Annotated in this window: 88 protein-coding genes and 3 tRNA genes; 52 read left to right on the forward strand and 39 right to left on the reverse strand. The window is 67.4% G+C overall.

Annotated features, from left to right (window positions below):
• Positions 1 to 845, reverse strand: an 845-nt coding sequence (locus QZZ29_RS00495; RefSeq protein ID WP_291380536.1) for a glycosyltransferase family 2 protein, incomplete at its 3' end; no start/stop codon positions are given.
• 56 nt (positions 846 to 901) lie between these two features.
• Positions 902 to 1,162 (reverse strand): hypothetical protein, encoded by a 261-nt coding sequence (locus tag QZZ29_RS00500; protein WP_291380538.1) that lies wholly within the window; start codon positions 1,160 to 1,162, stop codon positions 902 to 904.
• 155 nt (positions 1,163 to 1,317) lie between these two features.
• Between QZZ29_RS00500 and QZZ29_RS00505 the strand changes: the two genes are divergently transcribed.
• The 10 genes from QZZ29_RS00505 (at position 1,318) to QZZ29_RS00550 (ending at position 12,417) form a co-directional block, all read left to right on the forward strand.
• Complete coding sequence (locus QZZ29_RS00505) at positions 1,318 to 1,491, forward strand: DUF1508 domain-containing protein (protein ID WP_291380540.1); 174 nt, start codon at positions 1,318 to 1,320, stop codon at positions 1,489 to 1,491.
• Positions 1,492 to 1,629: 138 nt separating this feature from the next.
• Positions 1,630 to 4,470 carry an aminomethyl-transferring glycine dehydrogenase gene (gene gcvP / locus QZZ29_RS00510; RefSeq protein ID WP_291380542.1) on the forward strand — a complete coding sequence of 947 codons (2,841 nt, stop codon included), beginning with the start codon at positions 1,630 to 1,632 and terminating at the stop codon, positions 4,468 to 4,470.
• A 48-nt stretch (positions 4,471 to 4,518) separates the two neighbouring features.
• Positions 4,519 to 5,721 carry a glycine cleavage system aminomethyltransferase GcvT gene (gene gcvT, locus QZZ29_RS00515; protein ID WP_291380543.1) on the forward strand — a complete coding sequence of 401 codons (1,203 nt, stop codon included), beginning with the start codon at positions 4,519 to 4,521 and terminating at the stop codon, positions 5,719 to 5,721.
• 40 nt (positions 5,722 to 5,761) lie between these two features.
• A complete protein-coding gene (gene gcvH / locus QZZ29_RS00520; RefSeq protein WP_291380544.1) occupies positions 5,762 to 6,142 on the forward strand; it encodes a glycine cleavage system protein GcvH in 381 nt (126 codons plus the stop codon).
• On the forward strand, positions 6,139 to 6,660 hold the full coding sequence (locus QZZ29_RS00525) for an NUDIX domain-containing protein (protein WP_291380545.1): 522 nt from the start codon (positions 6,139 to 6,141) through the stop codon (positions 6,658 to 6,660). Before gcvH ends, QZZ29_RS00525 begins: the two co-directional genes overlap by 4 nt.
• Before the next feature lie 124 nt (positions 6,661 to 6,784).
• Positions 6,785 to 7,846, forward strand: coding sequence for an iron ABC transporter substrate-binding protein (locus QZZ29_RS00530; protein ID WP_291380547.1), 1,062 nt, complete (start codon positions 6,785 to 6,787; stop codon positions 7,844 to 7,846).
• 8 nt (positions 7,847 to 7,854) lie between these two features.
• Positions 7,855 to 9,462, forward strand: a complete 1,608-nt coding sequence (locus QZZ29_RS00535; protein WP_291380549.1) for an iron ABC transporter permease — start codon at positions 7,855 to 7,857, stop codon at positions 9,460 to 9,462.
• Complete coding sequence (locus QZZ29_RS00540) at positions 9,459 to 10,541, forward strand: ABC transporter ATP-binding protein (protein ID WP_291380550.1); 1,083 nt, start codon at positions 9,459 to 9,461, stop codon at positions 10,539 to 10,541. Before QZZ29_RS00535 ends, QZZ29_RS00540 begins: the two co-directional genes overlap by 4 nt.
• A gap of 158 nt (positions 10,542 to 10,699) precedes the next feature.
• A complete protein-coding gene (locus QZZ29_RS00545) occupies positions 10,700 to 11,371 on the forward strand; it encodes a DUF3105 domain-containing protein (RefSeq protein WP_291380552.1) in 672 nt (223 codons plus the stop codon).
• 92 nt (positions 11,372 to 11,463) lie between these two features.
• Positions 11,464 to 12,417, forward strand: a complete 954-nt coding sequence (locus QZZ29_RS00550; protein ID WP_291380554.1) for a DUF808 domain-containing protein — start codon at positions 11,464 to 11,466, stop codon at positions 12,415 to 12,417.
• A gap of 43 nt (positions 12,418 to 12,460) precedes the next feature.
• Here the strand turns inward: QZZ29_RS00550 and QZZ29_RS00555 are convergent, their stop codons facing one another.
• Positions 12,461 to 13,069 carry a DNA-3-methyladenine glycosylase I gene (locus QZZ29_RS00555; RefSeq protein WP_291380555.1) on the reverse strand — a complete coding sequence of 203 codons (609 nt, stop codon included), beginning with the start codon at positions 13,067 to 13,069 and terminating at the stop codon, positions 12,461 to 12,463.
• 176 nt (positions 13,070 to 13,245) lie between these two features.
• On the opposite strand from QZZ29_RS00555, the gene QZZ29_RS00560 reads away from it, so the two are divergent.
• On the forward strand, positions 13,246 to 14,130 hold the full coding sequence (locus tag QZZ29_RS00560; protein ID WP_291380557.1) for a methylenetetrahydrofolate reductase: 885 nt from the start codon (positions 13,246 to 13,248) through the stop codon (positions 14,128 to 14,130).
• Positions 14,131 to 14,179: 49 nt separating this feature from the next.
• Here QZZ29_RS00560 and QZZ29_RS00565 read toward each other — a convergent pair whose 3' ends face one another.
• Positions 14,180 to 14,617, reverse strand: coding sequence for an OsmC family protein (locus QZZ29_RS00565; protein WP_291380559.1), 438 nt, complete (start codon positions 14,615 to 14,617; stop codon positions 14,180 to 14,182).
• Positions 14,618 to 14,792: 175 nt separating this feature from the next.
• On the opposite strand from QZZ29_RS00565, the gene metE reads away from it, so the two are divergent.
• Positions 14,793 to 17,099 carry a 5-methyltetrahydropteroyltriglutamate--homocysteine S-methyltransferase gene (gene metE, locus QZZ29_RS00570; RefSeq protein WP_291380561.1) on the forward strand — a complete coding sequence of 769 codons (2,307 nt, stop codon included), beginning with the start codon at positions 14,793 to 14,795 and terminating at the stop codon, positions 17,097 to 17,099.
• A gap of 15 nt (positions 17,100 to 17,114) precedes the next feature.
• Here the strand turns inward: metE and QZZ29_RS00575 are convergent, their stop codons facing one another.
• Positions 17,115 to 18,329, reverse strand: a complete 1,215-nt coding sequence (locus QZZ29_RS00575; RefSeq protein WP_291380563.1) for an ROK family protein — start codon at positions 18,327 to 18,329, stop codon at positions 17,115 to 17,117.
• Positions 18,330 to 18,502: 173 nt separating this feature from the next.
• Here QZZ29_RS00575 and QZZ29_RS00580 point away from each other — a divergent pair, with 173 nt between their 5' ends.
• The 5 genes from QZZ29_RS00580 to QZZ29_RS00600 all read left to right on the forward strand — a co-directional run bounded on the left by QZZ29_RS00580 (position 18,503) and on the right by QZZ29_RS00600 (position 24,322).
• Positions 18,503 to 19,792, forward strand: coding sequence for an extracellular solute-binding protein (locus QZZ29_RS00580; protein WP_291380564.1), 1,290 nt, complete (start codon positions 18,503 to 18,505; stop codon positions 19,790 to 19,792).
• A 172-nt stretch (positions 19,793 to 19,964) separates the two neighbouring features.
• Positions 19,965 to 20,777: a sugar ABC transporter permease gene (locus QZZ29_RS00585; RefSeq protein WP_291380566.1), complete on the forward strand. Its 813-nt coding sequence runs from the start codon at positions 19,965 to 19,967 to the stop codon at positions 20,775 to 20,777.
• Position 20,778: 1 nt separating this feature from the next.
• A complete protein-coding gene (locus QZZ29_RS00590) occupies positions 20,779 to 21,618 on the forward strand; it encodes a carbohydrate ABC transporter permease (RefSeq protein ID WP_291380568.1) in 840 nt (279 codons plus the stop codon).
• Positions 21,618 to 22,703, forward strand: a complete 1,086-nt coding sequence (locus tag QZZ29_RS00595; RefSeq protein WP_291380570.1) for a glycoside hydrolase family 15 protein — start codon at positions 21,618 to 21,620, stop codon at positions 22,701 to 22,703. Before QZZ29_RS00590 ends, QZZ29_RS00595 begins: the two co-directional genes overlap by 1 nt.
• On the forward strand, positions 22,700 to 24,322 hold the full coding sequence (locus tag QZZ29_RS00600; RefSeq protein ID WP_291380572.1) for a glycoside hydrolase family 66 protein: 1,623 nt from the start codon (positions 22,700 to 22,702) through the stop codon (positions 24,320 to 24,322). The genes QZZ29_RS00595 and QZZ29_RS00600 overlap by 4 nt, the downstream gene beginning before the upstream one ends.
• 17 nt (positions 24,323 to 24,339) lie before the next feature.
• Here the strand turns inward: QZZ29_RS00600 and QZZ29_RS00605 are convergent, their stop codons facing one another.
• The 9 genes from QZZ29_RS00605 to QZZ29_RS00645 all read right to left on the reverse strand — a co-directional run bounded on the left by QZZ29_RS00605 (position 24,340) and on the right by QZZ29_RS00645 (position 31,697).
• Entirely contained in the window at positions 24,340 to 24,762 is a 423-nt protein-coding gene (locus tag QZZ29_RS00605) for a hypothetical protein (protein ID WP_291380574.1), read from the reverse strand.
• A 39-nt stretch (positions 24,763 to 24,801) separates the two neighbouring features.
• Complete coding sequence (locus tag QZZ29_RS00610; RefSeq protein WP_291380576.1) at positions 24,802 to 25,359, reverse strand: GNAT family N-acetyltransferase; 558 nt, start codon at positions 25,357 to 25,359, stop codon at positions 24,802 to 24,804.
• Positions 25,356 to 26,720: an MFS transporter gene (locus QZZ29_RS00615; protein WP_291380577.1), complete on the reverse strand. Its 1,365-nt coding sequence runs from the start codon at positions 26,718 to 26,720 to the stop codon at positions 25,356 to 25,358. Before QZZ29_RS00615 ends, QZZ29_RS00610 begins: the two co-directional genes overlap by 4 nt.
• A gap of 145 nt (positions 26,721 to 26,865) precedes the next feature.
• On the reverse strand, positions 26,866 to 28,092 hold the full coding sequence (locus tag QZZ29_RS00620; protein ID WP_291380578.1) for a cation:proton antiporter: 1,227 nt from the start codon (positions 28,090 to 28,092) through the stop codon (positions 26,866 to 26,868).
• A 3-nt stretch (positions 28,093 to 28,095) separates the two neighbouring features.
• Positions 28,096 to 28,575 carry a cation:proton antiporter regulatory subunit gene (locus tag QZZ29_RS00625; protein WP_291380580.1) on the reverse strand — a complete coding sequence of 160 codons (480 nt, stop codon included), beginning with the start codon at positions 28,573 to 28,575 and terminating at the stop codon, positions 28,096 to 28,098.
• A gap of 49 nt (positions 28,576 to 28,624) precedes the next feature.
• Positions 28,625 to 29,035: a VOC family protein gene (locus tag QZZ29_RS00630; protein WP_291380582.1), complete on the reverse strand. Its 411-nt coding sequence runs from the start codon at positions 29,033 to 29,035 to the stop codon at positions 28,625 to 28,627.
• A gap of 48 nt (positions 29,036 to 29,083) precedes the next feature.
• Positions 29,084 to 30,175 (reverse strand): HAMP domain-containing sensor histidine kinase, encoded by a 1,092-nt coding sequence (locus QZZ29_RS00635; protein ID WP_291380583.1) that lies wholly within the window; start codon positions 30,173 to 30,175, stop codon positions 29,084 to 29,086.
• A complete protein-coding gene (locus QZZ29_RS00640; protein WP_291380585.1) occupies positions 30,172 to 30,873 on the reverse strand; it encodes a response regulator transcription factor in 702 nt (233 codons plus the stop codon). Before QZZ29_RS00640 ends, QZZ29_RS00635 begins: the two co-directional genes overlap by 4 nt.
• Before the next feature lie 17 nt (positions 30,874 to 30,890).
• The gene (locus QZZ29_RS00645; RefSeq protein WP_291380587.1) at positions 30,891 to 31,697 is read right to left on the reverse strand and encodes a DUF2202 domain-containing protein; all 807 of its coding nucleotides are present in this window, start codon (positions 31,695 to 31,697) and stop codon (positions 30,891 to 30,893) included.
• A gap of 152 nt (positions 31,698 to 31,849) precedes the next feature.
• On the opposite strand from QZZ29_RS00645, the gene QZZ29_RS00650 reads away from it, so the two are divergent.
• Complete coding sequence (locus QZZ29_RS00650; protein ID WP_291380589.1) at positions 31,850 to 32,308, forward strand: hypothetical protein; 459 nt, start codon at positions 31,850 to 31,852, stop codon at positions 32,306 to 32,308.
• Between the two features lie 10 nt (positions 32,309 to 32,318).
• Here QZZ29_RS00650 and QZZ29_RS00655 read toward each other — a convergent pair whose 3' ends face one another.
• Entirely contained in the window at positions 32,319 to 33,248 is a 930-nt protein-coding gene (locus QZZ29_RS00655) for a phosphotransferase (RefSeq protein ID WP_291380590.1), read from the reverse strand.
• A gap of 77 nt (positions 33,249 to 33,325) precedes the next feature.
• Here QZZ29_RS00655 and QZZ29_RS00660 point away from each other — a divergent pair, with 77 nt between their 5' ends.
• Together QZZ29_RS00660 and QZZ29_RS00665 are read left to right on the forward strand one after the other, a co-directional pair.
• Positions 33,326 to 33,673: a class I SAM-dependent methyltransferase gene (locus QZZ29_RS00660; protein WP_291380591.1), complete on the forward strand. Its 348-nt coding sequence runs from the start codon at positions 33,326 to 33,328 to the stop codon at positions 33,671 to 33,673.
• A 24-nt stretch (positions 33,674 to 33,697) separates the two neighbouring features.
• Complete coding sequence (locus tag QZZ29_RS00665; protein WP_291380592.1) at positions 33,698 to 33,940, forward strand: hypothetical protein; 243 nt, start codon at positions 33,698 to 33,700, stop codon at positions 33,938 to 33,940.
• On the opposite strand, the gene QZZ29_RS00670 is transcribed toward QZZ29_RS00665, so the two are convergent.
• The 11 genes from QZZ29_RS00670 to pgm form a co-directional block, all read right to left on the reverse strand.
• The gene (locus QZZ29_RS00670; protein ID WP_291380593.1) at positions 33,929 to 35,167 is read right to left on the reverse strand and encodes a Dyp-type peroxidase; all 1,239 of its coding nucleotides are present in this window, start codon (positions 35,165 to 35,167) and stop codon (positions 33,929 to 33,931) included. The genes QZZ29_RS00665 and QZZ29_RS00670 overlap by 12 nt on opposite strands.
• Complete coding sequence (locus QZZ29_RS00675; protein ID WP_291380594.1) at positions 35,164 to 35,643, reverse strand: copper chaperone PCu(A)C; 480 nt, start codon at positions 35,641 to 35,643, stop codon at positions 35,164 to 35,166. Before QZZ29_RS00675 ends, QZZ29_RS00670 begins: the two co-directional genes overlap by 4 nt.
• A 108-nt stretch (positions 35,644 to 35,751) precedes the next feature.
• Positions 35,752 to 36,342, reverse strand: a complete 591-nt coding sequence (locus QZZ29_RS00680) for a hypothetical protein (RefSeq protein WP_291380595.1) — start codon at positions 36,340 to 36,342, stop codon at positions 35,752 to 35,754.
• A 38-nt stretch (positions 36,343 to 36,380) separates the two neighbouring features.
• Positions 36,381 to 37,529 (reverse strand): aminotransferase class I/II-fold pyridoxal phosphate-dependent enzyme, encoded by a 1,149-nt coding sequence (locus tag QZZ29_RS00685; RefSeq protein ID WP_291380596.1) that lies wholly within the window; start codon positions 37,527 to 37,529, stop codon positions 36,381 to 36,383.
• A gap of 164 nt (positions 37,530 to 37,693) precedes the next feature.
• Positions 37,694 to 37,966 (reverse strand): DUF4190 domain-containing protein, encoded by a 273-nt coding sequence (locus QZZ29_RS00690; RefSeq protein ID WP_291380597.1) that lies wholly within the window; start codon positions 37,964 to 37,966, stop codon positions 37,694 to 37,696.
• Positions 37,967 to 38,099: 133 nt separating this feature from the next.
• A complete protein-coding gene (locus tag QZZ29_RS00695; RefSeq protein WP_291380598.1) occupies positions 38,100 to 38,996 on the reverse strand; it encodes a hypothetical protein in 897 nt (298 codons plus the stop codon).
• Between the two features lie 51 nt (positions 38,997 to 39,047).
• The gene (locus QZZ29_RS00700) at positions 39,048 to 40,334 is read right to left on the reverse strand and encodes an MFS transporter (RefSeq protein ID WP_291380599.1); all 1,287 of its coding nucleotides are present in this window, start codon (positions 40,332 to 40,334) and stop codon (positions 39,048 to 39,050) included.
• A gap of 39 nt (positions 40,335 to 40,373) precedes the next feature.
• Positions 40,374 to 41,165 carry a hypothetical protein gene (locus QZZ29_RS00705; RefSeq protein ID WP_291380600.1) on the reverse strand — a complete coding sequence of 264 codons (792 nt, stop codon included), beginning with the start codon at positions 41,163 to 41,165 and terminating at the stop codon, positions 40,374 to 40,376.
• Positions 41,162 to 41,938 (reverse strand): hypothetical protein, encoded by a 777-nt coding sequence (locus QZZ29_RS00710; protein WP_291380602.1) that lies wholly within the window; start codon positions 41,936 to 41,938, stop codon positions 41,162 to 41,164. Before QZZ29_RS00710 ends, QZZ29_RS00705 begins: the two co-directional genes overlap by 4 nt.
• Positions 41,939 to 41,970: 32 nt before the next feature.
• Positions 41,971 to 42,639 (reverse strand): hypothetical protein, encoded by a 669-nt coding sequence (locus QZZ29_RS00715; protein ID WP_291380604.1) that lies wholly within the window; start codon positions 42,637 to 42,639, stop codon positions 41,971 to 41,973.
• A 50-nt stretch (positions 42,640 to 42,689) separates the two neighbouring features.
• A complete protein-coding gene (gene pgm, locus QZZ29_RS00720) occupies positions 42,690 to 44,366 on the reverse strand; it encodes a phosphoglucomutase (alpha-D-glucose-1,6-bisphosphate-dependent) (protein ID WP_291380605.1) in 1,677 nt (558 codons plus the stop codon).
• 114 nt (positions 44,367 to 44,480) lie between these two features.
• On the opposite strand from pgm, the gene QZZ29_RS00725 reads away from it, so the two are divergent.
• Both QZZ29_RS00725 and pheA read left to right on the forward strand, forming a co-directional pair.
• The gene (locus QZZ29_RS00725) at positions 44,481 to 45,374 is read left to right on the forward strand and encodes a glycosyltransferase (RefSeq protein ID WP_291380608.1); all 894 of its coding nucleotides are present in this window, start codon (positions 44,481 to 44,483) and stop codon (positions 45,372 to 45,374) included.
• Positions 45,371 to 46,303, forward strand: a complete 933-nt coding sequence (pheA, locus tag QZZ29_RS00730; RefSeq protein WP_291380609.1) for a prephenate dehydratase — start codon at positions 45,371 to 45,373, stop codon at positions 46,301 to 46,303. The genes QZZ29_RS00725 and pheA overlap by 4 nt, the downstream gene beginning before the upstream one ends.
• A gap of 12 nt (positions 46,304 to 46,315) precedes the next feature.
• On the opposite strand, the gene QZZ29_RS00735 is transcribed toward pheA, so the two are convergent.
• A complete protein-coding gene (locus QZZ29_RS00735) occupies positions 46,316 to 47,464 on the reverse strand; it encodes a diacylglycerol kinase family protein (RefSeq protein ID WP_291380611.1) in 1,149 nt (382 codons plus the stop codon).
• A 37-nt stretch (positions 47,465 to 47,501) separates the two neighbouring features.
• Here QZZ29_RS00735 and serS point away from each other — a divergent pair, with 37 nt between their 5' ends.
• Genes serS through QZZ29_RS00750 form a run of 3 tightly spaced genes read left to right on the forward strand, consistent with a single transcriptional unit; the run spans position 47,502 to position 50,951 of the window.
• Complete coding sequence (gene serS / locus QZZ29_RS00740; RefSeq protein ID WP_291380612.1) at positions 47,502 to 48,773, forward strand: serine--tRNA ligase; 1,272 nt, start codon at positions 47,502 to 47,504, stop codon at positions 48,771 to 48,773.
• 35 nt (positions 48,774 to 48,808) lie between these two features.
• Positions 48,809 to 49,663 (forward strand): HAD family hydrolase, encoded by an 855-nt coding sequence (locus QZZ29_RS00745; protein WP_291380613.1) that lies wholly within the window; start codon positions 48,809 to 48,811, stop codon positions 49,661 to 49,663.
• A gap of 55 nt (positions 49,664 to 49,718) precedes the next feature.
• The gene (locus tag QZZ29_RS00750; protein WP_291380614.1) at positions 49,719 to 50,951 is read left to right on the forward strand and encodes an AGE family epimerase/isomerase; all 1,233 of its coding nucleotides are present in this window, start codon (positions 49,719 to 49,721) and stop codon (positions 50,949 to 50,951) included.
• A gap of 8 nt (positions 50,952 to 50,959) precedes the next feature.
• On the opposite strand, the gene QZZ29_RS00755 is transcribed toward QZZ29_RS00750, so the two are convergent.
• Complete coding sequence (locus QZZ29_RS00755) at positions 50,960 to 51,922, reverse strand: NAD(P)H-quinone oxidoreductase (protein ID WP_291380615.1); 963 nt, start codon at positions 51,920 to 51,922, stop codon at positions 50,960 to 50,962.
• A gap of 177 nt (positions 51,923 to 52,099) precedes the next feature.
• On the opposite strand from QZZ29_RS00755, the gene QZZ29_RS00760 reads away from it, so the two are divergent.
• From QZZ29_RS00760 to QZZ29_RS00815, 12 genes are all read left to right on the forward strand, one after another.
• Positions 52,100 to 56,719 carry an ATP-binding protein gene (locus QZZ29_RS00760; protein WP_291380616.1) on the forward strand — a complete coding sequence of 1,540 codons (4,620 nt, stop codon included), beginning with the start codon at positions 52,100 to 52,102 and terminating at the stop codon, positions 56,717 to 56,719.
• 49 nt (positions 56,720 to 56,768) lie between these two features.
• Positions 56,769 to 57,206, forward strand: a complete 438-nt coding sequence (locus tag QZZ29_RS00765) for a roadblock/LC7 domain-containing protein (RefSeq protein WP_291380618.1) — start codon at positions 56,769 to 56,771, stop codon at positions 57,204 to 57,206.
• An 11-nt stretch (positions 57,207 to 57,217) separates the two neighbouring features.
• Positions 57,218 to 57,619 carry a DUF742 domain-containing protein gene (locus tag QZZ29_RS00770; RefSeq protein ID WP_291380624.1) on the forward strand — a complete coding sequence of 134 codons (402 nt, stop codon included), beginning with the start codon at positions 57,218 to 57,220 and terminating at the stop codon, positions 57,617 to 57,619.
• A complete protein-coding gene (locus tag QZZ29_RS00775) occupies positions 57,600 to 58,199 on the forward strand; it encodes an ATP/GTP-binding protein (RefSeq protein ID WP_291380626.1) in 600 nt (199 codons plus the stop codon). The genes QZZ29_RS00770 and QZZ29_RS00775 overlap by 20 nt, the downstream gene beginning before the upstream one ends.
• A gap of 42 nt (positions 58,200 to 58,241) precedes the next feature.
• On the forward strand, positions 58,242 to 58,694 hold the full coding sequence (locus QZZ29_RS00780; protein ID WP_291380629.1) for a PIN domain-containing protein: 453 nt from the start codon (positions 58,242 to 58,244) through the stop codon (positions 58,692 to 58,694).
• Positions 58,685 to 58,772 (forward strand) — tRNA-Ser (locus QZZ29_RS00785). Before QZZ29_RS00780 ends, QZZ29_RS00785 begins: the two co-directional genes overlap by 10 nt.
• Before the next feature lie 129 nt (positions 58,773 to 58,901).
• The gene (locus QZZ29_RS00790) at positions 58,902 to 59,417 is read left to right on the forward strand and encodes a VOC family protein (RefSeq protein WP_291380631.1); all 516 of its coding nucleotides are present in this window, start codon (positions 58,902 to 58,904) and stop codon (positions 59,415 to 59,417) included.
• On the forward strand, positions 59,414 to 60,100 hold the full coding sequence (locus QZZ29_RS00795; protein WP_291380633.1) for a GntR family transcriptional regulator: 687 nt from the start codon (positions 59,414 to 59,416) through the stop codon (positions 60,098 to 60,100). The genes QZZ29_RS00790 and QZZ29_RS00795 overlap by 4 nt, the downstream gene beginning before the upstream one ends.
• Positions 60,101 to 60,114: 14 nt before the next feature.
• Positions 60,115 to 61,491, forward strand: coding sequence for an NADP-dependent succinic semialdehyde dehydrogenase (locus QZZ29_RS00800; protein ID WP_291380635.1), 1,377 nt, complete (start codon positions 60,115 to 60,117; stop codon positions 61,489 to 61,491).
• A 2-nt stretch (positions 61,492 to 61,493) separates the two neighbouring features.
• Positions 61,494 to 62,369, forward strand: coding sequence for an NAD(P)-dependent oxidoreductase (locus QZZ29_RS00805; RefSeq protein ID WP_291380637.1), 876 nt, complete (start codon positions 61,494 to 61,496; stop codon positions 62,367 to 62,369).
• 147 nt (positions 62,370 to 62,516) lie between these two features.
• Positions 62,517 to 62,607: transfer RNA gene (locus QZZ29_RS00810), tRNA-Ser, on the forward strand.
• A gap of 77 nt (positions 62,608 to 62,684) precedes the next feature.
• Positions 62,685 to 62,757: transfer RNA gene (locus QZZ29_RS00815), tRNA-Arg, on the forward strand.
• An 81-nt stretch (positions 62,758 to 62,838) separates the two neighbouring features.
• On the opposite strand, the gene QZZ29_RS00820 is transcribed toward QZZ29_RS00815, so the two are convergent.
• Genes QZZ29_RS00820 through QZZ29_RS00830 form a run of 3 tightly spaced genes read right to left on the reverse strand, consistent with a single transcriptional unit; the run spans position 62,839 to position 65,716 of the window.
• Positions 62,839 to 63,870: a hypothetical protein gene (locus QZZ29_RS00820; RefSeq protein WP_291380639.1), complete on the reverse strand. Its 1,032-nt coding sequence runs from the start codon at positions 63,868 to 63,870 to the stop codon at positions 62,839 to 62,841.
• Positions 63,867 to 65,075, reverse strand: a complete 1,209-nt coding sequence (locus QZZ29_RS00825; RefSeq protein WP_291380641.1) for an ATP-binding protein — start codon at positions 65,073 to 65,075, stop codon at positions 63,867 to 63,869. Before QZZ29_RS00825 ends, QZZ29_RS00820 begins: the two co-directional genes overlap by 4 nt.
• Positions 65,072 to 65,716, reverse strand: coding sequence for a response regulator transcription factor (locus tag QZZ29_RS00830; RefSeq protein ID WP_291380643.1), 645 nt, complete (start codon positions 65,714 to 65,716; stop codon positions 65,072 to 65,074). The genes QZZ29_RS00825 and QZZ29_RS00830 overlap by 4 nt, the downstream gene beginning before the upstream one ends.
• Positions 65,717 to 65,885: 169 nt before the next feature.
• Between QZZ29_RS00830 and QZZ29_RS00835 the strand changes: the two genes are divergently transcribed.
• A complete protein-coding gene (locus QZZ29_RS00835) occupies positions 65,886 to 66,485 on the forward strand; it encodes a hypothetical protein (protein WP_291380645.1) in 600 nt (199 codons plus the stop codon).
• Here QZZ29_RS00835 and QZZ29_RS00840 read toward each other — a convergent pair.
• Complete coding sequence (locus tag QZZ29_RS00840; protein WP_291380647.1) at positions 66,482 to 67,318, reverse strand: exodeoxyribonuclease III; 837 nt, start codon at positions 67,316 to 67,318, stop codon at positions 66,482 to 66,484. The genes QZZ29_RS00835 and QZZ29_RS00840 overlap by 4 nt on opposite strands.
• A 39-nt stretch (positions 67,319 to 67,357) precedes the next feature.
• On the opposite strand from QZZ29_RS00840, the gene QZZ29_RS00845 reads away from it, so the two are divergent.
• Genes QZZ29_RS00845 through QZZ29_RS00860 form a run of 4 tightly spaced genes read left to right on the forward strand, consistent with a single transcriptional unit; the run spans position 67,358 to position 70,310 of the window.
• The gene (locus QZZ29_RS00845) at positions 67,358 to 68,119 is read left to right on the forward strand and encodes an SDR family NAD(P)-dependent oxidoreductase (RefSeq protein WP_291380649.1); all 762 of its coding nucleotides are present in this window, start codon (positions 67,358 to 67,360) and stop codon (positions 68,117 to 68,119) included.
• A 56-nt stretch (positions 68,120 to 68,175) separates the two neighbouring features.
• Positions 68,176 to 68,742: an orotate phosphoribosyltransferase gene (pyrE, locus tag QZZ29_RS00850; RefSeq protein ID WP_291380651.1), complete on the forward strand. Its 567-nt coding sequence runs from the start codon at positions 68,176 to 68,178 to the stop codon at positions 68,740 to 68,742.
• A 3-nt stretch (positions 68,743 to 68,745) separates the two neighbouring features.
• Complete coding sequence (locus QZZ29_RS00855) at positions 68,746 to 69,708, forward strand: hypothetical protein (protein WP_291380653.1); 963 nt, start codon at positions 68,746 to 68,748, stop codon at positions 69,706 to 69,708.
• A 32-nt stretch (positions 69,709 to 69,740) separates the two neighbouring features.
• Positions 69,741 to 70,310, forward strand: coding sequence for a LemA family protein (locus QZZ29_RS00860; RefSeq protein ID WP_366478783.1), 570 nt, complete (start codon positions 69,741 to 69,743; stop codon positions 70,308 to 70,310).
• Positions 70,311 to 70,329: 19 nt separating this feature from the next.
• Here the strand turns inward: QZZ29_RS00860 and QZZ29_RS00865 are convergent, their stop codons facing one another.
• Complete coding sequence (locus tag QZZ29_RS00865) at positions 70,330 to 71,007, reverse strand: VTT domain-containing protein (protein WP_291380655.1); 678 nt, start codon at positions 71,005 to 71,007, stop codon at positions 70,330 to 70,332.
• 199 nt (positions 71,008 to 71,206) lie between these two features.
• Here QZZ29_RS00865 and QZZ29_RS00870 point away from each other — a divergent pair, with 199 nt between their 5' ends.
• From QZZ29_RS00870 to QZZ29_RS00880, 3 genes are all read left to right on the forward strand, one after another.
• The gene (locus QZZ29_RS00870) at positions 71,207 to 71,839 is read left to right on the forward strand and encodes a TrmH family RNA methyltransferase (protein WP_291380733.1); all 633 of its coding nucleotides are present in this window, start codon (positions 71,207 to 71,209) and stop codon (positions 71,837 to 71,839) included.
• A gap of 52 nt (positions 71,840 to 71,891) precedes the next feature.
• On the forward strand, positions 71,892 to 72,911 hold the full coding sequence (gene fbaA / locus QZZ29_RS00875; RefSeq protein ID WP_291380657.1) for a class II fructose-bisphosphate aldolase: 1,020 nt from the start codon (positions 71,892 to 71,894) through the stop codon (positions 72,909 to 72,911).
• A gap of 101 nt (positions 72,912 to 73,012) precedes the next feature.
• Positions 73,013 to 74,311, forward strand: a complete 1,299-nt coding sequence (locus tag QZZ29_RS00880) for an adenylosuccinate synthase (RefSeq protein WP_291380659.1) — start codon at positions 73,013 to 73,015, stop codon at positions 74,309 to 74,311.
• On the opposite strand, the gene QZZ29_RS00885 is transcribed toward QZZ29_RS00880, so the two are convergent.
• The 4 genes from QZZ29_RS00885 to QZZ29_RS00900 form a co-directional block, all read right to left on the reverse strand.
• On the reverse strand, positions 74,305 to 74,703 hold the full coding sequence (locus QZZ29_RS00885) for a winged helix-turn-helix domain-containing protein (RefSeq protein WP_291380661.1): 399 nt from the start codon (positions 74,701 to 74,703) through the stop codon (positions 74,305 to 74,307). The genes QZZ29_RS00880 and QZZ29_RS00885 overlap by 7 nt on opposite strands.
• Positions 74,704 to 74,974: 271 nt before the next feature.
• Positions 74,975 to 77,323, reverse strand: coding sequence for an ABC transporter permease (locus QZZ29_RS00890; RefSeq protein WP_291380663.1), 2,349 nt, complete (start codon positions 77,321 to 77,323; stop codon positions 74,975 to 74,977).
• A 5-nt stretch (positions 77,324 to 77,328) separates the two neighbouring features.
• A complete protein-coding gene (locus tag QZZ29_RS00895; protein WP_291380665.1) occupies positions 77,329 to 78,063 on the reverse strand; it encodes an ABC transporter ATP-binding protein in 735 nt (244 codons plus the stop codon).
• A complete protein-coding gene (locus tag QZZ29_RS00900) occupies positions 78,060 to 78,683 on the reverse strand; it encodes a TetR/AcrR family transcriptional regulator (RefSeq protein ID WP_291380667.1) in 624 nt (207 codons plus the stop codon). The genes QZZ29_RS00895 and QZZ29_RS00900 overlap by 4 nt, the downstream gene beginning before the upstream one ends.
• A gap of 71 nt (positions 78,684 to 78,754) precedes the next feature.
• Between QZZ29_RS00900 and purD the strand changes: the two genes are divergently transcribed.
• From purD to QZZ29_RS00930, 6 genes are read left to right on the forward strand one after another with little or no spacing between them, the layout of a single operon-like run.
• Entirely contained in the window at positions 78,755 to 80,044 is a 1,290-nt protein-coding gene (gene purD / locus QZZ29_RS00905; RefSeq protein ID WP_291380669.1) for a phosphoribosylamine--glycine ligase, read from the forward strand.
• Positions 80,044 to 80,937: a phosphoribosylaminoimidazolesuccinocarboxamide synthase gene (locus QZZ29_RS00910; protein WP_291380671.1), complete on the forward strand. Its 894-nt coding sequence runs from the start codon at positions 80,044 to 80,046 to the stop codon at positions 80,935 to 80,937. Before purD ends, QZZ29_RS00910 begins: the two co-directional genes overlap by 1 nt.
• A 35-nt stretch (positions 80,938 to 80,972) precedes the next feature.
• Positions 80,973 to 81,464: a hypothetical protein gene (locus tag QZZ29_RS00915; protein ID WP_291380673.1), complete on the forward strand. Its 492-nt coding sequence runs from the start codon at positions 80,973 to 80,975 to the stop codon at positions 81,462 to 81,464.
• Between the two features lie 39 nt (positions 81,465 to 81,503).
• Entirely contained in the window at positions 81,504 to 81,824 is a 321-nt protein-coding gene (gene purS / locus QZZ29_RS00920) for a phosphoribosylformylglycinamidine synthase subunit PurS (protein WP_291380675.1), read from the forward strand.
• Positions 81,821 to 82,525, forward strand: coding sequence for a phosphoribosylformylglycinamidine synthase subunit PurQ (gene purQ / locus QZZ29_RS00925; RefSeq protein WP_291380677.1), 705 nt, complete (start codon positions 81,821 to 81,823; stop codon positions 82,523 to 82,525). The genes purS and purQ overlap by 4 nt, the downstream gene beginning before the upstream one ends.
• Positions 82,525 to 83,205, forward strand: coding sequence for a uridine kinase (locus QZZ29_RS00930; protein ID WP_291380679.1), 681 nt, complete (start codon positions 82,525 to 82,527; stop codon positions 83,203 to 83,205). The genes purQ and QZZ29_RS00930 overlap by 1 nt, the downstream gene beginning before the upstream one ends.
• A 6-nt stretch (positions 83,206 to 83,211) precedes the next feature.
• On the opposite strand, the gene QZZ29_RS00935 is transcribed toward QZZ29_RS00930, so the two are convergent.
• Positions 83,212 to 84,252, reverse strand: a complete 1,041-nt coding sequence (locus tag QZZ29_RS00935) for an LLM class flavin-dependent oxidoreductase (RefSeq protein WP_291380681.1) — start codon at positions 84,250 to 84,252, stop codon at positions 83,212 to 83,214.
• 101 nt (positions 84,253 to 84,353) lie between these two features.
• Here QZZ29_RS00935 and QZZ29_RS00940 point away from each other — a divergent pair, with 101 nt between their 5' ends.
• Positions 84,354 to 85,370 carry a GNAT family N-acetyltransferase gene (locus QZZ29_RS00940; RefSeq protein WP_291380683.1) on the forward strand — a complete coding sequence of 339 codons (1,017 nt, stop codon included), beginning with the start codon at positions 84,354 to 84,356 and terminating at the stop codon, positions 85,368 to 85,370.
• Here QZZ29_RS00940 and QZZ29_RS00945 read toward each other — a convergent pair.
• Positions 85,359 to 86,414: phosphotransferase (locus QZZ29_RS00945; RefSeq protein ID WP_291380685.1), on the reverse strand; the 1,056-nt coding region annotated here is incomplete at its 5' end. The genes QZZ29_RS00940 and QZZ29_RS00945 overlap by 12 nt on opposite strands.

The raw sequence follows: 86,414 nt of genomic DNA on the forward strand, positions 1-86,414 counted from the left end.
GACAGGCCCGCGCCGATGAGGAGAAGCGTTCCCAACATCAGCGACTGATAGTGATTGCCCTCGTCACCGCCAGCGAGAAGCACCGCGTAACGGGCGAACGGAATCAGGCCAGCGACACCAAACACGGCAGTCAATCCGGCGAAGACCGACCACGGCCTAAACACGATGTAGGAGCGCAGGATCGCCTGGCCCGATCTCAGCATGTGTTCAAACATGTTCGAAAACAGTCGCGATTCGCGCGTCTTCGCGTTGGTGGCAATCTCCACCGACTCGATGGCGAGGCTCTTGTTGCCTGCCTGGATGATGGTCTCCATCGTGTAACTGAATTGAGTGACGACGTTGAGGCGGTACAGCGAGTATCGCGAGTAGGCCCTAAATCCGGAGGCCGCGTCGGGCAGCCTTGTGCCGGCCGCGCGGTTGACCACCCACGACCCAAATCGCTGCATGGCCCTTTTGAACGGGGAGAAGTGGGCGATGGTGTGCGTCTGGCGGTCGCCGATCACGATGTCGGCACGTCCAGCGAGAATCGGCTCCACCAGGTCGCCGATGCGTTCCTGCGGGTATTGGTTGTCGCCATCGGTGTTGACGACGATGTCGGCACCGTGTGCAAGCGCAAAGTCGACGCCGTCACGGAATGAGCGCGCGAGGCCCATGCGACGGGTGTGACGGAGAATGTGGTCGACGCCGTGCTCGCGGGCGACGGCGACGGTGTCGTCGTCAGAACCGTCGTCGACGACCAGAATCTCGATCTTGTCAATGCCTGGAATCGTGCTGGGGATGGTGCGCAGTACCGACGGAAGCGTCGCTTCCTCGTTGAGACACGGAATTTGGACGATCAGTTTCACAGCGGCCTCTCGACGGTTATCAGGGTACTCGAGTGTGTCGAGGAGCTGGCGCGAGGTCAGCGTCGTAGCACGCGACGCGCCAGCGCCGCCACCACGGCCAGCACGATGCCGCCGATCGCACCTCCGACGGCCGCTCCGGCGAGGGAGCTGTCTGCGAGCGAAGGCGTGAGTGAATCGGCCCACATGGCCTTGCCCAGGAATCCGCCGAGCGCTCCGGCGAGCAGATTGAGCCACCATCCGCCATCGACAAAGCGGTGAACCTTGGCCGCACCCGAACCGGTCATGGCTCCCAGAATCGTCGCGACCAGGGATTCCATGGTCGGACGCTAGTCGGAGTGGACGCGACGTGTCGAGCCCACCAAGAGGGGGGCACGAGCATCGCGAGGGGGACGTGAGGACTCTGGTCAGCCACGGTCGTGCCTCCTAGGATGGTTCTCACCGAGTACCGCACCAGACGCAAAGGAGCACTGGAGTGCACTTCGAGATCTATAAGGACAAGGCGGGCGAATTCCGCTTCCGGATCAAAGCCACCAACGGCAACGTCCTCGCATTGAGCGAGGGCTACAAGGCGAAGGCCTCAGCCGTGAACGCCATCGACCGCATCAAGTCAGACGCAGCCAGCGCGGAGACAACCGACAACTCATAATCGTGGTGAGCGCGGCGCCTTTTCCCATGGGGAAGGGCGCCGTTCTTCTGGCCAACGCAGGGTCTGCGTGAGGGCCGCGATGCGCGCCGCGCGGGCCGTGATCTGTCGCCGGGTCTCGCAGTACGACAGAATGGGCTCGTGACTACCTTCGCCGATCGCCACATTGGACCTGAGGACGCTTCTGCCCAGCGGATGCTCGACGCCGTCGGCTATGCCTCCCTCGACGCGCTCATCGACGAGGCTGTACCTGAGTCGATCCGCCAAGACGACATCCTGGTGCTTCCTCCCGCCCTGACGGAAGGTGAAGCGCTCGCCGAACTCGATGGCTATGCGCGACAAAACGTGCAGTCGGTGCAGATGATCGGTCAGGGCTACTACGACACGATCACGCCGGCGGTCATCCGACGCGGAATCTTGTCCAATCCCGCCTGGTACTCGGCCTATACGCCATACCAGGCGGAGATTTCGCAAGGCCGCCTGGAGGCCATGCTCAACTTCCAGACGATGGTGTCCGACCTCACCGCTTTGCCGCTCGCGAACGCATCATTGCTCGACGAGGCGACCGCGGTCAGCGAGGCCGTGCTGCTCATGCAACGCGCGGCTCACCGCGGCGGAGCCGTCGTTCTCGACGATGAATGCTTCCCGCAGACGATTGAGGTGGTCTTGGCGCAGGCCGAGGCCCTTGGCATTGAGGCGCGAGTCGAGGCCATCTCGGAAGAGTGGAAGCCGGCCGACGACGTCACGGGGGTGGTGATCCAGAATCCGGGAATGTCGGGAGTGCTGCGCGACCTCGGACCGCTGATTGCCGCGGTGCATGACGCGGGTGCGTTGGTGACGGTGGCATGCGACATCCTGTCCCTCAGCATTGTGAGTCCTCCGGGCGAAATGGGCGCGGACATTGCCGTGGGTTCGGCCCAGCGTTTCGGTGTGCCGCTGTTCTACGGCGGACCACACGCCGCGTTCATCGCAGTGCGTGCGGGCCTCGAGCGCCAACTGCCCGGTCGGCTCGTCGGCGTTTCCGTCGATGCCGCGGGCAATCCTGCCTACCGCCTGACGCTCCAGACCCGCGAGCAGCACATCCGGCGAGACAAGGCCACGTCGAACATCTGCACCGCACAGGCACTGCTGGCCGTCGTCTCGTCGATGTACGCGATCTATCACGGTCCCGATGGGTTGCGCGATATCGCGATGGAGGTTCACTCACGCGCCGTGACGTTGTACGACGCCCTGACGGCCGCGGGCTTCCAGCCGATGCACGACGCCTTCTTCGACACCATCACGTTGCACATGCCCCGCGGCGCGGACTCCGTGGTGTCGCGCGCGGCGGCCGCAGGGATCAACATTCGCAAGGTGGACGACGACAGGGTTGCCCTTGCGTGCGATGAGAAGACGGAGCTGGCAACCCTCGACAAGCTGGTCGAGGCGGTCATCGGGACCAAGCGTCACCCCGTGTACACGGCGCCGCGCGTGGCGATCCCGCGCGGGATGCGGCGCACCTCGGCTTACCTGACGCACCCCGTGTTCACCGCTCACCGCTCGGAGGCGGCGCTCACGCGCTACATGCGCAAGCTGTCGGACCAGGACTTGGCGCTTGACCGCACGATGATCCCGCTCGGCTCGTGCACCATGAAGCTCAACGCGGCGGCTGAGATGGAGCCCATCCTGTGGCCGGGTTTCGCCAACATCCACCCCTTCGCCCCCGCGGAACAGACCATGGGCTACCGCCACATGATCGAGCAGCTGGAGGACTGGCTGGCGGAGATCACGGGCTACGCGGCCGTGTCTGTGCAGCCCAACGCCGGCTCGCGCGGCGAATACGCCGGCCTGCTCGCCATCCGCAACTATCACCTGAGCCGCGGGGAGTCGGAGCGCAACATCTGCCTCATCCCCGATTCTGCTCACGGCACCAACGCGGCCTCGGCCGTCCTAGTGGGCTTCCGGGTAGTGGTGGTGAAGACGGCCGCGGACGGCGAGATCGACGCGGCCGATCTCGAGTCGAAGCTGGCGGCCCACGGGTCCAAGGTCGCGGCCATCATGATCACCTATCCATCGACCCACGGCGTGTACGAGCCGCACGTGAAGGATGTGTGCGCGGCCGTTCACGACGCAGGCGGCCAGGTCTACATCGATGGCGCGAACCTCAACGCGTTGGTGGGCCTGGCCAAGCCGGGCCACTTTGGGGGAGACGTCTCGCACCTGAACCTCCACAAGACTTTTGCGATCCCACACGGCGGCGGCGGACCGGGAGTGGGGCCCGTGGCCGTGGCGAAGCATTTGGTCGAGTTCCTGCCAGCCGTGCGCCAATCGATTCTGCGTCCCAACGACTTGCGACGCGAAGGCGCGGCCGTCAGTGCGGCGCCCTACGGCTCGGCGGGAGTGCTCCCCATCGCGTGGGCGTACATCGCGATGCTGGGCGCCGACGGCCTGCGCCAGTCCACCCAGATGGCGGTGCTCGCCGCCAACTACGTGGCCGTACGCCTCGACAAGTACTTCCCGGTGTTGTTCCGCGGGCCCGGCGGCCTGGTGGCGCACGAGTGCATTCTCGACGTGCGGGAACTGACCAAGACGACCGGCATCACCGCGGAGGACGTCGCGAAGCGACTCATCGACTACGGGATCCACGCCCCCACCATGTCCTGGCCCGTCGCCGGAACGCTCATGGTCGAGCCGACCGAGTCGGAGGACCTCACGGAACTGGATCGCTTCATCGACGCCATGATCGCGATTCGCGGCGAGATCGATGCCGTCGCGAATGGTGACGTCTCTGCCGAGGATTCGGTGCTGCGACACGCACCTCACACGGCGGAGGCGGTGGCGGCAGATACCTGGACCGCCGCGTACTCGCGCGAGGTGGCGGCATTCCCCGTTCCCGGCCTGCGCCGCGACAAGTACTTCCCTCCCGTGCGGCGCATCGACAATGCGTACGGGGATCGCAACCTCGTATGCACGTGCCCTCCGTTGGAAGAGTACGAGGACTAGAGACCCGCGGCGGCCATGTCAGTGCGCCGCGCCGTCTACGCTGGCAATATGAATCGCTCCCCACTGCACCACGAGCACGTCGCGCTTGGCGCGACCCTGACCGAGTTTGCGGGCTGGGAGATGCCCGTCCGCTATGCAGGCGACGTGGCGGAGCACCAGGCGGTGCGCACCGCCGCAGGGCTGTTCGACATCAGCCACATGGGCGAGATCTCGCTGCGCGGCCCGGACGCCGCCGCAGCCCTCGACTTCGCGCTGGTCTCAGGCATGGCACGCCTGGCGATCGGGCGGGCAAAGTACTCGATGCTGTGCACCCCGGACGGCGGAATTATCGACGACCTCATCGTGTACCGGCGCGACTGGGATCACTTCATCATTGTCGCCAACGCGGCGAACGTGGACGCGGTGACGGAGCAGTTGGCGGATCGTTGCGAGCCCTTCGACGTCACCGTCGAGAACATCACGCACCAGGTGTCGCTCCAAGCCGTTCAGGGGCCACGGGCCGTGGACATCGTGACTGAGATGTGCGAGTTGGGCGCCGAAGACGTGCGCGCGTTGAAGAATTACGCCTGGTGCACGGTGCTGCTGCGCGGAGACATCCACGCCATGGTGGCGCGCACCGGATACACCGGCGAGGACGGCTTCGAGTTGTTCGTGGTTCCGGACGATGCGGTCGAGGTGTGGCGGCTCGCTCTGGCCACGGGCACACCCCACGGCCTGATGCCGTGCGGGCTTTCGGCGCGCGACACCTTGCGGCTTGAGGCGGGCATGCCCCTGTACGGCCAGGAACTGTCGTTGTCGACCACGCCCTATCACGCGGGCCTGGGTTGGGTGGTGCACACCGGGGCCGCGCGCGAGGTGACGCGCCCCGGGCTCGACGGTGCGGTGGGCCTGACGGACGAGCGTGTCGAGCGCGGGGACTTTGTGGGCCGCGAGGCGTTGGCCGCTGCCAAGGAGACGCACGACGCTTGGGCCGAAGACCCCGCATCGGCGCCTGACGACGCGCGGGTGCTTGTCGCACTTGTGGGACAGTCGCGCCGTTCAGCCCGACCCGGTTACGCCGTGATGTCGGGCGATGTCGAGGTGGGTGTGGTCACGTCCGGGGCGCCGTCTCCCACCTTGTCCGCGCCGATCGCCATGGCGATGGTGCATCCTTCCGCATCTGCTGTGGGCACCATCCTCGAGGTCGATGTACGTGGTCGACGCGAAACCATGGCGGTGAGCGCGCTACCGTTCTACTCACGGGCCTCGTAGCGAGGCGTTGCCCGCATTCCCTTGACGAAAGGCTGTTGTCATGTCCTCGATTCCTGCAGACCTGCTGTATTCCGCTGAGCACGAGTGGGTGTCCGGTGACGTCGAGCCTGGCTCGGTGGTGACCGTTGGCATCACCGAACACGCCGCGAATGCCTTGGGTGACGTCGTATTCGTCGAGTTGCCGTCCGTAGGCGACGAGGTGACGGCGGGCGAAGTGTGCGGCGAACTCGAGTCCTCCAAGGCGGTGAGCGAGCTGTACTCGCCCGTCTCGGGCATCGTGACGGCTGTCAACGAGGCGCTGAATTCGTCGCCCGCGGCCATCAACGACGAGCCCTATGATGGCGGCTGGATCTTCAAGGTCGACGTCTCGGAGGGCATCGAACTGCTTGACTCTGAAGCATACGCCGACCACATCGCGTGAGTGCTGGCGCGCCTGACGAGCTCCTGATCGTCGCGGGCGCCGTCACCGACTCGTCTGAGGTGCCGCGCCTGCTGCTGGCGGCGCGGCGCACGGCGCCCGAGTGGGCGCGCGGTCTGTGGGAGTTTGCGGGCGGCAAGGTGGAGTCCGGCGAGACGGCGGTCGAGGGCCTGCGCCGGGAACTCGACGAGGAGCTCGGCATCGACGTCATCGTCGGAGACGAACTACGGGGCCCGGAGGTGTCCACCGTCTCGGGCGATGCGGTGTGGGAGATCCGGGCGGCGGGAGCGAATCCCGCGCCCGGAGTGGAGCCGTCGCCGCTGAGGTTGGTGCTGAGGCTGTTCTGGTGCGAACTTGCGCCGGACTCTGCCCAGCCGGAGCCGCTCGAGTATCACGACCAGCTGCGGTGGCTGGAGCCGGGGTCGTGGGTTGACGGAGTTCCGTGGCTGCCTGCCGACGAGCGGATCGTGGCCGCACTCGTGAACGATGCGGTCGCTCGGCATCGTCGTTCCTCCTGCTAACACCCGGTCGCGCGCCCCTCGACACGCCCCGCCGCCCCGTCGGCGAATTACGCAATTGACTCGTTGCATAATTCCATATTAGGCTCGCCTTACTTCGTCACGACACTCTTCAGAAAGGCCTGAGATGACTGCCCTGCGCCCAGCCGCGATTGCGACTGCCGCCCTCGCCGTACTCACGCTCAGCGCATGCGCCGCCGGTGATGGCGACGCCATGCCGACACCGGGGACGGCATCTTCAGCGTCCGCGGTCGCCGATGGCACCTTCACGCTGTACGCGGGTCGCGACCAGGAACTGATTGACCCCCTCATCGAGCAGTTCGAGTCCGACACCGGCATCAGCGTCGACGTGCGTTACGCCGGGAGCACCGAATTGGCCGCGCTGCTCCTGGAGGAGGGCGACGCCACTCCCGCCGCCGTATTCCTGGCGCAGGATGCCGGCGCGCTGGGAGCCATCGCCAAGGCCGGCATGTTCGCCACGCTCCCCGAGAGCATCACCACGACCGTACCCGCGGGCTTCACGTCGACGGATGGCTCCTGGGTCGGTGTGACCGGACGCGCGCGGGTCATCGTCTACGACAGTGAACAGCTCAGCGCCGACGAGGTGCCCACGACGGTCGCGGCCCTCACCGACGAAAAGTGGTCCTCCCAGGTGGGCATCGCCCCCACCAACGCGTCGTTCCAGTCCTTTGTCACCGCGCTGCGCGTGCTCGAGGGCGAGGATGCTGCCAGGGCGTGGCTCGAGGGCATGAAAGCCTCGGACGCCCAGGTCTACGCGAAGAACACGCCAATCCTGGAGGCCGCCAACGCGGGCGAGATCAAGCTTGGCCTGATCAACCACTACTACTGGTATCGGATGGCCGCCGAGGTGGGTGCCGAGAACATGCGCGCCAAGTTGGCGTTCCCCGAAGCGGGCGACGCAGGCAGCATCGTCAACGTGACCGGGGCCGGGCTGCTCACCGGAGCGGCAGATGACGCCGACGCGCTGCAGTTTATTGAGTACCTGGTCTCGCCGGCCGCTCAGCAGTACTTTGTCGACAACACCTACGAGTATCCGTTGATCGATGGAGTCGCGGCGCCCGAGGGCCTGCCCGCCCTCGAGACGCTGACCAACCCGGAGTTGGATCTCGCCGACCTCGACAGCTTGGGGAAGACCACCGAGATGCTGGTGGAAGTAGGCCTCCTGTAAGGAGACACATGCGGCCCGCAAGGTTCACGGCGGCGGCGGACTTGGAGGCAGCTCCGGACCCCCGTCGTCGTTGGCGCGCGCCGGGCGGGCGCCTCATTCTGCGGGCCTCGGCGGTGGTGGCCGCGTCGCTGGCAGCCATCCCCTTGACCTACCTCGTGGTGCGGGTGGCCCAGGCGGACGGCACGGAGATCGTCCGTGCGTTGTGGAACGCCCGCATCGCGACCCTCATGGTGAACACGGTGGGCCTCGTGCTCGCGGTCTCGGCGGCGTGCCTGGTGTTGGGTGTGGCGACCGCGTGGCTCCTGGCTCGCACCGACCTGCCAGGGCGCCGCGTGTGGCTCGTGGTGTCCTCCCTGGCGCTCGCGGTGCCTTCGTATGTGGCGGCATTCGGCTGGATCGCGACCACGCCGGTACGCGGCTTCTGGGGCGCGTTCCTCGTGCTCACCCTGTGCAACGTGCCGCTCGTGATCTTGCCGACCATCGCCGCCCTGCGTCTTGCCGACGCGGCCAGCGAGGACGTCGCGCGCACGTTGGGCCGCACCCGCTGGAGGGCATTCCTCGAGGCGACCTGGCCGCAGATTCGCCCCGCCTCTCTGGCCGGGGTGCTGCTGGTGGCGCTGTATGTGCTGAGCGACTTCGGGTCCGTCGCCCTGATGCGCTACCAAGCGTTCACGTGGGCCATCCAGGTGGCATACGAGAGCCTGTTTGACCGCACCCTGGCGGCCGTGATGTCCGTGGTCCTGGCCGCGATGGGGATCGCGCTCGTGGCGGCCGAACGGCGCATTCGGGGAGCCCAGGCGCGCACGGGCTCGACCGTGGCGGCGCGCACCCAGCCGGTCCCTGTGGCGCTGGGCCGGTGGCGTTGGCTCGCCCACGGCGGTCTCGCGGTGGTGGCGGCGCTGTCGCTCGGGGTGCCGCTCGGTGCGCTGGCCCGGTATCTCTTGCTGAGGACCGAGACCTCCACGACGGTCAAGACGGAAGACCTGCTGGCCGACGCGTTGTCCACGGTGGGGCTTGCGGCGGCGGGCGCGGTCGTGGCGCTTGCCCTCGCCCTACCCATTGGCATTGTGGCGGCCCGCTTCCGCTCGCGCCTGGCGACCGCCACCGAGTCCGCCAGCTACCTGGGACTGGCCTTACCGGGCATCGTCGTGGGCCTGTCGCTCGTGTTCTTCTCGCTCAACGTGGCGCCGATGCTGTATCAGTCGATCTGGATGCTCGCCTTCGCCTACGGCGTGCTGTTCCTGCCCAAGGCGGTGGGCGCCGTGCGATCGAGCATCGTTCAGGTGGAGCCCGGCTTGGAGGACGTGGCCCGCACCCTGGGTTCGACGCCCGCGGGGGTGTGGATCCGCGTGACCGCACGCATCGCGTGGCCGGGCATCGGGGCGGGCGTGCTGCTGGTGGCGCTGACGGCCATGAAGGAATTGCCGGCGACGCTGCTCCTGCGACCCACGGGCACGGAGACGCTCGCAACGTCGCTGTGGCGGCTCACATCCGGCACCGCCTACGCCGCGGCCGCGCCGTATGCGCTGGTGCTGATTGCGGTGGCCGCCGTGCCGGCGTTGCTGCTGACGCGGGAAGTCGCAGGCGGTAAACGCCACCCGGAGGAGACACTGTGAGCGAACTGCAGGTACGCAAGATTGTGGCGGGTTACGATGCCGCGCCCGTGTTGCGAGGCATCACCTTCACCGTGCCGCACGGTAGCCTCACCGCCGTGCTCGGACCGTCGGGTTCCGGCAAGTCCACGCTGCTGCGCGTCATCGCCGGACTGAACCGGCCGGTCGAGGGTGCCGTCGTCGTCGACGGCACGGTACTGTCCGGCCCCCGTGTGCACGTGGCCCCTGAGCGCCGGCGCATCGGATTGGTACCCCAAGACGCCGCGCTGTTTCCACACCTCGACGTGCTCGCGAACGTGGGCTTTGGCCTGCCGCGCGCGCAACGCCGTGGCGGAAAGGCACTGGACCTGCTGGAGATGGTGGGCATGACCGACTACGCCACCCGCATGCCAGGCGAGTTGTCCGGCGGGCAACGTCACCGCGTAGCGTTGGCGCGAGCTCTGGCGACGGAGCCGGACGTGGTGCTCCTGGACGAGCCCTTCTCCGCCCTTGACGCGGCGCTGCGTGCTGAGGTGCGCGGCCAGGTGCGCCAGGTGCTGCGGCGCGCGCAGACTACGGCGGTACTGGTGACGCATGATCAGGACGAGGCGCTATCCATGGCGGATCACGTGGCCGTGGTGGACGAGGGCCGGCTCGTGCAGGTTGGCACTCCGGCGGAGATCTACGCCAAGCCCGCCTCGCGATGGCTTGCCCGGTTCGTCGGTGGAGCGCTGGTTCTGCCCGGCACGTGGAGCGACGGCGCGGTGGCCGGCCCCCTGGGAGTGGTGCCCGCGAACCTCGCCGACGGGCACGTCGCCCATCCCGGCGACACCGTGGACCTGGTGCTAAGGCCCGAGCAGCTGTCGGTAAGCGCCATAGGCGCGGGGGGCGGCCCCGGCGTCATCGCTCTGGTCCGCGATGTCGCCTACTTCGGGCACGACGCGGTGGTCACCATGGACCTGCCCGCATGCGAGCAGCCCGTGCAGGCGCGCGTGCTGGGCGACCAGCAGTGGCGCCCGGACAGCGAGGTGCTCGTGGGCGTGCGGTCAGCCGGGTTGGCTTTCACGCGTCGCCGAATTCCGAAGCGGTTGGCAGATTTGTGACGGCGGCGAACCCTGCCCGGGCCACCATGCACATCGCGTGTCAGAACCTCGCGGTCGTCCGCTAGTCCCCTCTGATCGCCTATCATGATCTTCCACGTGTCCGACATCCGCCCCGATCGTTCGAAACGTCGGTGACTGCAACGATCCGGAGAAAACCTATGAGCGCAAGCAAGAAGACGGGCCCCACCAAGGACGAACGGCGTGCCCGCGTTTCGGAGATTCGCGCCGCCCAGTTGCGGGACGATCGTCGCCGCAAGTATCTGACCATCCTCATCTTCACCGGAATCGTGTTGGCCCTGGTGGTGCCTACCGCGTTTGTCATCGCCAACGCGGAGCGCGATGCTGCTGCGGTCGAGCAGGCGGCGAGCCAACCGATCGTGGGCGAGCGAGTCGACGACATCTCCACGGCAACACACGTCGCAGGGGATATCTCCTATGAGACCCGAGAAGCGGTTGCTGAAGGCACGCTGTTGCCGCCGACGGGCGGCGACCACGACCCCGTCGTGCAGAACTGCGGCTTCTATGCGGAGCCGATTCGCAGCGAGAACGCCCTGCACTCCCTCGAACACGGCGCAGTGTGGTTGACATATCGGCCCGGGCTCGACGACGCACAGGTCGCCAGGTTGAGCGAACTGGCACAGGAGAACCCGTACCTGTTGGTCAGCCCGTTTCAGGATCTCGCCGCCGACGTCGTGGCCACCGCCTGGGGTGTTCAGGTCGAACTTGATTCAGCGCAGGACGAGCGTCTTCTTCCCTTCTTGGAGCGCTACCTGCAGGGAGAGCAGACGCCCGAGCCGGGTGCGTCCTGCCAAGGCGGAATCGGCGGCTGACGGCCGATCAGCAATCGAAGTTGCCGTGCATGATGTCAGGGTCGCCGGGCCCCGGATAGCCTTGTGCTTCGACGGATGAGCGAGGAGTAATCATGGCCGGCGGTTTGGTGGCACTCCTAGACGACATCGCCGCGCTCGCCAAGCTTGCCGCGGCGTCCGTTGACGACATCGGCGTGGCGGCGGGCAGAGCGAGCGCGAAAGCTGCGGGCGTCGTCATTGACGACACCGCGGTGACGCCCCGTTATCTCCATGGATTCACTGCCGCACGCGAACTTCCCATTGTCCGGCGGATTGCGTTGGGGTCGCTGCGCAACAAGTTGGTTTTCATCCTCCCGGCCGCGTTGCTACTGAGCCAGTTCCTCCCGTGGTTACTCACACCGATTCTGATGATCGGCGGCACCTACCTGGCCTTCGAAGGTGCCGAGAAGCTATATGAGCTCGTCACCGGTCACGGTAAACACACGGTGGCGGTTCCGGTGGCGGCCCAGGGTGCGGACGTCGAGAAGACCATGGTGAACAACGCCATCCGCACCGACTTCATCCTCTCGACGGAGATCATGGTCATCGCGCTCGACGAGGTGACGGATGAACCGTTCGTGTCCCGTGCGATCATTCTTGCGATTGTGGCGCTTGCCATCACGGCGGTCGTCTACGGGATTGTGGCGCTCATCGTCAAGATGGACGATGTTGGCCTCTACCTGGCCGAACGGCAGCGGGGCGCGACCGCGGCGATCGGGCGGACGCTGGTCCTTGCTATGCCGAAGGTGCTCGCGGTCCTGTCGACGGTGGGGATTGTCGCGATGTTGTGGGTCGGCGGGCACATCTTGCTTGTCGGGCTTAATGAGATCGGTTGGGCGGCGCCCTACGAGGCGGTCCACAGCGCGGAGGACGCGGTGCACGCAGTTGCGGGCATTGGCGGCTTCCTCGGCTGGCTCGCGAACACCCTGGCGTCAGCCTTGGCCGGCACGGTGGTGGGTGCGGTCGTGGTCGCAGTGGTCCACCTGGTGCCGAGACGCAAGAAGAACGACTCGGCCGACGTGCACTGATGGTGGCGACACCGGCGCCGCGCGCGGAGTGTTCGTGAGCACGTCAGCTGGAGTTACTTGCCGACGAGTGGGATACGCCCCCAGATCGAGTTGGGACCACACACCCCTCGATGTGGTCGTCCACCAGGCCGCACGCCTGCATCGCGGCGTACATGGTGGTGGGCCCCACGAACACGAAGCTGGCCTTCTTCAGCTCCTTGGTCAGCGCCACCGACTCCGGGGTTGACGCTGGCACCTCGTCCCATCCGCTGGGGCGTTGAGCGCGTGGCGCTGGGGCGTGAGACCAGAAAAGCCGGTCCAGGGAGCCGCCAGCCTCCTGCAACGCGACCACGGCGCGCGCGTTGGTGATGGCCGCGTTGACTTTGAGCCGGTTGCGCACAATGCCAGCGTCGGCCAGTAGCCGTTCCACGTCGTCATCCCCGAACGCCGCGACGGCCGCAGGCTCGAAGCCACAGAAGGCGGCGCGGAAGTTGTCTCGCTTGCGCAGGATGGTGAGCCAGGACAGACCGGACTGCATGCCTTCCAGCACGATGCGTTCGTACAGCGCGGCGTCACCGTGGACGGGCACGCCCCATTCGAAGTCGTGGTACTGCTCGTAGAGCGGTTCTCCGTTGCCAAAGCAGCGAGTGAGGTCGTTCGGTTCCGTGATCATGGTTCTAGTCTGACGGGCGGGACCGCCGCGGCGCCTCGTGAGGGCGCCCGGGGTGGACTGTGGTGGCAAAGCCTCCCTGGGCACGATGCCGCGGCCGGGCGGCGGCCGCCGCCGCGGGGCCCCCGGCCCGCATGCGCTTGGTTTCTGCGCGCGCGCCCGCGTAGTCTTGCCACGCCATGACGATCCGAGACCTCCTCGCCACCGAGCACACGACCCTGTCGTACGAGCTCTTCCCGCCGCGCACTCCTGCGGCCGAGGTCTCGCTTGAGGCCGCCATGGAGGTGCTCGCCAGCACCCGCCCGGACTTCATCTCGATCACCTACGGCGCGTCCGGCTCCACCCGCTCCACGAGCCGCGCGGCGGTGCAGCGCCTGGCCGAGGCGCACACGATCCCCCCGCTCGCGCACCTCACATGCGTCGGCCAAAGCAGGGCCGAGCTGATCGGCGTCATCGAGGCATACCTTGCCGAAGGCGTGCGCGACTTCCTGGCGCTACGTGGCGACCCACCCCAGGGTCAGGTCGATTGGAGTCCGCACCCCGACGGCCTGCTCTACGCCTCCGAATTGGTCGCGCTGCTGCGCGAGGTGGCCGGAGCGCAAGGCGTGGACATCAGCATCGGAGTGACTGCGTTCCCCGCCCAGCACGCCCTCGAGCAATGGCGCCAACAGGGACTCGACGTGCTACGCGCCAAGCAAGACGCCGGCGCGGACTTTGCGATCACCCAGGTGTTCTACGAGGTGCCCCACTACGAGGCTCTGGTGCGCGACGCATCCGCTCAGGGCATCGGCTTGCCGATCGTGCCCGAGGTGATGCCACTGGTCTCCGCGCGCCGCGCCTATCGCGCCGCCGAGCTCACGGGCGTGCCCACGCCGGACGAACTGTTGGCCGCGCTCGAGGCCGCAGAGGACGACGACACGGCGCTTGCCACCGGCGTGGCCCACGCGGCCCGCCTGTCCCGCGACTTGGTCGATGCGGGCGCACCCGGAATCCACATCATCACGTTCAACAAGCACGAGGCCGCATGCGAACTCGTGGACGCGTTGGGCCTGCGCCAGTCCTAGAGCCGGGCAAGGCTCCCCAGGATGCCGGGCCCGTGCGTGTGCGGGGCTGTCAGCCGTCGTAGTCGTTGGCGTCGATGAACGTGACCTTCGCGCCGTGCTCCACCGTCCGCGACACCGTGCACGTCTTGTCATGAGCAGTCTTGAGAGCGGCGCCGACCCGGGCACGCGCCTTGTCTCCGTCGTCGCCGTCGGGGAAGCGAAGGTCGAAGCTCAGACGGATGTCGCGCAGTATCGCGCCGTCCGCGCCACCGCTGACCTTGTCCGCCACCGCGGTGACCTCGAAGTGCTCGGGCTCGACGCGACGGGACGTCATCGCGTCGGCGTCCGTTGATGAGCAGCCCAGGATGGCGGCAAGCAACAACTCGACGGAGCCAAAGCCCCCGGAATTGTGGCCGAACCGCAACTCGGCGCCCGCAGAGTTGGTGGCGATGTATACACCCTCCGACTCGCGGCGGAGAGTGACAGTGCGCTCGGAGATCTCTTCCATGAGGTGATTCTTTCACGAGTCACGTCGCCTCGACTGCTTCGCGTCCGACCCCGCCAGCACGCATTGGCCCGCGGGCTTGTCAGCCGCTAGACTGTGCGGCGCTGTCTCGGCGCCGGTACGAGCGTCGATCAAGCGCAATGGCGAGCCCGCCGCGCATGCACTCATTTGAGGAAACATGTCTGACGTCACCCCTGCTCCCTTTCCCACCGGCACCATCCTCGGCTACCCGCGCATCGGCGCGAATCGTGAGCTGAAGAAGGCGCTCGAATCCTTCTGGAAGGGCGCCTCCACCGAGGCCGACCTGGAGGCGACTGCCGCCGCATTGCGCGCCGCGACCCGCGACCGCCTGGCCGGTTTGGGTCTGGGCGCCACCACGAGCGCCATTCCCTCGAACTTCTCGTTCTACGACCACATGCTGGACGCGGCCGTCACCTTCGGTGCGATTCCCACGCGCTTCGCAGACCTGCGCGCGCACGACGGATCGGTCGACCTGGCCGCCTACTCCACCATCGCGCGCGGCGAGGGCGACAAGGCCCCGCTCGAGATGACCAAGTGGTTCGACTCGAACTACCACTACCTGGTTCCGGAGATCGGCCCCGAGACGGTGTTCGCGCTGTCCGGCACGCGATGGGTTGACGAGTTTGTCGAAGGCAAGAACGCGGGCTACCTCACCCGCCCCGTGATCACGGGCCCGCTGACGTTCCTGTACCTGGCGAAGGCCTCCGACGAGGCCAAGACCGGCTTCGACCCGATCAGCCGCCTGGACGACCTTCTTCCGGTGTACGCCGAACTACTCGCGGCGTTCAAGGCCGCTGGTGCCGAGTGGGTGCAGATCGACGAGCCCGTCCTGGTGGCCGACACCCACGCCGACCGCTCCGAGGTACTCGCCAACGCCGAGCGCGGGTACTCCTGGTTGGGTGAGCAGCAGGCCCGCCCGCAGATCTTGGTGGCCGCCCCCATGGGATCGCTTGACGACGCCCTCCCCGTGCTTGCCGCCACGCCCGTCGAGGCGATCGGCATCGACCTGGTGCGCGGCAACCTCCCCGTGGGTGTCCACCTCACCGGCAAGGTCATCGCCGCGGGAGTCATCGACGGCCACAACATCTGGCGCGCCAACCTGGATTCCGCCCTGGCGACGCTCAGGGCCGTCGAGGCGCTTGGCGCCACGGTTGCCGTGTCGACCTCCACCTCGCTGTTCCACGTGCCTCACACCCTCAAGGGCGAGGAGCACCTGGGCGAGGAACTGCTCAGCTGGCTGGCTTTCGCCGACGAGAAGGTGAGCGAAGTCGCCACCCTGGCCACCGCTCTGACCGAGGGTGAGGACGCAGCGGCCGACGCCTTGGCCGACGCCCGCGCCGCACTCGCCTCGCGCAAGGCTCACCCGGGGACCAACCGTGCCGACGTGCGCGACGCGCTCGCGGCTGTCAAGCCCCAGGACTACGCCCGTGCGGACTACCAGGTGCGCGCGGCCGCTCAGGCCAACCGCTTCCACCTGCCCGAGCTCGCGACCACCACGATCGGCTCCTTTCCGCAGACCCCCGAGATCCGCAAGGCCCGCGCCGCGTGGGCCAAGGGCGCGATGAGCGACGCCGACTACGAGGCCGCCATGAAGGCCGAGATCGCCAACGTCGTCAGGATGCAGGAAGACCTCGGGTTGGACGTTCTGGTTCATGGCGAGGCCGAGCGCAACGACATGGTGCAGTACTTTGCCGAGCTGCTCGACGGCTTCGACGTCACCGTCAATGGCTGGGTGCAGTCCTATGGCTCACGTTGCACGCGCCCGTCGATCCTGTGGGGCGACGTCGCTCGCCCCGAGCCCATGACGGTGCGTTGGGCGCAGTACGCGCAGTCGCTGTCGGACAAGCCGGTCAAGGGCATGCTCACCGGCCCGGTGACGATCCTCGCGTGGTCGTTCGTGCGCGACGACCAGCCGCTCGGTGTGACCGCCAACCAGGTTGCCCTGGCGCTCCGCCAAGAGATCGCGGACCTCGAGGCGGCCGGCATCGGCATCATCCAGGTGGACGAGCCCGCCCTGCGCGAACTGCTGCCCCTGCGCAACGCCGACAAGACCGCGTACCTCGACTGGTCCGTCAACGCCTTCAAGTTGGCCACCTCCGGCGCCAAGGACGATACGCAGGTGCACACGCACCTGTGCTACTCGGAGTTCGGCGAGATCATCGACGCGATCGATGGGCTCGACGCTGACGTCACCTCGATCGAGGCGGCCCGTTCCCGCATGGAGGTGCTGCCCGCGATTCGGGACCACGGTTACCGCCGCGGCATCGGCCCGGGCGTGTGGGACATTCACAGCCCTCGCGTGCCCTCGACGGAGGAGATCACGGAGCTGCTCACGCTGGCCAAGGGCTCGATCCCCGGCCAGCAACTGTGGGTCAACCCTGACTGCGGCCTCAAGACCCGCGGATATGCGGAGACCACCGCCAGCCTCGAGAATCTCATCGCCGCGACCAAGGCTGTGCGCTAAGGCGAAGGCGGTGCGTTAGGACGCAGGCGGCAAGCCGACTGCGGCAGCGGCGGTCCGCTCGCTGGCTTCTTCGTTGCCAGTGGACGTGTCGGTGCCGAGGACGTGGGTCTGCAGCGCAAGCACGGCCGCGCCCCGACACCACTCGGCGTCGTCGCCGGACGTCGTGAGAAGGGCCACGTCGGTGGCCCGCGGATCACGCCGCTCGCTGAGGCCTTGTCGGACGGCGGGTCCTGCGACGGAGACGAGCCGCACCCCCTCGCCGCCCAGGATGACCAACTGAGGCATCGTCAGGTTGGCGATTGCCGCGATGAGGTGGCCAAGCCCTCTGGCCGCGTTTTCCACGATCGTGCGCGCTGCCAGGTCACCGGCGGCGGCGAGGTCGAGGGCTTGGTCGTAGGACACGTCGCTCTTGAGCGCCTCGGAAACCGCTCCGCTGATGGCCGACTGGGTGAGGATCGTCCGTGCGCAGCCGCGGTGTCCGGCCTCGCAGAGTGGCCCATACGGGTCGACTGGCCAATGGCCGATGAGGCCCAGGCCTGCATCGTCGCTCTGCACGACGAGCCCACCCGCGACGAGCCCGTAGCCGATGCCCGCGCCGAGGGTGACGACCGCGAAGCGCTCCAGGTTCCGACCGCCGCCGAACCACCTCTCGTACTCCGTGAAGGCCACCAGGTCGTTGGCGACAACAACGGGGAGACCCGTCGCCGCCTCAAGACGCGCGCCGAGTTCAACGTTGACCCACTCGAGGAAGGGGGCAGCTAACACGGTGCCGTCGGGCGCGACGAGGCCGCCGATACCGAGGCCGACTGCGGTCACCTCTTGGACGCTTGCCCGCAGTTCGCCGACGAGGTGGCCCAGGGCGGCGATGACGGCGGAGGGTTCCCGCGACTCGAGCGGTGTGCTCGCTTGCGTCACCACCTGCGCGCGCAGATTGGTGACGACGCCCAGAGCGCTGTCTCCTGTGAGCTTGATGCCGATGAAGTGACGGGAGTCCGCGACGACGTCGAGCAGCCGAGAGGGCCTGCCCACATGGCCGCTCGATTGCTCACCGACCTCGACGAGCAAACCCGACTCGATGAGCGGCTGCGCGAGACGCGTGAGCGACCCCGCCGACAGGTCGAGTGTGCGGGCTATCTGGGCGCGGGAGACGGGTCCGTTGATCAGCACCTCAAGCGCAACATCCAAGGCGGTGCCGCGATGTGAAGTCCATGATGGTGTTGCGATCCGCATGCCGACTCTCCCCACATCACGTCTAATTAGTTTCGCGTATCAATATGGTAACGGATGAAACGCTTCTTGAACACCTCCTTGACAGTCCAATACTTTTGGAGTAGAACTATTCATAGCAGGGCAGGCGTGCGTTGGGTGCGTCGAACAACGGGGTTCAAAGAAAGGCCTTCACCATGAAGATTTGGAAATCGGGCGTAGCGGTGACCGCCGCACTCGCCTCACTCACGCTCGCCGCGTGCAGTTCGTCAACACCGGAAGTCACGCAAGTGACCGGAGGCGATGGCGCGGCTGAGTTGGCTGGCACCGTCACCTACTGGCACGCCTACAGTGCCGACTCGCCCGAGGTCGCCACCCTCGAGGGCACCATCATTCCGGCGTTCGAGAAGCTCCACCCGGGGGTGACGGTCAAGGACGTCCCCATTCCCTACGACGAACTTCACCAGAAGTTGATCACCGCCGCCGCCGGAGAGCAGCTGCCGGACCTGGTCCGCGCGGACATCGGCTGGGTTCCGGAACTGGCGAACCTTGGCGTGCTCGACCCGCTCAGCACGTCGATGCCGGACTTCCAGACCTACGCCGACCAGGTGTACCCGGGAACGCTGGCGACCAACCTGTGGAAGGGAACGTACTACGGCCTCCCGCTCGACACGAACACGCGGGTGTTGCTGTACAACGCCTCCTTCTTTGAGCAGGCAGACATCGCGATTCCCACGACCGTCGACGAGCTCATGGCCGCCGGGCCAGCGCTCAAGGAGGCCAGCGCATACGCGTTTGCCGACAACGGCGCGGGTGGCTGGAACATGTTGCCTTGGATCTGGAGCGCAGGCGGTGACATCACCGATACCGACGTGACCGTCGCGACGGGCTACCTGAACAGTGCCGAGTCGGTCCAGGGCATCCAGAACCTGGTTGACATGTACAACGCTGGCTACATGCCCGACATCATCCTTGGTGACTCCGGCGGCCTGCAGACCAGTGATGGTCTGGCAACCGACAAGTACGCCACGATTCTCGATGGCCCGTGGATGTACCCGATCTTCGCGGGGCAGTACCCGGACTTCACGGTCTCCGCGTCTCAGGTGCCCGCGGGCGCCGGCGGTAGCGTGTCGGTCGTCGGCGGCGAGGACATCGTCATGACGAAGTCCTCAAGCAACAAGGACGCGGCAATGGAGTTCATGCGCTACCTCCTGTCCGAGGAGGCGCAGCTCGCCATGGCTGAAGTCGGCCAGATGCCGGTGCTGTCCGACCTCGGTCCGCAGCTCACGTCGATCAACGCGTACTACGCACAGTTCGTGGAGCAGCTCCAGACCGCCAAGCCGCGCCCGCCGACGCCGGCGTGGTCGCAGATCGATTCGATCATGCAGGACGCGATTCGATCGGCCTTCCGTGGCGACAAGACGGTCCAAGAAGCGCTCGACGAGGCGGCCTCGCAGGCGGACGCCCTGCTGGCTGAGTTCAACTAGCGAGGAAGTAAACACCGCCATGTCGACACCCCAGAGCCTTGCGGCACCCCCCCGTACCGCGGGTTCGGGGTCCCGGCGGTCGCGACACCATGTCGCGGCTGCCGGGAGACGGCGCGACACCTTCGCCGCCTACACATTCATCCTCCCAGGTTTTGCGATCTACGCGCTCGTCATGCTCTACCCCGCGATCCAGACCCTCCTTCTCAGTTTCCGGGACTGGAACATCGCGCCGGACCAACCCAGTCCTTGGGTCGGTCTTGACAACTACATTCGAGCGTTCGGCGATCCCGTCTTCGTCGACTCCCTTGTCAACTCGGCGGCGTACACGGCATTCACCGTGCCGCTCCAGATGATCGTCGGACTCTCTTTGGCCGTCCTGCTGGATGCGAAACTGCCCGGCAGGGTGGCGTTCCGAGTGCTCTTCTACCTTCCGGTGGTGACCAGCTGGGTGGTCGTGTCACTGCTGTTCCAGTACATCTTTTCTTCCGGCGATGGCCTGGCGAACCATGTGGTCGTCGACATGCTTGGGCTTGCGCCGGAGAACGTGAGTTGGTTCCAGGAGCGCTGGTCGGGACTCTTCGCGATCGCAGTCCTGGGCGTCTGGAAGGGCATCGGATGGTCGATGCTGATCTTCCTCGCGGCACTCACGGCGGTGCCGGAAGCCCTCAAGGAAGCTGCCCAACTCGACGGCGCCAACGCCCTCCAACGCTTCCGCCACGTCTCCATGCCAGCCATCCGCTCGGCCCTGTCGGTCGTGTTCATCCTGCTGTTCATCGGCGGATTCAACGTCTTCATATCGGTGTTGCTGATGACTGGGGGCGGGCCCGGAAACGCCACCCAAGTGCCCTTGACGTACATGTACCAACAGGCATTCAAGTTCCTGGACTTCGGCTACGGGAGCGCAATCTCCTTCACGCTGACCTTGGTGGTGCTCGCCGCATCGGCGCTGCAGTACTCGTGGTCCCGGAAAAGGATGGCGGACTGACATGACACGTGCATGGCGCAAGACCGTTCTTTACGGACTCCGTTACCTGCTCCTTGGCCTCGCGGCGTTCGTCATGGTGTACCCGTTCCTGTTCATGGTGTCCACCTCGTTCAAGTCGCGCTCCCTCGCGTTGGGAGACCCCACCAGTCTGTGGCCGAGCGACCCGACGCTGGAGAACTACATCCAGGTGCTCGGCACCGAGAACTTCGCACGGTACTTTCTCAACTCCGCCGGGGTCGCCGTCGTGAGCACTGCGCTGATCGTGTTGCTGTCCTCGATGATGGCGTACGCGTTCGCAAGACTCGAGTTTCGTGGAAAGAGGACACTCTTCACCCTCATCATCGTGGGGCTCACCATCCCGACGATGATGTTGATCATCCCCCAGTTCCTGCTCGCCAGGGACCTCCACCTCTTGAATTCACTGCCGGGCCTTGTTCCGTTCTATGTCGGCACTGCCCTGGCCTTCAACACCTTCCTACTGTCGGGGTTCTTCCAGCAGATTCCCCGTGAACTCGACGAGGCGATGATGATCGACGGCGCCGGACCATGGCGCCGGTTCTGGGATTTGATCATGCCGCTGTCCAAGCCGGCGGTCGGCACCGTCATCATCTTCTCCTTCCTTGGGACATGGGACGAGTTTGCGTGGGCCTTGACGGTGCTCAACGACGTTGACAACCGCACGCTGCCGATCGCGATCGCGCTGTTCCAGGGACAGCACTCGACGTCCTGGGGTCTCGTGTTCGCCGCATCACTTATCGCCATCGTGCCCGTCCTGATTGTCTACATCCTCTTCCAGCGCAACTTCGTCGCTGGCCTCACTACAGGAGCTCTGAAGCACTGATGTCAGCCCCTTCGACCGTTCTGGCCGACGCGTCCATCCGAGTCATCTCGGAAGGGCAAGCGCCCTCGGGGGCGTACGTCGCCAGCCCAAATTTCTCGCAGTACGGCTTTGCGTGGCTCCGCGATGGTGCGTACTGCGCTCTGGCCATGGACGCCGTTGGCGAGCAGGAGTCTGCCGCACGATTCCACCGATGGGCGACCGACGTGGTTCTGGGCGAGCGGGACCAGATCTCGCGCGTGGTCGCCGCGCTTGATCGCGGCGATGAGGTCGCGCCCGGAATGATGTTGCCGACCCGGTACACCCTCGACGGAGAACGGGAGGGGGTCGACCCGGACGATGCCTGGCCGAATTTCCAGCTTGATGGCTATGGCACCTGGCTCTTCGCGCTTGAGCGCCATATGGGCGATGCGAGCCCGGACGACGCGACTAGCGAGGCCGTCGAACTGGCCGCTTCGTATCTTGCGGCGTCGTGGAGGATGCCGTGTTACGACTACTGGGAGGAGTTCGGGGACCGGCTTCACACGTCGACCCTGGCGGCGATTGCCGCAGGCTTGCGCGCTGCTGGCCGCATCCTCGGTCGGGGAGCCTTCTTGGAGGAGGCAGCCACGATCATGGAGTTTGTGCACAGGGAATGCGTCGTGGACGGCGCGTTCGTGAAGGGGCCCGATGACCCGCGCGTGGACGCGAGCCTCTTGTCTTTGGCGACGCCGTTTCAGCTGGTGGGTGTCGAGGACCCCCTCGTGCGCGCCACCGTGCAACGGATTCGGTCCGAACTGGTTTCGCCGACAGGCGGCGTCCGACGCTATGTCGGGGACACGTACTTTGGGGGAAGTCCGTGGTTGCTCCTCACCGCATGGCTCGGCTGGCATCTGCGGATCGCCGGAGACGATGAGGGCTACCTCGCGGCCCGTGCCTGGGTCGAGGGCCACGCCGGCCAGAGCGGCTGGATGGCGGAGCAGATCACCGACGAACCGCAGGATCCTGCGTCGGTAGCGCCGTGGGTCGAGAGGTGGGGGGCCGCCGCAAATCCACTGCTGTGGTCGCACGCCAAGTATCTTCTGATGGAGAGCGAGGTGCCCGCGTGATTCCTGACAAGGCAACCTATGGCCCAGGCGAGTCCGTCGTCATCGAGTTCGATGGGCCTGCATCGGCTGGAGAGTTGCAAGTCCTCCACCTCGACGTGTGCATTGCCAGGAAGACGATCGAGCCGGGCGCGCTCAGTGTGGACCTGGGCTCATTCGAGATCGGTGGCTATGGCGTGACGTTCGGTCAAGACTCGACCGCCATCGATGTGCTGGCGAGCCGCTGGGATCGGCCGCGTTACGGATTCGTCGTGCGCCTCGCGGGCGACGTGGACCAGATCGCGGTCACCCGCCTGTTTCGCCGCCTGCACCTCACCGCCGCGCAACTGTACGACTGGGCATACCGTCACTCGGCGCTGATGCCGCCGGCCCGCCACTACGTGGATCCGCTCGGGCAGCCGAGGGACATGGACGTGGTTAACGCGATGTGCGCCGCTTTGAAGGCCGCCAGCGTGACCCCGCTCGGCTACTCGGCCGTCTATGCGGTCGGCCACGAGGAGGCCGACGCCTGGGCCGATGCGCTCTTGCTGAAGTCCGACGGCTCTCCGTATCGGCTCGGCGATGACTTCCTCGTGTTGCTCGATCCCGCGCACGAGCGTTGGCTCGACCACTATCTCGACGAACTCGAACGAGTCGTCGCCGAAAGTGAGATCTCGGGATTTCACCTGGACCAGTACGGCTGGCCGAAGTTCGCCCGTCGGGGCGATGGAGAACGGATCGACCTGGCCGCGTCATTCGGCAGCGTGATCTCGGCTGTCCGAACGCGGCTGCCCGACGTGCCGTTCATGTTCAACAACGTGAACGACTTCCCCACCCAGGCGACGGCGCCCCTCGAGCAAGACGCCACGTACATCGAGGTGTGGGAGCCTCACACGACGCTGGGCGATCTTGGGGCCCTCGCGACCAGCGCCTGGATGGTGAGGAAGGATCACCCACCCATCCTGTCGGCCTACCTGAGTTGCTACGTGACGGGCACCGAACGGGGAGCCACCGAGGCGGCAACTCTGGTGATGGCGACCGCGTTCTCGCACGGCGCGTCGCACCTCCTGCTGGGTGAAGCCGGCAATGCGCTGGTGGACCCCTATTACCCGACGAACCATGTTCTCTCGAGCGACTCGGTCGACGTCTTCGTCCGGTGGTACGACTTCGCGGTGCGCTATGGCGACCTCCTCTACGGCGCCGATCGGACGGACGTCACGGAGTTCTTTGCCGGTGGAATCAACGAGGACGTGGTGCTGGACGCGGGCGGGGTGGCCGTGTCTACAAAGGCCCGGCCGGGCTCGCTGTGGCTCCGGGTTGTCAGGGTGCCTCGTGGCATCGTGGTTCACGTCATCAACCTCGCCGCCCAGACCGAGATAGCGTGGGATGCGGTCAAGCAGCCGACTCGAAGGGTCGACGCGGCGACGCTCTCACTTTCGTTCGTGGCGCCGGGTGCGCGGGTACTCGCCGCGTCCCCGCAAGCGCCCACCCTCGAATCCCTCGCAGAGATAGGGGAACTCGAGGGACGTCAGGACTCGTCCCTGAGCGCCGGCCAGTCCGGGGTGCGCTTCGCGCTGCCAGACCTTGGGGCGTGGACCATGATCTGGATTCCAGACGAGGAACTCGCCGCCGCGCCGCGATGAGCGGCAGGCGGTCAGGGTCAGGAGCACTGGCCAGTCTTCGTGTCCCCGTCGGGCCCTTCGAACTTGTAGCCGGGGCTCGCGGCGTGCTTTCCGTCGGGGTCCGTCGCGTCGATGCACCACTTGTCGGCGCTGTCCCACTCCAGTTCCCCCAGCACTACACCAGGTGACAGTGTCGCGATGGTCTCGCCATCGAGCGTGACGACGGCGCCGGACACCACGAGGGAGGGTGCCTCGGTCTGGCCCTCACTCACCGCGGCGACGATGCTGTCTGCGACCGAGTTCAGGTCCGACGTGACCGTCGCGTCGTGACTCTTCTTCACCTGGTCGAGGTACAGAGGGACGGCGATGGCGGCGAGGAGTCCGACGATCACGAGGACGGCGACGACCTTGGGCCAGGCGAAGACGTGTGCGCTGCGGGGTTCCGTGGCGGCTGCGGTCATCTGAAATCTCCTAGAGAGTGGCATTCGGTGCACAGATTCTCACGCGTCATACGTGACCTGCCAGTAGCCCACGTCGATCCGTCGGCCGAACTTGTGGCCGACCGCGGGAAGGTGGGCGACCTGACTCATGCCAAAGCGCTCGTGAAGGGCCACGGAGGCCTCGTTGGGCAACGCGAGCACGCCCAGCAGAGCGTGGATGGGAGCGTGGGGGCTTTGTTCGGGCGTGAGTTCCTCAAGCGCCACAAAGAGCGCCGCGTACAGGGCGGTGCCCACGGCTCGTCCGCGTTCGCTGGCGTGAACGTATACCGTCGTTTCGAGGGTGTGGTCGTATGCCGCACGGTCCCTAAACGGCGCTGCATAGGCGAATCCGAGCACCGCCGAGTCTGCACCTCCATCCGCAACGCGGGCATCGTCCTCGGCGACCACCCAAGGGAGTCCCCGCCCCACCACCTTGGCGATGCGTCGACCCATCTCCTCTGCGTCGACGGGGACCACCTCAAACGTGGCCACCGTGTCGAGCACGTACGTGTTGTAGATCGCGGCGACAGCGCTGGCGTCGTCCGCGCGCACGGGCCGCACCGTGAAGGATCGTGTCATGTGGCCATGATCCCAGTGGGAGCGTCCTGCACACCAGCAGGCACGGCGGGCTCACGCACCACCGTCTCCTCGTAGGAGCGCTTGCGACGCAGGTACCGCCAGGACGACGCCATGATGACGATGCCCGCGATGCCGGCGGCGGCCGTCACGCCAAAGCCGTACGAGGGGCCGCCGCGCTCCAGCAGCACCCCGGCCAGCCACGCGCCCCCCGCGACGCCCAGGTCGAGTCCGACACGTGTCCATGCCATGCCCTCGGTGAGACGAGAGCGGGGGATCAAGGCGTGCACCATGCCGTCGCCCACCGCCATGGTGGGAGCGATCACCAGTCCCGTCATGAACATGAGGAGACCCAGGACGAGCAGGTTCGGGGCGAACACAAACGTCACCGCCCCCAGACCGCTTCCCGTGACGCCCCACAGCAGCCTGGACGCGAGGGATCCCGTCCACACGCGCGCACCGTAGGAGAGGCCACCCACCAGCGACCCCAGTGCGAACACTGCGAGTACCGGGCCGGACCATGACTTGTGGCCCAACTGGTCGGCAAGGGCCACCGTGGACGCGTCTACGGAAGCGAACAGCGCCCCCTGCGTGGCGAAGACCACCGTGGTGATGATGAGCGCCGGCGTGGTCACCAGCAGGTGGCCGCGCAAAGGGTTGCGGTAGCGGCGCGGGCGGGCGCGTGCGCCGTCCGGGATGATGCCGACGCGTGGCAACGAACCATCGATCACGGGCGCCATCGTCAGTGGCACCGTTCCCGCGTCGCCGCGCCGCGCGGGCGGTTCGGTGGAGCGAAGCGACAGGAACATGTAACCGCCCACCAGCATCGTGACGGCAGCGACCATGCTGGGAAGCCACGACGCGACGGTGGTGGCCAAGATCGTTGCCAAGGCCGGGCCAGCGATGAAGAGCACTTCCTCGAGCGAACTCTCCAGGGAAAACGCCGTGTTCAGGCTGTGTTTGTCGGGCACAATGTGGGTCCATCGGGCGCGGGTCAGCGGGGACTGGCTGCCACTCAGGGCAACCATCGGCGCGACGGTGAGAAGCGCCCACATGGGCGCGTGCATCAACGCCGCGACCACCAGGCCGATGCGGGCAGCCACGGACAGGGCGAAACCGATCCTGAGCACCCGCGACTGCCCAAACTCGTCGATCAGGCGACTGACTTGCGGCGCCAAGAACGCGTTGCCCATGGAGACGGCGGCCAGCACGGCCCCCGCGCGTGCGTATGACCCGTACTCGATCTGAATGAGCAGAAACGTCGCAAGCCCCGTCACGCCCATCTGCATGCGGGCAAGCAGTCCCCACCAGAAGAACGCCGACGCACCCGGCAGTGCCAGGATCTCGCGATAGCGCGCAAACATCACACGTCTCCGAAAACGACTTCACGTGCGCCCGAGGGCGCTAGCGTCACACCACCCGCGCGATGTGACCGGCGCATCGTCCCGGGGCCATGCGCATGCGGGCCGCGCCGGGAGACGAGCAATTCTTACACACCGCGAGGGTTGACTACGTCCGAGGCCGTTGCGTCCGAGGCTTGATGATGCCCGGCACCGGGATGTGGTCCGCCATCCGCATGAGCACGGAGCCCACCACCGCGAGGATCAGCACATAGGCCGCGGCAAGTGGACCCAGTTGACTCTCGACACCCGCGGCGACGCCCAATCCGGCGATGACGATGGAGAACTCGCCGCGCGGGATGAGCGACAGCCCAGTACGCCATCGGCCCTTGGGGCCGATGCCCGCGCGTGCCGCCGCCCACGATCCGGTCGCGATCTTGGTCACCGCCGTGATGACCGCGAGGATCAGCGCGGGGACCAGCACCGGGAGGAGGTCGCGGGGATCGATCGTCAGCCCGAAGAAGACGAAGAAGAGCCCGCCGAACACGTCTCGCAGAGGCGGCAGGAGGGTGCGCACCTCATCGGCAACCTGTCCCGAGAGCGTCAGACCCAGCAGGAATGCTCCCACCGCGGCGGAGACCTGCGCGGCCTCAGCCACCCCGGCGACCAGGAAACTCAAGCCCAGCACGGACAGCAGCAGGAGTTCGCGAGACCGCGAGTGCACAGCGCGCGACACGTGAGAGGAGAAGCGGAAGGACACTACGAACGCCATGGTCACCAGACTGAGCGCGATCGCCATCGCGATGGCTCCTTGCGCGAGGCTGGAACCCACCAGGATCACCGCGATGATCGGCAGGAACACCGCCATCACGATGTCCTCCATGACCAGCAGGCTGAGAATCACGGGCGTCTCGCGGTTGGCATACCTGTCGAAGTCGTCGAGCAACCGGGCAATGATTCCCGATGACGACATGTACGTCACGCCGCCGAGCAGTAGCGAGGCGACGGGCGACCAGCCGAGGATCAGGCCGAAGGCGATGCCGGGGATGGTGTTCGCCAGCCCGTCGAGGATCCCCGCCAGCCAGGTGGTCTTGAGTCCCTGCTTGAGGTCCGCCGGCGAGTACTCAAGCCCTAGCAACAGGAGCAGGAGTACTACGCCGATCTGCGCGCCGATCGCCAGGAACTCCTCCCCAGCGTCAACCTTGAAGAAGCTTCCCTCGCCCATGACGAGGCCGGCGAGCAGGTACAGCGGCACCGAGGGAAGGCCGACGCGTGCCGCAAGTCGTCCCAGGCCGGCAAGCACCAGCAGGATGATCCCCAACTCGATCAACACGACGGAAGCGTGAGCCGGCTGGGCGGCGTCTACCGCGAAGTGGACGCCTGGGGAGGTGAACACGGCTCAGCCGATCAGAACGGTGCGGGCCTTGCTCACGGAGTCTTCACTGCCCATGACGAGCACTGTGTCGCCGGACTCGAGTCGGAATTCGGGTCCGGGTCCGGGGATGCCGGAGTCCGAACGGATCACCGCCACGATGGAGGCCGCGGTGGTGGTGCGAATGTGACCATCGCCAATGGTCCGTCCGCTGAGTCCGCCGCTTTCGGGCATCGTCACCCACTCGATCGCGAGACCCTCCACCATGTGGCGAAGCGAGTCAAGCCTGGCGGTGATGTTGGTCCCGCCCAGCAACTCTGCGAGTTTGCTCGCATCGCTGTCGGTCAGCTCCATGGTGCCACGACAGGAGTCGGGGTCTTGTCTGTCATAGAGTGCGACATCGCGCCTGCCGTCGCGGCGTATGACGACGCCCACGTGGTCGCCAAGTTCCGAGGTGAATTCGTAGCGGACGCCGATGCCCGGCAGCGGGGTCTCGAAGATCTCCATGGGTCTACTGTCGCATGGCGGCGGTCTCGCGGTCACGTGTCGGCGACGGCTAACTGCCGCGCAGCTCCGTGTAGCCTTCGTCGGTAATGAGGAGGGCGTCGTTCACGGCGAGTTCGATGAGGTTTCCCCACGGGTCGCGCACATAGCCTGAGTACCCGCCCCAGTACACATTCTTAGGTTCCTTCGCGACCTCGCCACCAGCCTCGGCCCATTGTGCGACCACCTCGTCCACCTCCGGGGGACGCGTGAAGTTGATCGCGAACGACGTGTACCCCGGAGGAGCGAAGTCGAGGCCCTCTGCCTCCCACGAGGTACGCGACCACAGGGCCGCGACAAAGCCGTTCATCTGCACAAAGGCGATCTCGTCGCCAAAGCGCATCTTGATATCCCAGCCCATGGCCCTCTGGTAGAAATCGATGGCGGCAGCGAGGTCGTCAACAGGGAGGGTAATCAGAGACATTCTTTGCGTACGCATGGCAGAAGTATGGTCTGCTCAGGGGGAAGTCCGCTATTCGAGGGGGTCGCCCGCCTGGTACCGCGGAAGCGTCATGACAAAGGTGGCGCCCTTGTCGAGGCCCTCCGACGTGACGCTCACCGCGCCGCCGTGCGCCTCGACAATCGATCGCGCAATGGTCAGACCGATGCCGCGTCCGCCTGGTGTCGAAGCGGAGGGAACGCGATAGAAGCGCTCAAAGATCCGCCCCAGTTCTTCCTGCGCAATACCCTGCCCGGAGTCCGTGACGGACACCCACGAGTGGATCCCATCGCCGCCCGAGGTGACGGTGACGGTGCCGCCCGCGTCGGTATGCCCGAGGGCGTTGCCGACGAGGTTGATCACCACCTGCGCGAGCCGGTGCGCGTCGCCCGAGACGGGAGCGCTCGAGCCGCCGACGATCAGGGAGACGCCGGCGTGCTCGAATTGTGGGCGCATGCGCTCGCAGACCTCGGATGCGACGTCGGACGCGTCAATCGGCAGCATCTCCATGCGAAGCGTGTGCTCCTCCGCGCGAGAGAGCGTGGACAGGTCCTCCGCCAGGCGTTGCAGCCGCGAGGCCTCGTCGGCAACCCGGGCGTACACCTCCGGGCCGGGGTCGACCACCTCGTCGAGCAGCGCCTCCATCGAGCCCTTGATGGTGGTGATGGGGGTTCGCATCTCATGCGCGACCTCGTCGATCAGGCGGGTGCGGCGAGCCTCTGTCTCCGCGAGCCGTGTCGACAGTGCATTGATGTCGTGCGCCACCGCAGCAAGTTCCTCATCTCGTGGGGTGGGGACCGCCTGCTTGTAGTCGCCGTTGGCGACGCGGCGCGACGCCGCCTGAATGGACCCAAGCGGGCCCATGATGGTTCGCGTGACCAGCACTGCGGCCACCGCCGCGGCCACCAGGGCGGCGGCGCCCCCGGCGATCAGCACCCCCGGAAGCAGGCTGGCGACAACGTCGGTCGCGTCGTCCACACGCATTCCACCGCCGCGCATCATTCCGCCCTGCCGGTTGAGTAGAGCGCCACCCACGACAAACCCGGCGCCGATGAGCGCCGCGACGCCCACAAGTGCCACGGCAAAGTGCGACGCGAGCAGACGGCGTCGCAAGGTCGATCTCATGATGGGGTCCCGATGAACTTGTAGCCCACGCCCCGGATGGTCGCCACGAATTGGGGCTTGTCTGCGGCGTCGCCGATGGCCTGGCGCAGCTTGCGCACGTGCACGTCGACGATGCGCTCGTCACCGTAGAAGTCCCATCCCCACACGCGTTCGATGAGTTGGCGGCGGGTGAAGACCCGACCGGGGGACGAGGTCAACGCAGCGAGCAGGTCGAACTCAAGAGCGGTCAGGGTGGCCGCGCCGCTGCGTGTGGTGACCTCGTGTCGCGCGATGTCGACGGCCAGGCCCTCGAACAGCAGCCGTTCATCTGCGGGACTGGAGCCGTCGCGACGCCTGAGCAGAGTGCGCACGCGCGCCACCACTTCCCGCGGGCTGAAAGGCTTCGTGACATAGTCGTCGGCGCCGACCTCAAGCCCGATAAGAGTGTCCGTCTCCTCCGATCGCGCCGTCAGCATCAACACGTAGACGTCGGAGGTGCGGCGTATTTCGCGGAGCGTCTCGAAGCCGTCGATGCCGGGAAGGCGGACGTCGAGGATCACCAGGTCCGGCATCGAACGGGAGATCGCCGCGAGGGCCTCTTCCCCCGACGTCGCCAGGACAACGGTAAAGCCCTCGCGCCGCAGGTATTGCGACACGAGGTCTCGGATGTTCGCCTCGTCGTCCACGACGAGCACGGTCCTGGCGGCCACGGTTGTCATCCTAGGCACCAGGCGCGCTACCGGCCCGTGACGGACGCGACCTCCGCGTCGGTCAGCACCTGAGCTTCGTACTCGATTCCCGCGCGGGAGAGGTTCATGACGAACGCGCGCAGGTGGTTCTCGCTCGCTGATTCAAGTGAGGCGAACACGGTGGCTATCGCCGCGTCGTCGGTCGATCGATCGCGAAGGTCGGCAATGTCCGTCTCTTCGACAAGGGCGCCTACGGCCAACGCCTGAGTGTCCGATTCGAGGCCATCGGCCAGCAGGGTGTCGTACAGGTCCTGCAGTGCGGGTTCGGAGAACTCGCCAGCGGCGAGCCCGTCGGTCGGGTCTTCCGCGCCGTACGCATCCAGCAGCGACCGGACCGCGTCCAGGTGCTGTTGCTCCGCCGACGAGATGTTTTCAAACACCCTCAGGTCCCAGGCGTCGGCGAGCTCGACGTACAGGTCGTGAGCCAGCTTCTCTTCGTTCACCATGTAGACCACGGCGGCGGTGTCCACCGACGACAGGGAGTCTCCCGCCGTCACCAGCCCAGCGGGATCGCCGATGCCGTTGTCGAGGCCCTGGCCACGCGGGCCGCGAGGTCCTTGGTTGCCGCCCCACGTCGATCCGCCACCCATACCCATCCCCATGTGGGCGTCGTCGCTACCCCAGGCTAGGCCGGGGCGGTCTGCTGGGGCGCCGCGACCGGGGGCATCGTCGCCGTGCCAGCCCATGCCGGGGCGATCGTTGTCTGATGGGGTGGCCGCCAGTGCAACGGAGGTGGGGATCGCGACGAGCGCGGCGCCGCCCAAGGCGGCGAGGATGATGCTCCGGGTATTCACGGTGATGCTCCTAACGGGTTGATGTGCTTCCAGTGCACCGCAGTCGTATGGAGTCTCGGGGTGTCGTTCTGTGAAGGTTGCGTGAAGCCTCACTGCGGCACTCAACGGTTTCCCGCCGCGCCCACGCCAGCCAGAACGCGTAGCGTGGAGTCATGACCACGGCTGCCCCTCCGTTCACGTCCCCTCAGATTCGCGAGGCCTGTCCCGACGGCCACACCCTGGACATCGTCACAACCCGCGACGGTGAGGTGGTTGACCGGCGCCGCACCGTGTACTTCGATCCGGACGAGTCGGCGGTGTCGATCCGGGTCACGGCGCTCGACTCTCACGGCGAGACGGTGGGCGAACCCATGGAGGCCAGGTCCACATGGGACGACTTGCGAGACCACGCGGTCTTTCCCGGCGACATCACCACGGTGACTCGCGAAACGATCGAGACTCCGCTCGGCCGCCTCGAGTGCGCGCGGTATGACGTCGCGAGCGGCGAGGTCACGCTGGTCTTCTGGTTCAGTGCCCAGTTCCCAGGCATGCCCATTCGCTCTGCGACCGTGAGTGATGGTAGCGAGGTGGAGACCACGGTGGTTGCCGCGGTGTCGGGCGCGCCCTCGTAGTGGTCGGCCGCTAGGGCGGTGGGGGTGTGGGATCGACGACTCCGAGTTCCACGAGCGCCGCCCAGCCCGCTGCCGCGTGGTCCTCTTGGTCGACTCCGCCAAGAAGCGCGGCGTACGCCACCGCCTCAGCCTCGATGCGCTTGCGCGCCGATTCGGACATGGCGCCGTCTGTCGCGGCGGCGCCACCCGCCTTCGCATACGCCCGGGTGAGTTCCCCAAAGTTCGCACGCCCCACCAGGACGAGCGCCTGGCCGAGGTCGCTGGCCGGGTCTCCCACTGCCGCGTCCCCCCAGTCCAGGAGTCCGGCCAGGTGACCATCGCGAGTGAGGATGTTGTTGCCGTGAATGTCCAGGTGGGTCCATGTCAGCGGTCCGGGGGCCTCTCGGGCGCCTGCCTGGAAGAGTTCCCGCGCCACATGTGCGCGAATCGTGTCGCCGTGCTCCACCTCAAGGGCCTCGAGGCGCAAATCGAGTCGCTCGGCCCGATCGGCGAGCGGCCGGGACCGAAATGGGTTGACCGGGGCGTCCGCCGGGGCGGGCTGATGCACCTGTGCCAGCGCGGCCCCCAGTTCGCGCGCCCCGTCGGCGCTCAAGGGTGCCTCGTAGGCGGACTTCCCCTCGAGCCACGGCACGATCGACCACCGCCACGGGTAGCGCTCGTTGGGCTCCCCGACGTGGAGCGCGCGCGGCGTGGGGAAGGTCCACGCGGCGCCGACTCTCGGAATCCAGTCGAGTTCGGTCGCGGTCAGCGCCGCTCCGAGCCGCCGACGGGGAAGCCGGACGGCAAGGTCGCCGCCGATCCGGATGGTGACGTTGACCCATCCTTCGTGGCTTGAGCCGATGGGAAGCTTCGCAAGATCCGGAAACTGACTGCGCAACAGGGCGCGCACCAAGCGTTCGTCGATATGGACCTCGGCCGGGGGCATCTCTAGATCGCTCACCCCTCCACACTAGGGACTGTCGCTCGGCGGTGCGCGGCGAGGGCAGGCGTCGACCACAATCGAGGGCACACTGGGGGATGTCGGCACAGTCTTCGTCCGTTCCGGACCGCCGCCGCTTCAACCACACCGTTCGCTACCAACGGCAGTTGCTCGCCCACCTGCCCGAGGGTTCCCGCACCGCAATTGATGCGGGATGCGGGGAGGGTCTGGCGGCCAGGACCATGGCCCGCGCCAGCCTGACAGTCACCGGGATCGACGCCGACGAGGTGAGCATCGCGCGCGCCCGCGCGCAAGACATCGAGGGCATCACGTACGTGGTGGGGGACATCTTCGCGACTGACCTGGAGCCAGCCGACGTGGTCTACTCCGGCGCCTTGCTGCACCACATGGACATCGACGCAGGCCTGGAACGCCTGAAGTCGTAGGTCGCGCCCGGCGGACGCTTGTGTGTGGTGGGTGCGGCGCGTGCCACGTGGCGGGACCTCCACCGAGAGGTCGCCGGGTCGATCGCGGAGAAGGCCTTTCTGCTGGTCAAGGGCTCGTGGAAGCACGGCTCGCCCACCGTGTGGCCGCCGCCTCACACCTGCCGTGAGGTGCGTGACGCGGCGATGCGGATCCTGCCTGGTGCGGAGTACAAGGCGCGGGTGCTGTGGCGCTACGCGATCGTGTGGGATCGCCCCTCAGACGGCTAGTAGGGCCTCGCCCACGTAGCCGCCTTCCCGGCATCCTGGCGGGATCGCGAAGACCGCTGAACCGACCGGCGTGGTCCAGACATTGAGCAGGTCCGCCTCATCGAGCGCACTCTGGATCGGCACGAACTGACGGTTGACGTCAGCTTGCCACGACCCGAACAGCAGCCCGCTGTCACTCAGCGCGGCCGAGCCGGGTGGCGGAGGGTCCTCGTAGTTGTACCCGAGGCGCACGATGCGCAGCGTCGGATCCTCGACACGCGCCCGCCTCGCGTGCGCGACCGACGAAATGATCGGCAACCCCGACGGTCCCGACTTGTCCAGGTCCAGCGGATCGCGCTCGCGACCTCCCGTGAGCGGCGCACCCGTGTCCAGGGTGCGCCCCACGGAGTTCTCGCGACCCGCGCGATCTGCGGCGTCCCAGCCGTCGAGGTCCATCGTGATGCGCCGCAGCACAAAGCTCGTTCCGCCGCGCAACCAGGCGGGAGCATCGTCGCCCGCCAGCACCGCGGCGTCGAACTCGCTCGAACCCGGGGCGAGATTCGCGGACCCGTCGATCTGCCCAAAGAGGTTGCGCATGGTGCGCCCGGACGGGTCCGAGCCGTAGGCCCGGCGAAATCCATCCTGACGCCACCGGAGAGCGGCGAACGAGCGCGAGTCCTTGAGCAGCATGCGCAACGTGTGCGCCACGGTGACGGGCTCGTCGGCGGCCACGATCAGCAGTACGTCGCCTCCGGACCAGCGGTCCTCGAGCCTGTCGATGGAGAAGGCGGGCAGCGGGCCCAGCCAGTCCGGCCGCTGCCCGCGGGCGCGATTCACGAAGCCCCTACCGAAACCCACTGTCACGGTGAGCCCGGCGGGTGTCGCGGCCAACTCTGGTTCGACGTCGGCCAAGGCGGCGCGTCCCTGGGTGAGCCGTGCCGCGTCGTCCGTGATGAGGCGCATCCAGGCGGCCAAGCGGGCGCGGTCCACGCCGGGGAGAAGGTCGAGAGCGACGAAGGACGCGAAGGCGCCGGGCCGCGCCTTCACGGCGGCTTGGTGGGGCCCGTAGAACGGGATGACGCGCTGGCCGTTGACGCCGGCGTTGTCCGGGCGATCGGGGGTACCAGGTAGCGCGCCCGCGCGTTCGGCCCCGGCCCCGGCGGCGGCGCCGACCAGGGCACCGGCCCCCACCGCGGCCCCTGCGGCGAGGAACCGGCGCCTAGAGGGCGCGCTGTCGGCTGGCCTCACGTGGAGGCCTCCGGAGAGGCGGACTCCATCTGCTCGTCCATACCGCCGTCGTAGTTCTCGTCGGCGCCAGCGAAGTCCTTGGCCACGGCCGTGAGATCCACTTCCGAGCCGTCGGACAGCGTCAACGTGACCGTGACATCGTCCCCCGCGGCGAACGGTGCGGTGATTCCCATGAACATCAGGTGGTACCCACCCGGTTCGAGTGTCAGGAAGCCGCCCGCGGGGACGGCGAGGCCGCGGTCTACCGGGCGCATGACGTTGTCGACCACCTCGTGCAGTTCCACCGTCTTCGCGGCTTCGGACGTCGCGCCGGTGATGGTGATGTCGTGATCCGAGGAGTTCTCGATGGTGCCGAAAGCCGCGGTCATGCCGTCGGCGGCGGCCTTGACCCAGGCGTCGGTGATGGTGAGCGACGACGCATCGTCGCCGGCGCCGCTGCTGGAACATGCGGCGAGGGTCAGTGTGATTGCCGCCATGAGGGCGGCGCGGGACAGGACACATCGGGGGCGCGGGACTCGATTGGGCGCAGGCATGGGTTTCTCTTTCTCGTCTGAGGGGCGCGCAGGATGCGCGACAAGGCAGTGTCAGGCGAGGTGAAGAGGGGGTCCGCGCAGTCCCCGCGGGGATCGAGCGATGCTGATGGAGACGGGGGTGCGCCCCGGCTGTGCGGCGAGGCGCGCGGGTGTGGCGAGGCGCGGCGGGGCGATGGTCAGGCGGGCCGCCAGTGATCCGGCTGCGCGGCGCAGCAGCGCCACGAAGACGTCCGCGCGGCGCAGCAACGCGTAGGTGGCGACCGCAGCGGCCGCGTGGGCGGCGAGCATGGACGGCCCCACAGTGGCGTGGGCGGTGTGCACGCTCGCCGAGTCGACCGCGAGGCGCGTGAGCTGATGTGAAGCGTGGGGGCCCGCGCCCAAGGCGACCACGTGCGCGCCAGGGCCCCACGCGAACGCGCCGTGAAACAGTGCCTGTGCGGTCACGACGGCGGTGGCGAGCCGCCACCGCGACATGGGTTTTCCTGCGAGCTGTGTACTCACGGCAAAGGCGAGTACCAGGGGAACCACCACCCCGGGAGTGGCGGGGATCGTGCCGCCCCCGGCGATGTGCATCGCCAACGCGATCCCGGTGGAAAGGCAGGCGACAGCGGCGGCTCGCAGGAGTCGCTCGGACCGACGCATGGGATCAGTGTCCCACGCGGACTCGGCGGGGAGCGCGCCTAGAGCGCCGACGCCATGCGCCTCACGGCCTCCTCGAGGAGGGCGCCGCTGGTGGCGAAGTTGAGGCGCGCGTGACCGGCGCCGCCCGTGCCGAACGTTGGCCCAGAGTTCAGCGCGACCCGACCGCGCTCGAGGAACACCGCGGCTGGATCGTCTCCACGTCCCAGATCCCTGCAGTCGAGCCACGCGAGGTACGTCGCCTCGGGAAGGCGGTACTTGATCGCGGGCAGGTGCTCGGCGAGCAAGGACCCCAGCAGATGCCGGTTGGCGTCGAGGCCCTCGAGAACAGCCTCTAACCAGGGCGCCCCATGGGTATAGGCGGCCGTCTGCGCGATGACGCCGAAGTGGCCCGGCCAGTGGTGTGCGCCGGCGGCATAGGTGCGATGGGCATCGGCCGCTTCAGGACCGAACACCATGAGTGCTCCCGGCAGCGCCGCGAGGTTCCACGCTTTGGAGGCGGAATGAAGGGCGATGCCGCGGCCGTCAACGGAGAGGTAGGGCGTGAACTTTGCTGTCGAATAGACCAGCGGCGCGTGAATCTCATCCGACACCACGGAGGCGCCGTGGGCTGCGGCGATGCTGGCAACCTGTTCGAGTTCGGCGCGGGTGTGCACGGTGCCCCCCGGGTTGTGCGGGTTGCACAGCAGCACCGCGACCCCCTCCGCGGAGTCGCGCCGCGCTTGAGCCAGGGTCGCATCGAGCGTGTCGGGGTCAATCCGCATCTGATCCGTGAGGCGCGCTTCGACGACGGTGAGGCCGGCTTCCCGCAGATACGAAAAGAAGGGCGGGTAGACCGGAGACGTGACCACGACGTGTCCGCCACGGCCAGCGACGAGCAGCAGGGCGTCGGTGTACCCGGGAATCACTCCCGCGACGGGGCGCACGAGGGCGGGATCGAGGCTCGGCCAATGCCAGCGCGCGGCGGCGAACGTCGTGAACGCCTCCACAAAGGGCGTCGAGCCCGGGTAGCCCGTATCGCCCGCGCTGATGGCGCGTTCAAGGGCTTCCGTGATCGGGGGTGCGAGGTTGGCGTCCATCTCCGCGACCCAGAGGGGCAAGACGTCCGGGTCGTAGCGTCGCCACTTGATGCTGGTGCGCTCACGCAGACGCTCGAGGGGGACCTGTTCGAGGGGATTGGGTTCAGTCATGTTGCCCAGTCTGGCACGCGGCCAAGCGACATCAGGGGTGAGTGAGGCCGTCTTCTTGGGGGGCGTCGGAGAAGGCGTAGTCCCGCCAGTTGGAGTACTGCTGCGGCAAATCGACGCTGTCGGAGCGGCGACTCCATTCGATCTCGCGCGCACCGCGGGCGCGGTCAGCCCCGTGACGACAGTGAGGTATACGAGACGCTCGCCGTGGTAAATAAAAGAATCAAGCCCAGGACGGCGAGGATCGCCAGGCCCCCGAAGACCCACCCGATGAGGGCTCCCGCGAGAGCCATGCTGCGGTTGCTCGCTTCGCCTCGCTTGGCAGCGGCCAGGCCCAGGTGGCCAAAGATGATGCCGCCGATCCACGTGACTCCCGTCAGCAGGGTTGCGAGCGACAGGACGAGGGCGGTGACGCCCATCCAGTCCTTCTGGGTGCTCACAGGCGATCCGAAGTGCGCAGGCGGAACCTGCGCTTCCCCGAGCGACGCGGGCGGTGCTCCGTACTGAGGAGCCGTCCCTCGGGTGTTCGCCGAGTCGGTGGGCGGTGTGGTCCAAGGGTCTTGTTCAGTCACGTCACTCGCCTCCTTCGTCAGAATCGTAGTCTGCGCCGCGTGCCAGTGAAAGGAAGGCGGCGGCGGCCCTGGCGGCCGCGCCCCCGTCGACCATCAGGAACAGCGAGGGCTCGGTCAACTCGAGTTCCAGCACCACGGGCCCGTGGTCGGTGGGAAGCAGGTCCACGCGCGCGTACGCGACGCCGTCGCCCCCGGCAACGAGCTCCGGGAGCGACGCCACGATGCGGTCGCCAATCTCGCGCTCGGCCGCCGTCGCGGTGGCGGGCACAATCTTCTCGTCCGCGTACAGGCCGGCACTCCACGCCAGGTCGCGAGACAGGATCGCCGCCTTGCGAGCCGCGTGAGAGAACGTGCCGGCGACATACATCAAGGCGGTTTCACCGTGAGCGTCCACATGCGACAGGTAGGGCTGGATCATGGCGACGTGACCCTGGGCATGCAGGGATCGGACGTGCGCGGCCGCGGCGTCCACGTCGTCGCGGATCAGGGCGGCCCCACGCGAACCCGCGCCCACGGTCGGTTTGACGACCACGTGCCCCGCGAGAGCGTGCTCCGGCGGCTCGTCGCCCGGAGCGACGTACGTGGTCGGCACCACCGGGATCCCCGCTCGCTCGAGGTCGGCGAGGTATCTCTTGTCGGTGTTCCACGTGATCACGCTGAGCGGGTTGACCAAACGCGTCTGACTCGCGACGCGTTCCGCCCACGTGAGGAACCGTTCCAGGTGTTCCGTGTAGTTCCAGGTGGAACGCAGGATGACCAGGTCGAAGTCGGACCACGCCACTGCGTCGTCCTCCCATGCGACCACCTCCCCGCCGGGCAGCAGGGCCGCGAGCAGTTCGTCGTCGGCATCGATTGACGGCAGGTCCCGGGAGGTCACAAGAGCGATGCGGGGGTTCATGAGTGCCACCGTATCCCGGCGCAGCCAGGGGCTCCCGTTCCGCGCGCCCACTTAGACGATCGGGGGGATCGGCGGCTGTTCGCCGAGCGCCACCGCCGGCGGGAGCGTGTCGCCGGGCTCGCTCGTGATGCCCCGGCGGCGATCCGCCGCCTCCGTGTCTCGCCGCACCCAGGGCGAGCCCGCAATCGCGAACACGGCGACCCCCACGGCCGACCAAGCCATCACCTGGAGCCCGGCCTCGTGACCGGCCTGGTCGATCACCCGCCCGCTCAGCCAGCTGCCGAGCGCCACACCCGCTCCCAGGCCGATGCGCAGCCACGCCATGCCCTCGGTGAGTTGGCTTTGCTTCACCACGCGTTGGGCGACCGAGTCCATGCTGGTGATCGACGGCGCGATCGCCAGGCCCGCGACGAAGCCGACGCCCGCATACAGCCACAGGTTCGGCATGGTGGCGAGCGCCACAAACCCCGCGGCGAGCAGGATCGACGTGATTGCGAGCCGCTTCCACAGAGGCGTGCGCCACCGGCGCGCCCCGTACGCGAGTCCGCCCACGAAGGACCCGGAGGAGATCACGCCGATGATGAGGCCGGCCCACTTCTCGTGGCCCACCTCTTTGGCGAAAGCGACTGTCGAGATGTCCAACGCGCCGAATAGTGCGCCGAGCGCGACGGCCACGCCGGCGGCGGCAATGATGGCCGCGGGAACCTGGAATCCCAGGCCGCCCGTGTCGCCCTCTCCGTGCGCGGGGGGCTCGGTCTCCCGTTGAGCCAGCAGCAAGGCGATGCCGCCGACCATGCCGATCGCGGCCAACGCCAGGCCCGAGGCCGGGTGCACGGTGTACGCCATGAACGTGACGACCGCGGGGCCCGCGACAAACAGCACCTCGTCGAACGCGCCCTCCAAGGAGAATGCGGTGTGAATGTCGTCGTCACTCTCGAGAATGTGCGACCACCTCGCCCGCGTGAGCGAACCGAGCGGCCCGGAAAGCGAAGCGATGGCGATTCCGAGCCACAGTAATGGTTCCGGCCCGCGCGTCATCGCGGTGGCGATCAAGATGACGGTGCCGATCACGAACAGGGCGGTCAGCGGGATCATCATCCGCTGTCCCTTGCGGTCCACCCACCGCGCAGTGGGGAGCGTCTGGAGGGCCCACACGATGACGCCTACTGCGACGACCCGGCCCGCGATCTCCCAGCGGTCGTACTGAATCTGGATCATCAACATCACCGAGATGTTGAGGGTCGAAATGGGCAGTCGCGCCAAGAGCCCCGCGAGCGCGAACTGGCGCGCACCGGGCTTCTTGAGGAGGGGGCTATAGGGGCTTGGCACGTAGGCCATGATGTCACCTGGGCGAGACAAGGTGGTCGGTTGAGGGGCCTAGGTGGGGTCGCCCTCGCCGACGTCGCCATGCGGAGTCTCGACCGGCGGCGGCAACGTGTTGTGGGACGTGCGCCGCTTGTCTTGCCAGATCAGCAGGGCGGCGCCGCCGATAATGACGAGCGCTGCCGCGCCGATGCCCACCCATTTCAGGATGGGCCCCCAGGCAATGCCATCGGTCGCCTGGCCGCGGATCACGATCTCGTCCGGCGTCAGGAGGTCCTCGAGGCCCAGCACGACCGTCTTGCCCTCCACCTGCCCGGCCGTCGCGGACTTGACCGGCCCGGGGAAGGTGAAAGTGATGGCGAAGTCGATCGAGTCGGCGATCAGCCCGATCGCGCTGGCACCCTGAACCCCGGACAGGTCCCGGCTGGGGTCGGCGGGGATGGTGACAACGTAGACGTTTCCGTCTCGTGCGACCCTCATGGGGGTCCCCAGGCCCGGAGCCACCTGGTCGATGCCCACCTGGGCCGCCGTCCCGAACTGGTCCAACGTCAGGTCTCTGGCGATGATGTGGATTCCGCGTCGGTTCCCTTCGACGTAGTCCTCGATCGTCACTTTGGAGGGATCGATACCACGTCCGATCGCGTCGGGCGCCGACAACGCTTGGGTCGTCAGCGTGTCCAGATCGATGCCCGCCTGGCTGGCCGCCTCCGGCGTGAGGGCGACGATCAACTCCTGCGTGACCGTGTCGTCGGCCGTGAAGGTGTTGGTGGACTGAAACCTCACGCAGCCGGTCAGCATTGCCGCGACGGTGAGCAACACGGCCGCGCGCGAGAGAGCTGTGATCACTCTTTCTTGTCCTCCGGCTCGGCGGGGGGTGCCGGCGGGTCAACCTCAGGCATGAGCGTGGGAGGGGGAGGCACAGCACCTTCCGCACCGGAGGACATCGCGGCGGGCGCGGCGCCCTTCTGCTTGCGCAGGACGATGACCACCACCGCGGCGATGCCTGCCAGCGCCACAATGATTGCCAGGGCCACGAAGATCAGCCAGAGCGGGAAGGCGCTGTCGGACGTCGCGCCCGCCGTCGCGGAGATCGGCTCGGTCTGGGCGAACAGGTCCCATGTCACGGTCTTGCCTTCGATCGTTCCGTTGGTTTCGCCCCCACTCACCTCGCCAGGGAACGTGATCGACAGTAGTGATTCGGCGCCGGTCGGCACCTGATCTATTTCGTCCGCGTTGGTAGGGGACGATTCGCTGGACACGACGAACTGGTCGCCCACCCGCTCGATGCTGAACAACTCACCGAACGCCGCATTCACCTGGTCGAGGTCCAGGCCGTCGAACGAGTACGACTTGCCGATGTAGTCACCCTCGGCGTAGTCGTCCACCGAGAAGTTTCCAGACTGGCCCTCGAAAGGGCTGTCGGCGAAGAGTTGCGCAAGCGCGTCCTCGTCCGAAGCGGCGCCCATCTGCTCTCCGATGCCTTTCTGGACCGCCATGATGACGGAGCCCGAGGCCTTGTTGTCGGAGTCGAGCGTGATGTCCACGTTGTACCGGAGACACCCGCTCAGGGCGAGTACGGCGACCAGGCTGAGCGCGGCGACCCGTGCGATGCGATTCATGACCTCACCCTCCCACAGTCGGCGTCGCCGGACTAGGGTGCGCGGCGGGCAATCCGGCCGGCACATGCGTACGCGATTCCACCCGCGATCAGCACCGCCGCCGCGAACCATGCAAGGGGCGCAGCACGGTCCGGCTTGGCGATGGCGCTGCCGCGCGCAGACAGTTCTGGAGGAGCGTCCTGCAACTGCCACGTCACCGTCCGGTTGGTGACGCTGCCGTTGTTCTGCGTCACATCCCCAGGAAACGTCACGCGAACGATGAATTGCGCGTCCGCGAGGTGGCTCGAGACGTCGTCCTGAGGCAGTTCGCCTTGCGCTGCCAGACTCACCGCGTTCGACGGTCCGGACACCACGAACTCATCGCCGACGCGCTGAATGCCCCAGTCCCCGTCGCTCGGCGCAAAGGTGTCGAGAGGTGCGTCGGCAAAGGAGACGGTGACTCCTACGTAGCCGTCCTCGCTGTAGTCGCCGTAGGAGACGTCGGCGAGGGTCTTTGCCTTCGCATACTCGCCCCACAGCTCTTGGGCCATGTCCCGGTCGGACATCCCAAAGTTGTCTCCGGTGCCCTTCTCCACCGCCACCACGTACTGACCTGACACCGTGTTGTCGGGGTCAAGGGTGAGGTCGGCGGTGAAGCGCAGGCAACCGCCCAGAGCGAGCGTGGCTACGGCAGCCAGCAACGCGAGTCGCCATCGGTGCATAGGTCGAGGGTGACACGGCCACCCCGCGATGCCCGCAGCGACACGGACTCCTAGCGGTCGAGCGCTTCCGTGACCACGTCACGAGCGGCGGCCTGGACCTCGCCCAGGTGCGACTGAGACACGAACGACTCGGCGTAGATCTTGTAGACGTCCTCGGTGCCCGAGGGACGGGCCGCGAACCAGGCGTCGTCCGTGGTGACCTTGAGCCCGCCGATCTTGGCGCCGTTGCCGGGTGCCGTCGTGAGCTTCGCGCGGATGTCCTGACCCGCAAGCGTCTTCGCCGTCACCTGCTCGGGGCTGAGTTTGCCCAGCGCGGCCTTCTGGTCCTTGGTGGCCGCGGCGTCGACGCGCGCATACCAGGACTCGCCCAGTCTGTGGGTGAGGGAGCGGTGCAAGGCGGACGGCGACGATCCCGCGGTCGCGGTGATCTCCGACGCGAGCAGGCACATGATGAGCCCATCCTTGTCGGTGGTCCACACGCGGCCGTCGCGCCGCAGGAAACTCGCGCCAGCGGATTCCTCACCGCCAAACGCCACCTCACCACTGAGCAGTCCGGGCACGAACCACTTGAAGCCCACGGGCACCTCGACCACGGTGCGGCCGATGTCGGCGCCGACGCGGTCGATGAGGCTCGACGAGACGAGGGTCTTGCCGATCTTGGCGTCGGCGGGCCACTCGGGCCGCGCCCCGCCGTACAGGTAGGCGATCGACGCCGCGAGGTAGTGGTTGGGGTTCATCAGCCCGCCGTCGCGGGTGACGATGCCGTGGCGGTCCGAGTCCGCGTCGTTACCGGTGGCGATGTCGAACGGCGCATCCGACGCCGACATGAGGTCTCGCAACGTGGCCATTGCGTAGGCGGACGAGCAGTCCATGCGAATCTTGCCGTCCCAGTCGAGCGTCATGAAGGACCAGGCCGGGTCGACCTTGGGGTTGACCACGGTGAGGTTGAGCCTAAACTCCTCGCCGATAGCGCCCCAGTAGTCGACTGCGGCGCCACCCAGTGGGTCCGCGCCGATGCGCACGTCGGCTCGTCTGATGGCCTCGAGGTCGATCACTGACGGCAGGTGGGTGAGATAGAGGTCGAGGAAGTCGAATCCCTTGGTGGTGTCGGCGGCCACCGCCTTCGCGTACTGGAAGCGCTGCACCTGACGCCAGTCGCCCGCCAGCAGTGCGTTCGCGCGTTCGGCGATCCAGGCGGTCGCGTCGGTGTCGGCAGGGCCGCCGTGGGGCGGGTTGTACTTGAAGCCGCCGTCGCGCGGGGGGTTGTGTGACGGCGTGATGACGATGCCGTCGGCAAGGCCCGAGCCGGAGGTCCGCAGGCCGGTCTCGGCCACGGCGCCGTTGGCGACCAGGATGGCGAGCGACACCGCGGGCGTCGGCGTGTAACGGTCCCGCGCATCGATCCTCACCTCGACGCCGGCGGCAGCCAGGACCTCCACGGCGGTCTCCTGTGCCGGGCCGGACAGGGCATGCGTGTCCTTCCCGATGAAGAGGGGACCGTCGATGCCCTGATTGCGGCGATACTCGACGATCGCGGCCGTGGTGGCGACGATGTGGGCCTCGTTGAAAGCCGTGTCGAGCGAGGACCCGCGGTGCCCGGACGTGCCAAACACCACCCGCTGGTCGGCGATGCGTGGGTCCGGCACCAGGTCGTAATAGGCGCCCAGGAGGGCGTCGACGTCGATCAGGTCTTCGGGAAGGGCAACTGTGCCTGCGCGCTCATGCATGGGCCAAGTCTTGCACTTTGGACGTGATGGCGCAGGCCCTCGCTGGTCACATTCCTCCCATGCTGGGGTAAAGAGGGGTTCATTTCTCCGTGCGAACGCGGCTAGGCTATGAGCGTGGCGAAACCACGATCCGAGACCCCGAAGGCGCCCGGCGCGGCGCGCAAGCCCAGCGCGCGCTCGGGACGTGTTGCGGCCGCTCGTCGAGCCGCTCAGGCCGCGTCTGTCCCGACGGCGGCGGTGCTGATCGTGGCCCACAACCAGGCGCGGCGCATCGCGGCGACCGTGCGGGCTTCGCGCGCCATACCGGGCGTTGATCTTGTGCTGGTCGTGGACGACGGATCCGCCGACAATACTCAGCACCTGGCTCGCAAAGCCGGGGCAGTCGTGGTGAGGCACTCACATCGGCGCGGTCGGTCCGTGTCCATCGAAACCGGCTCTGCGGTGGTGAGCATGCGCGACGAAGAGGGCAAGCCGCCCCGCGCCGTATTGCTCATGGAACCGGGTCTTGGCAACGCCGCGATTGGCGCGGCACCGCTCGTGGAAGCGGTATTGGAGAGCGTGGCCGACATGGCCATCGGCTTGACGGACGGCGGAAATCGGGCGACCGGGGCGACGGCCGGCTCCGCTCGCAAGGCCATCGCCGCTCTGTCCGGATGGAACCCGATCCAACCTCTCAGCCGCGTGCGGTGCCTCACGCGCGAGGCTCTCGAGGCCGCACTGCCGCTATCTCATGGCGCCGGGCTCGAGACCGGAATGACGCTGGACGTGATTTACGCCGGCCTGACGGTGACGGAGGTCGAGTCCGAGATGCGACACCGCGTCTACAAGAAGACGGCCACACGCCCGCTCGCGCGTGTGAGCCAGTACCGTGACGTCATGATGGCCATCAGCTCGCGTCGCATTCGCTTGTCACTGCTGTCCACCCAGCACGCCGTCGAGGACACGTTCCACATCGCCAGCCGGTCCAGTCAGTCCACCGACCCCACCGCACCGGAGTCAGTTCAGTGAGCGTCCCGCGGTACGCATACCTGGGGCCCGAAGGGACGTTCACCGACGCGGCACTGCGCGCCATGACGGCCGGAGCCGACATCGAACCGATGCCCGTTGTCGACGTCCCCACCGCGCTCGCCGCAGTGCGAGCTGGAGAGGCGGACTTCGCCGTCGTCGCCATAGAGAACACCGTCGAAGGCGGTGTCACCGCCACACTCGACACCTTGGCCGAGGGAGCCTCCCTCGTCATCCTTCAGGAAGTCGTCTTGCCGGTGGCCTTCGAGTTGGTCGCAGCCCGCCCCCTTGCGCTCGAGTCCGTGACGCGCGTCGCGGCGCACTCCCACGGGCTGGCCCAGTGCCGACGATGGCTCGCCTCTCATTTGCCTGAGGTCATCCAGATTCCCTCGACCTCCAACACTGCGGCGGCTGTGGCGCTCGCCGACGGTTCGGCGGACTTTGATGCTGCGCTCGCCCCGCCAGGCACTGCCGCGCGGTTGGGCCTGCACCTTGTGAGCGACGGAGTCGCGGACAACGTCTATGCCGCCACTCGGTTCGTGAAGGTAGGGCGGCCCCAGCCGGCACCCCCCGCCACTGGCGCCGACAAGACCACCCTGGTGGTGCACTTGCCCACCGATCGTTCGGGCGCGCTCTTGGAGATGCTGGAGCAGTTCGCCGCCCGCGGCGTGAATTTGTCTCGCATCGAATCGCGCCCGCGTGGAGACAAGGTGGGTGAGTATTCGTTCTCCGTCGACGCTCTTGCGCACATCGGGGAAGCGCGCATGGCCGAGGCGCTGGTGGGGCTCAGGCGCACGTGCCCGCTCGTCGTCTTCCTTGGCTCGTACCCCGCAGCGCACGGTCAGGTCACTCCGCTAGCCCCGGGCACCGGCGAGGCGGACTTCGCCGCAGCGCACGCGTGGGTGGAGTTGCTGAGACGCGGCGAGGGGTAACGTCCGAGACCGCTACTGCACGCGGCGCCTGACCAAGAGCGCGCCGTGATCGACGGTGGCGGTCACGCTCCGCGCGAGACCCAAGCCCTCCCCGTCGGCCTGCACCTTGTACATATGATCCATGCCAACCACGATCGACTTGCCACGCGCATGATCGATGCGTGACGTGCCGTACGCCTTGAGTACGTCCGGGATGTGTACCCCTGCACCCTGGGCCACCACGTTGCCGAAGAGCGCCGTCCAGCCGACGATGCCCGCGCGCGCGTCCAGTGTCGCCACGTCGAGCCAGCCGTCCTCCGCCGACGCATGGGGAACCAGCATGAGTCCTCCTGGCAGCTTGCCGACGTTCGCGAACAGCACCGTGCGCATCTGCGTCGTGACCTCGGCGGAGCCGTCCACCGACACGGAAGCGGTCATCCTGCGCGAGCCCAAGTGCTTGAGCGCGGCAAAGAAGTAGGCGATCCAGCCGAGTCGCCGCTTGAGGCGTTCGTCGGCGCCAGCCACCATCTCCGCGTCGAGTCCCGCGCCAGCGATCACTAAGAAGATATGACGCTCGTCTTGAGCGCGAGGCCCGCGATCCAGGTCCAGCCAGCCCACGTCGATCCGCGCACTCTCGCCCTCCAGGGCGATGCGTAGCAACGAGGGAGTGTCCCCCAACGGCAGGTCGAGGTTGCGCGCAAAGAGGTTGCCCGTCCCCATCGGGATGATGGCGAGGGGAATCCCGGTACCGGCCAACTCCGCGGCGACCGCACGGACGGTGCCGTCGCCACCGACGGCAACCACCACTTCGGCCCCAGCGTCGAGCGCCGCGCGCGCGGCCTTGTGCCCCGAGTCCTCCGGTGTCGTGTAGAGCCACATCGGCTGCGGCAGGTAGCGGTTGGAACAAGCGCGCAGAGCCTGCTCGCGCACCGCATCGATGCCAGCCTTCGTGGGATTGGCGATGAACGCGATGCGCTCCGTTCCGCGCGTGGTGGGCGCGAACTCCCCTTGAAGCGCGACGGGCAACGCCCTGATCCGCAACACCTTGCGCCAGAACGGCGGAATGGCGATCGGGTCCCTCGTGCCGATGCGGCGAGTGATGGTCACCGCGAGAACCAGACCCGCGATTCCAATCACGAGTGCGGATCCCGCGATGACTACCGCGAGCGCCGCATCTGTCATGGGTCGAGCCTACGTGTCCGCCGATAGACTCGCCATCATGATCGATCTTGCCTTGCTTCGCTCGGACCCCGAACGCGTGCGTGATTCCCAGCGGATGCGCGGCGACAGCATCGAGGTGGTGGACCAGGTCCTGGCCGCCGACGCGCGCCGACGCGCCGCGCTCACCGACTTTGAACAGGCACGCGCCGAGCAGAGGTCGCTGGGCCGCGAGGTCGCCCAGGCGAAGGGCGACCACAAGGAGGCGCTGCTGGCGTGCACCAAGGACCTGGCGCAGCGGGTCAAGTCCTTGCAGGCCGACGCCGACGCCGCCGACGCCGAAGCGCGCGAACTGCTCATGAGCATCGGCAACCTTGCGGAGCCTGGCGTGCCCGCGGGCGGCGCCGACGACTTCGCGGTGCTGCGGCAGCAGGGCACACCCCGCGACTTCGCCGCCGAGGGCGTCCCCGTGCGCGATCACCTGGAGTTGGGTGAGGGTCTGAAGGCGATCGACATGGAGCGTGGCGCGAAGGTGTCCGGAGCCCGCTTCTACTTCCTCACGGGCGTGGGGGCGCAACTCGAGTTGGCGATTCTCAATGCCGCGATGGGGGTCGCGACCGCGCAGGGTTTCTCCCCGATGATCACGCCGACGCTGGTGCGCCCCGACACGATGCGCGGCACGGGTTTCCTTGGCAAGCACTCCGACGAGGTCTACTACCTGGAGAAGGACGATCTGTACCTGACGGGGACGTCCGAGGTGGCGCTCGCCGGCTATCACACGGACGAGATCTTGGATCTGAGCGACGGCCCGTTGCGCTATGCCGGGTGGTCGGCCTGCTATCGCCGGGAGGCCGGTTCGGCGGGGCGGGACACCCGCGGCATCATCCGCGTGCACCAGTTCCACAAGGTCGAGATGTTCTCCTACACACGGCCCGAGGACGCGGCCGACGAGCACGACCGCTTCCTCGCGATCCAGGAGTCGATGTTGCAGGCGTTGGAACTGCCCTACCGCGTGATCGACACGGCGGCCGGAGACCTCGGAACGTCGGCCGCACGCAAGTATGACTGCGAGGCGTGGCTGCCAAGCCAGCAGCGCTGGATGGAACTCACGTCCACGTCGAACTGCACCACGTTCCAAGCGCGCCGGCTCGCGATTCGCGAGCGTGGTGAGGACGGTACCCGGGCGGTCGCGACCGTCAACGGCACCATCGGCACCACGCGGTGGATCGTGGCGCTGCTGGAGAACCACCAACAGGCCGACGGCAGCGTCTACGTCCCCCCGATGCTGCGCCCATACCTGGGCGGCGCGGAGTTGCTGACGCCGGTGGCGTGACCCGACGTGGCGGGCCGCCGTCGTAAAGTCGACCCATGGCCGTTGATCCGGAAGAACTCGACCCGCCGCTCACGGAGAATGACTGGCGGCTCGTCGGCCTCGACATCGACGGCACGCTCATGCACTGGGGCGGCGAGATCACCGATGCGGTGGTCGAGGCGGTCACTCGGGTACGCATGTCCCGCAACCATGTGGTGCTGGCGACCGGTCGCAACATCATGGCAACCATGCCGGTCGCGGAACGGCTGAGCATCCGCCGCGGCTGGGCGGTGTGCTCCAACGGGGCCGTCATCATCCGACTCAATCCGGGATCGCCAGGCGGCTACGACATCGTCAAGATCATCACCTTCAACCCGCGTCAGGCACTCGAGTTGATTCGAGATGAGATGCCGGACGCCTTCTTCGCGGTCGAGGACCTGGGGGTGGGCTTCAGGGTGACCAAGGAGTTCCCCATGGGCGAGCTGGCGGGGCGCCAGCTGAAGGTCTCGTTTGACGAGTTGTGCCACGACGACGTCACCCGGGTGGTGATCAGGGCTCCGGGGGCCGAGGTCGAGCACTTCGATGACATCGTCCACCGCATTGGGCTAAGCGACGTGACGTACGCCGTGGGGTATTCGGCGTGGCTGGACCTCACCCCGCCGGGGGTGTCCAAGGCGTCGGCCCTTGAGACCTTGCGGGAGGAGCTCGGCGTGCATCCCGAGCACACTGTGGCGGTCGGCGACGGCAACAATGACATTGAGATGTTGACGTGGGCGCGCGACTCCTACGCCATGGGCAACGCCCCCGAGAGAGTGGTCGCGGCCGCCCAGGGCTCGATCGGGCCGGTCGATGAAGACGGCGTGCTCGAGGCTCTTGAACCGCTGATTGATCCCTCCCGTCCTTCCATGTAGCCGTCCCGCGCGCCGTGGAGGAGACGGCGCTTGCGACGCCTCGTAGGCTGGAGTCATGAACCTCCTCGAAGATCCCGCGCACCGGGCCTGGCTTGAAGCCGAGGCCGAACGCCTGCTCGCTTTTGGACGGCCCAGCCGTTCCGCCATCGGCGGCTTCGGATGGCTCGACAACCACGGCGTCGTCGATCCCTCCCACCCCATCGAACTGTGGATCAGCGCCCGCATGACGCACAGTTACGCTCTGTCCGTGCTGCGGGGAAACGCGGCCGACGCGGCGCTCGTCGACCACGGAATCACATCGTTGTGGGGCCCCTTGAGGGACGATGCTCACGACGGTTGGTTTGCGAGCATCGGCCCTGATGGACCCATCAATGACGCGAAGGAGGCGTATGGTCACGCCTTCGTGATCTTGGGGGCATCGTCGGCGGTGGCGGCGGGGCGCCCCGAGGCGCCCGCCCTCCTGGAGGAGGCGCTCGACGTCTTCGACGCCCACTTTTGGGACGACGAGCACGGACTTGCCCGCGAGTCATACGAGGCCGACTGGTCGGGCCTTTCCGAGTACCGCGGGGTCAACGCCAACATGCATACGGTGGAGGCGTACCTGGCTGCGGCCGACGTAGCGGTGCGGCCGGATCTGTTGGAGCGTGCGCTGCGGATCACCACCCGGGTGGTGGACGAGTGGGCGAGGAACAACGGGTGGCGCATCCCGGAGCACTTCACGGCGGAGTGGGAGCCACTTCTCGAGTACCACCGCGACGAGCCCGCGCATCCCTTCAGGCCCTTCGGCGCGACCATCGGCCACCTCTTCGAGTGGTCGAGGCTGACGCTTCAACTCGAGGCGTCGCTGTTGCGCGCGGGCCTCGACGCGCCGCGCTGGATGGTGGGCGCCGCCCGAGAGTTGTACGACGCCGCGGTGCGCGACGGCTGGAACGTCGACGGAGCACCCGGCTTCGTCTACACCGTTGACTGGAATGGTGCGCCGGTGGTCCGCGCGCGGATGCACTGGGTGACGGCGGAGGCGATCGGCGCGGCGCTGACTTTGTGGCTTCGCGAGGGCGACGAGGTCACGGCGGCCGACTACGAGTCCTGGTGGGACTACGCCACCGAATACCACCTCGACCGCGACGGGGGATCCTGGTGGCATGAGCTGGCCGCCGACAACACGGTGGGGCACTCGACGTGGGAAGGCAAGCCGGACGTCTACCACGCACTTCAAGCCACCCTCTTCCCACGACTGCCGATCACGCCGTCGCTGGCGAGCGCCATCAAGGCCGGGCTCCTCCAGTAGCGCGAGCCCTATGGAGTCAGCACGAGCTTGCCCGCCACATCGCCGCTGGCGAGCATGTCGTGTGCACGCGCCGCGTCTTCAAGCGGCACCGCAGCGTGCAACCGCGGCGCCACCTGCGAGGGAATCCACGGCCACACCTCGCGGCCCACGGCCGCGACAATGGCGGCGCGCTCCGCGTGGGGACGCGAACGCAGCGTTGTGCCGATCACGCGCAGCCGCCTGGCCATCAGCGCGCCCAGGTCGATCGGCGCCGTCGCCCCGTGCATCAGACCGATGACGACGAGGCGGCCGCCGGTGGCCAGCGCCGCCAGGTTCCTGTCCAGGTAGGCAGCGCCGACGACGTCGAGGATCACATCGGCTCCGCCGACGGCTTGGGCGGCAGCCACGAAGTCCTCGCTGCGATAGTCGACCGCAATGTCGGCGCCAAGGTCGGCGCACCACTGGGTGCGGTCGGGCCCCCCGGCCGTGGCAATCACGCGCAGCCCCATCGCCTTGCCGATCTGGATTGCCAGGGAACCGATCCCGCCGGCGCCGCCATGAATGAGCAGGGTCTCGCCTGGGCGGACGGATGCGGTGTCAAGGTTTGACCAGACGGTGCACGCCGCCTCCATCAACCCGCCGGCAGCGAGCAGGTCGAGGCCTTGCGGCACGGGAAGCGTGAGGTCGACGGGAACCGAGATGGCCTCGGCGTACGCCCCGCCTCCCACGAGCGCGCACACGGGGTCGCCTTCGCGTGGCTCGGTGACCCCTTCGCCCACGTGCATGACGGTGCCCGAGCACTCGAGACCCGGCCACTCGGGCCAGCCGGGAGGCGAGGGGTACGTGCCCTTGCGCTGGAGGAGATCGGCGCGGTTGACACCGGCAGCCGCGATCGAGATCACGACCTCGCCGGGACCGGCGTGGGGTGCGGCGACGTTGCGTACCGCCATCTGCCCGGCGGCCCCCGTCGATTTGACCACAATCGCACGCATCGGCAATTTGCCCCTTTCCCGTCATAACTGCTTCGTTATACCGTCTCATGGTGTGACGCGGCCGGAAGCGGCCTTATGGAAATGCGGCTTGGTGCCGATATCACGGGGGATCACACGCTTCAGCAGTGTGGCTGGCGATCTGCCGGTATGCGGCTGGCGGTCACGAGGGAGAGGTACATGCTCCAAAGGTTGGGAATTCGTGGCAAGTTGCTCGCGGTCGTCGCTGTCCCGACGATCGTTCTTCTTCTTGCCGCCTCCTTTGTGGTGTTCAATGCTGCCGTCGAACAGTCCTCCTCTCGCAATACCGAGCAACTGGTGGAGGTTGTGCACAGCGGCTCACTCCTCGCAGAGGAGGTGCAAGGCGAGCGCGCCGCGGCGACGAACTACCTGCGCGCCGTGAGCGACGGCGTCCGCAAGACCAACGCCGCTCGCACCGAGGTCGACACCGCCGTCGCTCAGATCGATGCCGCAGGCTCGCTGGATCCCGCGAATGCCGCGGCGTCCCGGGCTGTCGTCGACGCGGTGAGCGGCGCAAACGGCAACGATGGCCTCGACACCTTGCGCCAGGTCACCGACGTTCCGCAGGCCGGCACCGACTTCCCTGCGTGGCCGGACGCCGCCACCGCAGCCCTCGCTCACGACGGACTCGAACGCATCGCGAGTGAGGTGGATGCCGCGGTGGGTGAGGCGCCCGCGGGAGACCTCCGCACGCTTATTCAAGACCTCGGCGACCGCATCCGGGCCGAGGCCCAACTGACAGCCGCCTATCTGAACGACTCGAGGGTGTACGCCGATGCGCTCCCAGCCCACTTCTCCGCGGTGGATAGCAGGGGACAGGACTTCCTGGTGTTGGCGGACGGCATCGAGGATCGCCCGGACAACGCCGGCGCGTTCCGCTGGGTCAACGACCTCCGCACGCGCCTGGCCAATATCGACGGACTTCGCGGAGAGATTCGTGCCAGCAGGCTCCTGCCCGGCAACGCGGCATCCGAGTACACCACCATGGTGACGGACTCCCTCGAGTTGACGCGCACCGTAGCCAACTCCGCGTCCGACCGGCTGTTGGCTGCCTACCTGGGCGCGTACGCCGCGATGGACAACCTGTTCGAATCGGTGAGAACCGAGGAGGCGTTCGTCGCGCGCAAAATCCGCGAGGGTCAATGGGCTTTCGGCGAAGTCACGGAGTACCAGGGCCTGTACTTCGCTACCAACAACGCCCTCGCCAGCGCTCAGCTCGCCGTGGACACCCTCTCAGGCGTCCCCCCGGTTCCCTCATTTGGTGTGTCCTACGACGTCACGGAAGCGACGGGTTTCGAGACCATCCGAGACCGCCTGGTGGCCGACAGCTCCGACGCCGTGCTGCTGGAGCAGCGCGGAGGAGATTGGACGGGTCAGGTTGACGAGGAACTTGCCGCCATGGCGCCGATACGTTCGGATATTCTGGCCGGAGCAAAGCAGGAGACGTCCACGGTGGTGCGAAACAGTCTCATTCAGCTACTCGCGACCATCGCCATCTCGGCCGTCGTCTTCGCGCTCACCCTGCTCGTCACCTTCGCCACGGCGCGCCGCATCGTCAATCCGTTGCGTCGCCTGACGACCACGGCTACTGCGGTGCGCCAGGAACTGCCGCGCCTCGTGGAGCGCGTGGCGCTTCCTGGCCAAAGCGTCGACGTCTCGGAGGTACAGATCCCCGTGGAGTCGCAAGACGAGGTGGGGCGCCTGGCCGAGGCGTTCAACTCCGTCAACGCGGCGACCCTGGCGATCGCCGCCGAGCAGGCGGCACTGCGTGGCTCCATCTCCGAGATGTTCGTCAACGTGGCCCGCCGTGACCAGGTTCTCCTCAATCGCCAACTCTCGTCGATTGACGAGATGGAACGCACCGAAGACAACCAGACCACGCTCACCAAATTGTTCGCCCTCGATCACCTGGCCACGCGAATGCGCCGCAACAGTGAGTCGCTGTTGGTGCTTGCGGGCATCGACACTGGACGACGCCTGCGTCGTTCCATGCCGTTGTCGGACGTCATCCGCACAGCGTCGTCCGAGATCGAGAAGTACGACAGGGTCCAGCTGGAACTCGACGCAGACCCGTCGATGCTCGGTCACTCGGCCCTCACCGCGGCACACATGTTCGCTGAACTTCTCGAAAATGCCACCGTCTTCTCGAACCCCGGTTCCCCGGTCGTGGTGCGGACCATGACCGAGGGCGACAACATCTGCGTCGAAGTGGTCGACGACGGCATTGGCATGACCCCGGAGGAGCTCGCGGATGCCAATGCCCGCGTCGCGTCGACGGCGGCCTCGGAGATCCTGGGAGCGCAACGTTTGGGCCTCTTTGTGGTCGGCCGTATTGCTCGCCGCGTGGGCGCTCAGGTGCAGTTGGAGGCCATCGAGGGCGGTGGAATCTGCGCCAGGGTCGTGATGCCACCGTCACTGTTCGACGCGAGCGTCGTCTCCGATCAGGGCCACCAGTCGAGCACCGCCATCGACGACAGCACCCGGGCCCCCGCCGCGCTGGTGCACCACAGCGTGTCGGACTCCGAGGTGCGCGATCCCTCTCCCACTGAGAACCAGCGGCCCGCCTCCTCGCCACACGGTTACCAGCCCTCGGTGATTGAAGAGGGCACCGGTCTCGCCGGCCGCACCGCCGAGTCTCCTGAAGCGCCCGAGACCCCCGAATCCCCCGAGACTCCCGAATCTCCCGAGACTGCGGCGGCCGCCGACGTTCCCGCGGATGCGCCCTTGGCGGGGATCGAGAGTCTTGTCGCGGCCGACGCCGCGTCCGCCCCCGAAGCCGTGCCGGTCGACCTCGACGCGCTCACGGAGGGCGCGACGCAGTCAGGGCTACCCACACGCCGGCGCAAGCGGGCCGCTGTCGAGGCTGAGGCACCGCAGGATACGCGCAGCATCATCGGCTTGCCGATGCGTGCTTCGGACGAGCAGCTGACAGCCCTCCAGAGTGCCGCGACGGCGGGCTTCACGCCGATTCTCGCCGCCGACGAAGTCTCGCCTGAGAGCGCTGAGCAGCGTGCCAGGGTATTCCGTGGCTTCCGCTCGCTCCGCGGTGAGGACGACGACGCGGCGCCCGGACCCGACTCCGCATCGGTCGGCCGCGACGGCAGGCGCAGCATCCCCGCGGTGAATCCGCTTGGTCACACGCCGGAGCCGGCTTCGGTCCCCTCCCTTGAGCCAGACGCCGCGGAAGTCGGCGAGGACCAGGAGGAATCGGGCTCGCCCAATCGGGAGATCCGGCAAGAACCGGCGTCTGCCTTCGCCGTGCAGGCCGCCGATCCCCGGCGCCTCGATTCCCCGGTCGTTCGCCAATCGTCCCTCATCGCCACCGGATTCACGAACGAGGACGCGGATGTGCCGGCGGCCTCCGAGCCTGCCGAAGGTCCCACGCCGTCGATGGCCATTCCGATGCTCGAGGAAGACGAACCCGAACCGTCGCTGTCGAGCCCTTGGGGGCAGCCAGGTGAACCGCCCGGGGCCGGAGTCGAGTCAGTCACGCTGGATGACCACCCGTATCCGCAGTCCCCGGACGCGGAGTCCTTGGACGATCGAGGCGCGTCGGAAGCGCAAGCCGAGCCTGCCTTCGATGCGCCGCTGTACCCGGCACCAGAGCAGGCCGAGGCGCCAGCCGCGCCGAGCCCGTTCGGAGCCTCGGACGGTGACTGGCATGGGGCACCGGAGGATCACAGCCCGCAGTTCGAATCGGGTCCCGTGACGTCGGTGCCGAGCCTCGATGAACTCCTCTCGGACGTTTCGCACCCCGAGGGTGCCGAGGAGCGCGGGGGTTTCTTCGCACGTGTCTTTGGGCGTGGCAGCAAGCACGAGGACCAACCGGAAGAGAATGCCTCTCAGCCACCGGAGCCGGTTGCGTCCGACGCGGGAACCCCGGACTTGCCGGAGCCCGCAGGCGTCCCAGCCAAGGAGCCCCCGGCCGAGGAGCCGTCAAACCTCGAGCCCACGTGGCGGAGTGCGGTTCCCCGGGCGTCTCTCTACGAACACCAGGAGCCGTCCCCGGTCGAGTCCTCTCAGATCGAGCCAGCGCAGATCAAGCCGGCGCAGATCGAGCCAGCGCAGTTTGAGCCGGCGCAGTTTGAGCCACTGAGCAGCAACCTCAGCCCGCCCATCTCGGAAGAGCCTCGGCGGCACGAAGACACGTCCACCTGGATCGGACCGGTGCCCGACGCCGAAGTGAGCGAACCGGAGAGCGCCACCCCGCAAGCACCCCCGGCGCCTGATGAGAGTCCTTCCGAATTCGTTCCGGAAGCGACGGGCGATGAGACTATCGAGGCCGATTGGCCGTTGGCGCCTCGCGCCGCCGCTTCGGACGCGGCGGATTCGGACGCCGTCTTTGTCCCCGGAAGCATCCCGGTGGCGTACTCGCCAGATCAACTGGCGAGCCCGCTCGGCTGGGAGACCGCGGGCGAGAGCGCACTTCAGGCAGCGGCGCCCGAGACGGCCACCGAGTATCGCCCGGTGGTGCAGATCGATTCCGAGCAGCAGTCCGCGGGCTCTGTCGACTACGCATCCGAAGTATTCTCCGAGCTCAGCTCGCTTGCAGCCGAGCGTCCGAAGGTCGAGAAGACCCGAGCGGGCCTCGTGAAGCGCACCCCCGTGGAGCGCGAAACTGAGCCTGAGTCGAGCGCGGACGTTGCGGCTCCGGAAGTTCCGCGAGACGCTGAGGCGGTGCGTAGCCGCTTCTCGAGTTTCTATTCTGGAACCCAACGCGCTCGTGAAGACGTGAAGAATTTCAACGACAGTACTCAGGGTTCTCTGACGGAACCATGAACACCACGAAGTGTCTCCCACCTCGGGGCCACAGAAACAAGGAGGACCAGTGACCGCGCTCAGTACTGAGGCCACCAACTTTGGGTGGTTGCTGGACAACTTTGTCCAGACCGTGCCAGGGACGCGCCACACGCTTGTTGTCAGTGCCGACGGCTTGCTGATGGCGATGTCCAAGAACCTCGACCGTACGGGGGGCGACACCCTTGCGGCGGTGGTCTCCGGAATGTCCTCGTTGACGCGGGGCGCGGCACGCCAGCTCAAGGCTGGAGAGGTGCGCCAGTCGATCATCGAGATGGACGAACTGTTCCTCTTCTTGATGAGTGTCAATAACGGCGCTGTGCTTGCCGTCGCCGCTGACTCCACCTGCGACGTCGGCTTGGTCGGGTACGAGATGACACTCCTGGTGTCGCGCACCGAGAACGCCTTGACTCCGCAGCTCATCACTGAGATGCGCCAGAACCTGCCCACTGACGGGGCTACCCGCTAAGGACACATGCGATGACGGAAGCGATAGAGCCGTACGGAGGTGCGGGGGAGGAGGCCTCCACGGTGCGGCCCTACGCCGTGACCGGGGGGCGGGTCAGTGCCGCCAACTCGCACCTGCCGATGGAGGCACTCGTCGAGGCTCCTTCCGCCATCCGGAATCTTCGGGGTCTGACCCCGGAAAAGAAGAAGATCCTGCAGCTCGCTGCGGGCCAATATCAGTCCGTTGCAGAGCTCTCGGCTCACACCCGACTTCCGTTGGGTGTGGTCCGGGTGCTTGTCACGGACCTTGCTGAAGAAAAATACCTGACTATTCATACCGCAGGGACAGCTGATGATGCGGCGACGCACGACGCCAATGGCGGCCTGTCCTTAAGTCTTCTGGAGAGTGTTCTTGATGGCATCGCAGCCCTCTAACGCCGCCGTTGCGTCTAGTAATGCGGCGCAGGCCCCCACGGTGGTCAAGATCGTGATCGCGGGTGGTTTTGCCGTCGGCAAGACCACCTTCATCGGTTCGATCTCCGACATCGATCCGCTCAATACTGAGGCGGCTATGACGGAGAAGTCGATCGGCGTCGACGACGCTGGCGGCGTCACCGACCGCAAGACGACGACGACGGTCGCGATGGACTTCGGCCGCATTGCGCTGCCGGGTTCACTGTGGCTCTACCTGTTTGGCACGCCCGGTCAGGACCGCTTCCTGTTCATGTGGGACGACTTGGTGCGCGGTGCCATCGGCGCGGTGGTGCTCGTGGACACCGAGCGCCTTGACCAGTGCTTCCCGGCCGTGGACTACTTCGAGGGCAAGGGCATCCCGTTCGTGGTGTGTGTCAACTGCTTCGACGGCGTCGCCCGACACAAACTCGAGGACGTGCGTGAGGCCCTGGGCGTGCCCCCGGAGGTGCCGATGATGTACACGGATGCTCGCGAGCGTGCGGCTACCAAGCAGGCACTCATCGCGGTCGTTCAACTCGCGATGAAGCGCCTGAAGGCCTAGTCGCGGCCCCACGAGTGATCACGCCCCGATACGCTTGAGGGCGTGATCTACGTCGACGGTTCCGCGCTGATTCGGTTTCTGCCGGGTGTGCGCTTCTACGAGGAGTGGAACAGTTGGGCCGTGCCCAAGCTGGGTGAGTTGGCGACCACACAGTTGGGTCTCACCGAATTGCGCCAGGCAGCAGAGTTGTTTCCGCGGGAGACCAAGGCCCGCGCCTTCGAGATCGTCGAGCGGGTCAAGGCCAGGGTGCCCGTCATCCGGTTCTCTGACGAGAACGTGAACGTGTCGACGCACGCGGCGACGGTGTTGAAGCCGTTTGCCGCATTGCATCTGGGGGCCGCCGTGACGCACCCGGCGGTCGACACCATCGCCACCTACGACATGGAGTTGGCGCGGGTCGCTGAGCTGTACTCATTGAGCGTCGTGACGCCGGGCATGCCCGCGGGCTGGCACAATGGCTCCGCGTCGCCCGTTGCGGGCGCCAAGGAGAGTTGACCGAGCGGCCGAAGGTGACAGTCTTGAAAACTGTTGAGGCGTAACCCGCCTCCGCGGGTTCGAATCCCGCACTCTCCGCACAGGAAGCCCACGGCGCATCGTCCGCAATGTGCCGTGATTGGTGACAATGTCATCCCTTGTGCGTCGAGCGAGTGGATTCTGCGTCACTTGTGAGCCAGAATGTATCCAATGGATGAAGGAGTCTCTGTGGCACACGGAATTCCCGGCATGCGGGGCATGGATCACATCGGCATCACCGTGCCGGATCTCGACGAGGCCGAACGCTTCTTGGTCGACATCCTCGGCGCCCAGCACATCTACACTCTCGGCGCCAAGCGCGCCGATGACGACTGGATGGCGGTGACCCTGGGCGTGCATCCACGCACCACCATTCGGGAGATCCGGTTCTACCGGCTGGGCAATGGCAGCAACATCGAGACCTTCCTCTACGACTCGGCCGACGGCCAGGCCCCGCAGCCACGCAACAGCGACATCGGCGGCCACCACCTCGCGATCTACGTGGACGACATGGATGCGGCGATTGCCCACCTGCGCGCCCACGACGTCGAGGTCATGGGCTCGCCTGTCGCGAGCGCGGGTCCCGCCGGGGGACAGCGCTGGCAGTATTTCCGCAGCCCGTGGGGCATGCAGTTCGAGCTGGTGAGTTTTCCGGACGGCAAGGCGTACGAGGTGGACGCGGATGTGAAACTGTGGCATCCGTGAACTCTGAGCCGGTACCGATCCGTGAGCCGGCCCGGCACGGCGCCGCCGGTTCACGCATCGCGGACGAGCTGCGGCAGTCGATTCTCGCTGGAGGGTACGAGCCCGGCGCGCGCATCCGGCAGGAGGATCTCGCCGACCGGCACGGCGCAAGCCGGCTGCCGGTGCGAGAGGCGCTCCGCGTGTTGGAAAGCGAGGGACTCGTCACGGTCGTCGCCAACACCGGCGCGTGGGTGTCCCGCCTGAGCCTCGCCGAATGCGAGGAGATGTACCAGATTCGCGAGCGCGTCGAACCGCTGCTGCTGCGATTCAACGCGCCGCTGCTGAGCGACGAGTTCATCGACGAACTCGAGGAGCTCGCGACCCGGATCGAGCACTCCACTGATGTCGAAGATTTCATTGCGCTCGATCGCCAGTTTCACCTCTCGATGTACGGCGCCGCCGAAACGAGCCTGCTCGGCGACATCGTGCTACGCCTGTGGAACCGCACGCATCACTACCGCCGCGCCTACACCCGAGTGTTCAGCAGGGACAACGACCACAGCGTGCACCATGAGCACCACCTGCTGGTTTCCGCGATCCGTCGCCGCGACGTCGACGAGGCGGAGCGCGTGCTCGCTGGCCACATCCGCCGCACCCGACTGGAGTTGGCGCGGCATCCCGAGATCTTCTTCCACACCCCCTAGGACACAGGAGCATCATGGCAATCGCGACGATCAACCCGACGACCGGCGAGACCATCGCCGCCTTCGAACCGCACGACGCCGCCGAGGTCGAGCGTCGGATCGCCGAGGCACAGGCGGCCTACGTGGCGCTGAGGGCCACGACCTTCGCGCAGCGGGCGGAATGGATGCTACGCGCCGCCGCCCTGCTCGAAGAGGAGGCCGAGGCGACCGCTCACATGCTGACGGTCGAAATGGGCAAGCCGATAGCTCAGGCGCGGGCTGAAGTGCTCAAGTGCGCGAAGAACATGCGCTACTACGCGCAGCATGCCGAGACCTTCCTCGCCGACGAGATTCTGGATGACCCCGCCGCCGTCACGGCGTCGCACGCGTCCGCCCGCTACGAGCCACTGGGAGTGGTTCTCGCCGTGATGCCGTGGAACTACCCGCTGTGGCAGGTCATCCGATTCGCTGCCCCGGCTCTCATGGCAGGCAACACGGGACTGCTCAAGCACGCCTCGAATGTTCCGCAGGCGGCGCTCTACCTCGACACCCTGTTCGATCGCGCCGGATTCCCGGCAGGGTCGTTCCGCACCCTGCTCATCGGTGCGCGTGAGGTTGCCTCCGTGCTCGAGGACCGGCGGGTGAAGGCCGTCACGCTGACCGGGTCGGAGCCCGCGGGCCGTTCCGTCGCTGCCACCGCCGGAAGCCAGATCAAGAAGGCCGTGCTGGAGCTCGGCGGGTCCGACCCGTTTATCGTCATGCCGTCGGCTGACATCGACGCGGCTTCGACGACGGCCGTGAAGGCCCGTGTGGCCAACAACGGGCAGTCCTGCATTGCGGCGAAACGCTTCATCGTGCACGCGGAGGTGTACGACACCTTCGCTCAGATGTTCGCCGCGAAGATGGCGGCGTTGACGGTAGGTGACCCTCGTGACGAGTCGACCGACGTGGGGCCGCTCGCGACAGAAGGCGGGCGCAATGAGCTGGCGGAGCTTGTCGACGACGCCGTTTCCCAAGGCGCCACGATTCTCACGGGCGGCGCGACCCCGGACCGTCGGGGCTGGTTCTACACGCCCACGCTCCTTGCGGATCTGACCGACGACATGCGCCTGGTGATGGAGGAGGCCTTCGGCCCTGTCGCAACGCTGTACAAGGTCGCCGACCGCGAGGAGGCCGTGAGGATCGCCAACCAGACCACCTTCGGGCTGTCGAGCTCAGTGTGGACGGCCGACGCCGACGAGGAGGCCTGGTTTGTCCGAGCGCTCGACGCCGGCGCGGTCTTCGTCAACGGGATGACGGTGTCGTACCCGGAGCTGCCCTTCGGAGGCATCAAGGATTCCGGCTACGGCCGCGAGCTGGCCGCCGCGGGCATCCGGGAGTTCTGCAACTTGAAGACCGTATGGAAGGCGTGACCATGTCTCAACTCGGATTCCTCGGGCTCGGCGCGATGGGCTCAGGCATCGCCGGCCGCCTTGTCGGCGCCGGCCATGACGTCGCGGTCTGGAACCGGTCCCCACAAGCCGCGGAACCGCTCGTCGCTGCGGGCGCCAGGCGTGCCAATTCCGCGCGCGAGGCCCTCGCGCGCCCCGTCAGCTTCTCGATGCTCGCGAGTGACGCGGCGGCCGATGCCACCTTGTCGACGGAGAACCTTGCGGGCGAGGCCGGTCGCGTCCACGTGAATATGGCCACCGTCAGCGGCGGCCTCGCCTCGCGTCTCGCGGAGCGCGCGCGGGACGCGGGAGTGACGTACGTTGCCGCTCCCGTGTTGGGACGGCCGCCCGTGGCGGCGGCGGGCAAGCTCAACATTCTCGCGGCAGGCCCGGCGGATGTTGTCGCAAGCCTCGAACCCTATTTTTCCGTGCTCGGCGTGCGCACCTGGAACATGGGCGTCGACCCGGCATCGGCGAACGTCGTGAAGATCGCCGTGAACTACGACATCATTCATGCCCTCGAGGCGATCGGTGAGTCCGTCGCACTCGTAGAGCGCTACGGAGTGGATGCCAGAGACTTTGTTGAGCTACTCGGCGGCACCCTCTTCGGCGGCGTCGTCTACCAGGGCTACGGAAAGATCATCGCCGAGCGCGGCTACCACCCCCCGGGCTTCACGGTTGAACTCGGACTGAAGGATCTCTCCCTCGCGGAGGAAGCTGCGGCCGAGGCGGGACTTCCCCTGCTCACATCCCCCGTGCTGCGAGACGTGTTCGAGCGAGCGATTGCAGACCCGGACCTCGCGGGCGCCGACTGGTCGGCAATCGCGGAGATTTCGAGGGGCGGCGGCCGCACGGGCTAGGACGCCCTCCGAGATCTCAGGAGCCGGAGGTCCGCGGCGGCACTTCGGGCATCGTCGTCGACCGGGTGTGCGCGTCACCTCATCACCCTCCCGCTCCACCGTTTTGCTCGGTGAAGGCGCGAACGGGTATCGTATGCATCTGACCCGGGAGACGTCGCATAGTCCGGTCTAGTGCGCGGTCCTGCTAAGACCGTGAGGGTGTTAAAGCCCTCCGTGGGTTCAAATCCCACCGTCTCCGCTCCACCGTCTCCGCCACAAGGTTCGGCTCGCCGCACCAAACCGCTATACTCATTTCTCGGTCCTTCGTGGGCCCAAGCGCCCGTAGCTCAACGGATAGAGCATCTGACTACGGATCAGAAGGTTGGGGGTTCGAATCCCTCCGGGCGCGCTGGACCTGCAACCCCAGGGGCCCCCGAGGCGACCGGGGTTTCGTTGCCGCTGCGGCCACCGGGTGGCCGCGCGCGACCGCCTAGCGGCGCTCGACGGGTTCGCCAGCGGCGTCGAGTTCCACCCGATCGCGGGCGTTCGACGAAACGATCGACACTGCAACGGGTCGGCCCCGCGGGGCAAGCCTGACGGTCACCGAACCCTCGTGGGCGGCATTGAGCTCGGCCACAATGGCGTCGCTCATGCGCACCATCGCATCGCCCTCCTCGAGTCCCTCTCCGCGGTCGTCGAGCAGCGTCACTTCGACCCCACGTTCGCGCGCCTTGGTGGCCGCGGCCGCGATCCTGGGCGTGATGAGCGAGCGTCCCCTCACCCCGTCCCGCAGCAGCGCCTCGGCTGTCGCGTACTGCAGCCTGGCGGCGTCAGTCATCGGAGGCCCGTGCTCCACGAGGCTTTCCAAGAGCGGAACGGCAGAGGCTCTCAGCTCGAGCACGCGCCGCTGGCGGATCTGGGCGGACGTCGCACCCTCGGCGGCCTCGACGGCCGACGCCACAGAGTGTTCGCCATATTCATTGATGCGCTTGGCGGTCCTGCGCAGGTTGACCTCAAAGAGGGTTCCCACAAACAGAATCGCCGCGTGGGTGTCGAGCAGTAGCGCGCCGTCCAAGACGCCACGACCCACGGCAGTACTCCACGCCAGGGTGCCCGACGCCATCAGCACATACCCGAGCCACGCCGCCCCCGGGCGCCTGCGCATCGCCAGGAAGAACAACATCCACGTATTGGATCCGAGGTGCCAGCTTGCGCGTCCCGGCGGGCCCACGTCGGGAAGCTGGAACGCCACCAGAAGCGTGCTGATCGCGACGGCGGCGACCACGATGGCGGTCAACGACACGGGGAACGGGTCGGGCCGTTCGAGCACGAGCAGCACGGCCGCGCCGTTGACGATGACCATGGCGGCGATGACGGGCATGGGGTTCTTGACCTCGTCGAGCGTGGCGAATGCGTAGAGGATGTTCGAGAAGATGAACAGACCCATCACCACACGCGCGGGGTCCGACGACAGGCGCAGCAGTTGCGATGAGTCGACGTGCTCAAAGTGTCTGGCGGTCATGACGGCCGCACCCAGGTGAGGGTCACGGTGGTGCCCTCGCCCACACGGCTTGAGACATCGCCGCTGCCGCCCTCGACCATCGACATGCGTTCGATGATGCTCAACCTGATGCCGAGCCGCCGCGACTGCACCGTGCGCGTGTTGAACCCCTTGCCGTCGTCCTGCATCGTGACCACCAGGCCGCGTTCGTCCGCGGCAATCGCCACGTGACGGGGAACGTCACCGCCATCGAGGCTTGCGTGCCTGACGGAGTTGCGCAGTGCTTCTGACAAGGCGTCACTGAGCGCCGTCACCACTTCTGCGGGTACCTCGCCGTCCCCTGCCTCGTGGTGTGTCACGTCGGTGCTGGGTGCGACGCGTCGAACCACATCGAGCAGGGCCATTGCGGTCTCCCGATTGGAATACATGCGCGACGAGGCGTCACGGGTCTCGAGCGACGAGATGGAAGCGATCGCGACGCGCGCCTGATCACCAAGTGACGCGGGAGGATTCTCTCGGGAAGCGGTCAGCAGCACGGACATGATGTCGTCGTGCACCATCGCGTTGATGCGCGTCTCCTCGCGTTCACGGGTGCGGCTGGCGGCCGTGCGCGCGGCCTGCGAACGCGCAATTTCCGACGCGTGATCGAGTCGGTCAGCTGCCCCGATGACACCCATGGTGGCGGCCATGAGGATGACGATGAATACCAGGGACCCCGCGCCGTCGAGGAACGCCGCCTTGGCCGCATCTTCCCGGACCAACTGCTGGACCACGCCAATGACGACGCCTTGGCTGAGGCCGTAGACCCATACTGATCGTCGACGCCAGGCGATCGCGGCAATCATCCCGTGCAGTGCGTGGATTCCTTGGTACCAGGGGACCGCGTTGCCCGCGAGTGTTGGCGTCGACAGTCCCCACGGGAAGGCCATCATGCCAGCGAGGAAGAGGATTGCCGTGGCTCCCGCGAGGCGCCGCACCGCTCTTCGCGACAAGACCCACGTGAGGATGCCAAGCGCCACGGGCATGATGATCGCGACGGCAATGAGACCCGCCCCGTACCACACCTCGAGCTGGGGCGTCTGGCCGGCGATGCCGCCGGCGCCCGGGTACAGGACACCGCCGTAGATCAGCGCGGCCAGCCCCACCGACGAATAGAGGAGTCTTTCGAGTCGAGCCCGAGCCGTATCCTCGCTGACGCGGTCACCAGGCGCCAGCGCGATCTTCATGTCTCGTGACCGTCCAGGATGCCATCTTCGAGGGCCCGCTTGTACAGGTCGATCCGCGAGTGAGCGGGACGGCCAGCCTCGGCGTACTTGCGCCGAATCCGGCTGACGTAATCCGCGACGGTCTCGCGCGACAGTCCGGTGCGTTGAGCCACCGAGACCGCGGTCTCTCCGGACGCGTACAGGCTCAGCACCTCCTGCTCGCGGGCGGAGAGCTTCGCGTCTTGAAGAACGTCGTCGGCGTCGATTGCCGCTGCCCAGTCCGTGCCAAAGACCTCGCGGCCGTCGGCTGCCGTGCGGATCGCGTCGAGGAGCACCGCCGGCGCGACCGACTTGCGAATCAGCCCGAGCGCTCCGGAGCGAGCCGCCGACTGGATGAGTCGGCGGTCCTCGGCCCCGGTGTAGATGAGCACGTGGGAGCCGCGAGCGTGGATGGCGTCCACGTTCTCCTCGGGCTTCGAGCCGTCGCTCAGGCGCAGGTCGAGCACCACAAGGTCAAGATCCCGGCCGAACTCGTCCAACTCGGGTACCGACTCCACCATGCCGATAAGTTCGAGGTCGTCCGCTCCTGCGAGGAGGTCGCGAAACCCGATCGCGATGAGTGCGTGGTCTTCTACCAGAGCGATCGTGCGGCGCGTGGACATGTCTCTCCCTCGGAGTGTGTCGTTTTGTCACGATAGCGGGTTGAACCAGACTTGAGAAAGCGAAAATGCTGATGCGGTTTCTCACAGGGTGCCCCCATAAATGGGGGCTTGCGGGTGCTGGAGCAGTCGTGGAATCGTCTCTGGGGAGGGGGGGATCTCCTTTCTCTCCATGCGTTGGAGGGGATTCTTGATGGAGTGGGGCGCCGAGCAGATCGCACTAGCGATCGCTGGCGCCCTCTTCCTTTTGGGGGTGGTGGCCTCGCTCCACCCAAGGCTCACCTTGTCGTTGAGTTCTCGTATCGTGTTGTCCTCGGCGGCGGGGGCCTACCTGGCCGCGGCGATCGCCTTCAGCCGCATCGAATCGCCGTTGTACGCCCCCCTGCTGTGGCTCGTTCCCCTGTCCGTTGCTGTTGTCGTGGCCCGCGACATCGTGAGCCACTGGGGGGTTTACGTGCTGCACGGCCTCCCCATCCTGAGGCGTGACGCGTCCTCCGATCTTGAGCCGTCTGGGCCGGCCGCAGCAGCGGCACAGGCCGGGGTGGGGGATGAGACTCGCGCGGGCATCGATCGCGCCATGGATCCTGCGGCGTCATCTGCGGAACTCGAGGAGCTCGCGTACACGCTCCCGGAGGCTCGCCGCGCCGTCGCCGCACACGCCGCGACGCCGGCCAGTGTTCTCAGCTGGCTTGCCGCCCACGGTGACGACGCCGTCGTGGCCGCGATCGCTGCGCGACAAGGGCCCGGGGAGGCCACGCACTCCGAGCGCTAACGCCGTGGCGAGCTGATCACGGTGCCTCCGGTGATGCCCAGTCGATCCGGATCGAAGTCGACCACCACGGGCACGTGGTCGGACGCACCCTTGCCCTTGCGTTCGTCGCGCTCGATGGCGGCTCCGGTTGCCGCCGCGGCCGCCGCTGCCGAGGCGTAGAGGAAGTCGATCCGCATGCCCTCGTTTCTGGGGAACCGCAACTGCTTGTAGTCCCAGAACGTGTAGCGGCGCTCGTCCGGAACGAATCTCCTGGACAACTCGGCGAAGCCCGCGTGCTCCAGCCGGACCAGGTCCTCTCGAATCTCTTGGGTCACGTGCGTCGGAGCCTCAGCGTCGGCCTCGTCCCAAATGTCGGTGGGAGTGGGCGCCACGTTGAAGTCGCCGCCGATCGCCACCGGCTGTCCCGCCCACGTGCCCGCAGCATCGGCGAGACGCGCCAGAAAGGCGCGCTTGTACGCGTAGTGGGGATCATCGAGTCCGCGCCCATTGGGGACGTACACGCTCCACACGCGCAAGGGCCCGCAGGTGGCACCGATGGCGCGCGCCTCCACCACCGGATCCGCGCCGGGCTTGCTGAAGGCGGGTTGGTTAGCAAACGACGTCTCGACATCCGCGATGCCCATGCGCGACGCGATGGCGACGCCGTTCCACTGATTGAGCCCGTGAGCAATCACGTCGTAGCCCGCCTGTGCGAACGGCGCGAGCGGCAATTGCTCGGGCTTGCACTTGGTCTCTTGGATCAACAGCACGTCGATGTCGGCCCGTTCCAGGTAGTCGACCACGCGGTCGACGCGGGCCCGGATCGAGTTCACATTCCACGTGGCGAGGCGCATGGGACCACGGTACCGGGGCGGCACGCGTAGCCTGGGACGGTGGCTACAGCATTGATTACGGGAGCAAGCTCGGGGCTTGGCGAGGAATTCGCATGGACTCTTGCGGCGGCGGGACGCGATGTGGTGCTGGTGGCGCGCTCGCGGGATCGCCTCAGCGAGACAGCGGACCTCTTGGCAGGAGCCACGGGAGTGAATGCCGAGATTCTGGTGGCTGACCTGTCCACTGCGGAGGGAACGCAGGCGGTTGCCGATCGTCTCGCGGACCCGGACCGCCCCGTCGATTTGCTGGTCAATAACGCGGGCCACGGGCTCAGGGCGGGCTTCCTGGAGACCACCGTGGAGGAAGAGGTGGCGGCGCTCGACGTCATGGTGCGTGCCGTGCTGATCCTCTCGCACGCGGCGGCCCGGGCGATGACCGCACGAGGTCACGGCGCGATTTTGAACGTGTCGTCGATCGCGAGTTGGCTTGGCAGCGGCAGCTATGCGGCGCACAAGGCGTGGGTGACGTCGTTCACCGAGGGACTGGCCGGCCAGTTGAAGGGAACCGGGGTCAGCGCCACGGCGGTGCTGCCGGGCCTGACGCACACCGAGTTCCACGAGCGCGCAGACGATGACGCGTACGACGAATTGCCGGAGATGGCCTGGCTCGAACCAGAGCATGTGGTCCGTTCCGCGCTCGCGGGAGTGCGACGCAAGCAGGTGCTCGTCACCCCTTCCTTGCGCTACGGAACGATGACCGGCGTGGTCCGGGTGTTGCCGCGCACGTGGGTGCGGGCCATCACCAGCCGCAGGCGCGGTTAGCCAAGAGCCCACGTCGGTCTCCACGCGTTGGCCCGCCCGCCGGTACGCTGACGGCCATGAGCCTGCCCACTCCGCGCGAGCAGTTGCGCGACCTCATCACGTCCCTGGCCGTCGTCCGCGGCAAAGTCACGCTGGCCTCCGGCAAGGACGCGGACTACTACGTCGACCTGCGCCGGGTGACCCTGCACCATGCCGCCGCGCCGCTCATCGGGCATCTGCTGCTCGACGCCTTGGAGGAAGCGGGCTGGGGCCCTGCCGATGTTGACGCCGTGGGCGGGCTGACGCTTGGCGCGGACCCCGTCGCGGGCGCTTTGCTCCACGCTGCCGCGTCGCGAGGGCTGGAACTCGACGCTTTCGTGGTCCGCAAGGAATCCAAGTCGCACGGCATGCAGCGACGCATCGAGGGCCCGGACGTAGCCGGACGGCGGGTGGTGGCGGTGGAAGACACCTCCACCACAGGCGGTTCGGTCCTGACCGCCGTCGAGGCGCTGAGGGAGGCCGGGGCCATCGTGGTGGCGGTGGCCGTCATCGTGGACCGGGACACGGGCGCCCGCGAGAAGATCGAGGCCGCCGGGCTACCGTACCTTTCGCTCTTTGGGCTTGCCGACCTCGGCCTGGAGTAGTTCATGTGGCTCGCCCAGTTGATGTCGCCGCGCAATTTCCTGCGTTTCCTCGGCGCGGCGCTGCTGGGCATTGGCGGGCTTGCCCTGTACGTGGGCTATGGCACGCCGTTCATGGCGGTCGTGACGGTGCTGGGTGCCGTGACGGTGGCGGGCTCGTTCTTTGCGGACAGCGCGCTCGCTGGCAGGCGTCGTCGAGAGGCCCAGGCATTCGCGGCGATACATGGCTGGACCTTCCATGAACACCTGACCGGCCTGCTGGCCCCGCTGTCACCGCCGCCGTTCAACGCCACGGATACCAGGTACGTGGATGTCATCAAGGGCCAGTTTCGCGGATTCGAGTGCTATGACGGCACCTTCGAATGGCGCGTACGGATCGATGACGATCTGACCCTGAGCAGCCGCCATCGCGTGGCCGTGGTGCGCCTGGCTGACGAACTGCCGCGGCTGATGCTCATCCCAGAGGGGCTCTCCTCAGCCATATCCAAGATCCTTGGCGGCGCGGATCGCGACTTCGAATCGGCATCCTTCAACCGCAACTGGCGGGTGCTCTGCAGCGACCCCCGCATTGCGCACGACATGCTCGGCCCCCGTGTGCTTGAGCGTCTCGACGCGTTGACACCACGCGCGCCGATGCTGTTCGAGCGTGGGCTGGCGGTGAGGATCGATCGGGAGGGCGAAGGGATCGCGTCGTTGGCTTCCCGGCTCGGGGGCCTGATCGCCGTGGCCCAGTACTTGCCTCGCCACACGGTGGAAGATCACGGACGTTTCGCCAACTCCCCGGGGCCATTGCCGTCGATGACGACGCCGGGTGCGTTGACCGGCGGATACCGGCCGGACATGCGGACTGCGGATGAACGCCACCTGTCGCGCCCCCGGCGGCGCGGTGTCGATCGTCGCTTCACCGGCACTCACGATTCATCCCCGGATGACGATGGTCGCCTCGCGTCCGACCCTCCCGGCCGATAGCATCAGCGACATAACGAACTGAAGGAGTTCTCGTGACTGCCGGATTGACTGCCGTCCTTGTGTTGGTGGGTTTGATCGTCGTACTCGTGTTGTGGGCGGTGGGCATCTACAACGGCCTGATCCGTTTGCGGAACCTGGTGCAGGAGGCGTGGCGCCAGATCGACGTGGAGCTCCAGCGTCGGCACGACCTGATTCCCAACTTGGTAGAAACGGTCAAGGGCTACGCCGCACATGAGAAGGGGACCTTCGAAGAGGTCACGCGTGCGCGCAACATGGCGGCCTCTCCCGGATCGTCGGTCGCTGAGCAGGCTCAGCAGGAGAACGTGCTGACCCAGGCGCTTGGCCGGCTGTTCGCCGTGGCAGAGGCGTACCCGGATCTCAAGGCGAATGTGAACTTCCAGCAGTTGCAGCAGGAGTTGACGAACACCGAGGACCGCGTTGCGGCGGGGCGACGGTTCTACAACGCCAATGTGCGGGAGCTCAACACCAAGATTGAGGTGTTCCCCGGCAACATCGTGGCGGGGATGTTCGGCTTCCGGCGCGCCGACTACTTTGAGACCGACGACCCGGCGGCCCGCCAGGCGCCGAACGTCCAGTTCTGATCAGAGTCTTGCGGCGCCGTTAGTCGGTTTCGGCCACGCGGATTGCGTGGCGCGCGTCGATGCGGTGCTTGAGCCACTCGACGGCGATCGGGATCAGCGACACCGCGACCACCAGCATCAGGGCCACTTCGATGTTGTTCTTGACCACATCGAAGCGACCCAGCCAGTAGCCGAGCATGGTGACGCCAATGCCCCACGCCAGCGCGCCGATCACGTTGAAGCGCACAAAGCGGGAGTAGGGCATCTTGCCCACGCCCGCGGCCACGGGGATGTAGGTGCGCACGAACGGCACGAATTGCGCCAGCACGATCGCGCGGCCGCCGAACCGTTCGAAGAACGCGTGGGTGCGATCCACGTAGGCCTGCTTGAAGAACCGCGAGTCCGGCCGGTTGAAGATCTTCGGGCCCGTGACGCGCCCAATCCAGTACCCGGACTGCGGGCCGACGAATGCCGCGAGGCCGATGATGCCGGCGACCGCCCAGATCGGCAGGTCAATCTGCCCCGTGCCCGTAAACAGCCCGGCCGTGAAGAGCAACGAATCGCCCGGCAGGAAGGGAAACAGAAGGCCCGTCTCGATGACGATGATGAGGCAGATGCCCGCGAGGGCCCACACGCCATACCGGTCGATGAAGCCGTTGATGAGGGTGTCGGGGTTGAGCCAGTCGGGGCCGATCATGGGAACCAGAGAGTGCAGCACTCGCCTAGGCTACGCGGCGCGAGCGGGGAACGGGCCATTTCTGCGGAATCTCTGAAGACCGACGCGCCCTGCTGCCTGGAATAATGGCGACATGACCAGCATCGGCACGCCTCCGAGTTCCGGCGCGACGTCGGGCCTGCCCGTCGAGGCGGACGCGGCCCCCGGCCACGGCGTCGGGCCGTGGGAGGGCGAATTGCCCATGGACGCGCACTTCGACCGGGACCTGCTGCGCGATGGCGACCGCCGTAACGTTGTGGACCGCTACCGCTACTGGCGGCACGATGCGATCGTCGCCGACCTGGACGCTCGCCGGCACCCGTTCCACGTGGCGATTGAGAACTGGCAGCACGACTTCAACATCGGCTCCGTGGTGCGCACCGCGAACGCGTTTCTCGCGCGTGAGGTGCACATTGTGGGCAACCGCCGTTGGAACCGGCGTGGCGCGATGGTGACGGACCGCTATCAGCACGTGCGCCATCACGCCACCGTCGAGGGCTTCGCGCTGTGGGCCGCGGGGCAGGGCCTGCCGGTCATCGGCATCGACAACCTGCCCGGATCGGTGCCCCTGGAGACGTACGCGCTGCCGCGCGAATGCGTGCTGGTCTTTGGCCAGGAAAGCGTCGGCCTGTCCGATGCGGTGCGCGGGGCCGCCGATGCCACGCTTGCGATCGCTCAGTACGGCTCGACGCGGTCGATCAATGCGGGCGCCGCGGCCGCGATCGCGATGCACGAGTGGGTGCGCCAGCACGGTGACGTGGCGGCGGGCCACCCTGAGGTCGCGTCGAGTGATGCGCGGGACCTAAGGCCACCGGCGCAAGGGCGGGGTTTCTGACACAATAGGAGACGGTTCGCTTCCATCATTTGACGATTTTCAGGAGAGACGCATGGCCCTCGCCACACCCGAGTCCTACAACGCGATGCTCGACGCCGCCAAGGCGGGCTCTTATGCCTTCCCGGCGATCAACATCACGTCGTCCTCGACCATCACCGCAGCCATCCAGGGCTTCGCGGAGGCCGAGTCTGACGGCATCATCCAGGTTTCCGTCGGTGGTGGGCAGTACGCCTCCGGTTCCACGGTGAAGGATCCGGTGGTGGGATCCCTCGCCCTCGCCGCGTACGCCCGCGAGGTGGCAGACTCCTACGGGGTCACAATCGCCTTGCACACCGACCACTGCCACGCCCAGTACGTGGACTCGTGGATGCGCCCGCTGCTCGCCGCCTCCACCGAGCGCGTCAAGGCTGGCGGCCTGCCGATCTTCCAGTCGCACATGTGGGACGGCTCGTCCGTGCCGATGGACGACAACCTCACGATGGCTGCCGAGCTCCTCGAGCTCGCGCAGGCCGCAAACATCGTGCTTGAAATCGAGATCGGCGTGGTCGGTGGCGAAGAGGATGGTCACGCCGCCGAGGTCAACGACAAGCTGTACACCACGGCGGAGGACGGACTGAAGACCGTCGAGGCCCTGGGCCTTGGCGAGAAGGGCCGCTACTTGACGGCCCTCACCTTCGGCAACGTGCACGGCGCCTACAAGCCCGGTGCCGTCAAGCTGCGTCCCGAGCTCCTCGGTGAGATCCAGAAGGAGGTCGGCGCCAAGGTTGGCAAGAACAAGCCGTTCGACCTCGTGTTCCACGGCGGCTCCGGCTCCTCTGCGGAAGAGATCGCGGAGGCAGTCAGTCACGGCGTCATCAAGATGAACGTCGACACCGACACCCAGTACGCGTACACGCGCCCCGTGGTGGACCACATGATGAAGAACTACGACGGCGTGCTCAAGGTAGACGGCGAATGGGGCAACAAGAAGGTCTATGACCCCCGTGCCTGGGCCAAGGCCGCCGAGGCTGGCATGGCGGCCCGCGTGGTCGAGGCATGCCAGCAGCTCGGTTCGGCTGGTAAGAAGATCTAAGGATTGCGATGCGGAATGCCCCCGGTCGCGATTGCGCCGGGGGCATTCGCACGTTCAGCAACAACCAGGCCCCGGATGCGTCCGGGTGAGGGGAGTGCGCGATGTCAGGCGTCGTGATCGTAGGAGCCCAGTGGGGCGATGAGGGTAAGGGCAAGGCCACCGATGTTCTTGGCTCCCGAGTCGACTATGTGGTCAAGTTCAACGGCGGCAACAACGCCGGACACACCGTCGTGATCGGTGACCAGAAGTTCGCCTTGCACCTGTTGCCGTCCGGCATCCTGACGCCCGGCGTGACGCCCGTGATCGGCAACGGGGTGGTCGTGGACCTCTCCGTGCTCATGGGCGAACTTGATGCGCTGATCGCGCGCGGAGTCGACCCGTCGAAGCTGCTCATCTCCAACGCCGCCCACGTGATCGCGCCGTACGCGCGCACGCTGGATCAGGTGTCGGAGCGGTTCCTGGGCAAGCGCAAGATCGGCACCACGGGCCGCGGCATCGGCCCGGCGTACGCCGACAAGATCAACCGCCTCGGCATCCGCATTGGGGACCTCTTTGACGAGGCTGTGCTGCGCGACAAGGTCGAGGGCTCCCTGGTCGCGAAGAACCACATGCTGGTCAAGGTCTACAACCGCCGCGCCATCGAGGTGGACCAGGTGGTCCAGGAGTTGCTGAGCTACCGGGAGCGGCTCGCGCCGATGGTGGCCGACACGTCGCTGCTGCTCAACCAGGCGCTCGACGCAGGCAAGAACGTGCTGTTCGAGGGCGGCCAGGCGACGATGCTGGACGTCGACCACGGCACCTATCCGTTCGTGACGTCGTCCAACGCGACGGCGGGCGGGGCGTGCACCGGCTCCGGCGTGGGTCCCACCAAGATCGATTCCGTCATCGGCATCGTCAAGGCGTACACCACCCGCGTGGGCGAGGGCCCGTTCCCCACGGAACTCACCGACACGTGGGGCGAGCGTTTGCGTGACGTGGGCCACGAGTTCGGCACCACCACCGGGCGCCCGCGCCGCTGCGGCTGGTACGACGCGGTGATCGCCCGCTACGCCTCGCGCATCAACGGGCTCACCGACTTTGTGCTCACCAAGTTGGACGTGCTCACGGGCCTGGACGAGATCCCGGTGTGCGTGGCCTACGACGTTCACGGCAAGCGCTTTGACGAGCTTCCTCAGGATCAGGCCGACTTCGCGGCCGCCGTGCCGATCTACGAGACCTTCCCCGGTTGGACCGAGGACATCTCGACGGCCAAGACGTTCGAGGAGTTGCCCCAGAACGCGCAGGATTACGTCCTGGCACTTGAGGACATCTCCGGCTGTCGGATGTCAGCCATCGGCGTGGGTCCCGAGCGCGACGAGATCTTGGTCAGGCACGACCTCCTGCACGCGCGGGGTCAGTAGGAGCGTTCGAGCCTGCGCAACCAGTCGATCAGTGGGCGGCCAGGCGCCCGCGGCAAGGCGTACCAGCGCCACGGGCCGTCGACAGCAACCTCGACCAGCCCCGCCCGAGCGAGCATCTGGAGGTGTTGTGACGCCCGCGCGGTCGAGACGCCGAACGTGTCGCTGATCGAGGCCGCGATGTCCCCGGCGGCGGCGCCACCCACCACGAGGAGTTCCAGGGCAAAGCGACGCGCGGGATCCGCGAGCGCCCGTGCTACGTGATCGATTTCCTCGTCCTCCTCAAGCCAGTCGAGGAACTGCTGATCGCGGCGTTCGGCCCGCGCGACGGCGGGCGGAAGGGTCGGTGCTGGCTGCTTGGTAGCGTCGCCGCCGTTCTCTAAGTTTCTCTCCACGCCATCCCACCGTCTCGCCCTTGTCGCTGGCTCGGCCGCCGCACTGTCCGTTCCCGATCGCCACGGCCGCCGCTCGGCCGGTGCCGGAGCGCCTCGGTTTCACTTTCTCGCATTTCAGCTCTCGCTTAAATGCCCACATGGAAACTATGGAGAGGCCGGGTCTTGGGGCTGCGGCCGGGGATGGGGCAAGGGATGAGGACTGGCCCGGGGCCGGGACATGGCGCCGGGTGCGCGGGCGCGGGCGTGGGCGTGGGGGCCCAGCGCCCCCCGCCTAGGCCGCCCGCTCCCGCACCACCGTGGCCACATCAACGTTGCGCACCGCGCGCACGGCCGGCCACTGGGACACAGCGGCAGCGGCCAGTACGCCGAGCGCACAGGCGGGCAGCATCCACCACGGCATGCTCAGCTCCAGGTTGAACAGGTCGTTGGAGAATGAGGCGAGAAATGCGCGCGCCGCGAGCACCCCGAGCCACAGCCCCAAGGGCAGGCCCAGTGCCGTTGCCACGAGGTTCTCGGTGGCGATGGTGCGTGCCACCTTGCCGACGCTCACCCCTGCAGCCCTCAGGGTCGCCAATTCGCCCGTCCGCTCCGCGACGCTCACCGCCATCGTCACGTAGATCATGGCCAGTGCCAGGACCGAACCGAGCGCGATCATCGCACCGATGAACGCGTAGAACAGGCCCAGGTAGTCCTCCACGATTCCCACGACGGCGTCGGCGTCTTGATACGCGACCACACCCTCCATGCCGGTGATCTGGTTGCGCACCTGGTCGCGGCTCGCGCCAGAGTCGATGCGCAGCACGTAGGTGTCCAGTCCCTGGGCGGGGACGATGCCCGAGGCGACCGACGTGGTCGCGTAGAGGGCGGTGCCCAGCGGCTCGTTCACGAGACCGGCGAGGCGTACCTGATGATCCTGCCCTCCGACGGCGAGGGTGATGGCGTCGCCCACCTTGACGTCAAGGAGGTCGGCGAGCGCCTTTCCCGCGAGGACGCCGTCCTGTGGCAGAGTCATCGAGGCGCCGTCGGGCGCCAGAAAGCCGTGCATGGCTGTGCCCGGCTGGAATCCCTGGAGAGTGGTCGCGTAACTCTTGTTGCCCGCGACTGCGGTCGCGCTGCCCACCACCGTGGGCTCGACCGCGGCGACGCCGGGCACCGCCGCCAGGGCATCGCCGCCGGTGCCGCCGGAGGCGACCGTGACGGTCGCGTCCTGGGTTTCTACGTCGTGATACTGGATGCGCAGGGCGTCAAGCATGCTGGTCATCATGCCCACGGAGGCGATCACGACCACCAAGGCGAGCACTCCGCCCAAGGCGGTCGCAGTCGTCCTTCGGCGGTTCCGGCCCACGTCGCGCAGCGCCATGCGGGTGCTGACGGGCAGGCCGCTCAGCCGACGGGCCACGAACCGACTCCACGGCCCGGGCTTGACGGGCACGGCGCTCTGGCGCATCGCCTCCGCGGGTGCGGTGCGAGACGCGGTCAAGGCGGGACCGAAGGCGCCAAGCAGGCCGACCGCGACACCGAAGGCGACGCCCGCCACGAGCATCCAGGGGTGCATGCGCACCACGGTGTCCGGAATCCCGAGAGCGCCCGTATACGCGGAGGTGACGGCGCCGTTCGCCGCGGCACCCAAGATCACGCCGATGACGGCGCCAGCGAGGCCAACGATGGCGCCCTGCGACAGGTAATGGCGCATGACTCGGCCGCGCCGCGCGCCCGACGCCATGAGCGTTCCGATGATGGGCCGCTCACGCAGGATCCGACGTGCCAGCATCACGTAGGACGAGACCCCTGCAGCCGTGAGAAACAGCAGTGGAAAGGCCACGGACATCTCGTTGAAGCCGTCGAGATCCTCCTGAAGCGTCGCTTGCGACGGCTGGTTCCGCCACGTCACCACATCGTCGGCGCCCGCGCTGCGCATCGCCATGGCGACGGGGCCCGACGGGTCGGCGTCAGTCTCCTGGGGAAGCAGGACGAGAGCCTGGGTGGGTGCGGCACCAAGCCAGTCCCGCGCGAGGCTTTCGGGGGCGAAAATCACGGCGAACGACTTCGGATCGGCGATGACCTCTTGGCGGCTGCGCGCCGCCCAGATGTACTCGGGTGAGACCACAATCCCGCGCACGGTGGCGGTGTGCCACGCGCCTTGCCCGAACACCTCAAGGGTGTCGCCGGGTGTGAGTCCGAAGGTGTCCGCGGCGTGCTTCTCCACCAGTATCTGGGCGCCACGGTCGTGACTGGCCGCGCCCGTGTCGAGGTAGTTGCCGTCGATCACGTCGACGTCGTCTACGGTGGCTCGCCCGGAGTCGGGCATCGAGATGACGCGACCCACCAGCGCAGTGCCGCCGATCCGCATCGGCGGGTCCACCTGGATCCGCGTGATCGCGGTGGCTGCACCCGCGGACAGCGCGGCGTCGGCCGCGGCCCGTGCGTCAGGTCCGGTCGCAACCAGGTCCGCGAAGTGCAGGCGGTCGTACGTCTTCTGGTACGAGTCGCTGAGGTTGAGGAATGCCCCCGCCGTCGCAACGTAGAGCATGACGCCCAGCAGGATGGTCACTCCCACGGCGCCGACTTGCGCGCGCTGCCTGGCGAGGTCCCTGAAGCTCTTTCGCGTGGTGGCCTGCATGGCGATCACCAGGTGACGTCGGAGGCGTCGGCCGGGGAATCGTTGTCTTCCGTCGACTCGATGCGTCCGTCCACCACGGTGATGACACGGTCCGCGATCTGGGCGACCGACGCATTGTGGGTGATGAGGACGACGGTGCGGCCCTGGCGGCGCAGATCCTGCAGGAGCCCGAGGATCTGGCGCCCGGTGTCGAGGTCGAGGGCGCCGGTGGGTTCGTCGGCGAGCAGGATGGCCGGGTCGGTGGCCAGCGCGCGTGCGAGCGCCACGCGCTGCTGCTCGCCGCCGCTCAGTTGCGACGGGAAGTTGTCGGCGCGGTCCGCGAGCCCGACGGCGTCGAGCAACGCCGTGACGCGAGCCTTGTCGCCGCGCCCGGTCAGCTCGATGATCACCTCAATGTTCTCGCGCGCCGTGAGCGTGGGGATGAGGTTGAAGAACTGAAAGACGAAACCCACGTGATTGCGGCGGAAGTCCCCAAGGTCCGCGGGCTTGCGCTCACCAATCTGTTCGCCGCCCACGGTGACGGAGCCGCTCGTGGCGGCCTCGATGCCGCCGATGATGTTGCACAGGGTGGTCTTTCCGGAACCGGAAGGGCCCAGGACGACCGCAAACTGTCCGGCGCGGATCTCGAGGTCGACGCCCCGGAGGGCGTGCACTGCGGCGTCGTCAGTGCCGAACACCTTGGTGACCGCCTCGAGAAGGACCGCGGTATCGGTGGCGACGGCCTCCGGTGTCGCTGTCATGACTCCTCCTTGGTGAATGCGCCGTGGCGGTACACGTCGAAGGCGGTGGAAGCCCATCGCCGCATGCCCTCCGGGCTGAGCGGGTCGGTGCCGAGCGCGTCGGCGACGTAGTCGTGCAGCACGATCATCGCGAGGTCGTTGACCAGGAGGAACGCGGCCAGTGCGGCACGGTCCTGAGTGGGCTGGAGATTGCCGCTCGCCGCCAGGGCGTCGACGGTGGTGACCGTCAACTCAAACCACTGTTGGATGAGCTTCTTGCCCATTGGGTCGCCCGACAGCAGCAGGCGGCGGAGGTAGGCGGGGATGGGCGATCCTGCGGGGATCGCGGAGGCGAACAGCTCGGCGAAGCTGGAGATCTGTGGGGTGCCGCCCTTCGCGAAGGCGGCTGGATCTTCGATCGCGGTGGCGAGCATCGCGTCAAACATGGACAGCACGTGGGCGTCGACGGCGTCCCGCAGGCCCTGCTTGGAGCCAAAGTGGTGGAGCACCAGGCCGGGCGAGACGTTTGCACAGGCGGCGATGTCGCGCACCGTCACGGCGTCTGGGCCGCGCTCGCCAAAGAGCCTCAGCGCGCAGTTGCGGATTTGCGCACGTGCGGTCACGTCCCGGTCACTGGCCATGTGTTCAATGTACTGAACAGGTGGTCAGTAGGAAAACTCCGCGCGTGGGCGGCATAGGTAGGCTGGGTCATGTGAAGATCCTCCTGGTCGGCTCGGGCGCGCGCGAGCACGCGATCGCCCGCTCCCTCAGCCTTGACCCCGCTGTGACCGAACTGCACGCACTCCCCGGAAACCCCGGCATCGGCTCCTTGGTGAGCAGCACGGGGCGGCCCACGATGCGGCACACGCGCGATCCACTCGACCCCACCGATGTGGCCGCGCTCGCGGCCGAAATCGGCGCGGACCTGGTGATTATCGGCCCCGAGGCGCCGCTCGTGGCGGGAGTCGGCGACGCGGTGCGGGCTGCGGGATTCCCCGTGTTCGGACCCGACGCCGCGGCAGCGACACTGGAGGGTTCCAAATCCTTCGCCAAGGAGGTGATGGCCGCCGCCGGGGTGCCCACCGCCGATCCTCGCGTGTGTCGCACCACCGACGAGTTGGAGGACGCGCTCGACGAGTTCGGCTCCCCGCATGTGGTCAAGGACGACGGCCTCGCGGCGGGCAAGGGCGTGGTCGTGACCCAGGACTGGGAACTCGCACGAGCCCACGGTCAGGGCATCATCGACGCCGGCGGCACCGTGGTGGTCGAGGAGTTCCTCGACGGCCCGGAGGTGAGCCTGTTCTGCCTGTCCGACGGCAAGACCGTGGTGCCGCTGCAGCCCGCGCAAGACTTCAAGCGCGCCTTCGACGGCGACGCTGGCCCGAATACCGGCGGCATGGGCGCCTACACCCCGCTTCCGTGGGCCCCGGCCGGGCTGGTGAACGAGGTGGTCGCGACCATCGCTCAACCCACCATCGACGAGATGGCCAAGCGCGGGACCCCGTTCGTCGGCGTCCTGTATTGCGGCCTGGCCCTCACGTCCAAGGGCGTGCGGGTGATCGAATTCAACGCCCGCTTTGGCGATCCCGAGACGCAAGCCGTGCTGTGTCAGCTGGTGACCCCGCTGGCGGGGGTCCTCCTGGCCGCGGCCGAGGGTCGGCTCGCCGACGCGCCCCCGCTCGAGTGGGCCGAGGGCGGCGCCGTCACCGTGGTGATCGCGGCCAAGGGATACCCGGCGTCGCCGCGCACGGGCGACGCGATCGGCGGGCTCGGCGAGGTCGAGGACGAGCCCGGAGTGCACGTGCTCCACGCCGGCACCGAGTTCTCGGACGACGGCGCGCTGGTCTCCGCCGGGGGGCGGGTGTTGTCCGTGGTGGGCTACGGCCCGTCGCTGGCGGCCGCGCGAGAGCGGGCGTACCGCGGGGTGGACTACATCAAGCTGGACGGATCGCACCATCGCAAGGACATCGCGAAGGCGGTCGCCGAGGCGGGACAGGGCTGATGCCCGGTTTTGTCGAGGTACCGCTCCCGGAGGAGATTCCCGGCTGGCGGCACATCTATACGGGAAAGATCCGCGACCTCTACGAGCCCGTCGAGCCCCATCCACAGGGCGACGTGATGCTGGTGGTCGCGTCCGACCGCATCAGCGCCTACGACTGGGTGCTCCCGACCGAGATTCCCGGCAAGGGGGCGGTGCTCACGGCCTTGACCCTGTGGTGGTTCGACCGATTGCGAGCGATCGTTCCCAACCACACCGTTGAGGCGCCCGTCCCCGACGAAGTGGCGGGCCGCGCGATGATCTGCCAGCGCCTGGACATGTTCCCCGTGGAGTGTGTGGCCCGCGGCTACCTGACGGGCTCTGGCCTGGCGGAGTACCGCGCCACGGGATCGGTGTGCGGCGTGGAGCTCCCCGTCGGCCTGGTGGACGGTTCCCGTCTGCCCGCGCCGATCTTCACCCCCGCGACCAAGGCCCAGGTGGGCGAACACGACGAAAACGTGACTCTCGACGCCGTCGCCGCCCTCATCGGCCGCGAGGACGCCGAGGCCCTGCGTCACCTCACCCTGGCCGTCTATGGCCTCGCCCACGAGATCGCCCGCACCAAGGGCATCGTGCTCGCGGACACCAAGTTCGAATTTGGGCGCTCGGCGTCCGGCGACATCGTCCTGGCCGACGAGGTGCTCACCCCGGACTCCAGCCGCTTCTGGCCCGCCGACACGTGGGAGCCTGGCCACGCCCAACCCAGTTTCGACAAGCAGTACGTGCGCGACTGGCTGACCTCCCCGGCATCGGGCTGGGACCGTCACGGCGACGCGCCGCCGCCAGCGCTCCCGGACGACGTGGTCGAGAAGACGCGCCAGCGCTATCTCGAGGCGTACGACCGACTGGTGGGGTAACCCAACGCTTCGGCGCTTCCGCGCGTCCTAGCAGTATGAGGAGACTCCGCGTCATCGCCGCTGCCGTCGCCTTCGCGGCCGGAATGCTCGTGGGCATCGGTGCGTGCGCCACGCCTGGAGGCTCGCCTGCCCCGCTTCCAGGACCCGACGGACGCCTTGATCTGGGAAGTCCCGGCGCCCAGCTCGCAACCTACGACGGTGTGCGCTTCTACCCGGCGTGCGCAGACGAGACCCTCGCGCATGAGGGCAAGGTGTGGTTCTCTTTCCGGCCCGCCAACCCGGAGGACTTCCCGATGCCGACGGCCGACGACGCGAGCGCGGCGGTCCCGGACACCAGCGGCGTCGCTGCGGCATCTGCGCCCGGCCGCGCTTCGACCTCGCTGGGCATGGTGATCGCCCCAGGGCCAGGAGACGATGTAGGCACCTTGACGGTCTACGAGGGCGGCTTCGCGTATTGGATCTCGGACTCCGGAGATGTGGACACCTGGCTGACCCACCGGGAGATCACCTACAACTGGGTCTGCTAGTGCCGATCCGGCACCCCGCGGCGCCGCTAGACTGCACCCATGCCAAAAATCATCGTTGACGTGATGCCCAAGCCCGAGATCCTCGACCCTCAGGGCAAGGCCATCGGCGCCGCCCTTACCCGCCTGGGCATCGAGGGCTTCCGTGAGGTCCGACAGGGCAAGCGGTTCGAGCTCAAGGTGCACGGCGAGATCACCGACGAGGTGCTCGCCAAGGTGCGGCACGCCGCCGAGACGTTGCTGAGCAACCCCGTGATCGAAGACGTGGTCTCCGTCAAGCAGAAGGAGTGCGGCGGCAATTGCGGCTGCGGCCACGCCAAGTCCGAGGAGGCGCCCAACGGTCAGAAGGACCTGCTGGCGTGACCGCACGCATCGGCGTCGTCACCTTTCCCGGCTCGCTCGACGACCGTGACGCCTTGCGCGCCGTGCGGCTCGCGGGTGCGGAGGCGGTCCCTCTCTTCCACGCCGACGCCGATCTCAAGGGCGTCGACGCCATCGTCCTGCCCGGCGGCTTCAGCTACGGCGACTACCTGCGGGCGGGCGCGATCGCGCGCTTCGCGCCCATCATGGATCCGATCGTCGATGCCGCGAACGGCGGCATGCCGGTGCTGGGCATCTGCAACGGCTTCCAGGTGCTCACCGAGGTGCACCTGCTGCCCGGCTCGATGATCAAGAACGAGCACCTTCACTTTGTGTGCCGGGACCAGACACTGCGCGTGGAGAACGCCGAGACGGCCTGGACCACGGAATACCGCGAGGGTGAAGAGATCGTGGTCCCGCTGAAGAACCAGGACGGCCAGTACGTGGCGGACGAGCACACGCTCGACGAACTCGAGGGCGAGGGCCGCGTGGCGTTCCGCTACGTGGGCTGGAACCCCAACGGCTCACGCCGCGACATCGCCGGCATCACCAACACGCGCGGCAACGTGGTGGGCCTCATGCCGCACCCGGAGCATGCGGTCGAACCCGGCTTTGGGCCGGACTCCGTCGAGGGCGGTCGCACGGGAACCGACGGCATCGCGTTCTTCACCTCCGCCATCAAGGGCCTGTTGGCGAAGGCCTGATGATCTCCGACGCCCGCGCCCAGGTTCTCGCGTCTCTTGCCGACGCGGTGATGGAGCGGTCCGCCGAGCACATGACGCATCCGGCGCGGGTGGGCATTGACGGGCCCGACGGGTCGGGCAAGACGATCCTGCGCCGCGAGTTGGCGGACGTGCTGCGAGGCCGCGGCGCCGACATTATCGAGGCCACGGTGGACGACTTCCACTACCCCAAGGCGATCCGCTACGCGATGGGTCGGGACTCGTGGGAGGGGTACTGGGCGGGGGCTTTCGACTATGAGCGGCTGGTCTCCGACTTGCTGGAACCGCTCGGCCCCCGCGGCACCCTGACATATAGGACCACGTCTCACGATCTCGACACGGACACGCCGGTCGACGCGCCGTGGCTCACGGCGGCACCCCACGCCATTCTGTTGCTCGACGGAGTCCTGCTCCAGCGCCGCGAGGTGGTGGGCAATCTGAATTTGGCGATCTACCTGGACGTGCCCTTCGAGGAGACGTACAGGCGGCTGGCGGTGAGGGACGGCTTCCCCACGGATCCCGAGGCGCCCAGCAATCTGCGCTACACCGAGACCCAGCGCCACTATCAGCGCACCTGTACGCCCACCGAGCGCGCGCAGATTGTGGTGGACAACGCGGACCCCTCCGCGCCGCGCATCGTGAAGTCGGGCGGCGGTCTCTAGCGCCGCTTAGCCCGTGTGCCCGCGCGAGAGCTGGTCCCGAATCTCCACGAGCGCGTCGAAGGTGGTCCGGTTGAAATCCGCACCAAGTTGGTTGGGGATCGTGACGAGCACGGTATCGGCCGACACCACCGCGTCGTCCTCGCGCAGTTCTCGCACAATCTTGTCCACGTCACCCACATACGACTTCCCGAACGTGCCCAGGGCGTCGTCGAGCTCGCCCACCTGGTCCTTGTTGCCGCCCATCGCGTCGCGCTCGAGGAGCGGGCCAAAGTAGAGCCGCGTCTGGTCGTCGACGATCGGCATGATGGACCGGGAGACGGACACGCGCGGAACGCCGGCGTGGCGCGCCTCGCGCCACGACTCGCGGAACGCCTCGATCTGGCGGTGCTGCACCACGGCTAACGGCTCGCCGGTGGCCTCAAGCACGAGTGTCGAGGACATGAGGTGCATCCCCAGCGCACCCACGCGCCGCGCGGACTCCGTGTTGCCCGCTCCGTACCAGATGCGCTCGCTGAGTCCCGGGGACTGCGGGGTGATGGGCAACTTCTTGCCGGGCAGCACGTGCGCGTGCGAGCCGGGCTCCGCGATGCCGACGCCGGAGACGGCCTCCCGGAAACGCGCGATGCGTTCGGCGGCGTCCTGGACGGGGAGCTTGCCGTCTCGCAGCGGGTACCCAAACGTTGCCGGCCCGTCCGCGGCGGGTTCGGGTGACCCCCGTGAGACGCCCAATTGCAGGCGGCCGCCCGCGATGAGGTCAGCCGTCGCGGCGGCCTCCGCCATATACAGCGGGTTTTCGTAGCGCATGTTGATCACGCCGGTGCCCAGCTCAACCCTGGCCGTCCGCGCGCCCATGGCCGCGAGCATGGGGAACGGGGAGGACATGTTCTGGTCGAAGTGGTGGATGCGGATCCATGCGCCATCCATGCCCGCGTCCTCGGCCGCCTCGGCCAGCGCGATCGTGTCGTGCATCAGGTCGCCGGGCGTCCGGACCTTGGAACCTGGCGCCTTGGAGTACCACCCAAACGACAGGAAGCCGATGTTCTTCACGGCCGCATCCTTTCACAGTGCTGGTTGACACGTCATCATCTGGGGAAGGAACCGGCCCGCAGGACCCGCTATTCCTGGCACCGCGGCGATACGCTCGGCACATGATCTCGGTGCAGTCGGTGGGCGCGGACGATCCCCGTGCCGTCGCGTTGTGGCAAGAGCTCGACGCGGAACTCGGGCACCGCTACGGCGAACCCGAGCTCGTCACCCCGATCAGCCCCGACGGAATCGTCGTCGTGATCCTCGCGCTCTCCGAGGCCGACGAACCCATCGGCACCGTCTTGCTCCGATGGTCCCGCGACCACCCGGACCGGCCAGGGACCGTGGAGATCAAGCGGCTGTATGTGCGGTCAGAACACCGCGGCCACGGCCACGCTCGCGTGATGATGGGCGCCATCGAGCGGGCGGCGTTTCGCGTGGGCGCAACCAGGCTCGTTCTTGCAACGGGCCAGGCGCAGCCTGAAGCGGTGGCGCTGTACACCGGCATCGGCTACACGCGGATCCCGTCGTTCGGCACCCATGCGGCGGACGCGCGCTCGATCTGCATGGCGAAGTCACTTCCGACGCGGCTGCTGGTGGTCAACGGAGCGATGGGCGCGGGCAAGACCGCTGCCGGATCGGCCATTGTCGATGTCCTGAGCGACGCGGGCGTGCGGGTGGCCTTCATCGACGCGGACACCCTGTGTCAGGCACGGCCCGAGCCCGTGAACGACCCCTTCCAGCAACACCTGATGTGGCTGAACGTGACCGCGCTCGCACCGATCTATCGGGCGCGCGGCTACGGCTGCGTGGTGGTCGCCAGGGCGGTGGAAGACCCCGAGGACCGCAACCGCTACGCCCGGGTGTTTGCGTCGCGCGTCGGGCCCGCGCAGGTCTCCGTGGTGAGGGTGACGGTCGCAGACGAGACGCGCGTGGAACGCCTCACCGCGCGCGAACCCGTGGGCCGGCGGCGAGACCTGAGCATCGCGCGATCGCGGGAGTTGGACGAGATTTTGGACGGCATCGACCTGGACGACGGGGTGGTCGCGACCGACGCCACCCCCAGTCAGGAGGTGGCCCGGCAGATACTCGACGTGGCGGGCTGGTGGGTTCCGGGTGCGGAGAACCTAGCCCAGTAGGGCGCCTTCCCACACGTCGGAGTGGTCGTAGATCCACTGGGCGTCTGCCTTCCAGACCGTCCCGATGCCGCGCTCCCACAGGTCGGTCCACAGATCAGCTTCGGTGGCGCGCATCTTGTCCAAGAACTCGTACATGCGCCTGGACCGCATCGACAGTAGCGGCACCAAAGCCTTGCGTTGCTCGTCGTCCAGACCGTACCCATCCACGAGCCGCCGCAGACGCCGCGAGGCGCTGGCAAGGTCGCCATCGGCCTGGTACAGCGGGGCGAAGGAGTGCGCGGCGTACGCCAAGTCCCACAGTCGGGTACCCGGTCCTGCGGCATCCCAGTCGATGGCGGCGAGGGTGCCGTCCGACTTCACCACAATGTTCGACGGCGCGATGTCGTGGTGCACGATCAGGTCGTGACCCGGGGCCCCCAATCCGTCGAACCAGAGGGCAAAGTCGGGTGGTTCGAAGCTCTCAAGCGCATCGTGCATGTCGTGCATGAAGCGTCCGATGCGCGCCGGGTCGAGCGCCTCGTCCGGGGCCTTGGGGTGGTCGGCACGAGTGCCCGGCACAAACTCAACGAGGTGCCGTCCCTTGTCGTCCCACCCGAACGATCGTGGCGCACCCTTGAAGCCCGCATCCTCGAGGTGCAAGAGCAGAGCGTGGATCGCGCCGGTATAGGGGTCCGGCGCGATGATGCGGACGTCCCGATGGCCGATGCGGTCCGGCCCGCGCAGTACCTCCCGCTGCGCCTGACTCGCCTCCTTGGTGGCGTCTCGCGCGTCGCGCTCCTCGTGCCCGCGCTCGCGCTCGGCACGCCGTTGCCTGCGGGACAGCCCCAGATTGAAGGCGGGTGTTGCCGGCGCGGGTACCGGGCGAGGCGGAATCCAGGGCCCGGTGGGCGTCGACGGCCGCTCCACCCGCGGCGCCACGGGCGGCGCCGCGCTCCGAGGCCGGAGCGGCGGGGCTGTGCCGACTCCTGGGGCCGCGCCGATTCCTGGGGCCGCGCCGATTCCTGGGGCCGCGCCGATTCCTGGGGCCGCGCCGATTCCTGGGGC

This window comes from Demequina sp. (genome assembly GCF_016278765.1).
GTDB lineage: Bacteria > Actinomycetota > Actinomycetes > Actinomycetales > Demequinaceae > Demequina.

Coding starts and splice junctions, on each gene's coding strand:
- QZZ29_RS00500 (WP_291380538.1), bottom strand. CDS start 1,162: ATGGAATCCCTGGTCGCGACGATTCTGGGAGCCATGACCGGTTCGGGT.
- gcvT (WP_291380543.1), top strand. CDS start 4,519: ATGAATCGCTCCCCACTGCACCACGAGCACGTCGCGCTTGGCGCGACC.
- gcvH (WP_291380544.1), top strand. CDS start 5,762: ATGTCCTCGATTCCTGCAGACCTGCTGTATTCCGCTGAGCACGAGTGG.
- QZZ29_RS00530 (WP_291380547.1), top strand. CDS start 6,785: ATGACTGCCCTGCGCCCAGCCGCGATTGCGACTGCCGCCCTCGCCGTA.
- QZZ29_RS00535 (WP_291380549.1), top strand. CDS start 7,855: ATGCGGCCCGCAAGGTTCACGGCGGCGGCGGACTTGGAGGCAGCTCCG.
- QZZ29_RS00545 (WP_291380552.1), top strand. CDS start 10,700: ATGAGCGCAAGCAAGAAGACGGGCCCCACCAAGGACGAACGGCGTGCC.
- QZZ29_RS00550 (WP_291380554.1), top strand. CDS start 11,464: ATGGCCGGCGGTTTGGTGGCACTCCTAGACGACATCGCCGCGCTCGCC.
- QZZ29_RS00555 (WP_291380555.1), bottom strand. CDS start 13,069: ATGATCACGGAACCGAACGACCTCACTCGCTGCTTTGGCAACGGAGAA.
- QZZ29_RS00560 (WP_291380557.1), top strand. CDS start 13,246: ATGACGATCCGAGACCTCCTCGCCACCGAGCACACGACCCTGTCGTAC.
- QZZ29_RS00565 (WP_291380559.1), bottom strand. CDS start 14,617: ATGGAAGAGATCTCCGAGCGCACTGTCACTCTCCGCCGCGAGTCGGAG.
- metE (WP_291380561.1), top strand. CDS start 14,793: ATGTCTGACGTCACCCCTGCTCCCTTTCCCACCGGCACCATCCTCGGC.
- QZZ29_RS00575 (WP_291380563.1), bottom strand. CDS start 18,329: ATGCGGATCGCAACACCATCATGGACTTCACATCGCGGCACCGCCTTG.
- QZZ29_RS00580 (WP_291380564.1), top strand. CDS start 18,503: ATGAAGATTTGGAAATCGGGCGTAGCGGTGACCGCCGCACTCGCCTCA.
- QZZ29_RS00585 (WP_291380566.1), top strand. CDS start 19,965: ATGCTCTACCCCGCGATCCAGACCCTCCTTCTCAGTTTCCGGGACTGG.
- QZZ29_RS00590 (WP_291380568.1), top strand. CDS start 20,779: ATGACACGTGCATGGCGCAAGACCGTTCTTTACGGACTCCGTTACCTG.
- QZZ29_RS00595 (WP_291380570.1), top strand. CDS start 21,618: ATGTCAGCCCCTTCGACCGTTCTGGCCGACGCGTCCATCCGAGTCATC.
- QZZ29_RS00605 (WP_291380574.1), bottom strand. CDS start 24,762: ATGACCGCAGCCGCCACGGAACCCCGCAGCGCACACGTCTTCGCCTGG.
- QZZ29_RS00610 (WP_291380576.1), bottom strand. CDS start 25,359: ATGACACGATCCTTCACGGTGCGGCCCGTGCGCGCGGACGACGCCAGC.
- QZZ29_RS00615 (WP_291380577.1), bottom strand. CDS start 26,720: ATGTTTGCGCGCTATCGCGAGATCCTGGCACTGCCGGGTGCGTCGGCG.
- QZZ29_RS00625 (WP_291380580.1), bottom strand. CDS start 28,575: ATGGAGATCTTCGAGACCCCGCTGCCGGGCATCGGCGTCCGCTACGAA.
- QZZ29_RS00630 (WP_291380582.1), bottom strand. CDS start 29,035: ATGTCTCTGATTACCCTCCCTGTTGACGACCTCGCTGCCGCCATCGAT.
- QZZ29_RS00635 (WP_291380583.1), bottom strand. CDS start 30,175: ATGAGATCGACCTTGCGACGCCGTCTGCTCGCGTCGCACTTTGCCGTG.
- QZZ29_RS00640 (WP_291380585.1), bottom strand. CDS start 30,873: ATGACAACCGTGGCCGCCAGGACCGTGCTCGTCGTGGACGACGAGGCG.
- QZZ29_RS00650 (WP_291380589.1), top strand. CDS start 31,850: ATGACCACGGCTGCCCCTCCGTTCACGTCCCCTCAGATTCGCGAGGCC.
- QZZ29_RS00660 (WP_291380591.1), top strand. CDS start 33,326: ATGTCGGCACAGTCTTCGTCCGTTCCGGACCGCCGCCGCTTCAACCAC.
- QZZ29_RS00675 (WP_291380594.1), bottom strand. CDS start 35,643: ATGGCGGCAATCACACTGACCCTCGCCGCATGTTCCAGCAGCGGCGCC.
- QZZ29_RS00680 (WP_291380595.1), bottom strand. CDS start 36,342: ATGCGTCGGTCCGAGCGACTCCTGCGAGCCGCCGCTGTCGCCTGCCTT.
- QZZ29_RS00685 (WP_291380596.1), bottom strand. CDS start 37,529: ATGACTGAACCCAATCCCCTCGAACAGGTCCCCCTCGAGCGTCTGCGT.
- QZZ29_RS00695 (WP_291380598.1), bottom strand. CDS start 38,996: ATGAACCCCCGCATCGCTCTTGTGACCTCCCGGGACCTGCCGTCAATC.
- QZZ29_RS00700 (WP_291380599.1), bottom strand. CDS start 40,334: ATGGCCTACGTGCCAAGCCCCTATAGCCCCCTCCTCAAGAAGCCCGGT.
- QZZ29_RS00710 (WP_291380602.1), bottom strand. CDS start 41,938: ATGAATCGCATCGCACGGGTCGCCGCGCTCAGCCTGGTCGCCGTACTC.
- QZZ29_RS00715 (WP_291380604.1), bottom strand. CDS start 42,639: ATGCACCGATGGCGACTCGCGTTGCTGGCTGCCGTAGCCACGCTCGCT.
- pgm (WP_291380605.1), bottom strand. CDS start 44,366: ATGCATGAGCGCGCAGGCACAGTTGCCCTTCCCGAAGACCTGATCGAC.
- QZZ29_RS00735 (WP_291380611.1), bottom strand. CDS start 47,464: ATGACAGATGCGGCGCTCGCGGTAGTCATCGCGGGATCCGCACTCGTG.
- serS (WP_291380612.1), top strand. CDS start 47,502: ATGATCGATCTTGCCTTGCTTCGCTCGGACCCCGAACGCGTGCGTGAT.
- QZZ29_RS00745 (WP_291380613.1), top strand. CDS start 48,809: ATGGCCGTTGATCCGGAAGAACTCGACCCGCCGCTCACGGAGAATGAC.
- QZZ29_RS00750 (WP_291380614.1), top strand. CDS start 49,719: ATGAACCTCCTCGAAGATCCCGCGCACCGGGCCTGGCTTGAAGCCGAG.
- QZZ29_RS00755 (WP_291380615.1), bottom strand. CDS start 51,922: ATGCGTGCGATTGTGGTCAAATCGACGGGGGCCGCCGGGCAGATGGCG.
- QZZ29_RS00760 (WP_291380616.1), top strand. CDS start 52,100: ATGCTCCAAAGGTTGGGAATTCGTGGCAAGTTGCTCGCGGTCGTCGCT.
- QZZ29_RS00770 (WP_291380624.1), top strand. CDS start 57,218: ATGACGGAAGCGATAGAGCCGTACGGAGGTGCGGGGGAGGAGGCCTCC.
- QZZ29_RS00775 (WP_291380626.1), top strand. CDS start 57,600: ATGGCATCGCAGCCCTCTAACGCCGCCGTTGCGTCTAGTAATGCGGCG.
- QZZ29_RS00800 (WP_291380635.1), top strand. CDS start 60,115: ATGGCAATCGCGACGATCAACCCGACGACCGGCGAGACCATCGCCGCC.
- QZZ29_RS00805 (WP_291380637.1), top strand. CDS start 61,494: ATGTCTCAACTCGGATTCCTCGGGCTCGGCGCGATGGGCTCAGGCATC.
- QZZ29_RS00820 (WP_291380639.1), bottom strand. CDS start 63,870: ATGACCGCCAGACACTTTGAGCACGTCGACTCATCGCAACTGCTGCGC.
- QZZ29_RS00825 (WP_291380641.1), bottom strand. CDS start 65,075: ATGAAGATCGCGCTGGCGCCTGGTGACCGCGTCAGCGAGGATACGGCT.
- QZZ29_RS00830 (WP_291380643.1), bottom strand. CDS start 65,716: ATGTCCACGCGCCGCACGATCGCTCTGGTAGAAGACCACGCACTCATC.
- QZZ29_RS00835 (WP_291380645.1), top strand. CDS start 65,886: ATGCGTTGGAGGGGATTCTTGATGGAGTGGGGCGCCGAGCAGATCGCA.
- QZZ29_RS00840 (WP_291380647.1), bottom strand. CDS start 67,318: ATGCGCCTCGCCACGTGGAATGTGAACTCGATCCGGGCCCGCGTCGAC.
- pyrE (WP_291380651.1), top strand. CDS start 68,176: ATGAGCCTGCCCACTCCGCGCGAGCAGTTGCGCGACCTCATCACGTCC.
- QZZ29_RS00855 (WP_291380653.1), top strand. CDS start 68,746: ATGTGGCTCGCCCAGTTGATGTCGCCGCGCAATTTCCTGCGTTTCCTC.
- QZZ29_RS00870 (WP_291380733.1), top strand. CDS start 71,207: ATGGACGCGCACTTCGACCGGGACCTGCTGCGCGATGGCGACCGCCGT.
- fbaA (WP_291380657.1), top strand. CDS start 71,892: ATGGCCCTCGCCACACCCGAGTCCTACAACGCGATGCTCGACGCCGCC.
- QZZ29_RS00880 (WP_291380659.1), top strand. CDS start 73,013: ATGTCAGGCGTCGTGATCGTAGGAGCCCAGTGGGGCGATGAGGGTAAG.
- QZZ29_RS00890 (WP_291380663.1), bottom strand. CDS start 77,323: ATGCAGGCCACCACGCGAAAGAGCTTCAGGGACCTCGCCAGGCAGCGC.
- QZZ29_RS00895 (WP_291380665.1), bottom strand. CDS start 78,063: ATGACAGCGACACCGGAGGCCGTCGCCACCGATACCGCGGTCCTTCTC.
- QZZ29_RS00900 (WP_291380667.1), bottom strand. CDS start 78,683: ATGGCCAGTGACCGGGACGTGACCGCACGTGCGCAAATCCGCAACTGC.
- QZZ29_RS00910 (WP_291380671.1), top strand. CDS start 80,044: ATGCCCGGTTTTGTCGAGGTACCGCTCCCGGAGGAGATTCCCGGCTGG.
- QZZ29_RS00915 (WP_291380673.1), top strand. CDS start 80,973: ATGAGGAGACTCCGCGTCATCGCCGCTGCCGTCGCCTTCGCGGCCGGA.
- purS (WP_291380675.1), top strand. CDS start 81,504: ATGCCAAAAATCATCGTTGACGTGATGCCCAAGCCCGAGATCCTCGAC.
- QZZ29_RS00930 (WP_291380679.1), top strand. CDS start 82,525: ATGATCTCCGACGCCCGCGCCCAGGTTCTCGCGTCTCTTGCCGACGCG.
- QZZ29_RS00940 (WP_291380683.1), top strand. CDS start 84,354: ATGATCTCGGTGCAGTCGGTGGGCGCGGACGATCCCCGTGCCGTCGCG.